Source organism: Actinomadura geliboluensis (assembly GCF_043197915.1).
Taxonomy (GTDB): domain Bacteria; phylum Actinomycetota; class Actinomycetes; order Streptosporangiales; family Streptosporangiaceae; genus Spirillospora; species Spirillospora geliboluensis.
Window position 1 is genome coordinate 1 of sequence record NZ_JBICUA010000001.1, and the last position, 110,909, is coordinate 110,909.

General features: G+C 73.2%; 110 protein-coding genes and 1 pseudogene (1 of these 111 running past the window's edge). 49 read left to right on the forward strand and 62 right to left on the reverse strand.

Features of this window, described 5'->3' with window-relative positions:
- Positions 1-1,369, reverse strand: a 1,369-nt coding sequence (locus ACGFI1_RS00005; RefSeq protein ID WP_392781489.1) for an FAD-dependent oxidoreductase, incomplete at its 3' end; no start/stop codon positions are given.
- 77 nt (positions 1,370-1,446) lie between these two features.
- Here ACGFI1_RS00005 and ACGFI1_RS00010 point away from each other — a divergent pair.
- On the forward strand, positions 1,447-1,812 hold the full coding sequence (locus ACGFI1_RS00010; protein ID WP_386868263.1) for an ArsR/SmtB family transcription factor: 366 nt from the start codon (positions 1,447-1,449) through the stop codon (positions 1,810-1,812).
- A 533-nt stretch (positions 1,813-2,345) separates the two neighbouring features.
- Positions 2,346-2,642, forward strand: coding sequence for a hypothetical protein (locus ACGFI1_RS00015; protein WP_386868266.1), 297 nt, complete (start codon positions 2,346-2,348; stop codon positions 2,640-2,642).
- 341 nt (positions 2,643-2,983) lie between these two features.
- Here the strand turns inward: ACGFI1_RS00015 and ACGFI1_RS00020 are convergent, their stop codons facing one another.
- Together ACGFI1_RS00020 and ACGFI1_RS00025 are read right to left on the reverse strand one after the other, a co-directional pair.
- The gene (locus ACGFI1_RS00020; protein WP_392781494.1) at positions 2,984-3,337 is read right to left on the reverse strand and encodes a DUF5994 family protein; all 354 of its coding nucleotides are present in this window, start codon (positions 3,335-3,337) and stop codon (positions 2,984-2,986) included.
- 491 nt (positions 3,338-3,828) lie between these two features.
- Positions 3,829-4,008, reverse strand: a complete 180-nt coding sequence (locus ACGFI1_RS00025) for a hypothetical protein (protein ID WP_386868270.1) — start codon at positions 4,006-4,008, stop codon at positions 3,829-3,831.
- A gap of 144 nt (positions 4,009-4,152) precedes the next feature.
- Between ACGFI1_RS00025 and ACGFI1_RS00030 the strand changes: the two genes are divergently transcribed.
- Positions 4,153-4,362 (forward strand): hypothetical protein, encoded by a 210-nt coding sequence (locus ACGFI1_RS00030; RefSeq protein ID WP_386868272.1) that lies wholly within the window; start codon positions 4,153-4,155, stop codon positions 4,360-4,362.
- A 96-nt stretch (positions 4,363-4,458) separates the two neighbouring features.
- Here ACGFI1_RS00030 and ACGFI1_RS00035 read toward each other — a convergent pair whose 3' ends face one another.
- A complete protein-coding gene (locus ACGFI1_RS00035; RefSeq protein WP_392781498.1) occupies positions 4,459-6,174 on the reverse strand; it encodes a SpoIIE family protein phosphatase in 1,716 nt (571 codons plus the stop codon).
- Between the two features lie 710 nt (positions 6,175-6,884).
- Here ACGFI1_RS00035 and ACGFI1_RS00040 point away from each other — a divergent pair.
- Together ACGFI1_RS00040 and ACGFI1_RS00045 are read left to right on the forward strand one after the other, a co-directional pair.
- A complete protein-coding gene (locus tag ACGFI1_RS00040) occupies positions 6,885-7,292 on the forward strand; it encodes an STAS domain-containing protein (RefSeq protein WP_386868276.1) in 408 nt (135 codons plus the stop codon).
- Between the two features lie 110 nt (positions 7,293-7,402).
- Positions 7,403-8,014, forward strand: coding sequence for a GAF domain-containing protein (locus ACGFI1_RS00045; protein ID WP_386868278.1), 612 nt, complete (start codon positions 7,403-7,405; stop codon positions 8,012-8,014).
- Positions 8,015-8,148: 134 nt separating this feature from the next.
- Here the strand turns inward: ACGFI1_RS00045 and ACGFI1_RS00050 are convergent, their stop codons facing one another.
- The 19 genes and pseudogenes from ACGFI1_RS00050 to ACGFI1_RS00140 form a co-directional block, all read right to left on the reverse strand.
- Entirely contained in the window at positions 8,149-8,682 is a 534-nt protein-coding gene (locus ACGFI1_RS00050; protein ID WP_392781501.1) for a GNAT family N-acetyltransferase, read from the reverse strand.
- Positions 8,683-8,695: 13 nt separating this feature from the next.
- Positions 8,696-8,953: a hypothetical protein gene (locus ACGFI1_RS00055; RefSeq protein WP_392783251.1), complete on the reverse strand. Its 258-nt coding sequence runs from the start codon at positions 8,951-8,953 to the stop codon at positions 8,696-8,698.
- 32 nt (positions 8,954-8,985) lie between these two features.
- Positions 8,986-9,174, reverse strand: a pseudogene (locus ACGFI1_RS00060) (methyltransferase domain-containing protein); the annotation flags it as partial.
- Complete coding sequence (locus tag ACGFI1_RS00065) at positions 9,174-9,335, reverse strand: hypothetical protein (RefSeq protein ID WP_392781504.1); 162 nt, start codon at positions 9,333-9,335, stop codon at positions 9,174-9,176. The gene ACGFI1_RS00065 and the pseudogene ACGFI1_RS00060, both read right to left, overlap by 1 nt.
- An 86-nt stretch (positions 9,336-9,421) precedes the next feature.
- A complete protein-coding gene (locus ACGFI1_RS00070) occupies positions 9,422-10,303 on the reverse strand; it encodes a cytochrome c oxidase assembly protein (RefSeq protein ID WP_392781507.1) in 882 nt (293 codons plus the stop codon).
- Entirely contained in the window at positions 10,303-10,857 is a 555-nt protein-coding gene (locus ACGFI1_RS00075; RefSeq protein ID WP_138633895.1) for a DUF2243 domain-containing protein, read from the reverse strand. The genes ACGFI1_RS00070 and ACGFI1_RS00075 overlap by 1 nt, the downstream gene beginning before the upstream one ends.
- 62 nt (positions 10,858-10,919) lie before the next feature.
- Positions 10,920-11,855: a DMT family transporter gene (locus ACGFI1_RS00080; protein ID WP_392781510.1), complete on the reverse strand. Its 936-nt coding sequence runs from the start codon at positions 11,853-11,855 to the stop codon at positions 10,920-10,922.
- A gap of 6 nt (positions 11,856-11,861) precedes the next feature.
- The gene (locus tag ACGFI1_RS00085) at positions 11,862-13,307 is read right to left on the reverse strand and encodes an aldehyde dehydrogenase family protein (RefSeq protein ID WP_392781513.1); all 1,446 of its coding nucleotides are present in this window, start codon (positions 13,305-13,307) and stop codon (positions 11,862-11,864) included.
- Positions 13,304-14,113, reverse strand: a complete 810-nt coding sequence (locus ACGFI1_RS00090; RefSeq protein ID WP_392781516.1) for an SDR family oxidoreductase — start codon at positions 14,111-14,113, stop codon at positions 13,304-13,306. The genes ACGFI1_RS00085 and ACGFI1_RS00090 overlap by 4 nt, the downstream gene beginning before the upstream one ends.
- A gap of 8 nt (positions 14,114-14,121) precedes the next feature.
- The gene (locus ACGFI1_RS00095) at positions 14,122-16,212 is read right to left on the reverse strand and encodes an acetate--CoA ligase family protein (RefSeq protein WP_392781518.1); all 2,091 of its coding nucleotides are present in this window, start codon (positions 16,210-16,212) and stop codon (positions 14,122-14,124) included.
- Entirely contained in the window at positions 16,209-17,375 is a 1,167-nt protein-coding gene (locus ACGFI1_RS00100; protein ID WP_138633880.1) for an acyl-CoA dehydrogenase family protein, read from the reverse strand. The genes ACGFI1_RS00095 and ACGFI1_RS00100 overlap by 4 nt, the downstream gene beginning before the upstream one ends.
- A gap of 162 nt (positions 17,376-17,537) precedes the next feature.
- Positions 17,538-18,152, reverse strand: coding sequence for a TetR/AcrR family transcriptional regulator (locus ACGFI1_RS00105; RefSeq protein ID WP_392781521.1), 615 nt, complete (start codon positions 18,150-18,152; stop codon positions 17,538-17,540).
- Positions 18,153-18,203: 51 nt separating this feature from the next.
- Positions 18,204-19,193, reverse strand: coding sequence for a C-terminal binding protein (locus tag ACGFI1_RS00110; RefSeq protein ID WP_392781524.1), 990 nt, complete (start codon positions 19,191-19,193; stop codon positions 18,204-18,206).
- The gene (locus tag ACGFI1_RS00115; RefSeq protein ID WP_392781527.1) at positions 19,190-20,794 is read right to left on the reverse strand and encodes a thiamine pyrophosphate-binding protein; all 1,605 of its coding nucleotides are present in this window, start codon (positions 20,792-20,794) and stop codon (positions 19,190-19,192) included. Before ACGFI1_RS00115 ends, ACGFI1_RS00110 begins: the two co-directional genes overlap by 4 nt.
- 19 nt (positions 20,795-20,813) lie before the next feature.
- On the reverse strand, positions 20,814-21,914 hold the full coding sequence (locus tag ACGFI1_RS00120) for an ABC transporter ATP-binding protein (protein ID WP_138633867.1): 1,101 nt from the start codon (positions 21,912-21,914) through the stop codon (positions 20,814-20,816).
- A 1-nt stretch (position 21,915) separates the two neighbouring features.
- Positions 21,916-22,743, reverse strand: a complete 828-nt coding sequence (locus ACGFI1_RS00125; protein ID WP_138633864.1) for an ABC transporter permease — start codon at positions 22,741-22,743, stop codon at positions 21,916-21,918.
- Positions 22,740-23,645 (reverse strand): ABC transporter permease, encoded by a 906-nt coding sequence (locus tag ACGFI1_RS00130; RefSeq protein ID WP_386868305.1) that lies wholly within the window; start codon positions 23,643-23,645, stop codon positions 22,740-22,742. Before ACGFI1_RS00130 ends, ACGFI1_RS00125 begins: the two co-directional genes overlap by 4 nt.
- Complete coding sequence (locus ACGFI1_RS00135; protein ID WP_138633858.1) at positions 23,642-24,700, reverse strand: ABC transporter substrate-binding protein; 1,059 nt, start codon at positions 24,698-24,700, stop codon at positions 23,642-23,644. Before ACGFI1_RS00135 ends, ACGFI1_RS00130 begins: the two co-directional genes overlap by 4 nt.
- A 453-nt stretch (positions 24,701-25,153) precedes the next feature.
- Entirely contained in the window at positions 25,154-26,515 is a 1,362-nt protein-coding gene (locus ACGFI1_RS00140) for an MBL fold metallo-hydrolase (protein WP_392781531.1), read from the reverse strand.
- Positions 26,516-26,776: 261 nt separating this feature from the next.
- Here ACGFI1_RS00140 and ACGFI1_RS00145 point away from each other — a divergent pair, with 261 nt between their 5' ends.
- Positions 26,777-27,046 (forward strand): metal-sensitive transcriptional regulator, encoded by a 270-nt coding sequence (locus tag ACGFI1_RS00145; RefSeq protein WP_138633853.1) that lies wholly within the window; start codon positions 26,777-26,779, stop codon positions 27,044-27,046.
- A gap of 45 nt (positions 27,047-27,091) precedes the next feature.
- Here the strand turns inward: ACGFI1_RS00145 and ACGFI1_RS00150 are convergent, their stop codons facing one another.
- Positions 27,092-28,198 (reverse strand): endonuclease/exonuclease/phosphatase family protein, encoded by a 1,107-nt coding sequence (locus ACGFI1_RS00150; RefSeq protein ID WP_392781534.1) that lies wholly within the window; start codon positions 28,196-28,198, stop codon positions 27,092-27,094.
- Between the two features lie 103 nt (positions 28,199-28,301).
- Between ACGFI1_RS00150 and ACGFI1_RS00155 the strand changes: the two genes are divergently transcribed.
- Both ACGFI1_RS00155 and ACGFI1_RS00160 read left to right on the forward strand, forming a co-directional pair.
- Complete coding sequence (locus ACGFI1_RS00155) at positions 28,302-28,997, forward strand: response regulator transcription factor (RefSeq protein WP_138633850.1); 696 nt, start codon at positions 28,302-28,304, stop codon at positions 28,995-28,997.
- Positions 28,990-30,165: a sensor histidine kinase gene (locus ACGFI1_RS00160; RefSeq protein WP_392781537.1), complete on the forward strand. Its 1,176-nt coding sequence runs from the start codon at positions 28,990-28,992 to the stop codon at positions 30,163-30,165. Before ACGFI1_RS00155 ends, ACGFI1_RS00160 begins: the two co-directional genes overlap by 8 nt.
- Here ACGFI1_RS00160 and ACGFI1_RS00165 read toward each other — a convergent pair.
- The 3 genes from ACGFI1_RS00165 to ACGFI1_RS00175 all read right to left on the reverse strand — a co-directional run bounded on the left by ACGFI1_RS00165 (position 30,143) and on the right by ACGFI1_RS00175 (position 32,053).
- Complete coding sequence (locus tag ACGFI1_RS00165) at positions 30,143-31,201, reverse strand: lectin-like domain-containing protein (RefSeq protein ID WP_392781540.1); 1,059 nt, start codon at positions 31,199-31,201, stop codon at positions 30,143-30,145. The genes ACGFI1_RS00160 and ACGFI1_RS00165 overlap by 23 nt on opposite strands.
- 157 nt (positions 31,202-31,358) lie before the next feature.
- Positions 31,359-31,634: a hypothetical protein gene (locus ACGFI1_RS00170; RefSeq protein WP_386868316.1), complete on the reverse strand. Its 276-nt coding sequence runs from the start codon at positions 31,632-31,634 to the stop codon at positions 31,359-31,361.
- Positions 31,631-32,053 carry an STAS domain-containing protein gene (locus tag ACGFI1_RS00175; protein ID WP_392781542.1) on the reverse strand — a complete coding sequence of 141 codons (423 nt, stop codon included), beginning with the start codon at positions 32,051-32,053 and terminating at the stop codon, positions 31,631-31,633. Before ACGFI1_RS00175 ends, ACGFI1_RS00170 begins: the two co-directional genes overlap by 4 nt.
- 260 nt (positions 32,054-32,313) lie before the next feature.
- On the opposite strand from ACGFI1_RS00175, the gene ACGFI1_RS00180 reads away from it, so the two are divergent.
- The 4 genes from ACGFI1_RS00180 to ACGFI1_RS00195 all read left to right on the forward strand — a co-directional run bounded on the left by ACGFI1_RS00180 (position 32,314) and on the right by ACGFI1_RS00195 (position 36,904).
- Positions 32,314-33,321, forward strand: a complete 1,008-nt coding sequence (locus tag ACGFI1_RS00180) for an ornithine carbamoyltransferase subunit F (RefSeq protein WP_392781545.1) — start codon at positions 32,314-32,316, stop codon at positions 33,319-33,321.
- Positions 33,322-33,469: 148 nt separating this feature from the next.
- Entirely contained in the window at positions 33,470-34,021 is a 552-nt protein-coding gene (locus ACGFI1_RS00185) for a dihydrofolate reductase family protein (protein ID WP_387068433.1), read from the forward strand.
- Between the two features lie 259 nt (positions 34,022-34,280).
- The gene (gene speB, locus ACGFI1_RS00190; RefSeq protein ID WP_392781548.1) at positions 34,281-35,261 is read left to right on the forward strand and encodes an agmatinase; all 981 of its coding nucleotides are present in this window, start codon (positions 34,281-34,283) and stop codon (positions 35,259-35,261) included.
- Positions 35,262-35,488: 227 nt separating this feature from the next.
- A complete protein-coding gene (locus ACGFI1_RS00195; RefSeq protein ID WP_392781550.1) occupies positions 35,489-36,904 on the forward strand; it encodes an MFS transporter in 1,416 nt (471 codons plus the stop codon).
- A gap of 3 nt (positions 36,905-36,907) precedes the next feature.
- Here the strand turns inward: ACGFI1_RS00195 and ACGFI1_RS00200 are convergent, their stop codons facing one another.
- On the reverse strand, positions 36,908-37,777 hold the full coding sequence (locus ACGFI1_RS00200; protein ID WP_392781553.1) for a universal stress protein: 870 nt from the start codon (positions 37,775-37,777) through the stop codon (positions 36,908-36,910).
- A 117-nt stretch (positions 37,778-37,894) separates the two neighbouring features.
- Between ACGFI1_RS00200 and ACGFI1_RS00205 the strand changes: the two genes are divergently transcribed.
- Positions 37,895-38,890 carry a DUF72 domain-containing protein gene (locus ACGFI1_RS00205; RefSeq protein WP_392781556.1) on the forward strand — a complete coding sequence of 332 codons (996 nt, stop codon included), beginning with the start codon at positions 37,895-37,897 and terminating at the stop codon, positions 38,888-38,890.
- 21 nt (positions 38,891-38,911) lie between these two features.
- On the opposite strand, the gene ACGFI1_RS00210 is transcribed toward ACGFI1_RS00205, so the two are convergent.
- The gene (locus ACGFI1_RS00210; RefSeq protein WP_392781559.1) at positions 38,912-39,616 is read right to left on the reverse strand and encodes a FadR/GntR family transcriptional regulator; all 705 of its coding nucleotides are present in this window, start codon (positions 39,614-39,616) and stop codon (positions 38,912-38,914) included.
- A gap of 137 nt (positions 39,617-39,753) precedes the next feature.
- Here ACGFI1_RS00210 and ACGFI1_RS00215 point away from each other — a divergent pair, with 137 nt between their 5' ends.
- Together ACGFI1_RS00215 and ACGFI1_RS00220 are read left to right on the forward strand one after the other, a co-directional pair.
- On the forward strand, positions 39,754-41,142 hold the full coding sequence (locus tag ACGFI1_RS00215) for a GntP family permease (RefSeq protein WP_392781562.1): 1,389 nt from the start codon (positions 39,754-39,756) through the stop codon (positions 41,140-41,142).
- Between the two features lie 96 nt (positions 41,143-41,238).
- Entirely contained in the window at positions 41,239-42,471 is a 1,233-nt protein-coding gene (locus ACGFI1_RS00220) for an acetyl-CoA hydrolase/transferase family protein (RefSeq protein WP_392781565.1), read from the forward strand.
- 6 nt (positions 42,472-42,477) lie between these two features.
- Here ACGFI1_RS00220 and ACGFI1_RS00225 read toward each other — a convergent pair whose 3' ends face one another.
- The 6 genes from ACGFI1_RS00225 to ACGFI1_RS00250 all read right to left on the reverse strand — a co-directional run bounded on the left by ACGFI1_RS00225 (position 42,478) and on the right by ACGFI1_RS00250 (position 47,599).
- Positions 42,478-43,056, reverse strand: coding sequence for an HU family DNA-binding protein (locus ACGFI1_RS00225; RefSeq protein WP_392781568.1), 579 nt, complete (start codon positions 43,054-43,056; stop codon positions 42,478-42,480).
- Positions 43,057-43,122: 66 nt separating this feature from the next.
- Positions 43,123-44,094, reverse strand: coding sequence for a glycine betaine ABC transporter substrate-binding protein (locus tag ACGFI1_RS00230; protein ID WP_392739016.1), 972 nt, complete (start codon positions 44,092-44,094; stop codon positions 43,123-43,125).
- A 17-nt stretch (positions 44,095-44,111) separates the two neighbouring features.
- The gene (locus ACGFI1_RS00235; protein ID WP_387068485.1) at positions 44,112-44,879 is read right to left on the reverse strand and encodes an ABC transporter permease; all 768 of its coding nucleotides are present in this window, start codon (positions 44,877-44,879) and stop codon (positions 44,112-44,114) included.
- Positions 44,876-45,883 carry an ABC transporter ATP-binding protein gene (locus ACGFI1_RS00240; RefSeq protein ID WP_392781572.1) on the reverse strand — a complete coding sequence of 336 codons (1,008 nt, stop codon included), beginning with the start codon at positions 45,881-45,883 and terminating at the stop codon, positions 44,876-44,878. Before ACGFI1_RS00240 ends, ACGFI1_RS00235 begins: the two co-directional genes overlap by 4 nt.
- Positions 45,880-46,524: an ABC transporter permease gene (locus ACGFI1_RS00245; protein ID WP_392781574.1), complete on the reverse strand. Its 645-nt coding sequence runs from the start codon at positions 46,522-46,524 to the stop codon at positions 45,880-45,882. The genes ACGFI1_RS00240 and ACGFI1_RS00245 overlap by 4 nt, the downstream gene beginning before the upstream one ends.
- Positions 46,525-46,630: 106 nt before the next feature.
- Complete coding sequence (locus ACGFI1_RS00250; protein WP_392781577.1) at positions 46,631-47,599, reverse strand: helix-turn-helix domain-containing protein; 969 nt, start codon at positions 47,597-47,599, stop codon at positions 46,631-46,633.
- A gap of 124 nt (positions 47,600-47,723) precedes the next feature.
- On the opposite strand from ACGFI1_RS00250, the gene ACGFI1_RS00255 reads away from it, so the two are divergent.
- Entirely contained in the window at positions 47,724-48,653 is a 930-nt protein-coding gene (locus tag ACGFI1_RS00255) for an alpha/beta hydrolase (RefSeq protein WP_392781579.1), read from the forward strand.
- Here ACGFI1_RS00255 and ACGFI1_RS00260 read toward each other — a convergent pair.
- Complete coding sequence (locus ACGFI1_RS00260; RefSeq protein WP_392781582.1) at positions 48,650-49,567, reverse strand: PDR/VanB family oxidoreductase; 918 nt, start codon at positions 49,565-49,567, stop codon at positions 48,650-48,652. The two genes, ACGFI1_RS00255 and ACGFI1_RS00260, sit on opposite strands and share 4 nt — an antisense overlap.
- A 183-nt stretch (positions 49,568-49,750) precedes the next feature.
- On the opposite strand from ACGFI1_RS00260, the gene ACGFI1_RS00265 reads away from it, so the two are divergent.
- Positions 49,751-50,125: an MmcQ/YjbR family DNA-binding protein gene (locus ACGFI1_RS00265; RefSeq protein ID WP_392781584.1), complete on the forward strand. Its 375-nt coding sequence runs from the start codon at positions 49,751-49,753 to the stop codon at positions 50,123-50,125.
- A gap of 1,417 nt (positions 50,126-51,542) precedes the next feature.
- Here ACGFI1_RS00265 and ACGFI1_RS00270 read toward each other — a convergent pair.
- The 3 genes from ACGFI1_RS00270 to ACGFI1_RS00280 form a co-directional block, all read right to left on the reverse strand.
- A complete protein-coding gene (locus ACGFI1_RS00270) occupies positions 51,543-51,824 on the reverse strand; it encodes a hypothetical protein (protein ID WP_392781587.1) in 282 nt (93 codons plus the stop codon).
- Between the two features lie 174 nt (positions 51,825-51,998).
- On the reverse strand, positions 51,999-52,892 hold the full coding sequence (locus tag ACGFI1_RS00275) for a hypothetical protein (protein ID WP_392781589.1): 894 nt from the start codon (positions 52,890-52,892) through the stop codon (positions 51,999-52,001).
- A gap of 60 nt (positions 52,893-52,952) precedes the next feature.
- The gene (locus ACGFI1_RS00280) at positions 52,953-54,299 is read right to left on the reverse strand and encodes an MFS transporter (protein ID WP_392781592.1); all 1,347 of its coding nucleotides are present in this window, start codon (positions 54,297-54,299) and stop codon (positions 52,953-52,955) included.
- Positions 54,300-54,371: 72 nt separating this feature from the next.
- On the opposite strand from ACGFI1_RS00280, the gene ACGFI1_RS00285 reads away from it, so the two are divergent.
- Positions 54,372-55,037: a TetR/AcrR family transcriptional regulator C-terminal domain-containing protein gene (locus ACGFI1_RS00285; protein WP_364551517.1), complete on the forward strand. Its 666-nt coding sequence runs from the start codon at positions 54,372-54,374 to the stop codon at positions 55,035-55,037.
- On the opposite strand, the gene ACGFI1_RS00290 is transcribed toward ACGFI1_RS00285, so the two are convergent.
- On the reverse strand, positions 55,029-55,775 hold the full coding sequence (locus ACGFI1_RS00290) for an alpha/beta hydrolase (RefSeq protein WP_392739049.1): 747 nt from the start codon (positions 55,773-55,775) through the stop codon (positions 55,029-55,031). The genes ACGFI1_RS00285 and ACGFI1_RS00290 overlap by 9 nt on opposite strands.
- A 106-nt stretch (positions 55,776-55,881) precedes the next feature.
- Between ACGFI1_RS00290 and ACGFI1_RS00295 the strand changes: the two genes are divergently transcribed.
- Together ACGFI1_RS00295 and ACGFI1_RS00300 are read left to right on the forward strand one after the other, a co-directional pair.
- Positions 55,882-56,142: a hypothetical protein gene (locus ACGFI1_RS00295; protein WP_138635202.1), complete on the forward strand. Its 261-nt coding sequence runs from the start codon at positions 55,882-55,884 to the stop codon at positions 56,140-56,142.
- 32 nt (positions 56,143-56,174) lie between these two features.
- Entirely contained in the window at positions 56,175-57,086 is a 912-nt protein-coding gene (locus ACGFI1_RS00300; protein WP_392781595.1) for an LLM class F420-dependent oxidoreductase, read from the forward strand.
- On the opposite strand, the gene ACGFI1_RS00305 is transcribed toward ACGFI1_RS00300, so the two are convergent.
- Positions 57,064-57,450, reverse strand: a complete 387-nt coding sequence (locus ACGFI1_RS00305) for a VOC family protein (protein WP_138635198.1) — start codon at positions 57,448-57,450, stop codon at positions 57,064-57,066. The genes ACGFI1_RS00300 and ACGFI1_RS00305 overlap by 23 nt on opposite strands.
- Entirely contained in the window at positions 57,447-58,091 is a 645-nt protein-coding gene (locus ACGFI1_RS00310; protein ID WP_387068499.1) for a TetR/AcrR family transcriptional regulator, read from the reverse strand. The genes ACGFI1_RS00305 and ACGFI1_RS00310 overlap by 4 nt, the downstream gene beginning before the upstream one ends.
- Positions 58,092-58,366: 275 nt before the next feature.
- On the opposite strand from ACGFI1_RS00310, the gene ACGFI1_RS00315 reads away from it, so the two are divergent.
- The 4 genes from ACGFI1_RS00315 to ACGFI1_RS00330 all read left to right on the forward strand — a co-directional run bounded on the left by ACGFI1_RS00315 (position 58,367) and on the right by ACGFI1_RS00330 (position 61,884).
- Positions 58,367-59,296 carry an ABC transporter substrate-binding protein gene (locus ACGFI1_RS00315; protein ID WP_392781598.1) on the forward strand — a complete coding sequence of 310 codons (930 nt, stop codon included), beginning with the start codon at positions 58,367-58,369 and terminating at the stop codon, positions 59,294-59,296.
- Between the two features lie 106 nt (positions 59,297-59,402).
- Entirely contained in the window at positions 59,403-60,431 is a 1,029-nt protein-coding gene (locus ACGFI1_RS00320; RefSeq protein ID WP_387068656.1) for a FecCD family ABC transporter permease, read from the forward strand.
- On the forward strand, positions 60,428-61,198 hold the full coding sequence (locus ACGFI1_RS00325) for an ABC transporter ATP-binding protein (protein WP_392781601.1): 771 nt from the start codon (positions 60,428-60,430) through the stop codon (positions 61,196-61,198). Before ACGFI1_RS00320 ends, ACGFI1_RS00325 begins: the two co-directional genes overlap by 4 nt.
- 2 nt (positions 61,199-61,200) lie before the next feature.
- Positions 61,201-61,884 carry an adenosylcobinamide amidohydrolase gene (locus ACGFI1_RS00330; protein WP_392783193.1) on the forward strand — a complete coding sequence of 228 codons (684 nt, stop codon included), beginning with the start codon at positions 61,201-61,203 and terminating at the stop codon, positions 61,882-61,884.
- A 112-nt stretch (positions 61,885-61,996) separates the two neighbouring features.
- Here ACGFI1_RS00330 and ACGFI1_RS00335 read toward each other — a convergent pair whose 3' ends face one another.
- The gene (locus tag ACGFI1_RS00335; protein WP_392781604.1) at positions 61,997-63,328 is read right to left on the reverse strand and encodes a chromosome segregation ATPase; all 1,332 of its coding nucleotides are present in this window, start codon (positions 63,326-63,328) and stop codon (positions 61,997-61,999) included.
- 77 nt (positions 63,329-63,405) lie between these two features.
- Positions 63,406-64,956: an AMP-binding protein gene (locus ACGFI1_RS00340; protein ID WP_392781606.1), complete on the reverse strand. Its 1,551-nt coding sequence runs from the start codon at positions 64,954-64,956 to the stop codon at positions 63,406-63,408.
- A 204-nt stretch (positions 64,957-65,160) separates the two neighbouring features.
- Between ACGFI1_RS00340 and ACGFI1_RS00345 the strand changes: the two genes are divergently transcribed.
- Positions 65,161-67,260: a hypothetical protein gene (locus tag ACGFI1_RS00345; RefSeq protein WP_392781609.1), complete on the forward strand. Its 2,100-nt coding sequence runs from the start codon at positions 65,161-65,163 to the stop codon at positions 67,258-67,260.
- 38 nt (positions 67,261-67,298) lie between these two features.
- Positions 67,299-68,615, forward strand: a complete 1,317-nt coding sequence (locus ACGFI1_RS00350; RefSeq protein WP_387068507.1) for an extracellular solute-binding protein — start codon at positions 67,299-67,301, stop codon at positions 68,613-68,615.
- 14 nt (positions 68,616-68,629) lie between these two features.
- Here ACGFI1_RS00350 and ACGFI1_RS00355 read toward each other — a convergent pair whose 3' ends face one another.
- Complete coding sequence (locus ACGFI1_RS00355; RefSeq protein ID WP_387068509.1) at positions 68,630-69,220, reverse strand: SACE_7040 family transcriptional regulator; 591 nt, start codon at positions 69,218-69,220, stop codon at positions 68,630-68,632.
- A gap of 77 nt (positions 69,221-69,297) precedes the next feature.
- Between ACGFI1_RS00355 and ACGFI1_RS00360 the strand changes: the two genes are divergently transcribed.
- The 4 genes from ACGFI1_RS00360 to ACGFI1_RS00375 are packed head-to-tail and all read left to right on the forward strand — an operon-like array spanning position 69,298 to position 74,943.
- Positions 69,298-70,911, forward strand: coding sequence for a carboxyl transferase domain-containing protein (locus ACGFI1_RS00360; RefSeq protein WP_138635185.1), 1,614 nt, complete (start codon positions 69,298-69,300; stop codon positions 70,909-70,911).
- A gap of 8 nt (positions 70,912-70,919) precedes the next feature.
- Positions 70,920-72,872: an acetyl/propionyl/methylcrotonyl-CoA carboxylase subunit alpha gene (locus ACGFI1_RS00365; RefSeq protein WP_392781613.1), complete on the forward strand. Its 1,953-nt coding sequence runs from the start codon at positions 70,920-70,922 to the stop codon at positions 72,870-72,872.
- Positions 72,869-73,792: a hydroxymethylglutaryl-CoA lyase gene (locus ACGFI1_RS00370; protein WP_392781615.1), complete on the forward strand. Its 924-nt coding sequence runs from the start codon at positions 72,869-72,871 to the stop codon at positions 73,790-73,792. Before ACGFI1_RS00365 ends, ACGFI1_RS00370 begins: the two co-directional genes overlap by 4 nt.
- 2 nt (positions 73,793-73,794) lie before the next feature.
- Positions 73,795-74,943: an acyl-CoA dehydrogenase family protein gene (locus ACGFI1_RS00375; RefSeq protein ID WP_138635179.1), complete on the forward strand. Its 1,149-nt coding sequence runs from the start codon at positions 73,795-73,797 to the stop codon at positions 74,941-74,943.
- A 64-nt stretch (positions 74,944-75,007) separates the two neighbouring features.
- Here ACGFI1_RS00375 and ACGFI1_RS00380 read toward each other — a convergent pair whose 3' ends face one another.
- Both ACGFI1_RS00380 and ACGFI1_RS00385 read right to left on the reverse strand, forming a co-directional pair.
- Positions 75,008-76,243 carry a hypothetical protein gene (locus tag ACGFI1_RS00380; protein WP_392781618.1) on the reverse strand — a complete coding sequence of 412 codons (1,236 nt, stop codon included), beginning with the start codon at positions 76,241-76,243 and terminating at the stop codon, positions 75,008-75,010.
- Positions 76,233-76,754 (reverse strand): SigE family RNA polymerase sigma factor, encoded by a 522-nt coding sequence (locus ACGFI1_RS00385; protein WP_392781621.1) that lies wholly within the window; start codon positions 76,752-76,754, stop codon positions 76,233-76,235. Before ACGFI1_RS00385 ends, ACGFI1_RS00380 begins: the two co-directional genes overlap by 11 nt.
- Before the next feature lie 91 nt (positions 76,755-76,845).
- On the opposite strand from ACGFI1_RS00385, the gene ACGFI1_RS00390 reads away from it, so the two are divergent.
- Positions 76,846-77,595, forward strand: coding sequence for an FkbM family methyltransferase (locus ACGFI1_RS00390; protein WP_138635175.1), 750 nt, complete (start codon positions 76,846-76,848; stop codon positions 77,593-77,595).
- A 68-nt stretch (positions 77,596-77,663) separates the two neighbouring features.
- Complete coding sequence (locus ACGFI1_RS00395; protein ID WP_392781624.1) at positions 77,664-78,497, forward strand: SAM-dependent methyltransferase; 834 nt, start codon at positions 77,664-77,666, stop codon at positions 78,495-78,497.
- Between the two features lie 3 nt (positions 78,498-78,500).
- On the opposite strand, the gene ACGFI1_RS00400 is transcribed toward ACGFI1_RS00395, so the two are convergent.
- Complete coding sequence (locus tag ACGFI1_RS00400) at positions 78,501-79,088, reverse strand: TetR/AcrR family transcriptional regulator (RefSeq protein ID WP_387068523.1); 588 nt, start codon at positions 79,086-79,088, stop codon at positions 78,501-78,503.
- Positions 79,089-79,137: 49 nt separating this feature from the next.
- Between ACGFI1_RS00400 and ACGFI1_RS00405 the strand changes: the two genes are divergently transcribed.
- The 4 genes from ACGFI1_RS00405 (at position 79,138) to ACGFI1_RS00420 (ending at position 86,230) form a co-directional block, all read left to right on the forward strand.
- The gene (locus tag ACGFI1_RS00405; RefSeq protein WP_392781626.1) at positions 79,138-79,923 is read left to right on the forward strand and encodes a class I SAM-dependent methyltransferase; all 786 of its coding nucleotides are present in this window, start codon (positions 79,138-79,140) and stop codon (positions 79,921-79,923) included.
- A 261-nt stretch (positions 79,924-80,184) separates the two neighbouring features.
- Complete coding sequence (locus tag ACGFI1_RS00410) at positions 80,185-83,442, forward strand: NACHT domain-containing protein (protein WP_392781629.1); 3,258 nt, start codon at positions 80,185-80,187, stop codon at positions 83,440-83,442.
- Positions 83,442-84,293, forward strand: coding sequence for a viomycin phosphotransferase (vph, locus tag ACGFI1_RS00415; protein ID WP_392781632.1), 852 nt, complete (start codon positions 83,442-83,444; stop codon positions 84,291-84,293). Before ACGFI1_RS00410 ends, vph begins: the two co-directional genes overlap by 1 nt.
- Positions 84,294-84,772: 479 nt before the next feature.
- A complete protein-coding gene (locus tag ACGFI1_RS00420; protein WP_240807277.1) occupies positions 84,773-86,230 on the forward strand; it encodes a DHA2 family efflux MFS transporter permease subunit in 1,458 nt (485 codons plus the stop codon).
- A 76-nt stretch (positions 86,231-86,306) separates the two neighbouring features.
- On the opposite strand, the gene ACGFI1_RS00425 is transcribed toward ACGFI1_RS00420, so the two are convergent.
- Both ACGFI1_RS00425 and ACGFI1_RS00430 read right to left on the reverse strand, forming a co-directional pair.
- Entirely contained in the window at positions 86,307-87,842 is a 1,536-nt protein-coding gene (locus tag ACGFI1_RS00425) for an acyl-CoA synthetase (protein ID WP_392781635.1), read from the reverse strand.
- 56 nt (positions 87,843-87,898) lie between these two features.
- Positions 87,899-88,129 carry a DUF397 domain-containing protein gene (locus ACGFI1_RS00430; RefSeq protein ID WP_392781637.1) on the reverse strand — a complete coding sequence of 77 codons (231 nt, stop codon included), beginning with the start codon at positions 88,127-88,129 and terminating at the stop codon, positions 87,899-87,901.
- Between the two features lie 192 nt (positions 88,130-88,321).
- Between ACGFI1_RS00430 and ACGFI1_RS00435 the strand changes: the two genes are divergently transcribed.
- Complete coding sequence (locus tag ACGFI1_RS00435) at positions 88,322-88,987, forward strand: ATP-binding protein (RefSeq protein ID WP_138635151.1); 666 nt, start codon at positions 88,322-88,324, stop codon at positions 88,985-88,987.
- Here ACGFI1_RS00435 and ACGFI1_RS00440 read toward each other — a convergent pair.
- Both ACGFI1_RS00440 and ACGFI1_RS00445 read right to left on the reverse strand, forming a co-directional pair.
- The gene (locus ACGFI1_RS00440) at positions 88,923-90,353 is read right to left on the reverse strand and encodes an alpha,alpha-trehalose-phosphate synthase (UDP-forming) (RefSeq protein ID WP_138635148.1); all 1,431 of its coding nucleotides are present in this window, start codon (positions 90,351-90,353) and stop codon (positions 88,923-88,925) included. The two genes, ACGFI1_RS00435 and ACGFI1_RS00440, sit on opposite strands and share 65 nt — an antisense overlap.
- 299 nt (positions 90,354-90,652) lie before the next feature.
- Positions 90,653-91,111, reverse strand: a complete 459-nt coding sequence (locus ACGFI1_RS00445; RefSeq protein WP_301176851.1) for a DoxX family protein — start codon at positions 91,109-91,111, stop codon at positions 90,653-90,655.
- A gap of 117 nt (positions 91,112-91,228) precedes the next feature.
- Here ACGFI1_RS00445 and ACGFI1_RS00450 point away from each other — a divergent pair, with 117 nt between their 5' ends.
- A complete protein-coding gene (locus ACGFI1_RS00450) occupies positions 91,229-91,693 on the forward strand; it encodes a MarR family winged helix-turn-helix transcriptional regulator (RefSeq protein WP_138640438.1) in 465 nt (154 codons plus the stop codon).
- Positions 91,694-91,704: 11 nt separating this feature from the next.
- Positions 91,705-92,769 carry an FAD-binding protein gene (locus tag ACGFI1_RS00455; RefSeq protein ID WP_392781642.1) on the forward strand — a complete coding sequence of 355 codons (1,065 nt, stop codon included), beginning with the start codon at positions 91,705-91,707 and terminating at the stop codon, positions 92,767-92,769.
- Positions 92,770-92,794: 25 nt separating this feature from the next.
- Here the strand turns inward: ACGFI1_RS00455 and ACGFI1_RS00460 are convergent, their stop codons facing one another.
- Complete coding sequence (locus ACGFI1_RS00460; protein ID WP_138640440.1) at positions 92,795-93,313, reverse strand: YbaK/EbsC family protein; 519 nt, start codon at positions 93,311-93,313, stop codon at positions 92,795-92,797.
- A gap of 104 nt (positions 93,314-93,417) precedes the next feature.
- Between ACGFI1_RS00460 and ACGFI1_RS00465 the strand changes: the two genes are divergently transcribed.
- From ACGFI1_RS00465 to ACGFI1_RS00475, 3 genes are read left to right on the forward strand one after another with little or no spacing between them, the layout of a single operon-like run.
- Positions 93,418-94,113 (forward strand): FadR/GntR family transcriptional regulator, encoded by a 696-nt coding sequence (locus tag ACGFI1_RS00465; protein WP_301176849.1) that lies wholly within the window; start codon positions 93,418-93,420, stop codon positions 94,111-94,113.
- Positions 94,110-95,489 carry a hypothetical protein gene (locus ACGFI1_RS00470; RefSeq protein WP_392781644.1) on the forward strand — a complete coding sequence of 460 codons (1,380 nt, stop codon included), beginning with the start codon at positions 94,110-94,112 and terminating at the stop codon, positions 95,487-95,489. Before ACGFI1_RS00465 ends, ACGFI1_RS00470 begins: the two co-directional genes overlap by 4 nt.
- 5 nt (positions 95,490-95,494) lie before the next feature.
- Entirely contained in the window at positions 95,495-97,294 is a 1,800-nt protein-coding gene (locus tag ACGFI1_RS00475; protein WP_392783196.1) for a GMC family oxidoreductase, read from the forward strand.
- A 41-nt stretch (positions 97,295-97,335) separates the two neighbouring features.
- Here ACGFI1_RS00475 and fdhA read toward each other — a convergent pair whose 3' ends face one another.
- The 4 genes from fdhA to ACGFI1_RS00495 form a co-directional block, all read right to left on the reverse strand.
- Positions 97,336-98,550, reverse strand: a complete 1,215-nt coding sequence (gene fdhA, locus ACGFI1_RS00480) for a formaldehyde dehydrogenase, glutathione-independent (RefSeq protein WP_392781647.1) — start codon at positions 98,548-98,550, stop codon at positions 97,336-97,338.
- Positions 98,551-98,698: 148 nt separating this feature from the next.
- Complete coding sequence (locus ACGFI1_RS00485) at positions 98,699-99,355, reverse strand: response regulator transcription factor (RefSeq protein ID WP_171069358.1); 657 nt, start codon at positions 99,353-99,355, stop codon at positions 98,699-98,701.
- Complete coding sequence (locus ACGFI1_RS00490; protein ID WP_387068557.1) at positions 99,346-100,527, reverse strand: sensor histidine kinase; 1,182 nt, start codon at positions 100,525-100,527, stop codon at positions 99,346-99,348. The genes ACGFI1_RS00485 and ACGFI1_RS00490 overlap by 10 nt, the downstream gene beginning before the upstream one ends.
- The gene (locus ACGFI1_RS00495) at positions 100,508-101,227 is read right to left on the reverse strand and encodes a DedA family protein (protein ID WP_138640444.1); all 720 of its coding nucleotides are present in this window, start codon (positions 101,225-101,227) and stop codon (positions 100,508-100,510) included. Before ACGFI1_RS00495 ends, ACGFI1_RS00490 begins: the two co-directional genes overlap by 20 nt.
- A 216-nt stretch (positions 101,228-101,443) precedes the next feature.
- Here ACGFI1_RS00495 and ACGFI1_RS00500 point away from each other — a divergent pair, with 216 nt between their 5' ends.
- From ACGFI1_RS00500 to ACGFI1_RS00510, 3 genes are all read left to right on the forward strand, one after another.
- The gene (locus ACGFI1_RS00500; protein WP_301176844.1) at positions 101,444-102,259 is read left to right on the forward strand and encodes an SAM-dependent methyltransferase; all 816 of its coding nucleotides are present in this window, start codon (positions 101,444-101,446) and stop codon (positions 102,257-102,259) included.
- A gap of 253 nt (positions 102,260-102,512) precedes the next feature.
- Positions 102,513-103,010 (forward strand): hypothetical protein, encoded by a 498-nt coding sequence (locus ACGFI1_RS00505; protein WP_301176843.1) that lies wholly within the window; start codon positions 102,513-102,515, stop codon positions 103,008-103,010.
- Positions 103,011-103,168: 158 nt separating this feature from the next.
- The gene (locus ACGFI1_RS00510; protein ID WP_392739304.1) at positions 103,169-103,357 is read left to right on the forward strand and encodes a DUF5999 family protein; all 189 of its coding nucleotides are present in this window, start codon (positions 103,169-103,171) and stop codon (positions 103,355-103,357) included.
- Here ACGFI1_RS00510 and ACGFI1_RS00515 read toward each other — a convergent pair.
- Positions 103,354-103,992 (reverse strand): YdcF family protein, encoded by a 639-nt coding sequence (locus ACGFI1_RS00515; protein ID WP_386868467.1) that lies wholly within the window; start codon positions 103,990-103,992, stop codon positions 103,354-103,356. The genes ACGFI1_RS00510 and ACGFI1_RS00515 overlap by 4 nt on opposite strands.
- A gap of 125 nt (positions 103,993-104,117) precedes the next feature.
- On the opposite strand from ACGFI1_RS00515, the gene ACGFI1_RS00520 reads away from it, so the two are divergent.
- Both ACGFI1_RS00520 and ACGFI1_RS00525 read left to right on the forward strand, forming a co-directional pair.
- On the forward strand, positions 104,118-104,387 hold the full coding sequence (locus ACGFI1_RS00520) for a hypothetical protein (RefSeq protein WP_386868469.1): 270 nt from the start codon (positions 104,118-104,120) through the stop codon (positions 104,385-104,387).
- 755 nt (positions 104,388-105,142) lie between these two features.
- Entirely contained in the window at positions 105,143-106,117 is a 975-nt protein-coding gene (locus tag ACGFI1_RS00525; RefSeq protein WP_392781650.1) for a DUF4041 domain-containing protein, read from the forward strand.
- Between the two features lie 118 nt (positions 106,118-106,235).
- Here ACGFI1_RS00525 and ACGFI1_RS00530 read toward each other — a convergent pair whose 3' ends face one another.
- Genes ACGFI1_RS00530 through ACGFI1_RS00545 form a run of 4 tightly spaced genes read right to left on the reverse strand, consistent with a single transcriptional unit; the run spans position 106,236 to position 109,187 of the window.
- Positions 106,236-107,180: a ribose-phosphate diphosphokinase gene (locus tag ACGFI1_RS00530; RefSeq protein ID WP_386868473.1), complete on the reverse strand. Its 945-nt coding sequence runs from the start codon at positions 107,178-107,180 to the stop codon at positions 106,236-106,238.
- A 33-nt stretch (positions 107,181-107,213) separates the two neighbouring features.
- Positions 107,214-107,690 (reverse strand): SRPBCC family protein, encoded by a 477-nt coding sequence (locus ACGFI1_RS00535; protein ID WP_386868475.1) that lies wholly within the window; start codon positions 107,688-107,690, stop codon positions 107,214-107,216.
- Between the two features lie 20 nt (positions 107,691-107,710).
- Positions 107,711-108,514, reverse strand: coding sequence for an SAM-dependent methyltransferase (locus ACGFI1_RS00540; RefSeq protein WP_301176837.1), 804 nt, complete (start codon positions 108,512-108,514; stop codon positions 107,711-107,713).
- Between the two features lie 40 nt (positions 108,515-108,554).
- Positions 108,555-109,187, reverse strand: a complete 633-nt coding sequence (locus ACGFI1_RS00545; RefSeq protein WP_392781654.1) for a PepSY domain-containing protein — start codon at positions 109,185-109,187, stop codon at positions 108,555-108,557.
- Positions 109,188-109,303: 116 nt separating this feature from the next.
- On the opposite strand from ACGFI1_RS00545, the gene ACGFI1_RS00550 reads away from it, so the two are divergent.
- Together ACGFI1_RS00550 and ACGFI1_RS00555 are read left to right on the forward strand one after the other, a co-directional pair.
- The gene (locus ACGFI1_RS00550) at positions 109,304-109,984 is read left to right on the forward strand and encodes a response regulator transcription factor (protein WP_301176835.1); all 681 of its coding nucleotides are present in this window, start codon (positions 109,304-109,306) and stop codon (positions 109,982-109,984) included.
- Between the two features lies 1 nt (position 109,985).
- A protein-coding gene (locus tag ACGFI1_RS00555; RefSeq protein WP_392781658.1) for a sensor histidine kinase crosses the window boundary here: on the forward strand, positions 109,986-110,909 show its 5' portion. Its footprint extends 495 nt past the window's final position; 924 of the gene's 1,419 nt are visible here — the first part of the coding sequence; it begins with the start codon at positions 109,986-109,988; the stop codon falls past the right edge of the window.

Here is a 110,909-nt window from a genome sequence, read left to right on the forward strand (position 1 = left end):
CGGTGACCAGGCTGGTGGAGCACACGCCGGTCTCGGGGAGGTCGAGGTGGACGGTGTCGGCGGCTTCGCGGTCGCCGGCGAGCGCGGCGACGATGCTGCGGACCTGCTCGTACCCGGTGGCCATCAGGAAGGTGGGGGCGCGGCCGTAGCTCTTCATCCCGGCCAGGTAGAAGCCGGGCTCGGGGTGGGCGAGGTCGCGTTCCCCGTGCGGCGGGACGGTCCCGCAGCTGTGGAAGTTGGGGTCGATCATCGGCGCGAGCCTGACCGGCGCCTCGGTGGCGGGGTCGAGCTCGACCCGGACCTCGCGCAGCATGTCCAGGTCGGGCCGGAACCCCGTCGCGGCGACGACGATGTCGGCTTCCAGGACGCGCGGGCCGTCCGCCGTCTGGCCGTTGACCTGGACGGCTCCGGCTTCACCGTCCGGGGCGGCGAGGCCGGTGATGGTGAAGCCGCGGACCAGGTCGATCTCACCGTTCTCCACGGCCGCCTTCAGGCGGGTGCCGAGCGCGCCGCGCGCGGGGAGGCCGTCGGCGTCGCCGCCGCCGTAGAGCCGGGCGACCGATGCGCCGCGCACCGCCCAGGTGACGCGGGTGCCGGGCTCGTTCTCGGCGAGTTCGGCCAGGGCGAGGAGGGTGTTGGCGGCCGAGTGGCCCATCCCGACCACCAGGGCGCGGCGGCCCGCGAAGCGGGACCGGTCGCGGCCCAGCACGTCCGGCAGCGGGCCCGTGACGCGGGCGGCGGCCCGGTCCTCGCCGGGTGCGGGCAGGCCCGAGTGGCCGAGCGGGTTGCCGCGGCCCCAGGTGCCGGACGCGTCGATGACCGCGCGGGCGGCGATGTCGTCCACGGCTCCGTCTTCACCAATGGCGCGGACCAGCAGCGGACGCTCCGCACGCCCGACCGTGCGGGTCACGTCCACGCCCTGCCGGGTCACGGCCACCACGCGGGTGCCGGTGCGGATCCGTCCGGCCAGCGCGGGAACCTGAGCGAGCGGCGCCAGGTAGTCGCGGACGAGTTCGGCACCCGTAGGCAGGGCCTGCGGGTCGGGCAGACGCCATCCGGTCGGCTCCAGAAGCCGCCGGGCGGCGGCGTCGGTGTCGTACCGCCACGGCGAGAACAACCGCACATGCCCCCACTCCGACATCGCCGCGCCCACCTCTCCCCCGGCCTCCAGCACCAGGAACTCCTGGTCACGTTCGGCCAGATGGGCGGCGGCCGCCAGCCCGACCGGCCCGGCACCGATCACCACGACCGGCAGTCCGTCGAGCTCTCCGTCCCCGGCGGTGACACCAGGGTCCGCGGCCTGCTCGGCGTCGGTGCAGCACGCGCTGACACCGCAGCAGCTCTCCGGTCGTCCGGCCTCGTCATTCATGGCAACCCCTTGTTTCGATGCCCGTCTAAGCAGGCGCCAGTTTGCATCACTGGATAGATAGATGTCAAATTAGATGCATGTCTAAGATGCTGAAGCTTGAGGACGTGACCGACCCCGCCTGCTGCGCACCATTGAGCGGTCCCGCATTGAGCGAGGCCGAGGCCACTGAACTGGCCAAGGTGTTCAAGGCGCTGTCCGACCCGGTGCGGCTGCGTCTGCTGAACATGATCGCCTCGGTGGACGGGGGCGAGGCGTGCGTGTGCGACCTGACCGGCGCGTTCGACCTCACCGCGCCGACCATCTCCCACCACCTGAAGGTGCTGCGCCAGACCGGGCTCATCGAGGGCGAGCGGCGCGGCACGTGGGTGTACTACCGGGTCGTGCCGGAGAGGCTGACCCGCCTGTCGGGCCTGTTCGCCCTGCCGGCTCTAGTCCCGGCCTGATTCCACACGCTGTCCCGCCCTGGAGGCGGGACAGCGTGTCGGTGTCAGCGCGCCGTCGGGGGTGCGTGTCTGCTTGCGCAGCCGGGTGAGGACGTGCCGGGCGCCGTCTTCGCGCTCGCGCTCCACGAGGGCGACCTCGATCCGGGTGAGTGCGGAGGCTGCACTGGCCGGTTGCGGCCGCGTTGCCACAACGCCATCTCCAGCGCGTCCAGCGGAGGGTCGGTGCGCAGGTGGTCGGCCAGTTGCCAGCGCACGATGCGGCGGGAGAAGGCGTCCAGCACGAACACCACGTACCCCGGTCGACCGCGTTCCCAGGCGGCTGGGAGCGCGCGGTGAGCCGTCGGCGCAGGTCATCCACCATAGGTCAGGCAGATCCGCAGGGCCGTCCATCCGTCTCTTCGGGCCTCGCATGCCGTGCAGCCGAGAGAGCGTGGAGTGACCATCGTCACCGCGTCCGTGACGACATGATGCCGGGCCCCCTATGTTGGGTGGTGAGGGCCTGAAGGACAGCCTGAGCCGAGGAGATGGGGCCGGTGAGCGCAACGATGCACCAGGTCTGGATCGAGGCCGGTGGGGGCCATGACATGGTCCGCGCCGATGCGATCGTGATGCTCCGGCTGGACGGGACCGGACGACTCACCGCGCAGTTGCGCGATGACGCCAAGGTCAGTGTGACCCTGCTGGAAGGCTCGTCCGGCGCCCGCCCGCCCGACGACTTCCACCGCCGGCTGATCCAGACCGTCGCGCAGCTCGCCGACTCCAGCGGCGCGCAACTCGTCCGCCCGCGACGCGAGGGAGGCGTCTGGAGCTGGACCAGCGAACCCCTCTAACGGTGTTCCGCGTGTAGGCCCGCAGGCAGGCCTCGCTGTCTCTGAGAGTTCCCATGGACGCGACGGTCATCGGCGCGAGTGATGAATCGGGCGCGGAGTCCCTGTGTCCAGAAACGAGGTCGCCCAGTTCGGCTGGGGAGCGGCCGGTCGCTGCTGGGGGCCGCACCGGCTGATTCAGGGTCGTCCGCTCCTCCCCGAACTGGGCGGGCCTGGATCGGCGGCACGCTGCTCTTACGCCTACGGGCACCAGCGCGTCCGCTGGTGCCTCACAGGCCGGGGGGCGTCCGGTTCGCGTGCAGGGTGGGTGCTCCCGACGCAGAACGCGGGGGATGGTCGGCATCTCAGGGGCGGGCGGCTGTTTCCAACGTGGCCCGTGCCGCCGCATCGTCGGTTGAGGCCGGGACGGTGAGCAGGTCGACGCGACGGCCGTCGGCATAGATCGCGGTGAGCAGTCCGGCGCGAAGGTTGCCGAACCAGCTGAGCAGCACCTCCCTCGTGTCCTCTGGGCCGTCGACGCGCAGCCGGCGCGGATGGGCGGCCCAGTCGGTCGCGCGCAGCATGATGTGGACGATGGGGCGATGCTCGTCGGATGGACCCTGCGCTTGCAGTGCCAGGACCAGCCCGGGCAACTCCATGGCCGGATCGGCCGAGCGGGGCCACCAGACACCGTCCAGCAGCGTGCGCCCGTCTTGCATCGGATCAGCCTGGGCGGTCGGGGCCGGCGGCCGCATCGCCAGCCGAGGAGGCATGGACGGAGAGAAGCTGATGGTCGTTCTTCGTTCGGCAGTGGTCCGCATAGGTCTGCGCCCCTCTCCCGGGAGGCGCGGACGGCGTCCCCCGGTGCGTTGTCGGCGGGGACGGGGCCGACCTGATGCTTCGCTACCCCAACAGATGCGGCAGAAGTGATTCTCAAGGCGACCGGCTACTTGAGCCACATAGAAACAATGCCCCCGTTTATCAGATATCTACATGATACTCACAATTTGCCGACTTCCGGACAGAGGGCGGCAAATTACAATTGCCGTTTACTGTACTTATGTTGGTCTTCGCTGAGCGGCACCACCCACGTTGCACGTCAGATGATCCGGAACGCGGCGCGACCGCTACCGGGCTGCGGCCGGGCCGCGCTGCCGGACGTCGCCGCGGCGGCTGTGCGGTCTTCACCTCCGCCGGATACGGCGGAGTCTCAGCATCGGCGACGCCGCCACAGTCCCGGCGAACGGGCGCCTTCACGGCGTCGGCGCGGCGTCGTCCCGTACATCAGGACGAGCAGGATCACTCCGGCGAGCAGAGCGGCCGCGGCCATGATGACCGCCATCAGCGGCGTGGCGGTCTTCCACAACACCGTGAGGACGATGACCGCCACAGCGATGATCGCCAGAGGTCCGGCAGGGCTCATGGGGGACGGTCGCAGAGCACGGTCGCGGCGGGCGGGTTCCGGAAGGGGCACGGCGTTCCCTGCAAGAGCCGGTATGGCGAGTCAGCCGGGCGGGACGACGTCATTGGCCGGATGACCGCAGTCTACGCGCGTCGCAGTGATTCACGGCCGGACACCTTTGGACCCGGCGCGGGCTTCCGGTGGCGCATCGCCGTCCTGGGCCGGGAGATCGAAGTGGGCCGGCTCCCCCGCGTCGGCCACATGGTCGCGGCCGCCGGGGCCGGCTTCGCACTGCCGGAGGAGATCCCGGCCTCCTGCGACATTTCCACCGCCCGCCCCTGAGCCGCCGCTCTCACGACGGCCCATCACCCGACCGTTCCGCGGCCCCGGCTTCTGGCCCTGCGGCCCGCCAGCGGAGTGTGCGCGTGCCCGCGGCCGTCAGCCGGGGATGCGGAGGGCGAGGAGCGCGACGTCGTCCTCGCCGCTGGGCTCTATGCGCTCCAGGAGCCGGTCGCACAGGTCGGGCAGGGGAAGCCGGGCCAGGTGGGAACCGTGGCGGCGGAGGCTGGTGAGGCGGTCGGACAGGTCGCTGTCGTGGGTCTCGATGAGGCCGTCGGTGTAGAGCAGCAGTGTGGACAGGGGCGGAAGGATACGGGCGCCGTCGGGACGAGTCCCGGTGAGGTCGGGGTCGCCGAGGAGCATTCCGTGCTCGTCCAGGAAATGCGTGCCGCCGTCACCGGTGATCAGGAGCGGCGGTGGATGGCCGGCGTTGCACCAGCGCAGCCGCCACCGCCCGCCGGAGACCTCTTCGATGCGGCCGAACACCCCGGTGGCCAGGTCGGCGTCGCTGACGGCGGCCATGACGCCGTCCAGGCGGGCCAACACGGTGCTGGGCGGCGCGGTCTTGTCCCAGGCCAGGGCCCGGAGCATGTTGCGGACCTGGGCCATGCGGGCCGCCGCCTGCAGGTCGTGGCCCACGATGTCCCCGATGACCACTCCGAGGGCGCCGTCGGGCAGCGTGAAGGCGTCGTACCAGTCGCCGCCGATCCAGCTGACTTGGGTCGCGGGCACGTACCGGGCCTCCAGCCGCAACTCGCCCGGCTGCGGCAGAGGGGTGAGGAGGTTGCGCTGCATCGCCTCGGTGGTGTTGCGCTGCCCGGCGTACAGGCGGGCGTTGGCCAGGACCAGGCCGGTGCGGCGCGCGACGTCCTCGACGACGAGCCTGTCTTCCGGACCGTAGCCGTGCCCTGGGCGGGAGTAGCCCAGTGTCAGCGCGCCGTATGTCTCACCTCGGGCGGCCAGCGGGGCGATGATCGCGCTCTGGGCGTCCATGACCTGGAAGAGTTCGCGCTGGGCGGCGTCCAGCGGTTCGTCGGAGCGCACGTCGGCCTCGCCGCCGACCACGACCGCCGCGCCACCGCGCAGCACCTGGGCCAGCGGTCCCCGCGGCACGCGCGGGAGGGGCGGAAGCGGCCCCTCAAGCCCGGCGAGGTCGGCGGCGGACAGTTCGTGGTGCGTCGCGGCCACCCGCTCCACGCGGCCGTCGCGAACCAGCAGATCGACCTCGGCCCAGTCCCCCAGATGGGGAACCACGAGCCGGACCAGCCGCCGCAGTGCCTCCTGCTCGTTCAGCGTGGACGACAGCACCGTCGTGATCTCGGCGACCAGCCTCAACCGGGAATTGGCCCGCTGCACTCGCGCCATCTGCTCGCGCCGCTCGCGCTCGGCCTCGACCCGGTCGGCGGCGTCCTGAAACACGATGACCAGCCCGGCCACCGCCCCGTCCACGGGCCCGGTCCGGCCCGGGTCCCCGATGTAGATCGGCGCGGACGACCACGAGCACATCATCAGCCGCCCGTCCCGGTGGGCGAACAGGTGGCCGTTCCCGTGATCGGGAACGCCGGTGCGCAGCCCGCGCATGAGGCGGCAGTCCTCTTCGGGGGGGACGTGCCCGTCCGCGTCCCGGTGCAAGAGCCGGTGCATCGGCCTGCCCAGCACTTCATCGCGGGTGTAGCCGAGCAATTCCCGGGCCCGCGGGTTCCACGCCGTGATCCGGCCGCGCTCGTCGGTCGCCAGCACCCCGGAGTTCATCGCCTCCACCAAACGATCAAGAACGGCGCCCGGCCGATCGTCCACCTGCCCGGTCATGCTCATCCCCCCGATCGGACACCAAACCCATTCCCCTCGGCACATCCCGGACACTCCGCGCGCGAGCCGTCCATCGGACGCGTGCCCTGCTCAGGGCTCCCCCCTGGGCGCCGAATACCAGCGATGGATCAGTGGTCTGAGCGGGTCGCGTCCGTCGGCCGCCGCATGAAGGAGCGGATGTACCGGATGCCGTTGCGGCTCGACGCCCGTGAGTGAGGGCGAGCGGGCCGCGGCCGACCGCGCCGTCGCGCGTCTGGTACCCGCGCCCGGCCAGGGCGGGAGAGCGATGGTGGATTCCGCCCAGAAGCGAGGCGGACGGACGCTCGCGGTCCGAGCCGCAACTGGATCGGATCGAGAACGCACTGCGTCCGAACGCCCTCGCCACCGGCGCCTTCCTGCTCGTCCTGGTCTTCCGGTACCGGCGGGCTCGCGGCGGCGGGCAGTTCAGGCCGCCCGAAGCCGGCGCCTTCAGAGCGATTCCCCATCCCGGCGCCATTCATCGTTCTCGTGCCGGGCGCGGGTCGAGGGCGCTCCGCTGGAGTCCGCGAGCCCGGGCTCACCTCTGAAGTCAGGGCCGAGCGAAGCCTCACACACAGCGCGGGGCAAGGCAAGCGCGTAGACTCATCGCGACGAGGGTCTTCTCGATGCGGGCGGCCAAGCGCGCATCCCCTGGTTTCTCCAAGCTCGGGCGCTCCAGCCCAGACAGGTCCGGCGCCATGACGCCGCAACACCACCTCGTCCGCACGGCCGACCACAGTGCCGAACACATCGGCCTGACCCTTGAACGGCTCAACGACCGCACCGTCATCGCCATCAGCGGCAGTCTCGACGCCACCTCCACCCCGTTCCTGCGTGAACGCCTGTACGCCGCGCTGCGGGACAGCGGCGCCTACGTGACCGTCGACCTGTCGGACGTGACGTTCTGCGACGCGTCCGGACTGGCGATGCTCGTCGGCGCACACCACCGGGCCGAAGCGACCGGCACCACCCTGACCCTCGCCCGCCCCCGCCCCCAGCCGGCCGACCTGCTGCGGGCCACCGGACTGCACCGCGTGTTCTTGGTCGGTTCCTCCGCCACCGACGCCCAGGACGCCAGTCCGGACATCCGGTCGACCGCGGCGTGACCACGCGCAGGCGCTCACAGCACCGAACGGGCCTCGGCCAGTGCAGATCGGAGGTCCGCGACATCGAGGCTCGGCCACCGCCCGGCCAGAGAAGAGAGCGGGATGACGACATGACCGGCGACGAACTACCGGCGACCGTCTGGGGCCCATCGGGCATGTCCCGGGGCGCGGCCGACCGGCGGCGGCTGGCCGCCTCGTTCGACCTGATGGCGGCGGTCCTGAACGGGACCACCCTGCCCAGCCTGCTGAAGCTCGTGACCGAGCGGGCCCGCTCCATGGCAGGCGTTCCACTGGCATTCGTCGCCCTGCCCGCCGAAGAGGCCCACACCCTGCGGATCGATGTCGCGGTCGGCGTCGGCAGCGACCGGATACGCGGGCTGACGGTCCGGCGCGGACGGTCGATGCTCGGTCGGGCGTTCAGCTCCCGCCGGGCCCTGTCGGCGCGGATCGTCACCGATCAGACGCTCAGCGACCTACCGGCCGGTCCGATCCTGATCCTGCCGCTGGACAACGGCGAGGCCACCCACGGAGTCCTCGCCGTCCTCGCACGGCCGAACGCCGAGCCGTTCAGCCCCTCCACCGCCCGCCAACTACTGCTGTTCGCCGACACCGCCGCCCGCCTGGTCCAACTCGCCGAAGACCGACGCACAACCACCCCGCCAGACAGCGCCTGCGCACCCATCATCGCCCTCCGCCCCCCACCCCCGCCCACGCGAAGATGACACAACCAGGCGGCAGCCAAGGCTCGTGATCAACAGACGGCACCCCTGCACACCCCCGTAGCCGCAACCTGCGCTAGTTCCAGATCGTCTGGGCCAGGACCTGGACCCCGCTGGTCGGTACGAGCTCCGCGAGGTCACAGCACGGTGGGGCTGCGGCGTTCGAGGAGGACGACGTCGCGCCATTGGCCGTGGAGGCGGCCGAGGCGTCGGCGGGTGCCGACGGTGCGGAAGCCGGCCTTGGCGTGGAGCCGGAGGCTGGGGGTGTTCTCGGGGAAGATGCCGGTCTGGACGGTCCAGATGCCGTTGGCTTCGGTGGCGGCGATGAATGCGGTCAGCAGCGCGGCCCCGATGCCTTGGCCGCGGGCGTGGGGGCAGATGTAGATGCTGTGCTCGACTACTCCGGCGTAGCAGCAGCGGTCGGAGACGGGGCTGGCGGCGATCCAGCCGAGCACTGTTTTTCCCGGGTCCGCGGCGGCATCGGTCGCGACGTACCGGTACTGGTCGAGTTTGGCGGTGTCGAACGCCTGCCAGGTGGGGGCGGTCGTCTCGAAGCTGGCGTGTCCGGTGTCCAGGCCTTGCTGGTAGATCGCCAGGACCTGGTCGGCGTCCCGGTGCCGCATGGCTCGGATGGTGATGCCGGGGTCGTCGTGATGCTGATGGGATGGCATGGCATGCGTCCTGCTAGTCGGCGGGTTTGACGGCGTGGACGATGGCCGCGTTCAGCCCGCCGGTGCCGGTGGTCGTGGTGATGCCGACGGCGGTGAACCCGGCCGTTCGGAGTTCGCGGTGGTACTCCTCGGCGGTGAGTGTGGAGGCGGCGCAGCCGAGGCGCCGTTCGGCGGCGGTGCGTTCGGCGGGGTCGAGGCCAGCTTCGGTGATGATGTCGCTGACGGCGAATCGTCCGCCGGGGCGCAGTACGCGGAAGGCTTCGGCGAGCACGCGGCGCTTGTCCGCGGCGCGTTGTCGGTTCCGGCCCGGGCGGCGTTGGCGCGGGCGAGGGTGAGCATGTCGTCGCCGGCGTCCAGACCGTAGGCGGTTCCGCCAGGGCCGACACGGCGTGCGGACAGCAGGACGTCCAGGCCGCCGCCGGAGCCCAGGTCCAGGCCGGAGTACCGCGCGACGATGGCCTCGACGGGATCGCCGGTGCTGGAGTCGGGCATCAGGTGCCTCCTTCGGGCGGGCAGGCCGGGGTGGCCGGCGCGGGGCGTCCCATGACCAGGTCGGCGGCGGTGGGGAAGCAGGCCACGCATGCCTGGTTGATCCGGTAGTGGCGGGCGGTCCCGTGCTGGTCGACCAGGACGAACCGGACCTGTGACAGCAAGAAATACGCCTTAGCAGCAGGCTCTGCCCGTCGTACCCTTCTCGGCGGCGTCGACGCCGATCGTCGGCTCCCGCCCTTCCCCCGTCTCAACGACGACGCCACGATCCTGATGTTCGAATGGCACCCCACTCGGGCCTGAGCCGCGCCGCCGCCGGGGCGGGCCCGCCGGAAACGCGCCATTTGCGCCGCCGGACGGCGGCGCGGCGGGCGGGGCGCCAGGTGGCGACGAGGGCGGCGGCGAGCAGGAGTTCGGCGATGTCTCCGCCGTAGTACATGATCTCCGCGCCGCCGCGGACTTCGGCGATGGGGGCGTGCACGTCGATGAGGAACCCGCCGTACATGAGCTGGGCGATGACGGCGTGCAGGGCGATGGCGACGCCGAGAACGAGCAGCCGCGCGTTGACCCGGGGCCGTGAAGGCGCGGGATCGGGCCCGGCGATGACCCACGCGAACAGGAATCCCGAGAGCACGAAGTGCGCGTGCATCAGCCAGTGCAGTGCCGGACGGGTGGTCGTGGCGTCGTACAGCGGGGTGAAGTACAGCACCGCCAGACTGCCGGTACTGAGCGTCAGCGCGACGACGGGGTGGGCCAAGACCCTCATCGGCCTGCTGCGCAGTACGCCGGTCAGGTCCCTGGCCCAGTCGGTGGGCAGCGCACGCAGGAGCACGGTGATCGGGGCGCCCAGGACAAGGGCCAGCGGCGCGTACATTCCCAGCATCATGTGCTGGAGCATGTGACCGCGGAAGTCCTCGTGCGCCCACGGAGCGATCGGCGGTAGGAGTGCCACCGCCAACAGGGTGCATCCGGTCAGGAACATCGCCGTGCGCCACCAGTCTCGGGAGCCGGCCTTCCTGCCGGGTCCGCGGTGTGCCAGCAGCACGTAGGCGACCGCGAGGGCGACCACGCCGGCCACCGCGAGCACGGTGCCCCATCCCCCGCCGTCGTGCGCCGGCGAGTGATGGTGCATCACGGGCTCCACGGCCGGAAGGAGGCATCGGGCTCGGGGTCGAACGGGGTGCCGGTGCGCTGCACCAGCCATCCGACGGCCACCAGCACCGCCCCCAGGAGCAGGAAGCCGACGTCCCACCAGATCTGGAGCGGGCCGCCGTGCACGTGGTGGATGCCGAGGATCTGGTGGTCGACGACGCCTTCGACGACGTTGAACAGGCCCCAGCCGACCAGCACCCATCCCCACAGCACCTGGGAGGTCCACACCCGGCGGCGCCGATGGGTGACACGCGAATACAAGATGGACAGCCCGGCGAGCACTGCCAGCCAGCACACCACATGGAACAAGCCGTCCCACAGCGTGTTCATCTCCAGCCCGGAGACCGTGTGGGGGTCGTAGTACTTCACCCCTATACGGGCGGTGTCGGTGCTGCTGAGCATGTGGTGCCACTGGAGGAGCTGGTGCAGCAGGATGCCGTCGACGAAGCCGCCGAGGCCGACCCCCAGCGTGATACCGGGCAACTGCAGGCTGGCCGGCATGGACGTGGCGCCGGTACGGCCGGTGGCGGTCATGGTCCGTCCCTCCCAAGTGCGGGTGCGGCAGAGCCAAGATCAGGTACCGCCACAGGCGGCTGCTACCCCGCGCCGACCCGAGTATTCGCTGGACGATCCAGGTCGGCCGCGCGTCTTCGCCATCTGGGGCGCCTGGCGATGTCGAAGCCGCGCGCGTTGATCACGACGAGCGCGGACAGGATGAGCATCCCGCCGAGGACGATCCGCGCGTCAAGGCGCTCACCGAAGACGGACAGGCCGATGACGCCGGCCCACACCGGCTCCAGGACCATGGTGATCGAGACCGTCGACGCCGGGAGGTGGGCCTGGGCCCAGGTCTGCCCGAGCAGCGCGATGCCGCCGGCGACGATCGCCAGATAGAGGAAGGCCGGGACGTCCCGGGACTCCGGCAGTTGCACCCCGTCGACGGACGCGACGGCGAGGAAGGCGAACCCCATGGTCCCCAGTTGCACGACGGCGAGCGCGTAGGCGGTTCGCGCCTGCGACCAGCGTCCGAGCGCGAGGATGTGGACGGCGTACAGCAGAGCGGCGAAGAGCGTGAGCATCTCGCCCCAGCCGAGGGAGAACCCCCGCAGGGACATGGCCGCGACGCCTCCGGTGGCGAGAAGCGTCGCGGCGCTCGTCCGGACGGACGGCGGCTTACGTGCGAACAGGCAGGCCAGGAGCGGCGTGAACACCACGTACATGGACACGACGAAGGCCGACACGGTCGGCGCGGTGTGCTTGAGCCCGACGAACTGCAGGTACTGGCCGGTGAAGTAGGCGAGCCCGAGCCCGGCGCCCACGCCGACGACGCGCCAGCCCGCGCGCAGGACCGCCGCCGGGCGCACGAGCCCGACGACCAGCGCGGCCGTGAGGAACCGGAGCGCCAGGAAGTCCGGGACCGGCAGCCGGGTGAGCAGGTCCTTGGAGATGGGGAAGGTCGAGCCCCACACCGCGGTGACGGCCACGAGCACGCCGCCCGCGAGCGTCAGCCGGACGTCACGCCGGGCGGACACGGGCGGTCACAGTTGCAGCGCCTTGGTCTCCAGGAACTCCTCGATCCCCCAGCGGCCCAGCTCGCGGCCGTTGCCGGAACGGCCGTAGCCGCCGAAGGGCGCCGCCGGGTTGAAGGCGCCGCCGTTGACATCGACCTGGCCGGTGCGCAGGCGGCGGGCGACGGCGACGGCCGCGTCCCGGTCCGGCCCCCACACGGCGCCGGCCAGCCCGTAGGGCGTGCCGTTGGCGAGCGCGACCGCCTCCTCGACGCCGTCGTAGGGCTGGACGGTCAGGACGGGCCCGAACACCTCCTCCTGGACGATCTCCGCGTCGGGCGCGACATCGGTGACGACGGTCGGGCGCACGTAGTGGCCGCGCGGCAGTCCCGCCGGGCGCTCCGCGCCGCCGGTGACGATCCGCGCGCCGGCGGCCTCGGCCCGCTCGATGAAGCCCGTGACGGTCCGCCGCTGGGCCGCCGACGCGACCGGCCCGAGGTCGGTCTCGGAACGGGCCGGGTCGCCGACGACGAGCGCGTCGGCACGCGCGGCGGCGAGGCGCAGCGCGGTGTCGAGGTCCGCGCGGGGCACGAGGAGCCGGGTCCAGGCCGTGCAGGTCTGCCCGGAGTTGAGCATCGCCGCGTCGACGGACGCGCGCACGGCCGTCTCAAGGTCGGCCCCGGGGAGGATGACGCTCGCGGACTTGCCGCCGAGTTCGAGGCTGACGCGCTTGATGCCCGCGGCGGCGACGGCCGCGACGCGGGCGCCGACCTGGGTGGAGCCGGTGAAGGAGATCGCGTCCACGTCCGGGTGGCCCGCGAGGGCCTCCCCGACGACCCGTCCCGGGCCGGGGACGAGGTTGAAGACCCCCGGCGGGACGCCGGCCTCGTCGATCGCGTCGGTGAGCAGGTACGCCGACAGCGGCGTCAGCTCGGCCGGTTTGAGCACGACGGCGGCGCCGGCGACGAGGGCGCCGCCGATCTTGGCGAGGACCTGGTAGAAGGGGTAGTTCCACGGGGTGACGCAGGCGGCGACGCCGATCCCCTCGCGCAGGACGAGCGAGTTCCCGACGCGTTCCTCCCAGGCGAGGTCGGCGGCGGCGTCGAGGTAGGCGCGCAGGACGTCCAGTCCCGTGTCGATGTGCGCCTCCCGGGCCACGCGGAGCGGCGCGCCGATCTCGGCGACGGTCGTCTCCACGAGCAGGTCGCGCCGGCGTTCGAGGGCGGTGTGGACGCGTCCGAGCACGGCCAGCCGCTCGCGCGGCGGCATGGCCGACCAGGACGGGAAGGCCGCCGCCGCGGCGGACACCGCGGCATCGGCGTCCTCGGCCCCGGCGTCGGCGGCGGTCCCGATCGGCGCCTCGGTCGCCGGGTCCTCGACCTCCGTGGTCCGGCCGCCCGCCGTCTCCCGCCACCGGCCGCCGATGTACACCGCCGACCGCGCCCATTCGGGGCGGCCGGCCCGCCGGGCGCTCATGCCCGTGCCGAGGAGTCGGAGTAGACGACCTTGCCGAGCCACTGGCCGCCGTCCACCGACAGGACGTCGCCGGTGATGTAGGCGGCGCGCCGGGGGTCGAGCAGGAACGCCGCCGACTCGGCCACCTCCTCCGGGGTGGTGAACCGGTTCGCGGGGACGCTGTCGAGCACGCGGCGGCGGTCCTCCTCGGTCGGCCAGAGTGCGGCGCCGGCGCCCTCGGTCTCGGTGGGGCCCGGGGAGATGCAGTTGACCCGCACTCCCCGTCCGCCCCACTCGGAGGCGAGGGTGCGCGTCATCGCGAGGACGCCGCCCTTCGCCGCCGCGCTGTGGACGGTCCCGGGGTGCCCGTGCCAGGCGTAGCTGGCGATGACGTTGAGGATGGCGCCCCGGCCCGCGGCGAGCATGTGGCGGCCCGCGGCGCGGGTGCCGTAGAAGGTGCCGTTGAGGACGATGTCGACGACGGCGCGCCAGCCGCCGGGCGAGAGGTCCTCGGCCGGGCACACGAAGTTGCCCGCCGCGTTGTTCACCATCGCGTCGATGCGTCCGTGCTCGGCCGCGACGCCGTCGATCGCGGCCGTGAGCGCGTCGGCGTCGCGCACGTCGCAGGTGACGACCGCGGCCTCGGCGCCGAGGCTCTCGGCCATGCGGGCGGTCTCCGCCAGGGGCTCGGCGCGCCGGCCGATGACGACGATGTTCCCGCCCCCGGCGGCGTAGCGGACGGCGACGGCGCGGCCGATGCCCGAACCGCCGCCGGTGACGACGGCGACCTGGCCGGCGAACTCGGCGAGCGGAGACTTCTCGATCATGGCTTCCCTCACTGGTCGGTGGTCGGGGTCGGGGCCGGCGCGGCGGCGAGGACGAGGGCGTCGACGGCGATCGCGCCGCCGGGCCCGGCGCGCAGCGGGTTGACCTCGCATTCGGCGACGCCCGGGTCGTCCGCGATGAGGCGGGACACGGCCGCGACGCTCTCGGCGACCGCGTCGAGGTCGACGGCCGGGCGGCCGCGGAACCCGGTGAGCAGCGGCAGCCCGGCGAGCGACTCCACGAGGCGGCGGGCCTCGGCGGCGCCGACGGGCGCGAGCGCGAGCGCGACGTCCCGGTACACCTCGGCCTGGACGCCGCCGATCCCGACGAGGACGACGGGTCCGAAGGCATCGTCCCGGCGGGCGCCGACGATGAGTTCGACGGCGTCGGTGCGGGCGTCCATCTCCTCAAGGACGTAGTCGCCCTCGCCCAGCCGGGCGACCATGTCGGTGAGGGCGGCGCCGACGGCGTCCGGGCCGGTCAGGCCGACCACCACTCCGCCGACCTCCGTCTTGTGCTCCAGCCATCCGGCCTTGAGGACGAACGGACCCGACATGGCCTGCGCCGCCGCGGCGGCGTCCGCCGGGGTCCGGACGGCGGCCGCGCGCGGGTAGTCCAGGCCCGCGCCGGCGAGGAGGTCGCGTCCCGCGAGGTACGGAAGCGCCTCGGCCGCGCCGCCGAGCGGCGCGGCGGGGGCGGCGGGTCCCGCGGCGTCCTCCGGCGGGGCGGAGCGGACGAGTTCGACCGCGAGCCCGAGCGACCGCGCCACCGCGTCGATGGTGAACAGCGCGGGGACGGAGCGGGCGCGCAGCTCCCGCACCGCCTCCGAGTCGTGGCTCATGCTGTGGGCAATCACCGGGCGCCCGTGCTCGGCGGCCGACAGCCCGAGCGACGCGGCCACCTCCAGCTCCCGCTCGACGAGCGTCGGGGTGTCGGCGCCGTAGCAGCCGAAGTAGCCCGACAGCACGACCGCGTCCACCTCGCCGCTGCGCAGGAGCACGTCGACGATGCGCGCGTAGGTGTCGAGGTCCTGCTCGCCCGCTCCGGCGAGGTCGATGGGGTTGGCGGCCCCGGCGCCCTCGGGCAGCAGGGCGGAGACGGCGCTCCGCGTCGCGTCCGAGAGCCGGGGCACGGTGAGCCGGTGGCGGGCCATCACGTCCGCGGCGAGGGCGCCCTGGCCGCCGCTGTCGCTGACGATCGCGACGCGGTCCCCGGCGGGGAGCGGTCCGCCGGCCAGCAGGTGCGCGAGGTCGATGGCCTGCGCGGGGGTGTCCACGAGGACGGCTCCGGCCGCCCGGCAGGCCGCCGCGACGACGTCGGTCGAGGCCGTCAGCGCGCCGGTGTGCGACCGGGCCGCGGCCCGGCTCGCGTCGCTGGCGCCCACCGTGAGGACGATGACCCGCTTGCCCGCGGCGCGGAGCCGGGCCATGACGTCCACGAGGTCGCGTCCCGCGCCGAAGCTCTCCAGGTAGAGGACGACGGTCCGGGTCGCCTCGTGCGCCACGAGGTCGGCGAGCAGGTCGGCCGCGGTGACGTCGACCTGGTTGCCGACCGAGACGAACCGGGAGACGCCGAGGCCCGCGTGGGCCGCGAGCCCGGCGATCTCCAGGCCGAGCTGCCCGGACTGCGACACGATCGCGATGCCCCCCGGGACGAACGTGCCCCAGGCGAGCTCCAGCTCGGCGTCCGCGTCGTACAGGCCGAGGCAGTTCGGCCCGACGATCCGGGCGCCGGCCCGGCGGATCCGGTCGGCGAGCCGGCGCTCCAGCCCGGCCTCGCCGTTGGCGAGGTCGATGTGGGCGGTGATCCCGAGGAACCCCTTGACGCCCAGGGCGAGCGCCTCGTCCACGACGGCGGGGATCGTCCGCGCCGGGGTGGTGAGGACGACCAGCTCCGGCACCGACGGCAGCTCGCCGAGCGACCGGGCCGATTGGACGCCCTCGATCGTGGCGCCCTTGGCGTTGACGAGGTGGACGTCCCGCCGGTGGGCGCCGCGGAGGGCCCCGCGGGCGATCCAGTGGCCCCACTTGGCGGGGTCGGGGGAGGCGCCGACGACGGCGACCGACTTCGGGTCGGAGAAGACCGACAGGGCGTCGCTCATCGCCCGGCCACGGCGCGCGAGATGATGAGGCGCTGGATGTCGGAGGTGCCCTCTTCGAGCTCCTCCAGCTTGGCGTCCCGCAGCCACTTCTCGACCATGAACTCCCGCGAGTAGCCCCAGCCGCCGTGCGTCATCAGCCCGGCGTTGGCCACCCACGTCGCGTTCTCCGAGGCGGTCAGCTTCGCGACCGCCGAGGCCGCGGTGACCGGCGCGCCGGCGTCGTACAGCCGGGCGGCCCGCATGGTGACGAGGTGGGAGACGTCGGTCTTCGCGGCCATGTCGGCGAGGCGGAACGCCACGGCCTGGTGCTCGATGATCGGCTTGCCGAACTGGACCCGCTCGCGGGCGTACCGGACGGCGTCCTCCAGCACCGCGCGGGCCAGGCCCGTCGCGGCCGCGCCGATGAGGATCCGGGACGCGTCGAAGGTGTGCATGAGCCCGTAGAAGCCCTTGCCCTCCTCGCCGAGCCGGTTCTCGACCGGGACGCGGACGTCCTCCAGGAAGACCTCGGCGTTCAGGGTGCCGCGCTGGCCGTACTTCCGCATGGGCGCGCCGACCGTGAGGCCCTCGCGGTCGCGCTCGACGACGAACGCGGTCACCCCGCGGGAGCGGAGGGCGGGGTCGACGGTGGCGAACACGACGAAGTACTGCGACAGGGGGGCGTTGGAGATCCACGTCTTCGATCCGTTGAGGACGTAGTGGTCGCCGTCGCGGACCGCGCGCGTCTGCAGGGCGGCGGCGTCCGACCCGACGCCGGGCTCGGTGACGGCGACGCTGGTGACCGGCGGCGTGGCGCCGGTGAGCGGGGTGATCCACTTGCGCTTCTGCTCCTCGCTGCCGAGGGACAGGATCGGGTCGGCGAAGAACGAGCTGGAGGTGAGGAAGTTGGCGATGCCGATGTCGCCGTGGCACAGCTCCTCCTGGACGAGGCACTGGGTCACGAGGTCGGTCACGCCGCCGCCGCCGTACTCGGCGGGCAGCATGTAGGCCGCGAGCCCGATCTCGGCGGCCTTGGCCCACAGGTCCATGGGGGCCTCGGTGTCCGCCTCGTCGACGGCGCGCGAGCGGGGGCGGATCTCGTTGCGGGCGAAGTCGCGGGCGAGCGTGACGAACTCGCGCTGTTCGTCGCTCAGCTCGATCCCGTCGGTGAGGTCGTAGGACATGGAGGGGCTCCCGATGAAATTTAACTGACCCGTCAGTTATGTTTGTGTGATCGTGGGGCAGGGCGCAACAGGCTGTCAAGAGGTTTCAGGGGGCGGACCGCGCGGCCGCCCGGGCGGAGGGGCGCCCGGGCGCGCGGCGTCCGGAGGAGGGCCGGGGGGCGCTCAGCCGACGGCGGCCTGGGCGGGCTCGGTCGACATCGTCGCGAGCAGATGGTCGCACACGCTCTGCATCCGCTCGATCGTCATGTGCCGGGACCCGACGAGGGCCTGGATCGCAAGGCCGTCGATCATGCTGACCAGGGCGTTCGCGAGCAGCACCCGGTCCCCCTGGACGATCAGACCCTCGGCCTGGCCGGCCCTTATGATCTCGGCGATCACGCTGCGCCACTCGCCGTAGATCCGCTCGTTGAGCTCGCGGAGGTCGGGGTCGTGCAGCGCCTCGACCCAGGTCTCGGCCCAGATGCGCCAGGCGGCCGCGGTCTCCTCGTCGTGCGGGAGGTAGGAGTCGACGAACGCGCGCAGCCGGTCCCGGGCGTTGGGATGCCGGTCCAGGATCTGCTTGCGGCGCTCCAGCGAACGGGTGAAGTTGTACTCGAACGCGGCGTGCACGAGGTCGCGCTTCGTCTCGAAGTAGTAGTGGACGGAGCCGGTACTGATCTTGGCGCGCCTGGCCACGTCGGTCACGCGCAGCGCCTTGTAACCCCGCTCGCTGACGACCTCGCAGGCCGCCCTCAGGATCTGGTCGCGACGCTCCGCTACGACGCTCGGTCGTGGCATCCGTTCTCACCTCGTGTGCTGTAAATGGTCAGGTTGTCAGACGGCCGCGGCTCAGTCCAGCGCCGGTCGCGGCCCCGCGCCCGGCCCTCTCCGCCGCCCTTCGAGGACGGCGGAGACGGGCCGGCCGCGGGCGTGCCACTCGACGACGTTCCGGGCCTGTTCGAGCACGTAGTCAAGGGTGCTGGCCGCCGACAGGTACGCGGCGTGCGGTGTGACGAGCACCCCGGGATGGCGGACGAGCGGGTCGCCTGGCTCGGGCGGCTCCTGCGGCAGCACGTCGAGGGCGGCGCCGGACAGCCGGCCCTCGTCCAGGCACCGCAGGAGCGCGCGGTGGTCGACGAGGCCCGCGCGCGACACGTTCACGAGCGCCGCGCCCGAGCGCATCAGGCCGAGCCGCCGAGCGTCCAGCAGGTTCCGGGTGGCATCGGTCAGGGGCAGGTGCAGGCTGACGACGTCGCTGCACGCCAGCAGCGCGTCGAGCTCCATCGGCTCAACGCCGTCTACCTCGGCTGCGACGGGGTCGTGCCCGACGACGCGGCCGGCGAGCGGGCGGACGAAGCCGGCGTAGCGGCGTCCGATCCGCCCGAGGCCGACGACGCCGACGGTCGTCTCCGAGAGCCGCCGCAGGTCGTGCCGCGTGCCGTCCCACATCCCGGCGCGGACGTCCTGGTTCAGCCGGGGCAGCCCGCGCAGCAGGGCGAGCGTCATGGCGAGCGCGTGGGACGCGACCTCCTCGGTCGCGGCGCCCGGAACGTTGGCGACCCAGACACCGCGTTCGCGGCAGGCGTCGAGGTCCACCATGTCGTAGCCGACCGACTGCGTGGCGACCATGCCCACGCCGGGAAGCGCGTCGAGGAGCGACGGGCCGACCTCGGCGTAGCCGAGCAGGAGCGCGTCCGCGTCCGCGGCGGCGGCCACGATGTCCGCGGGCGCGGGCGTGCGGGCGAACCGCACCGCGAACCCGGCCCGCTCCAGCAGCTCCACGCCGGGTGCCGGGTCCGTGTCGACCACGTCGGTGTAGACGGCGACGGGTTTCGTCATGCCATGCCCCTCGCGGCGCGGCTCTCCTCGCGGACGTGGATGAGCGTGGGGCGGTCCGCGTCCAGGGCCGCCTTGATCTCGCCGGTCAGCTCGGCGGCGTCCTCGACCCGGACGCCGCGGCAGCCCAGCGAGCGGGCGAGCGCGGGGAAGTCGGGCCGGCCGAGGGCCACGGCGTGCACCGGCTCGTCCCGGTCCGCCATCTCGTTGCGGATCTCGCCGTAGCCGCCGTTGTCGACGACGACGACGGGCAGCGCGATCCCGAGCTCGGCCGCCCCGGCCAGTTCGGCGACGGTGAACATCGTGCCGCCGTCGCCCTGCAGGACGAGCACGGCGGTGTCCGGGTGGGCGGTCTTGGCGCCGATGCCCGCGGGGAGGCCGAAGCCGAGCGTGCCGCCCCCGGTCGGGTAGAGGAAGGCGCCAGGACGGTGCAGGGGCAGGTTCGACAGCGCGCCGTAGTAGCAGGCCATCGCGCTGTCGGACGCAACGATCGCGTCTCGGGGCAGCGCCTCAGCGATCGCGGACACGATCCGCAGCCAGGGCGCGCCCTCCTCCCGTGCGGCCGTCCGGTGCAGGTCGCGCCATCTCGCGGCCCGCTCCGGCGCGTCCGCCGGCCCCGGGACGTCGAGCCGTTCCAGCAGGGCGCTGAGCGCGAGTGCGGCGTCCCCGACCAGGGACACCGCCGGGATCACGTTGGTCACGATCTGCGCCGGGTCGACGTCGACGCGCAGCACCTTGCCGGACAGATCGGGCAGCCCGATCCACCAGTCGGACGGGGCGAACTCCGTCCCCACCGCGATGACGAGGTCGCTGTCGTCCATGAGCTCCAGGACGCACCGGTGCTGGAGCCCGGCGCCCACGAAGAGCGGGTGGTCCTCCGGGACGACGCCCTTGCCGTTGGCGGTGGACACGACCGGGGCGCCGACCGCCTCCGCCAGGGAGAGCGCCTCGTCGCCGGCGCGCGCCGCTCCCCCGCCGACGACGAGCACCGGCCGCCGCGCGGCGGCGCACGCCGCCGCTCCGGCCTCGACCGCCTCCGCCGCCGGAGTGCGGGCCGCGGCCGGGACGGGACCGGGCACGGTCACGTCCGCCTGCTCTTCGAGCAGGTCGAGGGGGATCTCCAGATGGACCGGGCGGGGGCGTCCCGACACCAGGTCCGTCCACGCCTGGGCCACGGCGAGCGGGGTCTCCTCGACGCTCGTCACCCGGTGGCTCCGGCCGAGGACGGCCGCCATGGCGGCGCTCTGGTCCTTGACCTCGTGGAGGAGGCCGTTGCCTCGGCCCGGGTGGCGCAGCGGCATCCCGGGCGACACGAAGAGAACCGGCACCGAGTCCGAGTACGCCTGCGCCGCGGCGGCTGCCGCGTTGAGGATCGCCGGGCCGGTCGTGGTCAGGCAGACGCCCGGCCGTCCGGACGACCGCGCGTACCCGTCCGCGGCGTACCCGGCGCCCTGCTCGTGGCGCGGCGAGACGTGCCGTATCCCGTGCCGCGCCATGGCCGCGTAGACCGTGAGGTTGTGCGTCCCCGGGATCCCGAAGATCGTGTCCACGCCGTGCGCGGCCAGCGCGGCGACGAGTGCCTCGCCGCCCGTCATGCTCGTCATGCTGCTCACTCCTTCCGGGTCAGTCGAGGACACAGGCGTCGCGGACGTCCCAGTACGCGTTCACCCGCGCACCGGGGGCCACCCCGTCCGGGGTCCGGGGGACCTCGGTGCTCGCCACCAGCCGCCGGCCGGCGTCCGTGCGCAGCTGGACGGTGCGGCTGCTGCCGAGGTAGATGCAGTCCTCCACGATCGCCTCGACGCGGTCCATCGTGTCAGGGACGGGGTCGCCCGCGAGGGCGATGCCGAGACGTTCCGGCCGGATCAGCAGGGACGCGCCGCCCTCGTCCGCGGCCCCGTCGAGCCGGAAGCTGCGGCCGCTGTCCTCGTCGACGAAGCTCCCGCCCCGGACGGTGCCGGTGAAGACGTTGGAGGCCCCGACGAACTCCGCGCTGTAGCGGCTGTTCGGCTCGGCGTAGAGCTGCTCGGGCGTGCCGAGCTGGACGATGCGCCCGTTCCGCAGCAGGGCGATCCGGTCGGACATCGTCAGCGCCTCGTCCTGGTCGTGCGTGACGAAGACGAAGGTGATGCCCATCTCCCGGTGGAGCCGCCGGATCTCCAGCTGGAGCTGCTCGCGGAGCAGCTTGTCGAGCGCGCCGAGGGGCTCGTCCATGAGCAGCACGCGGGGGCGGAAGACGATCGCCCGCGCGAGCGCCACGCGCTGCTGCTGGCCGCCCGACAGCTCGGCCGGGCGGCGGGCGCCGAGGTGGCCGAGCTCGACGAGGTCGAGGGTCTCGGCGACCCGCCGCCGGATCTCCGCCTTGGCGGTCTTCTGCCGCTTGAGGGGGAAGGCGATGTTGTCGGCGACCGACATGTGCGGGAAGAGCGCGTAGTGCTGGAACACCATCCCGAAGCCGCGCTTGTGCGGCGGCAGGGAGGTGATGTCCCGGCCGTCCACCTCGACGGTCCCGGACGTGGGCCGGGTGAAGCCGGCGACGATGTTCAGCAGGGTGGACTTGCCCGAGCCGGACGCGCCGAGCAGGGTCAGGAACTCCCCCGCCCGGACGTCGAGGTCGACGGCCTCCAGCACCGTGTTGTCGCCGTACTCCTTGCTGACTGCGCCGATGGAGATCGGGGCGCCGGTCGACGCCGGGGCGGGCGTCGTCTCTAGGGCTGCGGTCATGTCATGCACCTGTGTTCGTTGCGGGGCGTGCCGTGCGGCGGCGGGCGACCTGCCGGATCAGCCGGGTCAGGCCGAGGACGATGAAGGAGCCGAAGATGACGATCAGCACCAGCGTCGAGAGGGCCGCGACGGTGGGATCGATCTGGACCCGGATGCCGGACCACATCTGGACGGGCAGGGTCGTCATCTCCGGGCCGGAGAGGAAGATCGCGGTGACGACCTCGTCCCAGCTGATGAAGAAGGCGAACAGCCCGCCGGCGAGGACGCTCGGGAGGATGAGCGGGAGGGTCACCTTGAAGAAGGTCGTGACCGGTCCCGCGCCGAGGCTCATCGCGGCCATCTCGAGCCGCCGGTCGACCGAGACCAGCCCCGCCACGACGTTGATCACGACGTAGGGGACGGCCAGGCACGTGTGGACCAGGACGAAGCCGAGCGTCGTCTGCGTGAGCCCGAGCTCCAGGAAGGCGATGTAGGCCGCCAGGCCGACGATGACGTAGGGGACGATCAGCGGCGCCAGCAGCACCGCCATGATCGTGTTGCGGAACGGGAGGCTGCCGCGCACCAGGGCGAGGGCCGCGAGGACGCCGAGGACGACCGCGCAGACCGACGACAGCAGCGCGACGTTGAGGCTCGCCAGGGCCGAGTCGATCCAGACCGGGTCGTCCAGGATGTTGCGGAACCAGCGCAGCGACATCTCGCCGGGCGGGAAGGACAGGAACGAGCTGTCCGAGAACGACATCGGGACGACGATGAGGACCGGCAGGACGAGGTAGACGCCGACGACGGCGGCCAGGGTCACGAGTCCGGCACGGGTGAGGATCTTTGTCATGGCTGCCGCATCAGGTGTTTCTGGAGGTCGACGAACCGTCCGGCCACCACGAGCAGGAGGAGGGTGGTGAGCAGGAGCATCGTCGCGAGGGCCGCGGCGAAGCCGAACCGGAGCACGGTGCTGACCTGCTGCACGATCAGCTCGCCGATCATTGTGTTCTTCGGGCCGCCGAGCAGCGCCGGGGTGATGTAGTACCCGAGCGCCTGGACGAACGTGAGCAGCACCGCCGCCGCGACGCCGGGCGCGCTGAGCGGCACGAAGATCCGCCAGAACGCGCCGGCCGGGCGGTCGCCGAGCGACTCCGCCGCCTGGAGCAGCCGCCGGTCGATGCCCTGCATGGTCGCGTAGATCGGCAGCACCGCGAAGGGCAGCGCGACCTGCACCATGCCGAAGACGACGCCGGTGAGCGTGCGGATCAGCGGGATCGGCTGGTCGACGAGGTCGAGCGACTGGAGCGTCGAGTTGAAGGCGCCGGTGTCCCGGAGGAAGAGCACGAGCGCGAAGCTGCGCACCAGGATGCTCGTCCAGAACGGGACGAGGACCAGCCCCAGCATGATCATCCGCCAGCCGGGCCCGACGAGCGTCATGAGGTAGGCGTAGGGGTAGGCGAGCGCGAGCGTCACCACCGTGACGATCGCCGCGATCAGGAACGTGTTGCCGAGGACGCGCGGGTACACGGCGTTCGCGAAGACGTCGCGGTAGTTCTGGAGGCCGACGGTCGGGTCCGTCAGGCTGCGGGACAGCATGACGACGAGCGGCACCACGAACACCAGGACGAGGAAGACCAGCAGCGGCAGGACCAGGACGCCCCAGCCGTCGAAGCGCGTCCAGCGGGGCAGCCGCAGCGGGCGGGGCCGCCCCCGGACCCTGCCCGCCGAGGAGTCAGCGGTGGCCGACGTCACTTGGCGATCCACGCGTTCAGTCGCTCGGTCACACCGTCGTAGTTCTTGGCCCAGTAGGCGTAGTCCACGAGACCCGCGGAGCTCTGCGCGTTGGCGGGGAAGCCCGGCAGCTCCTTGCGGACGTTCTCCGGCACCAGGTCGAGCGCCTTCGCACTGGCCGGGCCGTAGATCGACGCCTCGGCGTCCGCGGCCTGCGCCTTGGGGTTGTCGAGGAACCAGCGCATCCACTCGAAGGCGAGGTCCTTGTTCGGGTAGCCCTTCGGCACCACGATCTGGTCGTAGGAGACCAGGTTCTCCTTCCACTCGTTCGCGACCTTCTCCCCCGCCTGCTGGGCCTGGAAGATCCGGCCGCTCCACGCCTGGACGAGGGGCGCCTCACCGCTGGCCAGCATCTGGGTCATCTGGTCGCCGGTGTCGAAGAAGACGATGTCGCGCTTGATCGAGTCGAGCTTCTTGAAGGCCCGGTCGATGTCGAGCGGGTAGAGCTGGTCGGGCTTGACGCCGTCCGCGAGGAGCGCGGCCTCGAACATGCCGCCGGTCGCGTACTTCCAGAAGCCCCGCTTGCCGGGGAAGCGCTGGGTGTCGAAGAACTCGGCCCACGTCGTCGGGTGCGCGCCCGAGAAGGTCTTGGAGTTGTACGCGATCGTGAAGGAGTACTGCAGGATCGGGATGGCGCACGGGCCGATCTGGTTCTCGGCGACGCCCGTCGCCTTGGCCTTGTCGAGGATGTCCTGCGGCAGCTTCTCCAGCAGCCCGCCCTCGCAGGCCGTGTTCGCGAAGTTCGGCTCCACCTCGGTCGGCCCCGAGGTGACCTTGCCCGCCTCCACCTGCGCCTTGATCTTGGCGTAGTCGGTGGGAGAGTCCTGCTTGATCGTGACGCCCTTGGTCTTGGCCCAGGGGGTGAAGTAGGAGTCGACGTGCGCCTTCTGGGCGGCCCCGCCCCACATGGTCACCGTGAGCGACGAATCGGAGGCGCCGGAGCCGCCGCCGCAGGCGCTCAACGCGACGGCCAAGCCCGCCGCCGAGGCGATGGCGAGCAACCTGGTGGTCTTCATCGACCCTCCCGTTCCGGGGGTTGTTTGACTGATGCGTCAGTTAATGTCGTACACCGTGACGTGCGCCACGCTCGGTGTCAAGAGGTCACCGGCAACTTCTCGCCCACCGGACCCCGCACCGTCGCATCACCCTCGGAAACCGCCGTCCGCCCCACCGAAGCGCTGGTCAACGCGCTGCCGCCCCCGGGCGCCGGAGAATCCGGCGCCCGGGGGCGACCGACCGCGAACCCGGGTCGCGGCCCCACCCGGACGAGCGCCGCCGGCGGGCCCGCGGCTCGGGTGAGCGGCACGGCCCCGCCGAAAGGGACGATCTGCGCGCGCCGAAATGCGCATTCGCCGGGAACTCTGACAGCAAGTCAAAAGTCCGGTTTCATGCGGCGCGCGCGGCGCAGTAGGCGCCTGAGCTAACGCCCGGAAAAAGCCACCGCGTCCGGAATTGTGGACGCCTGATCGTCAGGCGGCGGCGGTGAGCGGCAGGCCGGCGCGGGCGCTGGCGGCGTACTCGTCGTCGATGGCGACCACGCGCCGTCCGGCGGCGGCCAGCAGCGAGGCGGCGATGGCGGCGCGGTAGCCGCCCGCGCAATGCACCCACACCTCGCCGCCCGGCACCTCGGCCAGGCGCGTCGGCAGGTCCTGCAGCGGGATGTGCACGGCGCCGTCGATGTGCGACTCGTCCCACTCCAGGGCACGGCGCACGTCGAGGACCACGACCGGGCGGTGGTGCCGGACGGCCGCCAGTTCCTCGAACGACGCTCTCGGGAAGGACGCGAGGTCCTCCGCGCCCGCCCAGCGCTCGGGGCCGCCGGTGGCCGACGCGGCCGGGCGGTCGATCCCGATGCGGACCAGTTCGCGCTGGGCGTCCGCCACGTCCTCGGGCGTCTCCCCCAGCAGCGTCAATGGCGTGCCCCACGGGACGAGCCAGCCGAGGTAGGTCGCGAAACTGCCGTCCAGCCCGAAGTTGAGCGTCCCGGCCATGTGACCGGCCGCGAACGCCGTCCGGGTCCGCAGGTCGACGACCCACTCCCCGGCCTCGATGCGGCGGCGCAGTTCGGCGGCGTCCGCGCGGCGCGCCTCCGACAGATCGGGCGCCTCCGGCCCGGCGGTGTTGGCCGGCTCCATGTGGGCGTAGTAGGCGGGCCAGGCGTCCAGGCCGGCCAGCAGCCCCTCGACGTACTCCTTCTCGTCCAGGGTGAGCGCGGGATTGCCGCGCTTCTCCCGCCCGATCGTCGACGCCTCGGACTCGGACTGGGTGGCCGAGCAGAAGCTGCCGAACCCGTGGGTGGGGAAGATCTCGGCGTCGTCGGGCAGCTCGCGCGCCAGCCGCCGCACCGAGCCGTACTGGGCGGTCGCGAGATCGAGGGTGTGGGACGGCCCGAGCAGGTCCGGCCGTCCGGTGGACCCGTACAGCAGCGACCCGCCGCTGAACACCGCGGGCGGCCGGCCCTCGGCCTCCAGGACGTAGGCCAGGTGCGTGAACGTGTGGCCCGGAGTCGCCAGGACCCGCACCCGCATCCGGGAGCCGACCTCGATCACGTCGCCCTCGGCCACCGCGTGGTGCTCGAAGGCCACGGGGTCGGCGGCGTTGAGGTGGTAGGCGGCACCGGTCGCCCGGGCCAGCGCCAGTCCGCCGGTCACGTAGTCGTTGTGGACGTGTGTCTCGAAGACGTCGACGACCGCCACCCGCCGGGCCTCGGCCAGGGCGAGCACCCGGTCGATGTCGCGCTGCGGGTCGATCACGAGCGCGACCTCGCCGTCGGTGACGAAGTAGCTGCGGTCCCCCAGCGTGGGGGTGTCGATCGGAACGATCTCGATCACTGGCCTGCCTCGCTCTCCGTTGTCCGCGATCTGTCGCTCATATACCCCTGGGGGTATTTTTCCTCGCACGTTAGCCGATGGACGAAGCGGGATGCAAATACCCCCTGGGGTATCCTGGAGAGCGCAAGGGGATGCGAGCAGGCATCGCCCGGGTGGCATGGCGGCCATCTGGCGAGCGCCAGGGTGCCCGTATGCCGCTCCCGTCCGGCCCGGTCGAAACCGTCCCGCGCCGTATACCCTGGCGGGTATTAGGAGGTCAACGTGAGATTCGAGGCTGACTCGCTGGCCGACGTCCTCGTGCGCCTGCGCCGTGCGCAGGGGCAGCTCGGCGGCGTCATCCAGATGATCGAGAACGAGCGGGACTGCAAGGACGTGATCGCCCAGCTGGCGGCGGTCTCCCGGGCGCTGGACCGCGCCGGGTTCAAGATCATCGCAACGGGCCTGGAGAAGTGCGTCCAGGAGGGCGCGGATCCCGAGCAGGCCGCGGTGGACCGCGCCCAGCTGGAAAAGCTCTTCATGAGCCTCGCCTGACCGGTCGGACTTCCCCGCGGCCGGGCGGGCACGACGGCCGCCGCGTCACCAGCTGATCGCGGCAGCCACCGGCAGGTGGTCGCTGCCGGTCGACGGCAGCGACCACGCCCTCTGCGGCTTCACGCCCCTGACCAGGACCTGGTCGATCCGGACCATCGGGAACGCCGCCGGCCAGGTGAAGCCGAAGCCGTCCCCGGCCGCGTCCTGGGCCGAGCGCATCCGCGACGTGAGGGTGTCGAACGCGCGGTCGTCCATGGTGCCGTTCAGGTCGCCGAGCAGCACGACCCGCTCGTTCTTCTCCGAGGCCACGGCCTCGGCGAGCGCCTGCGCGCCCCTGTCCCGATGGGTCGTCCAGAATCCCGCCCTGGGATTCACCCGTACGGACCCGAGGTGGGCGACGTACACCGCCAGCGGCCCGTGGTCCGTGGCCACTGTGGTGCGGAATGCCCGGTTGTAGGTCATCTTTTCGTCGGCCGGCTTGGTCTCCCCCAGCGGGCCATAGTCCATCTTGATGTCGACCGGCTGGGTGTCCGACAGGGGCAGCTTGCTCCACAGCCCGACCGTGCCCTGCACCGTGTGGTGCGGGTACGCCTTCGCCAGTTCCCGCTCGAACGTTCCCAGGGCCTGCGTGGTCAGCTCCTGCAGAGCCAGGACGTCCGCCCCGGAGGCGGCCAGGCCGCGGGCGGCGCCTGCCGGGTCGGGGTTGGCGGCGCCGACGTTGTGGCTGGCCACGGTGAGGTCGCCGCCCGGACCGGACCTGTCGCCGAGCAGCCCGCCGAAAAGGTGCAGCCACACCGCGACCGGCAGCAGCAGCGCGAGCGTCGCGGTGGCGGAGCGACGCAAGAGCGCGGCGACCAGCAGCACCGGGATGAGCAGGCCGAGCCACGGGAGGACGGTCTCCAGCAGGCTGCCGAGGTGCATGCCACGGTTCGGGACCTCGGCGTGCAGCAGCATGAGCAGGGCCAGCAGCAGGGCCAGCGCCGCGAGGACCAGGCCGCGCTTCCACGGGCCGGGCCGGGAGCCGAGGCGGACCGCGCGGCGGACGGCCGCGCGCCAGGCGCCGGAGCCGGTATCCGGGCCGCCGGTGCCGACCGAGCCGGTCTCCGCCGTGTCCACCTGCGTCATCGTCTGGCCTCGCTCACTGCCGGTCACCCCTGCATCCTGCATGCCGACCAGTCAACGCGGCGCGATGTTGCCGTCGCGTATGCGGTTTTACATACGCCGGCGATATGCGCCCGTTCGTAGCATCGAGCGCATGCGCGTGCTGATCGTCGAGGACGAGCCCTACATGGCGGAGGCGATCCGCGACGGCCTCCGCCTGGAGGCGATCGCGGCCGACATCGCGGGGGACGGCGACACCGCGCTGGAGCTGCTCGCCGTCAACGCCTACGACATCGCCGTCCTGGACCGCGACGTCCCCGGGCCGTCCGGCGACGAGATCGCCGAGCGCATCGTCGCCTCCGGGAGCGGCATGCCGATCATGATGCTCACCGCGGCCGACCGCCTCGACGACAAGGCCACCGGGTTCGGGCTCGGCGCCGACGACTACCTCACGAAGCCGTTCGAACTGCGCGAACTCGTGCTCAGGCTGCGGGCCCTCGACCGCAGGCGGGCCCACAGCCGGCCCCCGGTGCGGGAGATCGCGGGCCTGCGGCTGGACCCGTTCCGCAGGGAGGTGTTCCGGGACGGCCGCTACGTCGCGCTGACCCGGAAGCAGTTCGCGGTGCTCGAAGTGCTCATCGCCGCCGAAGGCGGCGTCGTCAGCGCCGAGGAACTGCTGGAGCGCGCATGGGACGAGAACGCCGACCCGTTCACCAACGCCGTCCGCATCACCGTCTCGGCGCTGCGCAAACGGCTCGGCGAGCCCTGGGTCATCGCGACCGTGCCGGGCGTCGGCTACCGCATCTCCACCGGGCCGGGGGCCGGAGGTGAGGGCGGCGGGCATGGATAGGGGCCCGGGTCTGAGCGCCCGCCTCCAGCTCACGCTCAGCTACGCCGCGTTCCTCATGCTCGCGGGTGCGCTGCTGCTAGCGGCGGTGTGGGTGTTCCTCCTGCGCTACGTCCCCGACCGCGCGCTCATCGTGCCCTCCGGCACCACCAATACGGGCGTCTTCCCCATCCGGTCGAACCTGCTGCGCGTCTTCGCCCCGCGGGCGGCGGCCGTCCTGGCGTTCCTGCTGCTCTTCGGCCTGGTGGGAGGGTGGATCCTCGCCGGCCGCATGCTCGCCCCGCTGACCCGCATCACCGGCGCCGCCCGGCTGGCCACGGAGGGATCGCTCTCCCACCGGATCCGGCTGCCCGGCCGCAGGGACGAGTTCCGCGAACTCGCCGACGCCTTCGACGCGATGCTCGCGCGGCTCGAGGCGCACGTCGCCGAGCAGCAGCGGTTCGCGGCCAACGCCTCCCACGAGCTGCGGACCCCGCTGGCGATCTCGAAGACGCTGCTGGACGTGGCCCGCGGCGATCCGGCCCGTGACACCGGCGAGATCATCGACCGCCTCCACGCCGTCAACGGCCGGGCCATCGACCTCACCGAAGCCCTTCTGGTGCTCAGCCGCGCCAACCAGCGTGCCTTCACCCGAGAGCATGTCGACCTCTCCCTCGTGGCGGAGGAGGCCACCGAAGCGCTCCTCCCCCTGGCGGAGAAGCACGGCATCACCATCGAGACCTCGGGCGACATCGCTCACACCGTCGGCTCACACGCGCTGTTGCTTCAGCTGACCACGAACCTCGTGCAGAACGCGATCGTCCACAACCTGCCCGAACGGGGCACCGCTCGGGTCACGACCAGCGTCCGTCCCGAAACGGTGGTGCTCACCGTTGAGAACACCGGCGAGAAGCTCGCGGCCCAGCGAGTGTCGACGCTCACCGAGCCGTTCCAGCGCGGCACCGAACGCGTCCACACCGATCACGCGGGCGTCGGCCTCGGCCTGGCGATCGTCAAGTCCATCGCCCACGCACACGGCGGAGCGCTCACCCTCGTCCCGCGCCCCGCCGGCGGGCTCCGCATCACCGTGGAGCTCCCGCGGCATTCCCTCGCACCGCTGAACGAAGCACCGGGAAACCGCTCGCGGTGCCCGGTCGGCGAACGGCCGGTCAGCGGACGGAGCGCAGGGTGAGTCTCCGGATCAGGTGCACGTCGGTGTGCGGGCCCGTGGAGGCGGCGAAGCCGAACTTGACGGTGTCGGGCAGGGGCTCGGGAGCCGGGAACCGCAGCACCCGCTGGAAGCCCTTGCCGTCCCGGAAGTCGATGTCCACCGTCACCATCGGGTCGGACCCGGGCGGCACCACGACGCGGACGACCCGCTTCACCGGTTCGAGAAGGGCCTCGGCCCGCTTCGGCTTGACCCGGGCGGGCATCTCCTTCAGGGAGCCGTGGAGCCGGCCGGGAAGCGCGGACGGCCACGGGCCGGTGTCCTTCTTGTTGGCCGTCGTGGCGTCGAGGACGCAGTAACCCTCGGTGCCGTCCCCCGGCCCGCGCGCGGTCACGATGTTGGGCCCGGGAGGAGGCGCCTGGAACCTCGTCCCGGCCGGGGAACGCCGCTCGCAGCCGTTCCCGCGCTGCTCTCCATCGCCGAAGTAGTCGCCCAGCACGTCCAGGCCGATACCGAGGTATCCGCCTTCGACACCCGGGATGAGCCGGCCCTCGGTGCTGCCGTCCGGCAGTTTCTGGGCGTAGCCGAGGCTTCCGCCGAAGGCGCCGGGCGTGGTGAGCCCTTTCTCGCCGTCGGTGAGGAAGAAGGAGATCCCGTCCGCCGGGGTCCGCGTGGTGTTGCCGTACTGCCACTGCTCGAAGGTCACCTCCAGGCCGTCCTCCGCCTGGACCGGCGAGTCGAACAGCACGGCGCCGGTCTCCTCGAAGTGGGCGTCGGTGAGCTGGAGGTAGCCGTGCGGCGCCGCGCCGACCGGCGGAACGGGACCGGCCGGGTCCGGGTGGCAGCCGCCGAGCGGGTGGTTCGCGGCCTCCGCCACCTGGCCCCCGCGGCGCGCGCCCGTCAGGCACGCGGCCCCGTACCCGATGAAGCGCGAGTCGGTGACGGCTCCGGTGAACGACTCCGCGACCAGGACCGCCCTCGGACGCTGCCGCGCCGCCTGGGCGGGACCGGCCGACGCGGCGGCCGCGGCGACTCCGATCAGCGCGACGACACGAAGCATCCCACGTCTCATGCTGGACTCTTCCATTCGAATTCGAAGTGATCTCCCCTGCCGGTTTCATATGACCATGGACTCACGACGAGCTCCAGCAATTGCCGTGCCCGCAGCGGCATTCACACCAATTCATTACGGAAATGCGCGGCATCCCATCAGGCGGTCATGCCTTTCCCATGGCCGGGCTTTCCGCCGCGCGGCGCGGCCCGCCCGCGCTCGCGCTGACGAGGCACTGGAGCGATGGTCGGCGCGCTCCGCAGCGCCGCTTCGCGCAGGTGCGGTAGAGGGCGGCCAAGTCGGCGTCCGACAGCTGCGCCACCAGGGTCTCCGGGCGCTGCCCGGCCAGGACCGCCGCACGGGTCAGCATGAGCGCCAGGTCGGTGATCGCGGCGTCCTCCACGGCGTCCTTCGCGGGGCGGCGCACGTCGGTGAAGGTCACGGCGTCGCTCCTTCCTCGGCGGGCATCTCCCAGCCGAGCAGGCGCATGGCCTTGCGGGCGACGGGCGGAGCGCCGTACACGCGGAGCCGCCGTCCCTGGCGGATCAGGACCTGCTCGGCCCGGTGCAGGAGAGCCAGGCAGCCGACGTCGATGAAGTCGAGGCGCCTCAGGTCCACGTGCAGATCCGAGGTACCGGGAGCCGTCATGGTGCGCAAGGTGGCGGCGAGGAGGTCCCGGTTGGACAGGTCGGCCTCGCCTTCGAGCCGAAGCAGCAGGGGGTGGGGGGCGGTGACGACCCTCAGGAGTCCGTCCCGGGTCTCGGTGACGCCTGGACGCGGACTCGGCACGCTCAGCGTCCCGTGAAGGACGGGCTGAACGAGCGAGATCGGAGGAGTGGACAGCTCAGCGTAGGGAGTCATGCGCTCAGCCTGCTCGCCGCACAACGAGATCGCGCCTGGGGATGTCACTGGCCGATACCCAGGTCCTCCCGGGCGCACGCAGGGCACCAGTGCATCGGCCAGGGTCTTCCCCGGCGCGGTCCAAGGCCATGCAGAGCAAGCCTGGAGAGACGTCTTGCGCAGGTCCTTCGGAGCCCCGATCCGGCAGAGCCCGCGCACCTACTCCCCCTGGTAGGGCCGTCGGCCCCGGTCGGTTGGGAGATGCCTGTGAAGGAGCCCGCATGACCACCTCACTCAACGAGCTCGCAATCACCGGTCCGCTGCTCACCGGCCTCGATCTGGACGGCGGCCGGCTCCGGGAACTGCTGTCGCTCGCGGCCCGGCTGAAGGACGGAGCGGTCGGCGAACCGGCCGCGGAGCCGCTGCGGGGCAAGAACATCGCGCTGGTCCTCCAGCGGCCCGCGGCCCGCTCCCGCGCCGCGGTCGAGACCGCCGCCGCGGAGCTGGGCGCCGGCACCACCGTCCTGTCCGCGGCGTCCCTCCGGAAGCCGCCCGCCGCCACCGCCAGGGCGCTGAGCAGGGACTTCGACGGCATCGCCTACGCCGGCACCGACCACGACGCCCTCGTCCGGCTCGCGCGGGCGGCGACCGTGCCGGTCTGGAACCTCGGCACGGACCCCTGGCGTCCCGTCCAGGCCGTCGCCGACCTCCTCACCATGCGGGAGCTGGACGGCGGCGACCTCGCCGGCATCGCCTTCTGCTTCACCGGCGACGCCCGCGCCCCCATCGCCGCGTCGCTGCTCACCACCGGCGCGAGCCTCGGCATGGACGTGCGGATCGCCGCCCCCGTCCACATGCGCCCGCCCGCCGGCGTCCTCAGCCGCGTCCACGACCTCGCGCGCCGCAGCGGCGCCCGCGTCCTGATCACCACCGACGCCCGCGACGCCGTCGCCGGGGCGGGCTTCGTGCACACCGCCGCGTGGGTCACGACCGACCTGCCCTTCCACAGCCTGCTCGCCCGCGTGCAGGCCCTCGTCCCCTACCGCGTCACCGGCCAGCTCCTGCGGGCCACCGGCCGGACGGACGCGCGGTTCATGCACGGCCTGCCGGCGGTCCACGACGCCGAGTCCCCGGTCGGCCGCCGCCTCTACCGGCAGTTCGGGCTCACCGGCGCCGAAGTCACCGAGGCGGTGTACGGCTCGCCGCAGTCCGCCGTCGTCCAGCAGGCCGCCAACCGGGTACCGGCCGCCAAGGCGCTGCTGCTCAGCGCCTTGGCGCCACCACGATGAACACCTGACGGCCCCTCTCGCGCCCGGTTCCGGTCGGCGATCCAAAGAAAAGTTCGCCGGCTTGTCGATCCGCCGGACCGTCGTTCGACCTCTGGATGACGGTCCCCCTCCACGGGGCCGGCCCGGACGCGATCAAGGGAGCATTCCGATGGGATTCATCAAGTCCAGCCTCTTCATCTCGCTCGACGGTGTGATCGAGGCGCCGGAGACCTGGCACTTCCCCTACTTCGACGACCAGATGGGCGCCGTGGTCGGCGAACTGATGAACGAGGCCGAGGCGACCCTCCTCGGCCGGACGACCTACGACGGGTTCGCCGCCTACTGGCCCGACGCCGACCCCGCGGACCCGATGACCAAGGCCATGAACAGCGCCCGCAAGTACGTCGTTTCCACCACGCTGACCGAGGCCACCTGGGAGAACTCGACGCTGATCAACGGGGACGTCGCGGCACGGCTGGCCGAGCTCAAGGCCGACACCCGGCTCGGTACGACGGGCAGTGCCGCCCTGGTGCGCTGGATGCTCGGGCAGGGCCTGGTCGACGAGTTGCACCTGCTCCTGCACCCGATCGTCGTCGGGCATGGCGACAAGCTCTTCACCGACGGCGAGACGGTGCCTTTGAAGCTGGTGTCCTCCACCACCTTCGAGGGCACCGGCGTGGTTCACCTCGTCTACGCCAACGCCGACTCCTCCACCGGCTGAGCCCGCGATCCCCATCGCCGGCTCCTCGACGAAATGCCTCCGGGCCCGGCGCGTTCGGCGATCCGAATACCGGGTGCCGTTACCGCTTTCTCTGCGCGTAACCGAGGCATTGCGCGGCTATACGGTGCTTTGAACGCGAGGCCCGTAGGCTCCTTGGCATGCGTGCCGCCCCGCGCCGGGGCGGCACATTCCAGCCGGGGGAACGACCTTGCCGGAACGGTACGGCCCGCAGTTCGGGCCCGACATGACCTTTCTGGGCGTGCCCCGATGCACCTGGTCGGAGCCGTCCACCTACGCCGACGCCGATGTGGTCATCCTCGGGGCGCCGTTCGACGGCGGCACGTCCCACCGGCCGGGGACCCGGTTCGGGCCGCAGTACATCCGCAAGACCTGCTACCTGCCCCAGAAGGGCTCGCGGCCGTCGCTGGCCCTGCGGGTGGACGGCCTCCACGGCGACCTCACGGTCTACGACGCCGGCGACGTCGAGATGTACTCCGGCGACGCCGAGCGCTCCGTCCGCGACCTGCAGAAGGCCGTCTCCACCGTCGCCCGCACCGGGACGATCCCGCTCATCCTGGGCGGCGACCACACGATCGCGTGGCCCGACGCCGCGGGCGTCGCCGAGCACGTCGGCGCGGGCCGTGTCTCGATGGTCCACTTCGACGCGCACGCCGACACCGGGGACGTGGCGTTCGGCTCGCTCATCGGGCACGGGCAGCCGATGCGGCGGCTGATCGAGTCCGGCGCGGTGCGCGGCGACCGGTTCCTGCAACTCGGCCTGCGCGGGTACTGGCCGGGGCCGGAGACCCTCGACTGGATGGCCGGGCAGGGCATGCGCTCCTACGAGATGACCGAGATCGTCGCACGCGGCCTGGACGCGTGCCTGACCGAGGCGTTCCAGATCGCCACCGACGAGTGCGACGCGGTGTTCCTGTCGGTCGACATCGACGTGTGCGACCCCGGCCACGCCCCCGGCACCGGCACGCCCGAGCCCGGCGGGCTGACCGCGCGGCAGCTCCTGGACGCGGTCCGCCGCGTCACCTACGAGCTGCCGGTCGCCGGCGTCGACGTGGTCGAGGTGTCCCCGCCCTACGACCACGCCGACATCACCTCGGCGCTGGCCAACCGCGTGGTGCTGGAGGCGCTGTCGGGCATCGCCCGGCGCCGCCGCGACGCCCGCGACGGCACCTCCTGGGACCCGCGCCGCCCCCTCCTCGACGGCCGTTCCACCGACGGCTGACGACGGCGAGCGATCCGCGGGCCCCGGCCGCGGGGACGACGCCGTCCGATAGCATCTGCGCCATGTCTGCCGCTTCGTGCGCGGCCGCCTGCGCCGCGGTGACGAGGACGCTCCGCTAGCGGCGGGGCGTTCCTCCACCACCTGACAGAACGTCCGGCCGCTTCGCCGTTCAGCCGAAGCGGCACATTCGTGCTGCCCGGAACCTCTTCTGAGCAACGGAGCACTCGGTGTTCTCAGGCATTCTCTCCGCGCGCCGGGACGCATCGTCCCCGGCGCGCGCGTGGCTGGTGCTGTGCAGCCTGGCCATGCTGCAGTTCTTCATCGCCGTCGACGTGACCGTGGTCAACGTCGCGCTGCCCTCGATCGGCGCCGCCCTCGGCGCGGACGGCCACGCGCTGACCTGGGTCGTGGTCGGCTACACGATCACCGGTGGCGGGCTGCTGATGCTCGGCGGCCGGCTCGGCGACATGCTCGGCAGGCGCCGCGTCCTGCTGCTCGGCACGGCGCTCTTCGGCGCGGCGTCGCTGCTGGCCGGGCTCGCGCCGTCGTTCCCCGCGCTGGTCGCGGCCCGGCTGCTGCAGGGGGCCGGCGAGGCGCTCGCGCTGCCGGCGGCGATGGCGGTGATCGTCCTGCTGTTCCCCGAGGGGCCGCGCAGGTCGCGGGCGCTGAGCGTGTGGGCGGCCGTCGCGAGCTGCGGGCTCGTCCTCGGGTTCGTGGTCTCCGGGGCCGTCACCGAACTGCTCGGCTGGCGGTGGATCTTCCTGATCTCCGTCCCGTTCATCCTGGCCGTGCTCGCCGCCGCGGTGCTGCTCGTGCCGGGCGAGCGGCCCGCCGGGCGCGCCCCGCTGGACCTGCCCGGCGCGTTCCTGCTGACCGCGGCGCCGCTGCTGTTCACCCTCGGGGTCGTCGAGGCCGGCGCGGCGGGCGGCACGCCGCCCTGGCTGCCGCCGGTCGCGCTGGCCGGGGCGGTGGCGGCCGGGGCCGGGTTCGTCCGGGCCGAGCGCCGCGCGCCGGACCCGCTCGTGCCGCCGCGGTTCTTCCGCAACCGGACGCGCGTCCTGGCCAACCTCGCCACGGCCCTGCTGAGCGCGGCGCTGTCCGCCTCGTTCCTGCTGTTCAGCTACTACCTGCAGGACCGGGCCGGTGCCGGCCCGCTGCGGGCCGGCCTGACGATGCTGCCGCTGGCGGTGTCGCTGATCGCGGCGTCCGTCCTGGTCCCCCGGCTGCTCGGACGGTGGGGCGCGCGGCGCTGCGTCCTCGCCGGGATCGGCTTCACCGCGCTGGCGATGGCCTCCATCGCGCTGGTCGCCCGCACCGGGGCCGCCGGCCCGGCGCTGGTCCCGGCCATGGTGCTCATCGCCGCCGGGATGGGGTTCGGGATCGTCGGGCTGCAGTACGTCGCGGTGACGGGCGTGACCGAGGACGACGCGGGCATCGCCTCCGGCGTCCAGCGGGCCGCCGACCAGCTCGGCGGCTCCACCGGGGTCACCCTGTACGTCGGCGTCGGGTTCGCGCCCGCCCTGGACGGCGCCGACCCGTTCCTGGTCGCCGCCGCGGCGGCCATCGCCGGGCTCGGCGCGGCGGCGCTCGTCGTCCGGCGGATCTCCGCGCCCGCCGGGGCGCTGGAGGAGGCCGTCGAGTGACGGCTACCCGGTCCCGCCGGCCCCGTGGACCACCGCCACCGGGCAGGGCGCGTGCTGGACGAGCGCGTGGCTGACCGACCCCATCAGCAGGCCCCGGAAGCCGCCCAGGCCCCGGGACCCGACGACGAGCAGGCGGGCGCCGCCGGCGGCGTCCAGCAGGACGCCGCGCGGCGGCCCGGTGACGACGGAGATCCGGACGTCCACGCCGGGATGCAGCTCGCGCAGCGGGATCATCAGCTGGGCGAGCCGCTTCTCCGCCGCGTCCCGCATGCCGGCCTCGTCCACCAGCGGCGGCAGGTCCCCGGGCGGCGGCGCGGCCCAGGCGGTCACCGCGTGCACGGACGCCCCGTGCAGTCCGGCCTCGGCGAAGCCCATGGCGAGCGCGGCCCGGGACGCCGGTGAGCCGTCCACGCCGACGACCACGCGGTCCTGGCCGGTCCGGGGGCCGCGCTCGCCGCGGGCGATCACCACCGGGCAGGCGGCGTGCGCGACGACCTGGGCGCCGACCGATCCCAGCACCAGCCCGGCGAAGCCGCCGAGGCCCCGCGGGCCCAGCACGATCAGGTCGGCGCTCCGCCCGGCCTCGATCAGCCGCTCGGCGGCCGGTCCCTGGACGAGCAGCCCGCGGACCGGCAGGCCGGGGGCGGTCTCGCGGACGTGCGCGACGCCGCCGTCCAGGGTCTCCTGGGCCAGGGCCCGCAGGTCCACGGCCGGCACCGCGACGGGGCCGCCGAGGTAGGCGTCCCACACGTGGATCACCGTGAGCGGCAGCTCCCGGACACGGGCCTCCTCGACGGCCCAGTCCAGGGCCAGGATCCCGTTCTCGGAGCCGTCGTAGCCCGCGACGATCCCGGTGATCGGCTGTGCGTTCATGCGGCCCCCCGTGCCTTGCGCCTCCATGAGTCCGTCACCTCCAGACTCACCGGCAAACCGCCTCCCCGGGAGAGCCGTCCGTCCGAGCGAGAGGGGACCTTCGCCCGCGACCAGGACATGGCCGGGGACGCGGGCATGGAGCGGCTGCTGGAGCAGATCCACGACATCACCGGCCTCCGGGTGGCGACCGGCGCCGGGCGACTTCGCCGCGGCGCTGCTCGACTTCGTCCGGAAGGCGGCGGTTCGGTAGCGTCGGGCGGCATGCGGGTTCATGTGGGGTGCGCGATGTGGGCGCACGCGCGGTGGCAGGGCCGGTTCCTGCCACCGGCGCTGCCACCGGCCGAGCGGCTGCGCGCCTATGCGAGCTGGTGCGACGCGGTGGAGGGCAACACCACCTTCTACGCGACGCCGGCGCGGAGCGCGGTGGAGTCGTGGGCGGAGCAGACCCCGCCGGACTTCCGGTTCCTGCTGAAGCTGCCGAAGACGATCACGCATGAGCGGCGGCTCACGGACGCCGGCGAGGAACTCCGCGCGTTCCTGTGGGCGATGGAGCCGCTGGGGCCGCGGACCCACGCGCTCTGGGTGCAGCTCCCGGGCTCGTTCGGCCCCGGCGACCTCGGCGCGCTGGCCGGTTTCCTGCGCGGGCTCCCCGCCGCCCACCGGTACGCCGTCGAGGTGCGGCACCGCGCCTTCTTCGAGGACGACCGGTGCGCCCGCGACCTGGAGCGGGTGCTCGGCCGGGCCGGCGCCGAATGGGTGCCGTTCGACACCACCGCGTTCTTCACCAGCCCGCCGACCAGCGACGCCGAACGGGACGCGTGGACGAAGAAGCCGCGCGTGCCGCGCCGGTCGGCCGCGCTCACCGACCGTCCGATCGTCCGCTACCTCGGCCGGGACGACACCGAGCGCATCGTCGAGGGCTGGCGGTTCTGGGTGGAGAAGGCCGCCGAATGGGCGCGCGAGGGACGCTCGCCGACCGTGTTCGTCCACACCCCCGACAACGCCGACGCCCTGGAGCTGGCCCGCCGCTTCCACGACGAGGTGCGGGCCCTGGCGCCGGAGGTGGAGCCGCTGCCGGAGCCGGTCCCGGCGGAGCCGCCCACCCTCTTCTAGGACGTCACGCGCGTCCGGGCGTCACTCGCCCGCGTCCAGCATCGCCCGCGTGGCCTCGTCGACGATGTCGCGCATGGCGCGTTCGGCGGCGTCGGCGTCGCCCGCCTGGACGGCCTGCGCCACCTCCGCGTGCCAGCGGATCGCGGCCGGCTCGGGGCGGGCGGGCATCAGGTGGTGGTGGGTGCGGCCGGCGAGGACGGCGGCGACCAGTCCGCTGAGGGCGGCCATCATCTCGTTGCCGGACGCCTCCAGCAGCGTCCGGTGGAACAGGACGTCCGCGGTGAGGTAGGACTCCAGGTCGCCGGACCGGCCGTGCACCGCCATGTCCATCACCGCGCCGGTCAGCGTGCCGCACTGGGCGGGGGTGGCGCGGCGGGCGGCGAGCGCGGCGGCGGCCGGCTCCAGCCCCCGGCGCAGCTCGCCGAGCGAGCGCAGCTGCTCGTCGCGGCCCGCGCCGTCCAGCCGCCAGCCGATGATCTGCGGGTGGAAGACGTTCCACCGCATCCGCTCGGCGACCGTGACGCCGACGCGGCGGCGGCTGGTGACCATGCCCATCGACTCCAGGACGCGGATCGCCTCCCGCACCACCGACCGGGACACCCCGAACCGGGACTCCAGCTCCTCGATCCGCAGCACCGCGCCCGCGCCGAGCTCGCCGGACGTGATCAGCACGCCCAGGCGGTCGAGGACGCTGCCGTGCAACCCGGCCTGCGGGATGTCCATCATGGCCCAATCATCACACGAATCTCGGCATCACTCGCACAAAGATATGATTTTTAGCCCCGATCTCTTGTAAAAAGCAGGTCATTGCGGTCACACTCGGGCGGACCGTCCACCCCTCCTCGCTCCCCGGAGGATGAGAAATGCACACGATCGTGCTGGCCGCGGCGCCGGCCGCCGACGGCGGGCGGCTCGTGCCGGCGGCGCTCGCCGGCATCGCGCTGATCGTCGTCCTGATCACCTACTTCAAGGTCCACCCCTTCCTCAGCCTGACGCTCGGCTCGCTGCTGGTCGGCGCCATCGCCGGTCTTCCCATGGCGGACACCTTCGACGCCTTCGGCCAGGGCTTCGGCAAGACCACCGCCGACGTCGGCGCGCTCATCGCGCTCGGCGCCATGTTCGGCAAGCTGCTCGCCGACTCCGGGGGCGCCGACCAGATCGTCGACACCATCGTCGGGCGGTCCAGGCGCGCCTTCCTGCCGTGGGCGATGGCGCTCGTCGGCGCGCTCATCGGCCTGCCGATGTTCTTCGAGATCGGCCTCGTGCTGCTGATGCCGGTCATCTTCCTGGTCGCGCGCCGCTCGGGGCTGTCGCTCATCGCGGTCGGCATCCCGGCGCTGGCCGGGCTGTCGGCCATGCACGGGCTCGTCCCGCCGCACCCCGGGCCGCTCGCCGCCATCGGCGCCCTCAAGGCCGACCTCGGCCTCACGCTGGGCCTCGGCGTGCTCGTCGCGATCCCGACGGTCGCCCTGTCCGGCCCGCTGTTCGCCCGGTTCGCGGCCCGCTGGGTGGACGTCATGCCCCCGCAGCTCTACGTCGACCCCGGCGAGGAGGAGGAGACGAGCCTGGCGAAGGAGGGCCGCAAGCGCCCGTCGTTCGCCGTCACGCTCGCCACCGTGCTGCTCCCCGTCGTGCTGATGCTGGGCAAGGCCGTCGCCGACATCACCCTCGACGAGGGCGGGACCCTCCGCACCGTCCTGGACGACCTCGGCACGCCGCTGATCGCGCTGCTCATCGCCGTCGTCGTCGCGATGTTCACCCTCGGCCTCGGCTCCGGCATGGACCGCCGGGCCGTCTCGTCGTCCACCGCGGAGTCGCTGCCGCCCATCGCCGGGATCCTGCTGATCGTCGCCGCCGGCGGCGGGTTCAAGCAGACGCTGATCGCCACCGGGATCGGGGACCTCGTCGCCGACTGGGTCAAGGACAGCGGGTTCTCCGTGCTGCTGCTCGCCTGGCTGGTCGCCGTCCTCATCCGGCTGGCCACCGGGTCCGCGACCGTCGCCACCGTCACCGCCGCCGGCATCTTCGTCCCGCTGGTCGGCGCCCTCGACAGCGGCGAGACCTCGCTGCTCGTGCTCGCGATCGGCGCCGGCTCGCTGTTCTTCTCGCACGTCAACGACGCCGGCTTCTGGCTGGTCAAGGAGTACTTCGGGCTCAGCGTCGGGCAGAACATCAAGACGTGGTCGCTCATGGAGACCGTCATCTCGGTGTCCGGCCTGGTGTTCGTGCTGCTGCTGAACCTGGTCGTCTAGCGGGGGCGCGGGCCCGGGGCGTCCCCGCCTTGGGCCCGCGCCCACCGATACCCGATCATGGAAGACGGAACACCCACCCACGGGCGGAGCGAGACGATGCGCGTCATTTCTGAATCACACCTCGGAACCGTCCTCGCGGGCCTGCCGGGGCGGCCGCGGGTCGTGGTGGGCGGCAACTTCGCCACCCCGCGCCGGGCCCTCGCCGTCCTGGACGCGGCCGCCGCCGAGTACCGGCTGTTCATGCTCAACGCCCAGGGCGACCTGCCCGACCGCGACGGCGTGGACCTGGAGACGCCGTTCGTCGGGGCGGGCATGCGCGGGCACGCGCGCCTGCGCTACTTCCCGTCGCGGCTGTCGCTCGTCCCGAACCTGCTGAAGGGGTCGCTGCCGCCCGACGTCGTCATCCTGCAGACGTCCACGCCGCGCGACGGGACGGTGTCGCTCGGCATCGAGGTCAACATCCTGCCCGCCGCCGTGGAGGCCGTCCGCGCCCGCGGCGGGCTCGTCATCGCCCAGCTCAACCCGCGCATGCCCTACACCTTCGGGGACGCGGTCATGGCGGTGGACGAGATCGACTACGCGATCGAGTCGGACGAGCCGCTCGCGAACCCGGTGCCCCGGCCGCCCGGCGACACCGCCCGCGAGATCGGCGGCCGGGTGGCGGCCCTCGTCCCCGAGCGGGCGACGCTGCAGCTCGGCATCGGCGCCGTCCCGGACGCCGTGCTCGCCTCGCTGCTCGGCCGCCGCGGCCTCGGCATCTGGTCGGAGATGTTCAGCGACGGGGTCCTCGCGCTGGAGAAGGCGGGCACGCTCGACCCGGACACGCCGATCACCGCGTCGTTCGCGTTCGGCGGCGAGGAGCTCTACGACTGGGCCGACCGCAACGAGCGCGTCCGCATGCTGCGCACCGAGAAGACCAACGACCCGAGCCTGATCGCGCGCCGCCCCCGGCTGGTGTCGGTGAACTCGGCGCTCCAGGTCGACCTGTACGCGCAGGCCAACGCCAGCCGGGTGCGCGGCGTGGTCTACTCGGGGTTCGGCGGGCAGACCGACTTCGTCGTGGGGGCGCTGCACTCCCCCGGCGGCCGGGCGATCATCGCGCTGCCGTCCTGGCACCCGCGCGCGGACGTGTCCACGGTCATCCCGCGGCTGGCCGGGCCCGTCACCTCCTTCCAGCACAGCTTCATCGTCAGCGAGCAGGGCACCGCCACGATCTGGGGCCACGACTCGCTGTCGCAGGCGCAGCAGCTCGTGGACGAGGTGGCGCACCCGGACGCCCGTGACGGCCTGCGCGAGCAGGGCCGCGAGCTCGGCTTCCCGCTGCGCTGACCCCGGTCAGGAGGCGGCCTTCGCCCGCGCCTTCCCCTTGCCCGCCTTCTTCTTCGCGCCCTTGCCGCCCTTGCCGTTCTTCGCGTTCTTGTCGGCCTTGTCGGGCTTCGGCGTGGCCTTCTTCGGCGCGTCCTCGGCGGGACGCTTCTTCGCCCCGGCGCCCTTCTTGGCCTCCTTGCCCTCGGCCTTGGCCTCGGCGTTCTTCTTCGGCTTCTTGCCGTTCTTGGACGGCTTCGGCGCGGGGGCCCCGACCGGCGCGGCCACCGCCACGGCGGCCTCCGGCTCCGCCGCAGGGACGGCGGCGGGGGCGTCTCCGGCGACCCGGGTGCGGAACGTCTGCCCGGACCGGAACCGCGGCACCTGCGCGGCGGGGACCTCGACCGGCAGCCCGGTGCGCGGGTTGCGGGCGCTGCGGGCGGGCCGGGCGAAGCTGTCGAACGTCCCGAACCCGGTCACGGTGACGCGCTCCCCGGCGGACACCCGCTCCATCACGGTGTCGAACACGGCGTCCACGTGCCGGCGGGCGGCGGCCTCGTCGCTCCCCGCGCGCTCCGCCACCATCTTGACCAGTTCACTCCGGTTCATGCGCCATGCCCTTCACTGTGGCGATATGTGCTGCTCAGCGTAATGGGGCGCGACCGTCCGGGCCCCTCACTTGCCGATGAACCCCTGGGACTGCAGCCAGGTCTCGGCGACCTCCGCCGGCTCCTTGCCCTCGATGTCGACCTCGCCGTTCAGCTCCCGCAGGACGGAGTCCGTCAGCGCCGCCGCGATCGGGTCCGCGATCTTCCCGATCGCCGGGTGGTCCCGGTAGACGGAGTCGCGGACGGTGAGGGCGGGGTTGTAGACGGGGAAGAACCTCTTGTCGTCCGGGACGGGCGTCAGGCCCAGCGCCTTGATGCGCCCGTCGGTCGTCGCGACCTCGCCGAAGGCGCACGGCTCGCCCTTGCCGATGGCGTCGTAGATGGCGCCCTCGGCCAGCGTCGCGACCGACGACTTCGGCAGCGTGAACCCGTAGGACTTCTGCAGGCCGGGCCATCCGTCGCTGCGTCCGGCGAACTCGCTCGCGACGCACGTGGACGCCTTGGCCGGGTCGCTCTTCGCCAGCGCGGCGTAGTCCGACAGGTTCTTGATCCCGAGCTGCCGCATCGTCGTCGTCTTCACCGCGATGGCGTAGGTGTTGTTCGCGGGCGCCGCCGCGAGCCACTTCACCTTGTTCTTCGCGAGATCCTGCTCCGCGACCGCCGTGTACTGCGCGGCCGGGTCGCCGATCGGCTCTGTCTCCTTCAGGTAGTTGATCCAGGCCGTCCCGGTGTACTCCCAGTACATGTCGATGCTGCTGGACGTCAGCGCCGCGCGCGTGGTGTTGCTGCCCTGGAGCCCGCACTTCTCGCGGACGGTCGCGCCCGCCGAGCGCAGCGCGAGCGCGGTGACCTGGCACAGGACGAGCTGCTCGGTGAACTCCTTGGACCCGACGGTGAGCGTGGCGCCGTCCAGTGAGTTGCCCTCCGCCAGGCTGCCCGCCTTGGCGTCGGTGCCGCCGGAGCTGAAGCATCCCGCGGTGAGGGCGACGGCGGCCAGGGAGACGGCGACGGGTGATCGTCGGATGGTGGGCAGGCGCATGGTGACTCTCCTCTGGTTCAGACGCCGCGGGGGCGGACGACGTGCTCGACGAGTCCGATGAGCCAGTCGGCGGCCATGGCGAGCACGGCCGTCAGGACGCTGCCGGTCAGCAGGATCGGGGTCCGGTTCAGCGCGATTCCGGTGTTGATGAGCTCGCCGAGCCCGCCCGCGTTGGTGAAGGCCGCGAGCGTCGCGCTGCCCACGTTGAGGATCACCGCGACGCGGACGCTGGCCAGGATCACCGGCACCGCGAGCGGCAGCTCGACGCGGAACAGCACCGCCGTCCGGGACATCCCGATGCCGCGCCCGGCGTCGATGAGTGACCGGTCGACGCCCTGGAGGCCGACCATGGTGTTGCGCAGCACCGGCAGCGCCGACACGAGGATGAGGGCGATCACCGCCTTCTGGAAGCCGATGCCGACCGTGACCGCGAGCAGGACCAGCACCCCGATGGACGGGACGGCCTGCCCCACGTTGGCGAGCGCGAGGAACGGCGCGGACAGCCGGCGCAGCCGCGGCCGGGTCAGCAGCACCCCCAGCGGGATCGCGATCGCGAGGACCAGCGCCGTGGACACCGCGACCAGGCCGACGTGCTCGCCGAACTGCCGGACGATCTCGTCCCGGTCGATGGCGCGGCGCTCGATCGGGTCGAGGTCGAGACCGCGCACGTAGAGGTAGAGCGCCGCGCACACCAGCAGCAGGAAGACGGGCGTGACGAGGAGGCCGGCGCGGCCCCGCGCCTCCTCCCCCGCGGCCGTCCGCTCCGGGACGGCGGTGACGGTCATCGCCCACCGCCCGCCGCCGGGGTCTCCCTGACGATCGCCGACCAGGAGACCGTGCAGGCGGGCCGTCCGTCGCCGTCCAGGACGGTCGCGGTCTCCGCGCCGGCCCGCAGCATCGCGTCGAGCGCCTCGTACAGCGACTGGTCGGCCCGGACGGTCGCGCCGCCGGCGCTCCCCTCCGTGGCGGCGGGCAGCGCGATCGAGCCGACCTCGACGAGCCGGAGCCTGCGCATCGCCGCGCCCGTCCCGACGAACGACGCGACGAACTCGTCGGCGGGCTGGGCGAGGATCTGTGCGGGCGTGTCGTACTGGACGAGCCTCGCCCGCCGCCCGAGCATCGCGATCCGGTCGCCGAGCTTCAGCGCCTCGGTCAGATCGTGCGTGACCAGCACGATCGTCTTGCGGATCCGGCCCTGCAGTTCCAGGAACGCGTCCTGGAGCCGCTCCCGCGTGATGGGGTCGATGGCGCCGAACGGCTCGTCCATCAGCATCGCGGGCGGGTCCGCGGCGAGCGCGCGGGCGACCCCGACGCGCTGCTGCTCGCCGCCCGACAGCTCCTTCGGGTACCGGCTCCGGTACGTGCCGGGGTCGAGGCCGACCATGTCGAGCAGCTCGTCGACGCGGTCCCGCACGCGCCGCTTCGGCCAGCCGAGCGTGCGCGGGATGACCCCGATGTTCGCGGCGATCGTCATGTGCGGGAACAGCCCGACCTGCTGGATGACGTATCCGATGCGGCGGCGCAGCTCGTCGGGGTCGGCGCGGGTGACGTCCTCGCCGCCGAGCAGGATCCGGCCCGCGGTCGGCTCGATCAGCCGGTTGATCAGCCGCAGCGTGGTGGTCTTCCCGCAGCCGGACGGCCCGAGCAGCACGACGATCTCCCCGTCCCGGACGCCGAGCGTCAGGTCCTCGACCGCCGGGGCGTCCTGGCCCGGGTACCGCTTGCTCACCCCCTCCAGCCGGATCATCTCCCGGACGGCGGTGGTCTCGGTGACGGCGGCTTCGGTCATCGCAGCCCCCTGGCGGTGGTGAGGCGGGACAGCACGACGAACAGCAGGTCGAGGACGAGCGCCAGCACGGCGACGCCGAGCGTCCCGGCGAGGGTGTCGTTCAGCGCGTTCGCCCCGCCGATCCGGGCCAGCCCGCCGAAGATCAGCTCGCCGAGGCCGGGCCCCGCGACGGCGGCGGCGATCGCCGCGATCGCGACCGTCATGATCGTGGCCACCCGGATGCCGGTGAGCACCACCGGCCAGGCCAGCGGCAGCCTGATCCGCAGCAGCCGGCTCAGCGGGCTCATGCCCATGCCGCGCGCCGCCTCCTCCACCGCGCCCGGCACGCCGTCCAGCCCGGTGATGGTGTTGCGCAGGATCGGGAACACCGCGTACAGCACCAGCGCGGTGATCGTCGGTGCGAGGCCCAGCCCGAACAGCGGGATGAGCAGGCCGAACAGCGCCAGCGACGGGACGGTCAGCATGGTGCCCGCGACGCCGAGCGCGAGGGCCCGCGCCCGCGGACGGCCCTCGACGGCGATCCCGAGCCCGATCCCGACGACCGCCGCGACGGCGACGGCGATCAGCACGACCTCGGCGTGCTCGGCGGCGAGCCGGGCGATCGTGGGCCAGCGTTCGGAGAGGTAGTCGGAGAAGCTCATCGCCGCCTCCCGGCGGCGCGAGCCCGGGCGAGGAGGGTACGGCTCGCGTCTCCCATACCTCAGAGGCTGCCTACGGATGATCAGTTGTGCAATGGCCGATCGGTCATCACGGAGTGTCGCGCAGGTGCCGCAGCAGCAGGGCCAGGTCGAGCCGGCGCCGGCCGCCGGGCGCGGAGAACGCGAAGCCGAGCCGCGCCTCGGCGTGCGCGAGCCGCGCGGCGATCGTGCTGTGGTGCCGGTGCACCTTCGCCGCGGCCCGGCGGGCGGAACCGGTCGCGCAGAACGCGGCGAGGACGGCGATGAGCCCGGCGCCGTTCGGTTCCCGGGCGAGCTCGTCCAGCACGGCGACGTCCGCGACCTCGGCGATGTCATCGTCCCGCATGCGCGCGGCGACCACCGCGAGGGCGCCGAGCCCCTCGTAGTGGACGACGTCGGAGCCGAGCCCGGCGAACCGCAGCGCGGTCCGCGCGCGCCGCCACGACACGGGCGCCTCGATCGCGGGCAGGGCGGGACCGATCCCGATCCGCACGCCTTCCGGCACCCGCTCGGGCAGCGCCCCGCCGAGAACCGCGCGGACCCGCCCGACCGGCACCGCGTGCCCGCCCACCGCGACGTCCCCGTCAACGGCGAGGACCCGCATGACGGCCCCCGGTTCGATCCGGAGCATCCGCAGGGCCCTGGCGCGTTCGAGTTCCCCGGCCTCGCTCGAAAGGGCCACCTCGGCAAGGCCCTCGCCGCTATTCCTCGGCGCGGGCTCCATCAGGAATCGGGCCGCGATCGCGAACCGGTCGAGGATAATGTCGTCCAGCGGCAGGGGCGCGTCCCGTCCGAGCCACACGTGCCCGCTCTCCGAGAACTCCCTGACCTGCCGGCGCCCGCCCGGCGGCTCCCCCGCCGCCAGCGACAGGCCGGCGTCGACGAGCCCGGCCGGGCATTCGGCGAGCCGCGCGGTCTCCTGGACGAGGACCCGCGCGCTCGCCCCGGCCGCCGTCAGCCCGTCGAAGAAACTGATCACCCGCACCGCGGTCTCCGCGTCGGCGTCCAGCGCCGAAAGCCGCAGGATCAGGCCCTTCATGACGGCAGGGTACGGCACCCGACGACCGGCGGTCAGCGGGCCGTTTTTCCCGGCGGCCGTCGGCTGGGCACGGCGGCCCCGGCGTCCGACACTGAGGACGCCGGCCGCGTGAGAGGAGCCCGTGGTGACCTACGCCTACGACCCGGAACTCGCCCCCTGGATCTCGATGATCCCACACCTGACGATCGCCGACGTGGAGAAGGTCCGCCGTGAAGAGGCGGAGATGTTCGGGGACAAGCCCGCGTACGAACCTCCCATCCCGGTCGAGACCCGCGACGTCACCGTGCCGCCCGGCGTGCCCGTCCGCGTCTTCCGGCCGGCGGAGCACGACGGCCCCCTGCCCGGCCTCGTCTACATCCACGGCGGCGGGTTCGTCCTCGGCTCCGTCGACCTCTACCAGGACGACACGACCGCGATCGCCGCCGAGGTCGGCGCCGTCGTCGTCTCGGTCGAGTACCGCCTCGCGCCCGAACACCCCTTCCCCAGCGGCCTGGAGGACTGCTACGCCGCCCTCACCTGGACCGCCGAGCACGCCGGCGAACTCGGCATCGACCCGGCGCGCCTGGCGGTCGGCGGCGAGAGCGCGGGCGGCGGTCTGTCCGCGGCGGTCGCGCTCCTGGCCCGCGACCGCGGCGGCCCCGCCCTGTGCTTCCAGCTCCTCGGCGTCCCCGAACTGGACGACCGGCTCGACACCCCGTCCATGCGCGCCTTCACCGACACGCCGATCTGGCACCGCCCCAACGCGGAACTGAGCTGGGACTACTACCTCGGCGAAGGCGTCCGCGGCACCGCCGGCGTCTCCCCGTACGCGGCGCCGGCCCGCGCCGAGGACCTGTCCGGGCTGCCGCCCGCCTACGTCACCACCTGCGAATTCGACCCGCTGCGCGACGAGGGCCTGACCTACGCGATGCGGCTGGTCCAGTCAGGCGTCCCGACCGAGATCCACCACTATCCGGGCACCTTCCACGGCTCGACCCTCGTCCCGCAGGCGGCCGTGACCAAGCGGATGAACGCCGACCGCCTCGGCGCCCTCCGCCGCGCCCTGCACCCCTAGAGCTCCAGCACGAGGCGGGGCCCGCGGGCCCGGGACACGCAGATCATCATGAACCCCCCGTCCGCGCGCTCCGCCTCGCTCAGTACCGAATCCCGATGGTCGGGCTCACCGTCGAGAACCACGGTCTCGCACGTCCCACAAGTGCCCTCCCGACAGGACGAAAGAACGCTCACACCCGCCTTCTCCACGGTCTCCAGAATCGAGCGACCAGCCTCGACCCGCAGCGTCCGCCCACTCAGCGCCAACTCAACATCGAACGCCTCGACAGGCCCGGCGACCGCCTTCGGCGAGAACCGCTCCGTACGCAGCACACCCGCCCCGCACCGCTCCTCAACCGCCGCGAGCATCGCCTCCGGCCCGCAGCAGTAGACGAGCGCGCCCTCCACCTCTCCCAAGACCACATCAAGATCGAGCAGCCCCCGCTCGTCCTGCGGCCAAACGTCGACACGCTCCCCGAACCGCGACAGCTCCTCAAGAAACGCCATGGAGGAGCGCCGCCGCCCGCCGTAATACAACCGCCAATCAGCCCCCGCCGCCTCGGCCGCGGCCACCATCGGCAGGATCGGCGTAATCCCGATCCCACCCGCAAGAAACACGTAACGAGGCGCGTCCTCCAGCACAAAGTGATTCCGAGGCCCGCGCACGACAAGCCGATCCCCCACCCGCACGCGCTCATGAACGACGGTGGACCCCGGCCCCTCCTTCAACACCCCGATCCGCCACACCCGCAGATCACCCGGATCCCCGCACAACGAGTACTGCCGGACGAGCCCCTCTCCCAAGACCACATCAACATGCGCCCCCGGCCCCCAGGCCGGCAGTTCCCCACCGTCCACCGCACGCAGCGCCAACCCCACGACGCCGTCGGCGAGGACCACCCGCTCACCCACAACGACCTCAGTCTCCGCACCCACGACCCCTCCATGCAGCGAACCGACCAACCGCCCCCGACCCTCACCCCAACCACCACCCCCCACCAGCCCCCCTTCCACCCGACGGAAGAACCCACCCGTCCGGCGCCGCCCCGCGGCGGACGCGCTGAATGTCCGACGCCCCACCTACGATTGCGCGGAAGGGCATGACCGAGAGGACTGCAGGTGAGCGACGTGGACCCGTCGGCGAGGATTCGGGAGATCTGCCTGGCGCTGCCGGAGGCGGCGGAGAAGCCGTTCGGCGGCCACACCGCGCCGTCCTACCGCGTCCGCGACAAGCTGTTCGTGATGACCTCCGAGGACGGCCTCTCCATGACGTTCAAGGCCGGCCCCGGCGTACAGGAGGCACTCGTGGCAGAGGAACCCGAGCGCTTCTTCGTCCCGAAGTACGTCGGCCCCAAGGGCTGGGTCGGCGCCCGCCTCGACGTCGACCACGACTGGGACGAAATGGCCGAACTCATCGAAGACAGCTACCGCCTGATCGCCCCGAAACGCCTGATCGAACTCCTCGACGAATCCCGACCTGCCAAGCAGCAGTGAGCCGTCCTCCGGCCCGGACGGCCTGCCACACACTGCCCCGGCCACGACGCCCTTCCGCCGCTGCTCCCACCTCGCGCCAACACACGCCACGCCGCTACCAAAGAGACCGCCACCACCCTCCACACGCCTCCTTCGTCGCCGCTTGGCGCAGACGGGCGGCGCGGGGTGTGCGTGCACAAGCTGCCTCCAGCCGCCGACGTGCCACCACACCGCCGCGTCCGAATCCCGCTCCGGTCAGCAACGCGCTACACCGCGCGCTAGGCAGCGGTGAGCGCCTTCGACCTGGCCGCACGACCCCGGCGCATTTGACGCGGACGGAGTGTCTGTCGGTGGTGGGTTGCACAGCAGGGCGCAGGACTGCGGGCCAGGAGGAGGACGGGCCCGACCGGGCCTTTGTTATCCCGCACCGCCACCACCGCGCCAACCCCTCGGCTGCGGACCACCCACCGTCCCGCCGCCCGTCGAGTAGCTGTGAGCCGTCCTGTCCTCCGACGCGGGAGGTCGTCCAGTCCACCGCCGACACGCACTGACCACACGGCGTCGAATACCCGCCGCCCTCTTCCCTTCCTGGCTGTGGCCGCGTGGGGCACGGCGCTGCCGGTGGCCGCCGTCCGCCTGGACCGCTCCCCGCTGAGTAGCGGTGGTCTCCAGGACAGCGTGGCCGCGCAGGGCGCGAAGAGGAGAGGGACGCCACCGGCCTTGGCGCCAGTGGGTGACACGGATGTTGCTTTGTGCGCCGCCTTCAACATTGCCGACGGCACATCATCACCGAGCTGCAGCGCAGGCAGCGCGCGGCCGAGTACAGGAAGTTCGTCTCCGTGATAGATAAGCCCGTGCTCGCCGAGCCGAAGAGGCGCCTGGTTCGCGACAACCCTGCCGCCTCAAGTCACCGCTCGTCCACGAATGGCTGGCGCCGCCCCGCTTTCAAGTGCATGTACCTCAGCCAGGTCGCCCTGGCTCAACCTGTCCGACGCTGGTTCACGTACCTCAGCACCGGGCTCATCCAACGCGGCGTCAAGAAGCGTCCACGCCCTCGAAGCCCGCGTCCGTACCGGCCGGCGAGGCGGCGTGGGCGGGACCCGGCGCCAGTGGGGTCGTGATGGTGTTGGTGTCCGAGCACGCAGCGGGGCCGACGTCCGTGCCTGGGGTCCGCCAGGTGGCGTGGGCGGCCCGTGTCAGTGGGGCGTCATGGTGTTGGTGGCCGCTGCGCGGCGGTCCAGGTGCCGGACGAGGTTGACCAGGGCGTGAGTTAGTGCGGTTTCAGTTCGGCGGTCGGATGCAGCGTGGCGACGTCGTTCATTCGGTGCTCGCGGTGTTGGTGGCCGCTGCGCGGCAGTACAAGTGCCGGACGAGGTCGGCCAGAGCGTGCGCTAGTGCGGATTGGGTTCGGTGAGTGGGCTTGTCGCTGTGGCGGCGTTCATTCGGTGGTCGTGGTGTTGGTGGGCCGGCAGGCGGGGCAGGGGCAGGTTACGAGGAGGTCGCCGCCGGTGCGCCGGTCGGCGGGCCAGCGTGCGTCGATTTCGGTGGCCTCGGTCTGGCATGCGGGGCAGGCGTCGGTGCGGTCGGGGCACCACTGCGGGCCCTGTTCGACCAGGTCACCGGTGTTCAGTCCGCACAGGGTCAGGCCCCAGTGCCCCGAGGCGTGGTAGCGCCGCGGTGCCTGTTCGGCGCCAGGGTCGGCGCACATGTCCCAGCGCATGTCGGACGGTGCGTACCAAGGCCGGGTCGGGGTGGGGACTTGACCAGGCGGGCCCGCCACTAGCGCCGCCCTTCTCGTCCGGCTAGACGCTATCGGTGTTCGGTGGACAACTTCGGCCCGTCTTTGGGACGGCTCCAGCCTCGGACGGCGGTTTCGGTGTCGGTGGTGGCGTGGTTAGTGGGGGCGGCGTTTCAGGGTTGCCAGGCGGGTTTCTATTTTGGTCATGGTCTCGTTGTCGGGTTTCCAGCCTCGGTGGAGTAGGGCGGTCAGGAGGGCCTCCAAGTAGGGGGCCGGGGTGATGAGGAAGTCCTTGGTGACCGGGATGATCTCCCAGTGCATCTGCTTGGCCAGCCAGCGTCGGCGGGCCTTGTCGTGGGCGAGGGCCCCGGGGCCGGTGTGGTGGCGTTCACCGTCGTATTCGAGACCCACGCGGAAGTCCGGGTAGCCGAGGTCGACGTAGAGGCGGCGGGCTTGGGGGCCCATGACCGGAACCTGGGTCTCAGGGCGGGGCAGGCCCGTCTCCACGATGGCGACGCGAGTCCAGGTTTCGCCGGGAGAGGCCGCGCCTCGGTCGGAGAGGCGGACGACCTCGCGGAGCTTCTTGTTGCCTCGATAGCCGGGGAGCGTCCGGGCCATTGCTGTTACGGCTTCGGCGCTGACGCCTTTTCTCAGGAATTGGTCTAGGGCGGCTACTGCTTCCAGGCGGGGAAGCCAGCGGGCGCAGTCGAGTGCCGTGCGGATGGGTGTCGTCAGGCGGATACCCGATTTCTCTATGGCGTGGTCGGGTGGGACCTCGACTGTGTCGGGGGTGGGGGGAGTCGAGGGTTCGGGGGTGATGAGGTCTACGGGCCAGTCGGTCTCGTCCATGCCCGGGGGCAGAACGTCCAGGCCCCATATCCAGGCGGCGGTGCGGCGGGCGATGACTGCTTCCGGCGGGAGGAGGCCGCTGAGGACGGCGGCTCGGGCGGTGAGGGATGCGCCCTTGGCGGGGGCGAAGTAGACGCCGGGGCCGACGGGGACGATCGTGTTGGCGGGCGTCCGCTTCCAGGTGAGGGTCATCCCGTTCATGTGGGGATCGTGGCAGGGACGGTCGGGGCGGTGAGTGCCGGTCGCGGACTTGTGGATAACTCACCTGCGCATCAGGAGTGCGGTGATGGCGGCTCCTGTGAGGGCGGTCGCGGCTCCGATGAGGAAGAGGGTGTCTTGGCTTACCACTGCGCCGTAGGCGGCGATGCCCACGGAGAAGCCGATCTGTAGGACGGTGTTGTTCACGCCGGACGCCATTCCGAGGTGCTGTTCGCCTGGGATGTCCACGGCGAGGCTGCCCAGGGTCGGGAGTGCTACGCCGCAGGCCAGGCCGGCCAGCAGCATTCCGGGGGCCAAATCCGTCCAGGATGTGGAGCCGCGCATGAGGAGTATCGCGGCGGCCAAGAGGGCTAGGGAGGCCGAGACCAGGAGGCCCTTGGGGAGGCGGTCCATAATGGCTCCTGCCAATGGGCCCGCGAGGAGTATGGGGACTACCAGCGGCAGGAAGCACAGGCCCGTTTTCAGTGCCGTGTAGTGCAGGCCGTCCTGGAACCACAGGGACACGTAGATGAGCATCGCGAAGATGCTCGCCTGGACGGTGAACGATCCGATCTGGGTGCCGGTGAAGACGCGGTCGTGGAAGAGGGAAAGGTCCAGCATCGGGTCTCGGCGGCGGTGTTCCACGGCGATGAAGAGGACGAGGGCCGCGAGGGCGGCGACGGAGGCCGTCAGGGTTCGTGCGCTTCCCCAGCCCTGGTCTTGACCGCGGAGAAGGGTGAAGACCAGCGCGGTCAGGGCCACGGCCAGGAGGGACGGGCCCAGGACGTCTATGCGGCGCGGGGTGCGGGCGGGGTCGTGGCGGGGCAGGGCGGCGGCGCCGATGGCGAGGGTGAGGGCTCCGGCGGGGACGTTGACCAGGAAGATCCACCGCCAGCCGAGTCCGGAGACCAGCGCGCCGCCGGCGACCGGGCCGAGCACGACGGCTAAGCCCGCGGCCATGCCGCGTACGCCGAAGGCCAGGCCGCGGCGGCGGCCCGTGTAGCACTGGGCGATCAGGGCGAGGGTCGTCGCGAACATGAGGGCGCCGGCGAGTCCCTGGACGACGCGCATGCCGATGAGCACGGCTGCGTTCGGGGCCAGGCCGCAGGCGAGCGACGCCGTGGTGAACAGCGCCACGCCGGTGAGGAACGAGCGGCGGCGGCCCCAGCGGTCGGCCAGCGAGCCGGCGGTGAGCTGGAACGCGGCCATCGCCATCGTGTAGCCGTTCATGACCCATTGGAGGTCGCCGAGACCGGCGTGCAGGTCGTCGCGCATCCGGGACAGGGCGACGGTCACCACGGTCGCGTCCAGCATGAGCATGAAGACCGCGGCGACGATCGCGGCCAGTGGCCACCAGGTGGGCGGACGGAGGGCTTCGCGGGTCGGCGCGGACGGGATCGGGTCGATCATGGGCTCTCCCTAGCAGCGGTAGGGAGAATCTAGCAGTGTTAGGGATTCCCTTGCAGTGTTAGGTTTGCGGGCATGGGTGGATTTCCGCGCGGGCAGGAGACGGCGGCGGCGCCGCGGCTGGATCGCGGCGAGATCGTCCGGGCGGCCCTCGAACTGCTGGACCGGGACGGCTTCGACGCGTTCAGCATGCGCAAGCTCGCCGCGGAGCTCGACGTCAAGTCACCGTCGCTCTACTGGCATGTGCGCGGGAAGGACGAACTCTTCGAGCTGCTCATCGACACGGTGATCGGAAAGTGCCCGTTGCCGGACGCGGAGGGCGGCCCCTGGCAGGAGCGGCTGTCCCGGTTGGGGCTGGATCTCCGGCAGGTGCTGTTGTCGCATCCGGCCGCCACGCGGCTGCTGCCGGGGCGGCTGCCGTTCGGTCCGCACGGGCTGCGGCTGGCCGACCGGGTGATCGGCATCCTGCGGCGCTCCGGGTTCGACGACCGGATGGCGGGCTACGGCTACCTGATCCTGGTGTTCTACGTGGTCGGCTTCGCGGTGCAGGAGATCGCCTTCGGCAAGGGCGCGGACGGCGGTGCGCGGCTCGCCGAGGTCGGCGGCTACCTGGCCGGGCTGCCGGTTGAGCAGTATCCCGATCTCGTCGCGGTGGCGGACGGGCTGCTGGCCCCGGGGCTGACCGACCGGTTCGAGTTCGGGCTGCGGAACCTCATCGACGGGCTCGCGCAGTCAGGCTGAGACCGCGTCCGTCGACCACTTGGCGATGCGGTTGATCAGGTCCGGGGTGGCGGCCACCTCGGCGTGGCCGAAGGCCGGTTCGATCCACAGTTCCTTCGGGTCGGACGCCGCCTCGTACAGCTGGTGCGCGTGGTCGAGCGGGAAGAACGCGTCCGCGTCGCCGTGGACGACGAGGAAGGGGACGGGCGCGATGCGTCCGGCCAGCTGGTGGGGCGCCTCGGGCACCGGGTCCCAGCCCTTCGGTGCGATGCGGGTGCCGCGGGCCATGCGGACGGCCAGGCGGCCGAGGCGCCGTTCGATGACCCAGTGCACGCGCCGCATCGGCACCGTCCCGCGGTAGTACCAGCGGGCGGGCGCGCTGACCGACACGACCGCGTCGACGCCGCCGTGCAGCGCGGCATGGCGGACGACCACCGCGCCGCCCATGGAGAACCCGGTGACCGCGACGCGCCGGTATCCCCGGCGGCGGGCCGCCGCGACCGCGGCGGCGACGTCGAGGACCTCGCGGTCGCCGACCGTGGAGTGCCCGCCGGACCTGCCGTGGCCGCGGAAGTCGAACGCGAGGACGCCGCCGTGCCGGCCGAGGGCGCCGGCGATCCGGCGCAGCGCGGGCTGCCGCCACGAGCAGGTGAAGCCGTGCGCCAGGACGAAGCACACCTCGTCGGCGCCCCGCAGGTGGCCCGCGTCGATCCGCACGCCGTCCGCGGTGTAGAGCGTGAGTGGTTCGGGATCTGCCACGTCCTCCATGATCCGTCATCGCGGAGCGGGGCTGAACGACCGGGTGGCTGGGTAGATAGGGGAACGTGGCTGGAGGGTTGGTTGATCGGTGTACGGGCCGGCGGATATGGACAGCGAAGACCACGCGCTCGGTGTGAGGGCGTGCGGGGGCCGGCACGAGGGTGACGAGTACCCGTGCCAGGCGATGGCGTCCTCGGCGAGCGCGCATGAGCGTGCGGCGGCGCTGCTGGAGCGGATGGCCGCCGCGCATCCCGAGGAGGCCGATCTGCATCTGCAGTCGGCCGCCCGGCACCGCAGGTGGGCGGCGAACGACCGGGAGCTGGCGCAGAAGTACGCGCCCCGGGACGGCGGCCCGGACGGTGTGTAAGGATCGCCTTACACAGTTCTAGGGAGGTCCTTGTGCGTATTGGGGTCATGCTGAGCGAGCGGGGCGGGGCGGACGCGCTGGGCAGGCTGGCGGACGACGTGCGGCGCGCGGCCGACGACGGGTTCCCCTCCGCGTGGCTCTCGCAGATCTTCGGGGTGGAGGCGATCACCGCGCTGTCCGTGGCGGGGCGCGGCGTCCCGGACATCGAGCTCGGCACCGCGGTCGTCCCGACGTATCCGCGGCACCCGGCCGTGATGGCGCAGCAGGCGCGGACGGCGGCCCTGGCCCTGGGCGGACGGTTCACGCTCGGCATCGGCCTGTCCCACCAGGTCGTCATCGAGGGCGTGTACGGGTACGACTTCGGCCGTCCCGTCCGGCACATGGACGAGTACCTGTCGGTGCTGGTGCCGTTGCTGAACGGCGAGAACGTGTCGTTCGAGGGCGAGACGCTGAAGGGCTCCATCGGGTTGAGCGTCGGCAACGAGGCGCGGGTCCCGCTGCTGCTGGCGGCGCTGGGTCCGAAGATGCTGAGGCTCGCGGCGGAGCGCGCGGACGGGACGGTGCTGTGGATGACCGGGCCCGCCACCGTCCGAGAGCACATCGCGCCGACCATCACGGCGGCGGCCAAGGCGGCGGGACGCGACGAGCCGAGGATCGTGTGCGCGCTGCCGACGTGCGTCACGAGCGACCCCGAGCGCGCGCGGGAGCAGGCCGCCCAGACGTTCGCGATGTACGGTGACCTGCCGTCCTACCGGGCGATGATGGACCGGGAGGGAGTGGCCGGCCCCGCCGACCTGGCCGTCGTCGGGGACGAGGACACCGTCGCCGCCAGGCTGGAGGAGCTGGCCGCGGCCGGCGTCACCGACTTCGTCGCCGCCCAGTTCATGCCGGACGACGAGCAGGGCCGGACCCGGCGGTTCCTCAAGGGCGCGGCGGCGCGATGAGCTCGTAGAGGTTGCCGCTGGAGTCGGAGAAGTAGAGGCCGCGCCCGCCGAGCGGGTGCGCCTCGTCGACGCGGCCGCTGTCGGCGTGCGCGGGTTCGTCGCCGTAGGGGATCTCGCGCGCGTCGAGGCGGTCGAGGACGGCCTCGAACGTGCCGGCGTCCACGTCGAAGGCCAGGTGGTGGCCCTGCGGGTGCGCGACCGTCAGGAAGTCGAGGGTGAGGCCCTCGTTGACCCGGATCGGGACGAAGTGCCGCGCGTGCGGGTGCGGGCCCGTGTACGGCAGGCCCATGACGCCGGCGAAGAAGCGGGCGGCCTCGTCGTTGTCGGCGGCGGTCACGATCGTGTGGTTCAGGCTGATCGTCATTCGGCGGTCTCCTCCATCAGGGCGCCGTGCAGGAAGACGTCCAGGTACTCCGCCATGGACGGACTGGGCGCCGCCGGCCCGGCGGGGGGACGGGCGCGGGTGAACGCCATGCCCATGAACAGGCTCGCGAGCTGCTCGGGGGGCAGGCGGAGCCGGTCGCGCTCCGGCTCGAACAGCTCGGCGACGGCGTCGCGGGTGCGGGTCATGGAGGCGTCGCGGTCGGGCGCGGGCCCGGCGGCCCCCTCCCCTTCGTCCGGACGGGGCGGCACGCGGCGGTTCCCGGCGCGCCCGGTGGCGTGCAGGGCGCCGACGACCATGCCCATGCGGCCGAGGTAGGCCTCGATCGCGTCGCTCGCCTCGGCGAGCCGCGCGGCCAGCGGCTGGTCGAGCGGGACGGCCTCGATCTCGGCGAGGACGTGGTCGGGGCGCAGCGCCTCGGCGACGCAGGCGTCCAGCAGCTCGTCCTTGTCGGCGAACACCCGGAAGATCGTCGCCTCGCCGATGCCGGCGGCGCGGGCGATCTGGCCGGTGGTCACGGCGGTGCCGTGCTCGGCGACGAGCGGCAGCGCCGTGCGCACGATCATCTCCCGGCGCTCCCGCGGGCTCATTCCCGGCGCCCGGCGCCGGTTCTCGCGCTCCATGCCCTCCACGCTACGGAGTGAGTACTCACTCCGTCAACACCGAGTGAGTGCTCACTCCGACCACCCGGACAAACCCGGATACGGCGGCTGATACCGTTGCGGTGCTGCGCGCCCAGGAGCGAAGTCCGGTGTGAACCCGGCGCTGTCCCGCAACTGTGGTGCCCCTCTCCGAGTGGCCGAGCCAGGTCGCCTCCTCGCGCGCTGACGACTATCGACCTCGTGGAAGGGCGATCCGTCATGAGCGGGCCGCGGCTTCCCCCAGCCTGGAGGCTCCTGTGAGACCCGTACGTACCCTCGGCGCGGTGATGGCGATCGGTGTCGCCCTGGTCACGGCCGCCTGCGGCGGCGCCGGCGACGGCGCCAAGGACGGGACGGGCGGCGCAGCGTCCGTCACCGTGCAGGCCGCGAACGGCGCGGTGACCGTCCCCGCCCGCCCGAAGCGCATCGTGTCGCTGTCCCCCACCCACACCGAGACGCTGTTCGCCATCGGCGCCGGCCCGCAGGTGGTCGCGGTCAGCGACTTCTCCAACTACCCGGCCGAGGCGCCGCGCACCAAGCTGTCGGGCTTCAAGCCGAACGCCGAGGCGGTCATCGCCTACAAGCCGGACCTCGTCGTCGTGTCCGACGACCTGAACGGCATCGTGAAGTCGCTGGAGAAGGTGAAGATCCCCGTCCTGCTGGAGCCCGCGGCGGCGAAGCTGGACGACGCCTACGACGAGATCAACGACCTCGGCCTGGCCACCGGCCACGCCGCCGAGGCCAAGAAGCTCACCGACGGCATGCGGGCGGAGATCCAGCGGACGGTCGACGCGGCGTCCGCGTCCGCCAAGGGCAAGGGCCTGACGTACTACCACGAGCTCGACAACGAGCTGCACTCGGTGACGTCCAAGACGTTCGTCGGCCAGGTGTACGGCATGTTCGGGCTGCGGAACGTCGCCGACGCCGCCGACAAGGCGACCGGCGGGTACCCGCAGCTGTCCCGCGAGTACCTGCTCAAGCAGGACCCCGACCTCATCTTCCTGGCCGACACCAAGTGCTGCGGCCAGAACACCGCCGCGCTGGGCGAGCGTCCCGGCTGGTCCGGTCTGGGCGCGGTGAAGAACAAGAACGTGGTCGAGCTCGACGACGACATCGCCTCCCGCTGGGGGCCGCGCCTGCCGCAGTTCGTCAAGGCGATCGGCGACGCCGTGCAGAAGGTGCGGTGACCGCCGCGGCCGGGGACGCCCGCCCGTGAACGGCCTGCGCGGCCCGCTCGCGAAGGGCCTGCGCCGCGCCCGCCCCGGCACCGGGGCGGGCGCCCTGCCGGGCAGCCTGCCGGCCGCCCGGCTGCGGCCGCTGCCGCTCGCGGTCGCGGTCGCGGTGCTCGCGGCGGCACTGCTGGCCGGCGTGCTGGTGGGCGCCGCGGGGCTGCCCGTCGGCGGCGTGCTGAAGGCGCTCGCGGACAAGGTGCCGTTCGTGGACGTCGACTCCGGTCTCGGGCCGATCGACGAGAGCGTCCTGTTCGAGCTGCGGGTGCCGCGCGCGCTGATGGCGGCGCTGGTCGGCGGGATGCTCGCCATGGCCGGCGCCGGGTACCAGGGCGTGTTCCGCAACCCGCTCGCCGACCCGTACCTGCTCGGCGCGGCGTCCGGCGCGGGGGTCGGCGCGACGCTGGTGATCGCCCTCGTCCCGGGCGACCCCGGCTACGGCATCCCGCTCGCCGCCTTCGCCGGCGCCCTGTGCGGGGTGTTCCTCGCCTACGCGCTCGGCCGGACGGCGGGCCGCCACGAGGCGGTGACGCTGGTGCTCGCGGGCGTCGCGGTGTCGCTGTTCCTGTCGGCGGTGCAGACGCTCGTCCAGCAGATGAACGCCGAGGAGCTGCAGCGGATCTTCTCCTGGATCCTCGGCGGGGTCGGCTCGGCGGACTGGCACCAGCTCGCGCTGGTCGCCCCGTACGCGCTCGTGTCCACCGTCGTCCTGCTGGCGCACGGCCGCCTGCTGGACGTGCTGAGCGTCGGGGACGAGGAGGCGGCGAGCCTCGGCCTGTCGGCGTCCCGGGTCCGGCTGATCGTGCTGCTCGCCGCGTCGCTGGCGACGGCGTCGGCGGTGGCGGTGAGCGGGCTGATCGGGTTCGTCGGCATCGTCGTGCCGCACGTGGTGCGGCGGCTGGCGGGCGGCTCGTACCGGGTGGTGCTGCCGCTGTCGCTGCTCGGCGGCGCCGCGTTCCTGGAGCTCGCGGACCTGGTGGCGCGCACCCTCATCAGCCCGGGCGAGCTGTCGCTCGGCGTGGTGACGGCGTTCGTCGGCGGCCCGTTCTTCGTGGCGGTGCTGCGCGCGTCCCGCAGGCAGGTGGAGACGTGACGGTCGCGGTGCGGGGCCTGGACGTGTCGCTCGGCGGCCGGCCGGTGCTGAAGGGCGTGTCGCTGGACGTCCCCGCCGGGTCGTGGACGGCGGTGATCGGGCCGAACGGCGCCGGGAAGTCGACGCTGCTGCGCGCTGTCCTCGGCCTGGTGGCCTCACGCGGCGAGATCACGGTGGCGGGCGAGGACCTCCAGCGGCTCAAGCCGCGGCAGCGGGCCCGGACGGTCGCCTACGCCGCGCAGAACCCGCACCTCCCCGTGGGGATGACGGTGTTCGACTACACCCTGCTCGGACGCTCCCCCTACATCCCGCATCTCGGCCGGGAGAGCGCGCGCGACCGGGCCATCACCGAGGAGGTCCTCGAACGGCTCGACCTCACCGCCTTCGCCACCCGGCCCCTGGACCACCTGTCCGGCGGAGAGAGGCAGCGGGTGGTGCTGGCCCGCGCGCTGGCGCAGCAGACGTCGGTGCTCCTGCTGGACGAGCCGACGACCGCGCTCGACATCGGCCACCAGCAGCAGGTGCTGGAGCTGGTCGACCGGCTGCGGCTCGCCGACGCGCTGACCGTGGTGACGACGATCCACGACCTGACCCTCGCCGGGCAGTACGCCGACGCGCTCGTCCTCATCTCCGGGGGGCGGGTCGCGGCGGCGGGCACGCCGGAGGAGGTCCTCACCCGCGCGGTCGTCGAGGAGCACTTCGGCGCGCGGGTCCATGTCGCCCCCGGTCCGGGCGGGCGGCCGATGCTGGCGCTGGAGCGGCCGTGAACCTGGAGACCGTGTGGCGCGAGGAGGACGGGAAGCGCCTCGCCGCGACGGTGTGGCGGGCCGGGCCCGGCCATCGGATGATCTCGTCGGCGATGCTCGGCGGCGGCATCGGCCCCGCCGGATGGGTGCTGAACGCGCAGGTCCCGGGCGCCTACTCGCGCACCGACCCCGTCGCGCACCTGACGGAGCTGGCCGCGCTGTACGGGCTGGAGGGGGCGGGCGTCGGGATGCTGACGGCCGCGTCCGTCGCCCGCACGATGCGGCGGGACGACGCGGGCGTGCGCGTGTCGGCGACCGTGGGGCTGCGCGTCCCGACCTGGGCGGCCTCCCCCGCCGGGACCCCCGACCCCGAGCTGGCGCCGCTCGACGGGACGCCCCGGTCGGCCCGGGCGCCCGGCACGATCAACATCGTCGTCGCCGTGCCCGTCCCGCTGAGCGACGCGGCGCTGGTGAACGCGGTCGTCACCGCGACCGAGGCGAAGACGCAGGCGCTCCTGGAGGCGGGCTTCCCGTGCACGGGCACCGCGTCCGACGCCGTCTGCGTGGCGGCCGCGTCCGGCGGCGCGGCGGAAGAGGTCTTCGCCGGGCCCCGCTCGACGTGGGGCGCGCGGATCGCCCGCGCCGTGCACGCCGCCGTCCACGCCGGGGCGGTCGACTACACCCGCTACCTGGAGACCCGCGGCTAGCACCCGGCCGCCGTACCACCCCGGTGCGGTACGGCGGCCGGATTCAGGGCCAGTGCAGTATGGGGGGTTGCGCCTCACCTCCTACCTGTGCGTCGCTTCGCCGGCGTGACCGTCAGCCGGCGTGGGGAAGGCGATGTCCGTTGGCATGTCCGTTGGCGTGCCCGTTGGCATGTCCGTTGCGGTGGCCGTTGTGGTGCCCGTTCAGCGGTCCGGTGCGGGGGCCGGTGGCGAGCGGGTCGCCGCCGTCCAGCAGCGACCCGGTCCGCGTCCCGTTCACCGGCGGCAGCGGGTGCAGCCCGGTCAGCGGCTCCGGGTCGGCCACCGGGCGGGGGCCGGTGTCCTGGCGGTCGGCGAGCGCGGTGAGCGCGTCGACGCGGCGGCGGGCCCGGTCGGCCTCGGACCGCGCGGCGTCGCGCTCGGCGGTCAGCGCCCGCACCGCCGCGCGCAGCTCCTCGGCGGCGCGGGTCAGCTGCCAGTTGTGGCGCTCCAGCTCCCGGCCGCGCGCCTGGATCTGGTCGCGGTCGGCGACGGCCTGCCCGCGTTTGGCCTCGGCGTCGCGGACGGCGGAGCGCAGGTCCTCGGCGGCGCGCTCGGCGGCGGCCGCCTCGACGCGCCGCCCCTCCAGGAGCGTCTCGGCCTCCGACACCCGGCCGTGCAGGGCGACGAGCTCGGAGCGGGCGTTCTCCAGCGAGGCGAGCAACTCCCCCTCGCGGGACGCCATCCGGTCGCGCTCGCGCTCGGCGGCGAGCCGGGCCGCGGCCGCGCCGTCGGCCTCGTCCCGCGCGTCCGCCGCCTCCTGCCGGGCGGTGTCGCGCTCGGCGGTCAGCCGCTCGGCCTCGGCGCGGGCGGCCGCGGCCTCCCGCTCGGCGGCCTCCGCGCGGGCGCGGGCGGCGGCGGTCTCCCGCCACGCCAGCTCGGCCTGCCGCTGGGAGGCGTCCCGCTCCCGCTGCGCGATGGCGACCTGCCCGGCGGCGTCGGCGCGGGCGTCGGCGACCCGCCGCTCGACCCCGGCGACGCTCAGCTCCGCCATCAGCGAGCCGGCGAGCCGGTCGGCGGCGCCCTCCAGCCGGTCGACCATCTCCCACGCCCAGGCGACCTGCCCGGTGAGCCCCGGGGACTCCAGCGCCCGCTCGCGGCTCTCCCGCGCGGCCCGCTCACAGGCGCCGTCGCGGTCCTGGCAGAAGCGGACGGTGCGGGCGCCGCGCACCGGCTGCGGCACGGGCCGTCCGCAGCCGGCGCACGGCCAGACCGCGACCGGGTCACCGAGGCGTGCGATCCCGGCGCGGTCGGCATCGGCGGCCGCGGGCTCGCCGGGGCCGGCGCCGGCCGGCGCCTCCTCCGCGGCGTACGCGGCCGGGTCGGTGACGACGGGAAGGTCGGTCTTCGTCGGGGCGGCGGGAGTCGGGGCGACGTCGTCCAGCGGGGCGACCTTCTGGTCTTCCATGTGCCGTTGTACGCACGGGCGCGCGGAGGCGTTCGACGTTTCCGGCGGCGGGTCGCGGGCGGCGCGCCCCGCCGCCGTCAGCCCTCCCGTCCGCCCAGGTAGTCCTCGCGGACGCGGCGCCGGCTGAGCTTGCCGGACGGGGTGCGCGGCAGCGCCGGGCGGAACTCGATCCGCCGGGGGTGCTTCAGCTTCGCCAGCCGCGGCGCGCAGAACGCGAGCAGGTCGGCGGCCAGCGCGTCGCCCGCCTCCGCGCCCTCGGCGGGCTCGACGAGCGCGACGGCGAGCTGCCCCCAGTCGTCGTCGGGGACGCCGATGACGACGGCGTCCCCCACGGCCGGGTGCTGGAGCAGCACGGACTCGATCTCCGCCGGGTAGATGTTGACGCCGCCGGAGATGATGAGGTCGGTGCGGCGGTCGCTCATGTAGAGCCAGCCGTCCTCGTCCAGGTGGCCGAGGTCGCCGGGCGTGTAGAAGTCGCCGCGCATCGCGGCGGCGGTCTTGTCCGGGTCGTCGTGGTACTCGAAGCCGGGCTGCCCGCTCGCGTAGATCAGGCCGGTCTCGCCGGGCGGCAGCTCGGCGCCCTCCGGGTCCAGGATCTTGATCTGGACGCCCTCGACCGCGCGCCCGACCGTCCCGGGGTGGGCGAGCCACTCGTGCGGCGCGGCGACGACGACGGGCCCGCTCTCGGTGGAGCCGTAGTACTCGTAGAGGACGGGCCCCCACCAGTCCATCATCCGCTGCTTGGTCTCCTTGGGGATCGGCGCGGCGGTGTGGAAGACCTGCCGCAGCGACGACACGTCGTACCTGGCCCGGACGTCCTCGGGCAGGCCGAGCATGCGGTGGAACATGGTCGGCACCATCAGCGAGTTGGTGACCCGGTACCGCTGGATGAGGTCGAGGGTCTCCTCTGGCCCGAAGCGGGCGGAGATGACGACGGCGTGGCCGAGGCTGAGCGACATCAGGGCGTGGACGCAGGGCGCCGAGTGGTACAGCGGGCCGATGGCGAGGTGGACCTCGTCGTCGCCGGGTTCGAGGCTCAGGTGCCGCATCAGCGTCTGCTTCATGACCTCGAACAGCACTTCGGGCGGGATGTCCATCAGCGGGCGCCGCACGCCCTTGGGCCGTCCGGTCGTCCCGGACGTGTAGAGCATCACCGAGCCCATCTGGCGCTTGGCCGGCGGGTCGGCGCTGTGCGCGGCGCACAGCTCGGCCATCGCGCGGTAGCCCGCGGCGGGGTCGGCGCTCACCCGCCCCTCCGCCGGGACGCCCGCCTCGTCGGCCGCGCCGGACACGGCGGCGGCGAACTCGCCCTCGGTGATGACGGCCTTGGCGCCGGAGTCGCCGAGGATGTAGCCGATCTCGGGCGCGGTGAGGTGGCGGCTCACAGGGACGAGGTAGAGCCCCGACTGCATCGCGGCCAGCATCACGGTGAGGAACTCGCGCCGGTTGCCCAGGACCGTCGCGAGCGCGTCGCCGGGGCTCAACCCGATGCTCGCGAGCGCGTGGGACAGGCGGTTCACCTCGGCGTGGAGTTCGCCGTAGGTCACCGGTCCGCCCGGGGCCAGCACGGCCGGGCGGTCCGGGTCGTTCTGTGCGATCTGGTAGAAGCCGACACCTTCGACGCCCATACGGCTCTCCTCAGTGCGGGGTCTGGCTCGGTCCATCTGACCCGTCTTGCTGGCGGCCCGTCAAGAGGGCGCGGCGCGGCGTGGCGACGGAGATCGACCGGCCCCGGTCAGCCCGCTTTCCTGACCGCGACCGTCCGGCTACGTATCATGATGGGTCAGTGCCGGGGGGCCGAGAACCGAGACCTACACGGCGATGGGGCGTGCATGACGGGACCGAGCGGCGACGGCGGCCGGTCGCGGCCGCCGGGGCGCCAGGACGGCCTTCCCCCCTGGCTCCGCAGGTTCCTGCAGGTCATGTTCCTCGACCTCTGCTCCACCGTCATCGTCAGCATCGGGGTGACGCTCGTGCACGGCGTCTTCTGGCTGAACGCGGTCGTCACCCTGCTGGTCGTCGCGGTGCTGACGGCCGTGCTGCTCGTCTTCTACCCCGCGACCGCGCACGCCGTCCTGGAACGCGTCGGAAGGGTCTTGCGAGGGGGCGGCGCGACGCTCGGGTGGGGCCTCGCGGGTGCCGCCGCGATGGCCGCGCTCCTGCTCGCCGGCACCGGCGTGCAGGTGCTCCGCGACCGCGCGAGCGCGTGCGGGCAGCCGCTCGACCTGCGGGTGCTGACCGCCCCCGAGACGCTCACGCCGCTGCGGGCCGCCGCCGCCGAGTTCGTGAACGACAGCGAGGACCGCGGCTGCCGCGAGTACAGCGTCACCGTCGTCCCCGAGGCCGGGCCCGTCCCGCTGTACGACGGGTTCCGGCTGCTGTGGCGGCGCAGCGCGGCGGCGGACGCGGGCCACGCCGACGACCAGCAGCTGTTCGGCCCGCAGCCCGACATCTGGATCCCGTCGTCCACGGCCGAGTACGACTTCGTCCCGAAGGGCCCGGGCCAGGTCGGCGCGGCCGGGGCGGGGCCGGGCGCGCCGTCCGGCAAGGCCGACCCGGTGTTCCGGGTGCGCGGCTCGGTCGGGACGTCCCCGCTGGTGCTGGCGCTGTTCACCCGGGCGCACGAGTCCGTCGCCGACCCGATCGCGGCGCCGATCGCGCCGAGCACGGCGGCGCTGCTGCGCCGGGTCGCGGACGCGGGGGTGCGGCTGCGGGCGATCGCGCGGCCCGTCCCGGAGACGTCGGCGGCGGCGCTCGCCGTCACGCCCGCGTTGTACGACGGGGCACCGGGCTCCGACGCCGCGGACGAGCGGTTCGCCGAGCCCGCCGACCTGGTGGCGCCGGACGCGGTGTCGCTGCTGTGCCGGTTCCGGGAGCGCGCCGCCGCGCAGGACTCCGCCCCGCCCGACGACGTCGCCGTCGCCGTGCCCGAGCAGGTGCTGCACGACTACGACATGGGCCGGCCGCTCGGCGACCGCTGCGGCGCGGCCGACCCGGACGCCGCCGCGTTCGCGCGGTGGCGCCTGCACCCCTACTACGCGACCGGCCTGCCGACGCTGGACCACCCGTTCGTCCAGGTGAAGTGGCGCGGCCAGGACACGCGGGAGCGGGACGCGGCGGTCACCGCGTTCCGCCGCTGGCTCGACCGCAACCCGCTGACCCGGCAGGGTCTCCGCGACGACCGCGGCATCATCCCGCCCGCGCGCGAGGGCGACACCCGGCACTACTACCTGTCGCGGCTGCAGGGCGTCGTCGGCACCAGGGTCATGCCGACCGTGGTGGGGCTGGAGTCGCCGGCGGGCGTCCAGGACACCCTCGACCGCATCGGCGCGGCCCGCCCGCGGACGTCGGTGTCGCTGCTGCTGGACGTGTCCGGGTCGATGGGCGGCGCGGCGCAGGCGCGCGGCGGTTCGCGGCTCGTGCGCGGGACGTCGTTCCTGCGCAGCCTGGTGGCGCAGCTGCAGAGCAACGACCGCGCGGGCCTCCAGGTGTCGTCGGCCACGGCGTCGCCGAGCGCGGCGGACACCTTCGGCAACGTCCCGCAGGACGCGGCGTCCCCGGAGCAGAAGAGCGCGATCACCAGCAGGCTGCAGGCGGTCGCGTCCAGCGGCGCCGACCAGCCGCTCAGCGACGCGATCGCGGCGGCCGACCTCGGGCCCGGGCGGCAGAACCTCGTCCTCGTCACCGACGGGCAGTCCGCCGCGACCAACCCGGGGCTCGGGTCGCGGGTCGGCTGGCTGTCAGGTGAGTTCCGCGGGCGGCATCCGGGGCTGCGGCTGACGGTGGTGCTGACGGGCCCGGCGACGTGCGGCTCGTCCCCCGTGCGGGAGATCGTGGCGGCGCTCGGCCCGAAGGACGGGCGGGGATGCGTGCCGCTGACCGACGCGCCCGAGGCCGAGCAGGCCGCCGAACTGCTGTCGGAGCTGCGATGAGACGCCCCCGCCTTCTCCCGAGAGGCCGCCGGGCGCGGGTGAGCGCCGCGGCCGGGGCGGCGCTGGTGCTGGTGGCGTGGCTGCTGGTCGTCCTGTGGCCGGGCGCGTCGTACTCGGGCATGGCGGCCGACTGCGACCGGTCGGAGCTGTTCGTCGTGGGCGGCACCGACGTCAGCCTGAAGAACCAGCGGCGGGCCCTGATCCGGCAGTGGAACGAGGGCCGCTACCCGGACGGCCGCCCCCACCCGCACGCGACGCTGGTCGAGGCGGCGGAGTCGACCGACCTGCAGCACAGCCAGATCAAGGCGGTGCAGGAGTCCGGCAGCTGCGCCTACGACGTCCTGATCATGGACAACACGTGGACGGCGCAGTTCGCCGACGCCGGCTACCTGCGGCCGCTCGACGGCATCGACGGGCTCGACGACTTCTTCCCGGCCGCGCTGCGGACGGGCGAATGGGACGGCGAGCTGTACGCCGTCCCATTCAACGTGGACGTGGGCCTCCTCTACTACTGGGAGGGCGTGTCGCCGCCGACCGCGTGGCCGGGGCTGCTGTCGTCGGGCGTTGCGATGCAGCTCGCCGACTACGAGGGCCTGACGGTGAACGCGCTGGAGGCCGTGTGGAACGACGGCGGCGGCGGGCGGCTCACCGGCACCGACCGCCCGAGCGAGGACGAGCTGAAGACGAAGGTGTATCCGGCGCTCGCCCGGCTGGTGCCGCGCGTGCACGGGGCGCTGGCGGCGTCGCGCGGGTACGGGGAATTGCAGAGCATCGAGGCGTTCGCGTCCGGGGCGAAGCTCATGCGCAACTGGCCGTACGCGTTCTCGGCGCTCGCGTCCGAGCCCCGGATGCGGGACGGCGCGCGGCTGCGGTTCGGGGTGGCGGCGCTGCCGGGACGCACCGTCCTCGGCGGGCAGAACCTCGCCGTGTCCGAGCGCTCCCCGAACCCCGGCGACGCCGCCGACCTCGTGGAGTTCCTGAGCGGGACGGGCAGCCAGCGGCTGCTGTTCTCCTGCGGCGGGTTCGCGCCGGGCCGCTACTCGGCGCTCGGCCTGTCGCCCGGCCGGCACTCCCCCGCCGACGTGAAGGTGCGGGCCTGCTCGTCCCTCACCGGCCAGCCGGTCGGGCCGGGCGAGACCGAGGTGCCGGACGAGGCGCAGCTCACCGGGCTGGCGCGGGCGGTGGTGACCGCGCTGGGCCGGGCCGAGCCGCGCCCGGTGACCCCGCACTACAGCACGTTCACCGGCACGTTCCGGGGCTGCGTCCAGAAGATCTTCGACCGGGCGGGCACGGACCCCGAGACGTTCGCCGAGGCGGTCGGGCGGTCCCTGGACGGCCGCACCGCGTCCTGCTGAGCCCGCGGACCCGGCTAGCGGAGGCCGCCGAGGGCGGCGCGGGCCATCGCGTGCAGCAGGTCGCCCATCGCGTCGCGGTCGAGCCCGGCGGCGCTGCGCGGGGTGGAGTTGAGCAGGCCGAAGCAGGCGTGCACGGCCGCGCGCGTCCGGTCGTCGGGCCGGGCCGGGTCCATGCGGCGCAGGACGGCGACCCATTCCTCCACGTAGGCGCGCTGGAGGCGGCGGACGCGGTGCCGCTGCGGCTCGGGCACGTTGTCGAGCTCCCGCTCGTGCACGGTGATCAGCGCGGGGTTGTCGAGCGCGAACGCGATGTGCCAGCGCAGCAGCGCGTCGAGGGCGCGCGCCGGGTCGTGATCCGCGGCGCGCCGGACGCCCTCGGCGAGCAGCCGCTCGCTGATGTCGAGGAGCATCTCGGCGAGGACGGCCTCCTTGCCGCTGAAGTGCCGGTAGAGGGCGGGGCCGGTGAGCCCGACGGCGCGGCCGAGGTCGCCGATCGACACCCCGTGGTAGCCGCGCCGCGCGAACAGCTCGGCGGCGGCGCCGAGGATCTCGGCCCGGCGCGGGTTCGGCGGTCCGGCCGGCGCCTCGGTCCGTGCGGAGGTCATGCGGGCAGTCTAGACTAGTGTTGTTAATGGCCGTTAACATCGGCATTGTTAATGAACGTTAACCGGGAAGGGGAGGCATGGGCGGTCCCGAGATCGACTCCCGCGCCGACGTGGCGGGCGAGGCGTTCAAGGCCAACACGGCGCACAACGAGGCCCTGGTCGCCGAGCTGCGCGAGCGCGTCGACGCGGCCGGGCGCGGCGGTCCGGAGCGGGCCCGCGAACGGCATGTCGCGCGCGGCAAGCTGCTCCCCCGCGACCGGGTCGACACGCTGCTCGACCCCGGCTCGCCCTTCCTGGAACTGTCGCCGCTGGCCGCGCACGGCATGTACGGCGACGAGGCGCCCGGCGCCGGGATCATCACCGGCGTCGGCCGCGTGTCCGGCCGCGAGTGCGTGATCGTCGCCAACGACGCCACCGTCAAGGGCGGCACGTACTACCCCGTCACCGTGAAGAAGCACCTGCGGGCGCAGGAGGTGGCGCTGCACAACCGGCTGCCGTGCCTCTACCTGGTCGACTCGGGCGGCGCGTTCCTGCCCCGGCAGGACGAGGTCTTCCCCGACCGCGAGCACTTCGGCCGCATCTTCTACAACCAGGCGACGATGTCCGGGCGGGGCATCCCGCAGATCGCCGCGGTGCTGGGGTCGTGCACGGCGGGCGGCGCCTACGTCCCGGCGATGAGCGACGAGGCCGTCATCGTGCGCGGCCAGGGGACGATCTTCCTCGGCGGGCCGCCGCTGGTGAAGGCCGCGACCGGCGAGGTCGTCACCGCCGAGGAGCTCGGCGGCGGCGAGCTGCACTCCCGCACGTCCGGGGTCACCGACCACCTCGCCGAGGACGACGCGCACGCGCTGCGGATCGTCCGCGACATCGTCTCCACGCTGGGCCCGCGCGAGCCGCGCCCGTGGGACGTCGCGCCCGCGGAGGAGCCCGCCGCCGACCCGTCCGAGCTGTACGGGATCGTCCCGCCCGACTCGCGCACCCCCTACGACGTGCGCGAGGTCATCGCCCGGATCGTGGACGGCAGCCGCTTCCAGGAGTTCAAGAAGGAGTACGGCGCCACGCTCGTCACCGGGTTTGCCCGCATCCACGGGCACCCGGTCGGGATCGTCGCGAACAACGGCATCCTGTTCGGCGAGTCCGCGCAGAAGGGCGCGCACTTCATCGAGCTGTGCGACCGGCGCAGCGTCCCGCTGGTGTTCCTGCAGAACATCACCGGGTTCATGGTCGGGCGCGAGTACGAGGCGAGCGGCATCGCCAAGCACGGCGCGAAGATGGTCACCGCCGTCGCGTGCGCCCGCGTCCCCAAGTTCACCGTCGTGATCGGCGGCTCGTTCGGCGCCGGGAACTACGCGATGTGCGGCCGGGCGTACTCGCCGCGCTTCCTGTGGATGTGGCCGAACGCCCGCATCTCGGTCATGGGCGGGGAGCAGGCCGCGAGCGTCCTCGCGACCGTCCGCCGCGACCAGCTGGAGGCGCGCGGCGAGGAGTGGCCCGCCGCGGACGAGGAGGGGTTCAAGGCGCCGATCCGCGAGCAGTACGAGGCGCAGGGCAACCCGTACTACTCGACGGCGCGGCTGTGGGACGACGGGGTGATCGACCCGCTCGACACCCGGCGCGTCCTCGGGCTCGGGCTGTCGGTGGCCGCCAACGCACCGCTGGAGCCGGTCGGCTACGGCGTCTTCCGGATGTGAGGGTGTTGATGTTCGACAGCGTCCTGGTCGCCAACCGCGGGGAGATCGCCGTCCGCGTGTTCCGGACCCTGCGGCGGCTCGGCGTCCGCTCGGTCGCGGTGCACACCGACGCCGACGCCGGGGCCCGCCACGTGCGCGAGGCGGACGAGGCCCTGCGCATCCCGTCGTACCTGGACATCGACGCCGTGATCGCGGCGGCCCGGGACTCCGGGGCGTCGGCCGTCCACCCGGGGTACGGGTTCCTCGCCGAGAACACGGCGTTCGCGCGGGCGTGCGGCGAGGCGGGGCTGGTGTTCATCGGCCCGCCTGCCGCCGCGATCGAGGCGATGGGCGACAAGATCCGCGCGAAGCGGACGGTCGCGGCCGCCGGGGTCCCGGTCGTGCCGGGCCGGGACGAGCCCGGCCTCTCGGACGCCGAGCTGGAGGCCGCCGCGCTGGAGGTCGGGCTGCCGGTGCTGCTCAAGCCGTCCGCGGGCGGCGGCGGCAAGGGCATGCGACTCGTCCGGGACGCGGCGGACCTGCCGGAGGCGATCGCGTCCGCCCGCCGCGAGGCGCGCGGCTCGTTCGGCGACGACACGCTGCTCGCCGAGCGGTTCGTGGCGAACCCGCGGCACATCGAGATCCAGGTCTTCGCCGACGCGCACGGCGGCGCCGTCCACCTCGGCGAGCGCGAGTGCAGCCTGCAGCGCCGGCACCAGAAGATCATCGAGGAGGCGCCGTCGCCGCTGCTGGACGAGGCGTCCCGCGCGCGGATGGGCGCCGCCGCCGTCGCCGCCGCGCAGGCCGTCGGGTACGTGGGCGCCGGGACGGTCGAGTACATCGTCTCCGCCGACCGCCCCGACGAGTTCTTCTTCATGGAGATGAACACCCGGCTCCAGGTCGAGCACCCGGTCACCGAGCTGGTGACGGGCCTGGACCTGGTGGAGCTCCAGCTCCGGGTCGCGTGCGGCGAGCCGCTGCCGTTCACGCAGGACGAGGTGGCGCTGGACGGCCACTCCATCGAGGCCCGCGTCTACGCCGAGGACCCGGCGCGCGGCTTCCTCCCGACCGGCGGGCGCGTGCTGGCGCTCCGCGAGCCCGGCGGCGCCCGCGTCGACTCCGGGCTCGACACCGGCACCGAGGTCGGCGGCTCCTACGACCCGATGCTCGCCAAGGTGATCGTGCACGGCGCCGACCGCGCCGAGGCCCTGCACCGGCTCGACCGGGCGCTCGCCTCGTACACCTTGCTGGGCGTCCCGACGAACGTGGCGTTCCTCCGGGCGCTGCTGCGGCACCCGTCGGTGGTCTCCGGCGACCTCGACACCGGGCTCGTCGAGCGCGCCCTGGACGACCTGGTCGCGGGCGCCTCCGTGCCGCCGGAGGTGCTGGCCGCCGCGGCGCTGGAGCGGATGCGCGCCCTGGAGTCCGGCGCGGACGGCACCGGGGACCCGTGGGACATCCCGGACGGCTGGCGGCCCGGCGCGCACGCGTGGGCGCCGTGGATCATCACCCCGTCCGGCGGGGAGCCGGTGGAGGTCCGCGTGCAGGGCCGCGCCGCGTCCGCCCGCGTCGCGGTCGGCGGCGCGGAGCCGGTCGGCGCGTCGCTGACCGGCCCGTTCATCCTGACCTACGGTGGAAGGACGACCTCGTTCGAGGCCGCCCGGGACGGCGGCACGCTGTGGCTCGGCCGGGACGGGCACGCGTGGGCGCTGAGCGAGCACGTCCGCGCCGAGGGCGGCGCCGCCGCGGCCGCCGCCGGCGACGGGGTGCTGCGCAGCCCGATGCCGGGGACGGTCCTCGCCGTGAAGGCGGCCGAGGGCGACCGGGTCGAGGCCGGGCAGCCGCTCGTGGTCGTCGAGGCGATGAAGATGGAGCACACCGTCACCGCGCCGCTCGCCGGCGTCGTGGCGAAGCTGCCGGTCCGCGCGGGCGCGCAGGTCGCGCTGGACGCGGTGCTGGCCGTGATCGAGGAGGCCCGATGAGCACACCCCTCGCCGGACTGCCCGAGCGGGTCACGATCTACGAGGTCGGGCCCCGGGACGGGCTGCAGAACGAGAAGGCGGTCGTCCCGGTCGACGTCAAGTCCGAGTTCGTGACGCGGCTGGCGGACGCCGGGCTGCGCACGATCGAGACCACCAGCTTCGTCCATCCGAAGTGGGTGCCGCAGCTCGCCGACGCCGAGCAGCTCCTGGAGATCCTGCCGCGCTCGCCGCAGTTGCGCTATCCCGTCCTGGTCCCGAACGAGCGGGGCCTCGAACGGGCGCTCAGCAACGGCGTCACCGAGATCGCCATCTTCGGCAGCGCGACGGAGACGTTCGCCCGCCGCAACCTCAACCGCACGGTGGACGAGTCCCTAGCAATGTTCGCCCCGGTCGTGGAACGCGCGCGCGCCGAGGGCCTCTGGGTGCGCGCCTACGTCTCGATGGTGTGCGGAGACCCGTGGGAGGGCGACGTGCCCATCTCCCAGGTGGTGTCCGTGGCGTCCCGGATGATGGACATGGGCTGCTCCCAGCTCAGCCTCGGCGACACCATCGGCGTCGGCACGCCCGGCCAGGTCACCGCCCTGATCGAGGCGCTCGGCGCGGCGGGCATCGGCACCGAGCGGCTCGCCGTCCACTTCCACGACACCTACGGGCAGGCCCTCGCCAACACCCTCGCCGCGCTGCAGGCCGGCGTCACCGTCGTGGACGCCTCCGCCGGCGGCCTCGGCGGCTGCCCGTACGCCGAGAGCGCCACCGGCAACCTGCCCACCGAAGACCTCGTCTGGATGCTGCACGGCCTCGGCATCAAGACGGGCGTCGACCTCGGCGCGCTCGCCGCCACCAGCCGCTGGATGGCCGGGCACCTCGGCCGTCCCAGCCCGTCCCGCGTCGTCCAGGCCCTGTCCCCGGAATCGGAGTAACCATGATCGACTTCACGCTCACCGACGAGCAGGAGGAACTGCGGCGCACGGTCGAGCGGTTCGCCCGCGAGACCGTCGCCCCGGTGATCGGCGACCTGTACGAGCGCGGCGAGTTCCCGTACGAGATCGTCGCCGGGATGGGGAAGATGGGGCTGTTCGGGCTGCCGTTCCCCGAGGAGCACGGCGGCATGGGCGGCGACTACTTCACGCTCTGCCTGGCCCTTGAGGAGCTCGCCCGCGTCGACTCGTCCGTGGCGATCACGCTGGAGGCCGGGGTCTCGCTCGGCGCGATGCCGATCTACCGGTTCGGGTCGCAGGAGCAGAAGGAGCGGTGGCTCCCGGCGCTCACCTCCGGCGAGAAGCTGGCCGGGTTCGGGCTGACCGAGCCGGGCGGCGGCTCCGACGTCCCCGGCGGCATGCGCACCACCGCCCGGCTGGACGGCGACACCTGGGTGATCAACGGGTCGAAGGCGTTCATCACCAACTCCGGCACCGACATCACCGCGTTCGTCACGGTCACCGCCTACACCGGCGAGAACGAGATCTCCACGATCATCGTCCCGAACGGCACCCCCGGCTTCACCGTCGGGCGCAAGTACTCCAAGGTTGGCTGGTCGTCGTCCGACACGCGCGAGCTGTCGTTCGACGACGTGCGGGTCCCCGCCGAGAACCTGGTCGGCGAGCGCGGCCGGGGCTACGCCCAGTTCCTGCGCATCCTGGACGAGGGCCGCATCGCGATCGCCGCGCTGTCGGTGGGCCTCGCCCAGGGCTGCGTGGACGAGTCGCTCCGCTACGTCCGGGAGCGGGAGGCGTTCGGCCGGGAGATCGGCCGCTACCAGGCCATGCAGTTCAAGATCGCCGACATGGAGACGCGCACCCACACCGCGCGCCTCGCCTACTACGCCGCCGCCGCGAAGATGCTGCGCGGCGAGCCGTTCAAGAAGGAGGCGGCGATCGCCAAGCTGGTCGCGTCCAACGCGGCCATGGACAACGCCCGCGACGCCACGCAGGTCTTCGGCGGCTACGGCTTCATGAACGAGTACGCGGTCGGCCGCTTCTACCGCGACGCGAAGATCCTCGAAGTCGGCGAGGGCACCTCCGAGGTGCAGCGGATGCTGATCGCCCGCGCGCTCGGCCTCCCGCCGTCCTGACCCGCCGCGCCGCCCGCCCCGCGAGCGCGGGACGGGCGGCGCCGCCGGGCGGCGCGGCGCGCCGTCAGCGGATCTTCGACAGGTCGAGCAGCATCGCCCCGCTCTTGGTCGTGAAGAAGTACTGCGGGTCCCGGTCGTCGCGCGCGGCGCCCATCATCTCGTTGTTCCGCCGTATCCCGGTGTCGAGCAGCACGCCCGACTCGACGTCGTACAGGACGTGGGTCTTCGTCTTGAACAGACCGTCCGGGAAGTACGGAAGGTACCGGCCGTAGACGAGTTCCGGCCCGGGGCCGACGGGGTCGCCGGGCAGGGTCCTGCCGGCCTTCCCGTCCCTGCGCTGCACGGCGGTCTTCATGTCCCGGTGGTAGGTGACGCCGGACGTGGGGCCTCCGACGCACCAGGTCACGCCGCACGACCACGCCCCCTTGAACGGCGCGAGGCGGGCGTCCCGGCGCTCGCCGGTCGCCGCGTTCCGCAGCGACCCGAACCCGATGGAGCCGAGCCCGCCCTCGCGTGACGCGGGGGAGCCGATCCACGGCCAGGACACGATCGCGAACCCGTCGCTGCCGGGGACCTTCACGGGCGCGCCGCCCGCCAGCGGCGCCCGGTACACGGCGCCGCCCATCCCCATGACGACGCTGTCCCCGTCGATGAGCAGCGTGGACACGCCGTCCCCCGGCAGCCCGGTGATCTTGTGCGCGGTGCCGCCGGCGAGCGGCGCGCCCCAGACCTCGGCCGTGTCGCGGCCGCCCGCCCGGTACGACAGCCACCAGACGACCCGGCCCCGCGCGATGGTGAAGTCGGACGAGTAGATCCTCGATCCGGGCGGGACCACGAGGTCGGTGATCACATTGGCGCGGCCGGTGCCGAGGTCGTAGGACCACAGCTTGTCCGGGAGTTGCAGGGACGCCCAGGTCGTCCCGACCAGCACGTCGCCGTCCAGCAGCGCGACGGGGTGCAGGGTGCGCCCGTTCGGCAGCCGCCCGGGGACGCTCCGGACCGCGTCCGGCCAGCGTTCGCGCACCTTGACCGGCGTGCCGAGGTCGGCGGCCGACAGCGGCTTCAGCGCGCCGGGCGCGGCGACCGGGGGCGGCCCGTCGCCGGAGCGCGCCACCATGCCGACCGCGCCCGTCCCGCCGACGAGGACGGCGGCGCCGAGCGCGGCGGCCGACACCCGGCGGCGCCGGCGGCGGCGGTGCGCCGCCTCGACGGTCTCCAGCAGTTCCGGCCGGACGGCCGGGGCCTCCCGCGCCGCGGTCGCCAGCGTGCCGCGCAGGGCCGTGCCCAGGTCATCGTTCATGGCGTCCTCCCGCCGTGGACGCGGCGGCGGCCGGGCGCCGGTCCGCGCGGAGCTTGTCGAGCGCGCGGGCGGCCTGGCTGCGGACCGTCCCGCGCGATATGCCGAGCATTGCGGCGATCTCCTCGTCGGACAGGTCCTCGTAGTAGCGCAGGACCAGCACCGCGCGCTGCCGGCGGGGAAGCACCGCCAGCGCCTCCCACAGCCGCGGGTCGCTCTCGGCCCGGGCCAGGCCGGGGTCGTCGTAGCGCCGTTCCGGCACGCTGCCCATCAGGTGCTCGCGTCTTCGCCGCCGCCACATGCTGATGTGCTGCCGCGCCATGATCTTCCGGACGTACCCCTCGGGATCGTTCTTGTTGACGACCCGTCCCCAGGCGCCGCGCAGCCTGATCAGCCCCTCCTGCAGCAGATCCGCCGCGTCGTCGGCGTTGCCGGTGAGGACAAAGCCGTAGCGCAGCAGAGCCTGGGCACGTGTCGCCACGAATTCCTCGTACGTCACGCCGTCGTCGTCCAAAGACCCGTCCTTCCGTCGCACCCAGGACGCGCCAGGCCCCGGATCTGTTGCACGCCCGTGCGGGGCGCGGCGGGCGCGGTAGGGTCGGCGGATGCTGCTGCGCGCCTATGGGATCGCCCGGTCGCTGGTCATGTACTACGGGGTTCCGGGCAAGCACCGGCGCGCGAAGCGGCTCTACGGCATGTTCATCGGGCCCGGTGACGTGGCGTTCGACATCGGCGCGCACGTGGGCGGCCGAGTGCGGGTCTGGCGGCGGCTCGGGGCGCGCGTGGTCGCGGTCGAGCCTCAGCCCGACTGCCTGCGCGTGCTGCGGCTGTTCTTCGGGCGTGACCGGGACGTCGCGATCGTGCCGGGCGCGGCCGGCGCGGAGCCGGGGAAGGCGCACCTGGCGCTGTCCACCGCGACGCCGACGGTGTCCTCGATGTCGCCCGGCTGGATCAGGTCGGTGACGACCGACAGCAGCTTCGCCCGCGTCCGCTGGGACCGCTCGGTCGAGGTGGAGGTGACCACGCTGGACGCCCTCGTCGCGGCGCACGGCGAGCCCGCCTTCTGCAAGATCGACGTCGAGGGCTTCGAGGCGGACGTCCTCGCGGGCCTGTCCCGGCCGGTCCCCGCGCTGTCGTTCGAGTACGTCCCGTCGGCGCACGACGCCGCGCTGGAGGCGCTGGGCCTCGTGGAGCGGCTCGGCGCGTACGAGTACAACTACTCCCCCATCGAGACCATGCGGCTCGCGAGCCCGCGCTGGCTGAGCGCCGCCGAGCTGCGGCGGCGGCTGGAGGGCATCCGGCCGCGCGGCCGGTCCGGCGACGTCTACGCCCGGCTGCGCTCCCCCGGCCGGTGAACTCGGGCGAACCGGCCCATCTGGAAACAAGACTTACTAATATGTGGCCCGCACCACTACAGCGACGTATGGGGGCCACCGTGCCGGACGCATCGGAGAGTGAGCCGACCTCGGCCGACCTGAGGACCGACGTGGCCCACTCCGCGCGGGTCTACGACTACCTGCTCGGCGGCAAGGACAACTACGCCGCCGACCGGGCCGCGGCCGAGGAGGTCGTCAGGATCGCCCCCTACATGCGCACGTCGGTGCGGGCGAACCGCGAGTTCATGGTCCGGGTGGCGCGGTACCTGGCCGCCGAGGCCGGCATCAGGCAGTTCCTCGACATCGGCACCGGCCTGCCGACGTCGCCGAACCTGCACGAGGTGGTCCAGGGGGTCGATCCGTCCGCCCGCGTGGTCTACGTCGACAACGACCCGATCGTGCTGGTGCACGCCCGCGCCCTGCTCACCGGCACCCCCGAGGGGCGGTCGCGCTACATCCACGCCGACCTCGCCGAGCCGGACGCCATCCTGGCGTCACCGGTGGTGCGCGACACGCTCGACCTGTCCCGGCCGGTGGCGCTCTGCCTCATCGCGGTGCTCCACTTCGTCCACGACGAGGAGCTGGCGCGCGGCGTCGTGCGCCGGCTCATGGACGCGCTCCCGTCCGGCAGCCACCTCGCGCTCTCCACGATCACGATCGACAGCGCCCCCGAGGAGGTCGGCGACGCCGTCCGCAGGTACAACGCGCGCGGGATCAACTCCAAGGCCCGCACGAAGGCCCAGGTGCGGAGCTTCTTCGACGGCTTCGAGCTGATCGAGCCGGGGCTGACGCCCGTCCACCACTGGCGGCCGGACGAGCGGGCCCGCGCGATCGACGACTCCCAGGTCTCGATGTACGGCGGCGTGGCCGTCAAGCGCTGACGGTCAGGAGACGGCGCCGGCGATGACGGTCGCCACCATCTTCCGGACGGCGTCCGGCTCCGGCGGGGGCCCGGAGCTGTCGGCGAACAGCAGGTGCGCGGCCCCGATCAGGGTGGGCGCGAGCGTGCCGATGTCGGCGTCCGGGCGGAGGCGGCCGAGGTCGCGTTCGGCGGTGAGGTAGCCCGCGACCACGTCCACGGCCTCGGTCAGCACCGGGACGCCGGCCGGCCAGACCCGCCGCAGCCGGACCCGCAGCTGGGTCCGGAACGTGATCAGCGGGACGATCGCGACGGCGACCGACCCGAACAGCGCCGTCAGCGCGCCGGTGAGGTTGCCGGCGATCTCGCCCGTCCCGGCGGACTCGCGCAGCGCGGCGGCCTGCGGGTCCATCCGGCCGGCGCGGTCGATGACGAAGTCGGCGAGGAACGCGTCGAAGTCGGCGAAGTGCCGGTGCAGCACCCCCTTGGCGACCCCCGCCTCGTCGGTGACCGCGCGGCTGGTCAGCGCGCTCGGACCGCCGTGGAGCAGGACGCGCTCGGCGGCGTCGAACAGCTGCTCGCGCACGTCCCGGAGAGCCACCCCTGTGGGCACGTCGCACCGTCCTCTCGACAAGTGGGCAGGCGCCCACTAGAGTGGGCACATGCCCACTCTATCGAACGAGCCCCATCGGGCGCGCGATGTGGCGGAGTCGTTCGGCGCGGACGCCGAGCGCTACGACCAGACGCGCCCCGGCTATCCGGACGCCCTCGTGGCACGCCTCGCCGCGCTCGGGCCGGACGTCGTCGACGTCGGCTGCGGGACCGGCATCGCGGCCCGCCAGTTCCAGGCGGCCGGCTGCCGCGTCCTCGGCGTCGAGCCCGACGCCCGCATGGCCGGCCTGGCCGAACGCGCCGGCGTCCCGGTCGAGGTGTCCACCATCGAGGACTGGGACCCGGCCGGCCGGACGTTCGACACGGTCGTCGCCGGGCAGGCGTGGCACTGGGTCGACCCGGTCGCGGGCGCGGCCAAGGCGGCGCGGGCACTGCGTCCCGGCGGGCGCCTGGCGGTGTTCTGGCACTCGTTCCAGCCTCCGCCCGACCTCGGGGACGCCATGGCCGCCGCCTACCGCCGGGCCATGCCGGACTCGCCGCTGTTCCAGAGCCCGCTGCCCGGCCCGGAGGCGTACTCGCTGATGTGCGACAAGGCGTCCGACGGCATGCGGGAGGCGGGCGGGTTCGGCGACCCGGAGGAGTGGCGCTTCCCCTGGGAGCGCGACTACACCCGCGACGAATGGCTGGAGCAGGTCCCGACCTTCGGCCTGCACTCCCGGGTCCCGGCGGACAGGCAGCGGCAGATCCTCGCCGACATCGGCGCCGCCATCGACGCCGCGGGCGGCGCGTTCACCATGGGCTACACCACGGTCGTCGCCACCGCGATCCGCGCCTGAGCCGAGCCGCCCGCCCCGGCGGGACGGCCGCGCCCCGACCGGGCATGCCGTACGTCACACCCGGGGCGGAGCGGTGTCGAAAGAACAGGGGTGTCTGGACCTCCAGTAGCAGGAAGTGGGCTACTCGGATGGACTCGTCCGCGCACGCCGGGTGATTCGAGATGACCCGCATCCGGCGTCCGAACATGGACGCGGGAAAGCCGGGAAACAGCGCCCGATTACTCGCCATAATGGCAGCTTCCACTGAATCCGGGGGGTGGCGTGTCGGTCGAGGTCGCCGCGGTGCGGGTGGGCATGTCGGTGACGCAACTGGCCGTGGGGCGGTGGCTCGCCGGGCGCTCGACCAGGGACGGAGCCGGCCGGGACCTCGTCGAACTGATCAAGACGGGGTTTCCGGACGAGATCAGGCGGCGGCGCGTCCAGCGGCAGTTCGAGGACATCGCGGATTCGGTCGCCGACCGGCTCCTGACCTTCGCGGGACGCGAATTCGGCGGGCTCACCGACGGCGACCGCCAGGCGGCGCTGCACGAGGTGGTCCGCACTCTCGACAATGCCGATCTGTCGGACGACGCCTTCTTCTCGGCCGACGCCGACCCGGTGAAGCTGGCGCGCGGCCTGCGGACGCGCCTTCCACCCCGGCGAGCCGAGTTCGAACTGGGCGAGGCCGGTGCCCGGCTGTACGAGGTGGTGCTGGACGAGTGTTGCGACTGCCTCGCCCGCATCATCGTCCACCTCCCGCAGTTCGGGCCGCGCGCGTCGGCGGAGATGCTGGGCAGGCTGAGCGGGCTGGCCGACCAGGTCGGCGCCGTCCTGGCGCGGCTCCCCGCACGCACCCTCGACGCGCCGGAAGGCACGTCGGACGATGACGAGTTCACCCGCCGGTACCTCGCTTCGATCAGCGAGTCCCTCGACACCCTGGAACTGTTCGGCGTCCGGTTCGAGCGGTTCACGCGTCCGCAGACCGCGCTGAGCGTCGCCTACATCAGCCTCAATGTGTCGGATGAGAGCAAGCGGGCTCCCCGCCCGTCGAGGCCGCATGCCGTGCCGGTCAGCGATTGGCGGGACGAGGTCAGGGCCGGGTCCGTCCGGGTCGAAGCGGCCTTGGCCGACCACCGGCTGATGCTGTTGCGCGGTGAGGCGGGCGGCGGCAAGAGCACCTTGCTGCGATGGCTCGCGGTCACGGCCGCCCGGGGTTCGTTCAGCGGCCCGCTGAGCGAGTGGAACGGGTCGATCCCCTTCGTCATCAAGCTGCGCAGCCACGCGGGCAAGTCCTTGCCGCGTCCCGAAGAGTTCATCGACGACGTCGCCGGTCACCTCGCCGGGATCATGCCGCGGGGGTGGGCGCACCGGCAGCTCTCATCGGGCCGGGCACTGCTCCTCGTGGACGGCGTGGACGAGGTCACCGGTAGCCAGCGCCAGGCGGTCCGGGAATGGCTCAAGCGGATCGTCACCGAGTTCCGCGACATCCGGATCATCGTCACCTCGCGTCCGGCGGCGGCCGCCTCCGACTGGCTCCGCGCCGAAGGGTTCGCGACGGCCTTCCTTGAGCAGCTCTCCCCGGCGGAGATCAGGACGCTCGTCCAGCACTGGCACACCGCCGTCCGCGACTGCGCCGACCTGCCCTGCGAGCCGGAGCGCCTGCCGTCCTACGAGGCGCGGCTCCTGGCACGACTTGAGGCCGCCTCTCACCTGCGGGCCCTCGCGTCCAGCCCGCTGCTCGCCGCCATGCTCTGCGCGCTCAACCTCGACCGAGAGACGCTCCCGCGCAATCGCATGGGCCTCTACGGCGCCGCCCTCGAGATGCTCCTGGAGACGCGTGACACCAAGCGCGGCATCCCGAGCGTCCTCGAACGCGAGCAGAAGATCCGCATATTGCAGGACATCGCCTGGCACCTCTCCACCAGCGGCCGCGTGGAACTGCCGAAACCCATGGTCGAGCGACTCGTCGCCGACCGGCTGTCGTCGATGCCGCAGGTCCAGGTTCAACCGAGCGCCGTCTTGGACGACCTGCTCCAGCGCAGCGGCGTCCTGCGCGAGCCGGTCCCGGGCCGCATCGACTTCGTCCACCGGACCGTCCAGGAGTACCTCGCCGCCAAGCAGGCCGCCGACCTCGGCGACATGGACATCCTCATCAGGTACGCGCACCGCGACACGTGGCGGGAGACCGTCATCATGGCCGCCGGCCACGCCAACGAGCCGCTGCGGCGCGAACTTCTCTCCGGCATCCTGAGCCGCGCCCGGTCCGAGCCACGACGCACCCGCACGTTGAAACTGGTGGCCGTCGCCTGCCTGGAGACACTCCCGTCGGTGCCGGACGATATCCGGGAAGACCTCGACCAGTGCTTGGACGACCTGGTCCCACCCCGAGACGAGGCTTCGGCCCGCTCCCTCGCCACCGCCGGCGAGCCCGTGCTCACCCGGCTGCCGGAGACGCTCGAGAACCTCAGCGTGGCGGCCGCCCGCGCGACCGTGCAAACGGCCTGCCTGATCAACGGGCCGCACGCCCTGGGCGTCCTCGCACGCTACGCCTCCGATGTCCGCTCTGAGGTTCGGAACCAGGTCGCCGCAGCGTGGTCCTACTTCGACGCCGAAGAGTTCGCCCATCGGGTGCTCGCCAATGCCCCGGCAGGGGGCACGCTCACGCTGTCCCACGCCCCGCATCATGTGCGCGCCCTCAGTCGTGTTCAGCCCTTGTCCGACCTGTTCGTCCACATGGACGACATCGAGGATCTCGACTTCCTCACCCGCCACGCGAAGACGCTGATCTACCTCGGCCTCCGCGCCAAGAGGTCGATGGTCGATCCGACGCTCCTGCCACCGCTGCCCGCACTGCGTGCCCTCACACTCGGCCATCCTCGTCTCGGCGCCCTCGCCTTTCTGGACGGCCTCCCTCGTCTCGAAGAACTCTGGCTGAGGGGTTGCGACATGATCACCGACTACTCGCCGCTCTGGCGCCAATCTGAAGTAACGACCCTGTGGCTGGACGGATGCGCCCACCTGACGAGCCTCACCGTGCTCCCTGCCCTGGAGAGACTCCTGACTCTCGGGGTCAGCGATTCGCGTCTTGACGACGGCCTGGAGCGCATAAGCCGAGCGGCCCCCCGCCTCACATTGCTGGGCGCGAGCCGCTGCGCCTGGGTCACGGACCTTCGGCCGCTCTCCGTCCTGCCGCTGAAGGGCCTATATATCGCTCACTGCGAGAACGTGACCGACTTCCAGCCGCTCTCCTCCGTGGCCGGCCTGCGGTTCCTGAACCTGTCCGGGACCCGCATCGAAGACCTCCGGGCACTGCGTGGCCTCTCCGAATTGCGTGAACTCTGGTTCAACGATTGCGCCCGCCTCGGAGATCTGAGCCCGTTGGCCTCCCTGCCGAACCTCCGGCGGCTCGGCCTCGGCGGCGCCGCACCCGGGCTCGATCTCGCGCCTCTGGCCGCCAACCGCAAACTCACCGTCACCGTCGAGGCAGGGCAGGACGTCCGTGGGGCCGAGGCGCTCGGACGGCGACTGAAAGTCCGCTAATGGATCATCGCGATCTGCTGAACCGTCTGCTGCCCGATGACGACCCGGATGACCTGCAAGTACGCCAAGGCCAGTTCCACATCGTGGTGATGGGCGCGGACCGCGTCGTGTGCCTGCCCCGCACCCCGGCGGCGGCCGACCGGCTGCCCGCGCGGGCGGCCGTACTTCACGCGCTCGCCCGCCTCGGCCTCGGCTTCCGCACGCCCGAGCCGCTGTCGCAGGGCAGCACCCCCGGCACCGGCGAGCCGCCGTTCCTGGTCCTCAGCCGCATTCCGGGGCAGCCACTGGAGACCGGCGCACTCAACGACGCCCACGTGATCGACTCCGTGGCAACGCAGTACGCCGCGCTGCTGTCCGGTCTCGCCCGTGCCGGCGCCGACGAGACGGTACGGGCGGTCATCCCCCAGGCATCGGAAGACCACTGGCGGCGGTTCGCGGAGGACGTGCGCGCGGAGTTGTTCCAGCTCATGTCCGGCAGTGGGCGCCTGCGCGCCGAGCGGGAACTCGCGGCACTCGACGGCCTCCCCCATGTCACGCACGCAGTGGTGCATGGCGACCTCGGCGCCGAGAACGTCCTGTGGGAGTGGGCAGACGGCCTGCCGCGCCTCTCCGGAGTGCTCGACTGGGACGACGTCGCCCTCGGCGACCCCGCCGAAGACCTCGCCGCCATCGGCGCCAGTTACGGCCCTGAGCTGCTGGAACGGGTGCTCGCTCTCAGCGCGGGGTCGCACCGTGGACTCCTCGCCCGCGTCGCCGCGATCCGCGGCACGTTCGCCCTGCAGCAGGCCCTCTACGCCGTCCGCGACGGCGACGACGAGGAACTCGCGGACGGCCTGGCGGGCTACCGCTGAGCCAGTCCGGAGCACATAAGACGCGACTGGACGCCGTGATCGTGCGACTACTTTTCGTGCGCCGACGCAGGTGAGCGGCCCGGCAGCGAGGGTGCGGCGAGTTGTCCGGTTGACGGCGATGAGTTCTCGGCGTGGCGCCGGTCCATTGAGGGAGCGCGAAGGGAGGAGTCCGGTGTCGTGTGCGTCACACCTCGTTGACCTCGAGTGTGGTCGAGGTCTCAGGCTGGAGGCCGGAGAGCAGGGCCGATTCGTCGGACCCCGCTGGAATACTCCCGGAGCGCGCGAAGTTTAACGGTTCGCGAAAGTGTCAGTCGCTGCAGTATTTTTGCGACCTACCCCCTGAAAACGTGCCCACGGTCCTGCGTGCCCGCGTGCGGGCCCCGACGATTGGAAGAGAGTTGACCGCTCCCGCGTCTCAAGCGACGGCGGATGGCCCACCACTGAAGCAACCCGACGCCGGCGGCGGTCTCGACCGCGGCGTGCTGGCCGTGGCCGGGGTCGTCGTCCTCGGCGCGATCATGTCCATCCTGGACGTGACCGTCGTCAACGTTGCCATCAACGACCTGGCCAAGGAGTTCAACACCTCCCTGGCGACGATCCAGTGGGTGGCGACGGGCTACACACTGGCGCTGGCCACGGTGATCCCGGTCACCGGTTGGGCGTGTGCGAGGTTCGGCACCAAGCGCCTGTACATGGTGTCGATCCTGCTGTTCGTGATCGGCTCGACGCTCGCCGGCCTGGCCTGGTCGGCGGAGTCCCTGATCCTCTTCCGGGTGCTGCAGGGCCTCGGCGGCGGCATGATCATGCCGGCCGGTATGACGATCATGACCCAGGCGGCCGGCCCGCAGCGGGTCGGCCAGGTGATGAGCATCGTCGGCGTGCCGATGCTGCTCGGCCCGATCCTCGGCCCGATCATCGGCGGCTACCTCGTCGACGACGTGTCGTGGCGCTGGATCTTCTTCATCAACCTGCCGATCGGGATCATCTCGCTGGTGCTGGCCGCGAAGATCCTCAAGCGGGACGAGCCGAAGCCGGCCGAGCGGCTCGACCTGCTCGGGCTGCTCCTGCTGTCGCCCGGTCTGGCGGCCCTGATCTACGGCATCGCGCGCGGCGCCGAGGAGAAGGACTTCCTGCAGACCGAGCCGGCGGTGTTCACGGTCGCCGGCGCGGTGCTGGTGATCGCGTTCGTGTTCCGTGCGCTGACGGCCGCGAGCCCCCTGATCGACCTGCGGCTGCTGAAGCGCCGGTCGGTGGCGGCGGCCTCCGGCACGATGGTGATGTTCGTGACCGCGTTCATGGGCGCGATGCTGCTGCTGCCGCTGTACTACCAGGTGGTGCGCGGCGAGGGCGCGATGGCGGCCGGCCTGCTGCTGGCCCCGCAGGGGTTCGGCGCGATGGTCACGATGCCGATCGGCGGCAAGCTCACCGACCGGATCGGCCCCGGGCGGGTCGTGCTCGGCGGCCTGGTCGTGGTGGTGCTCTCGGTCGCCGGCTTCGCGGCGGTGCTGGAGGGCGACACGTCCTACTGGGTGCTCGGCACGGTGCTGTTCGTGATGGGTCTCGGCATGGGCCTGACCATGATGCCGACGATGGCCGCGGCCATCCAGACCCTCGGCCACGACGAGGTCCCGCGGGCCAGCACGATGCTGAACATCATCCAGCAGGTGTCGGCCTCCATCGGCACCGCGCTGATGTCGGTGCTGCTGGCGAACCAGCTCACCGCCAAGCTCGGCGGCGGGGCCGGCGGCGAGATCGGCAGCACGGAGAAGGTGCCGCCAGCGATCATGGAGAAGATCGCCGGGCCGATGGCGGACGCGTTCCAGCACACCTACTGGTACGCGGTCGGCCTGATCGCCCTGGCGTTCCTGCCGGCGCTGCTGCTGCCGCGCAAGAAGCCGGAGACCCCGGCGGTCGACGCGCCGATGCCGATGCACTAGAACGTCCCTGGCGCGTTCCAGACCCCGGCCGGACCCCGAGTGGGCCCGGCCGGGGTTTCGCCTTTTCAGGGCCCTCTCAGGCCGTCGCAGACCGCTTGTCGGCCCAGTACTCGTCCTTCAGCAGCCGCTTGTAGAGCTTGCCGGTCGGGTGCCGGGGCAGTTCGGGCCGGAAGTCGACCGACCGCGGGCACTTGTAGTGGGCGAGGTGGTCGCGGCAATAGGCGATCAGCTCGGCCTCCAACTCGGGGCCGGCCTCGTCCATCGACAGGGGCTGGACGACGGCCTTCACCGCCTCCCCCATCTCGGCGTCGGGGACGCCGAACACCGCGACGTCGGCGACCTTGGGGTGCACCGCGAGGACGTTCTCGGCCTCCTGCGGGTAGATGTTCACCCCGCCGCTGATGATCATGTAGGCGCGGCGGTCGGTGAGGTAGAGGAAGCCGTCCTCGTCCACGTAGCCGACGTCGCCGAGGGTGGTCCAGCCGCGGCCCTTCGGGTCGCGGGTGGCGGCGGTCTTCTCCTCGTCGCCGTGGTACTCGAACGTGGGCCCGTTGCCGAAGTAGAGCGTGCCGGACTCGCCCGGCGGCAGCTCGTCGCCCTCCTCGTCGCACACGTGGACCTCGCCCAGGATTGGACGCCCGACGGAGCCCTTGTGGGCGAGCCAGTCCTCGGAGTTGGTGTAGACGAAGCAGTTGCCCTCGGTGCCCGCGTAGTACTCGTGCAGGATCGGGCCCCACCACTCGATCATCCGCTCCTTGGCGGGGACGGGGCAGGGCGCTGCCGCGTGCACGGCGTAGGCCAGCGAGGAGAGGTCGTAGCGGGCGCGGGTCTCGTCCGGGAGCTTCAGCATCCGGATGAACATGGTCGGCACCCACTGGCTGTGCGTGACGCGGTACTTCTCGATGGCGGCGAGCGCCTGCTCGGGGTCGAACTTCTCCATCACGACGACGGTGGCGCCGAGGCGGTGGAAGACGAGCGAGTAGCGCAGCGGCGCGGCGTGGTAGAGCGGCGCCGGGGACAGGTACACCGAGTCGCCGCCGGCCGCGAACAGGTGCGAGATCAGCATGTAGAGCGGCCCGGCCTCGCCCATGGGCGCCTTGGACAGCGGCGGCTTCACGCCCTTGGGGCGGCCCGTGGTGCCCGACGAGTAGAGCATGTCCATGCCCTCGCACTCGTCCTCGATCGGGGTGGACGGGTACCGGGCGACGCGCTCCTCGTACGACTCGTAGCCGGGGGCCGTGCCGCCGAGCATGAGGCACAGCGGCACGTCCGGCGCGGATCGCGCGGCCGCCTCCATCGACGCGCCGGCGATGAAGACCTTGGCCTCGCAGTTGCCCACGATGTAGGCGAGCTCCTCGTCCTGGAGCCGCGAGCTGATGGGGGTGTAGTAGAGGCCCGACCGCTGGGCGGCCCAGGCGATGGCCAGGTAGAGCGGATGGTTCTCCAGCATGAACGCGATGTGGTCCCCCGGGCGCAGCCCCTCCGCGCGGAGCAGCTGCGCGAGCCGGTTGGACTCCTCGTTCAGTTCCCGGAAGGTGACGACCCGCCCGGAGCCCGCCATGATCACGGCGGGCTTGTCGGGCGTCTGAGCGGCGATCTGCCCCAGGTGCATGGCCGCAACCTACCGGGCCGGACCGCCGATTGGAATGCCGTTCGGTTTATCGGGCGTCAGACGAGCATGTGGTCGAAGTCGCCGTCCTTGGCCCCGCCCACGAACGCCTCCACCTCCTCGCGCGTGTAGACGAGGATCGCTCCCTCCGGGTCCCGGGAGTTGCGCACGGCGATCTCCCCGCTGGGGAGTTCGGCCATCTCGACGCAGTTCCCGGACGGGTTGCTCCGGCGGCTCTTCTGCCAGACGAGCCCGGCGCGCCGGACGTCCGGCATGTGGTGGCCGTCCATGTCTGCCCCCTCTAGGCGTCTCAGCCTCCACACGGGAGGCCGCGATCTCGCCCCACCCCACACAATGGTACGAGATGCACGTGCATTCGTTCTTGCATTCGTTCATGCAGACGGTCTTGCATCTGCACGGCTTGGGGAGCAAGATAGCGAACGCTCACCGGTGACCACTCCGCACGCCTCTGAGGTTTGACCATGACCGTTGACCAGGCAGACGAAGTCGCGGCCCCCGCCGCCATGGGAGGCGGCCGGTCGCGGCGCGCCGCCGTGCACGCGCACTGGCCGGACGCGGCGCCGCCCGCGCCGAACATCCCGGCGAACCCCCGCCCGAGCGTCCCGGCCGCCGTGCCGGGCCTGGCCGGGCTCTGGCCCGCCCCGCACGCCGGCACCCCGCGCACCGCGCGGCGGGTGCTGCCCGCGGAGATCACCGCGCCCCGGGCGGCGCGCGAGTTCACGCAGGCCACGCTGGACGACTGGGGCCTCGGCGGGGACGCCGGAGACGTCGTCGTCGCGGTGTCGGAACTGGTGACGAACGCGCTGCGGCACGGGCTGGAGGGCCTCCCCCAGCCGCTGCCGCTGTGCCCGATCCAGCTGGTGCTGGTCGGGCACCCGCGGCGGCTCGTCGTCTCGGTGACCGACCCGTCGGGCCGCGTGCCCGAGCCGGTGCCGGGCGAGCCCGACCGGTTCACCGAGGGCGGCCGCGGCCTCGTGGTCGTCGGCGCGATCAGCGACGCCTGGGGCTGGGCGCGGCTCGCCACCGGCGGGAAGGCCGTCTGGGCGGCCTTCGACCTGCGGGTCAGCCCTCCAGCATCACCGGAGCCGGCTCGGCCCGCGACCGCTCCGGACTCTCCAGCTCGCTGAGGAACGACTGGGCCCAGCGGTCCACGTCGTGCTCGATGACGCGGCGGCGCATCGAGCGCATCCGCCGCGCCTGCTCGGCGGGCTCGGCGTTCAGCGCGTCGCGCAGCGTGCCCTTGAGCCCGTCGATGTCGTAGGGGTTCACCATGAACCCGCCGCGCCGCAGCTCGGCGGCGGCGCCGGTGAACTCGCTCAGCACGAGCGCGCCGCGCAGGTCCTTGCGGCAGGCGACGTACTCCTTGGCGACCAGGTTCATGCCGTCCCGCAGCGGGGTGACCACCATCACGTCCGCCGCCAGGTAGAGCGCGGTCAGCTCGGCGCGGTCATACGAACTGTGCAGATAGTGGATGACCGGAAACCCGATCTCGCCGTACTCGCCGTTGATCCGGCCGACCTGCTGCTCGATCTCCTCGCGGAGCAGCTGGTACTGCTCGACGCGCTCCCGGCTCGGCGTGGCGATCTGCACGAACACCGCCTGGCCCGGCTTGAGGTGGCCGTCCTCGAACAGCTCCCCGAACGCCTGCAGCCGCTGCGTGATGCCCTTGGTGTAGTCGAGCCGGTCGACGCCGAGCAGCACGGTGGCGTCGCCGAGGTCGGCCCGGATCTCCTGCGCCCGCTCCTGGACGTCCTGGCGCGCCACCAGGTCGTTCAGCTCGCCCACGTCCACGGAGATGGGGAACGCGCGGGCGCGCACGACGCGGTCGTCCCAGAAGACGTCCTGCTTGACGTAACGGGCGTCCAGCAGCCGGCGGCACAGCCGCACGAAGTTGGCCGCCGCACCGGGCAGCTGGAAGCCGACCAGGTCGGCGCCGAGCAGGCCCTCCAGGATCCGCCGCCGCCAGGGCAGTTGCCAGAACAGCTCGACCGGCGGGAACGGGATGTGCAGGAAGAACCCGATGCGCAGGTCGGGGCGCAGCTCGCGCAGCATCGACGGGACGAGCTGGAGCTGGTAGTCCTGCACCCAGACGATGGCCTCCTTGGCCGCGACCTTCGCCGCCGCCTCCGCGAACCGCCGGTTCACGCCGACGTAGGCGTCCCACATCGCGCGGTCGTACACGGGCGGGGCGACGACGTCGTGGTAGAGCGGCCAGAGCGTCGCGTTGGAGAAGCCCTCGTAGTAGAGCTCGACCTCGCGGGCGGACTGCGCGATGGGGTGCAGCGACATGCCGTCCTCCTCGAACGGCTCCAGCTCCTCGTCCGGCGCGCCGGTCCAGCCGATCCAGGTGCCCTTCCGCCGGCGCATGACCGGGGCGATGGCGCTCACCAGCCCGCCGGGGCTGCGCCTCCAGCGGGGGGCTCCGTCCGCCCCGACGATCCGGTCGACCGGAAGCCGATTTGCCACCACAACGAACTCACTACCGCGCGACACCTGCGACCCGCCTCTCCAGGAAACCCTCAGCGATCACTCATGCCCAAAAACGGTCATCAGGAACATCTTGTCACTTCGACGCTAAGGAGCAGGCGGCGGAAAAGGCGGATGTCAGGGGGCCGGGAGCACTCAGCCGGGGGATTGGAGCGGGCCATATTGCTTTCCGGGCAGGTGACCCGTCCTGACGCGGCGGTCACGGCACCCGGGGCGCGAACGAAAAAGTTACCCAGATCACATCGGCGGCCGGGCCGGGCCCCCGGGGCGGGCCGTCCGGCCCGGCCCGGCCGCCGGGCGGGTGCTCACGCGGGGACGGACTGCCGATCGGGCGCGGCGTCGCGGCGGCGGCCCCAGAGCAGGGAGTCGACGGAGAAGCGGCCCGCGCCCGTGAACGCGAACAGCAGGCAGACGACGCCGAGCACGAGCACGTACTCGTAGCCGCCTTCCTGGCTGAACAGGCCCTTGTCCATGTGGACGTACCAGAAGGCCCCGGCCATGTCGAGGGCGATCAGGACGCCGGCGAGCGGCACCAGGACGCCGGCGATGAGCGCGATGCCGCCGAGCAGCTCGACCCAGGTGCCGTAGACGGCGGCGAGGCCCGGCAGCGGGATGCCGAGGTGGTCGAACGAGCGGGCGACGGCGGCGTGGCCCTCGTCGGTGAGCTTCTGCCAGCCGTGCGCGACGAAGACGACGCCGACCGCCAGCCTGCCGAGGAGCAGGCCGGCGTCGGGCAGGGCGGGGTGGCGGCGGGGTGGGAGCATGCCTCGTCTCCTCCGGTTGAAGGTTCAAACATGAACTAGCAGAACGCTAGCAGGATGATTCAAATTCAGACCATTTAGAAACTTCAAGAGGGTTTTCATGCCAACTAGAATCACCGCATGAACGAAGTGGGGGACGCCGCCCTGGAACCACGTGAGCTGCGCGCCTGGATGGCCTTCCTCGCGGCCGGCCACCTGGTGGACCACGAGGTCGAGCGGCAGCTCAAACGGGACGGCGGGCTGTCCCACGCCGAGTTCGAGGTGCTGGTCAGGCTGCGGTCCGCCCCCGACCGCCGGCTGCGCATGTCGGACCTCGCCCGGGAGGTGATGGTCTCCAAGAGCCGGCTCACCTACCAGGTCACCCAGCTCGAACGGGCCGGGCTCGTGAAACGCGCGGGCTGCGCGACGGACCGCCGGTCGGTGTGGGCGGAGCTGACCGACGACGGCGCCGCCGCGCTCGACCGGGTCCGCCCCGGGCACCGCCGCGTCGTCCGCGAGACGCTCATCGACGTGCTGACGCCGGAGGAGATCGACCTGCTCGGCGAGGCGCTCGGCCGCGTGGCCGACCGCCTCCGCGCGCGCTAGGCCAGCCCGGCATGCGCGATTTCGGGGGCATCGTCGAGCGCTCGCCCGCGCGGGTCGTCCGTCCGGAGTCGGCGCAGGAGGTCCTTGAGGCCGTCCGCGAGGCCGCCGCCGGCGGGCTGGACGCGGTCCCGCGCGGCCTCGGGCACTCCACGTTCGGCCAGTCCCTGACCACGGGCGTCTCCCTCGACATGCGCGGGCTGGCGGGCGTCCACGCGATCGGCGAGCGGCAGGCCGCCGTCGGCGCCGGGACGAGCTGGCGCGAGGTCCTCGCCGCGACGCTGCCGCGCGGGCTGACCCCGCCCGTCCTGACCGACCACCTGGACGTGACGGTCGGCGGGACGGTCTCCGCGGGCGGCGTCGGCGGGACGTCCCACCGGCACGGCACGCAGGCCGACAACGTGCTCGCCCTGGAGGTCGTCGCCGGCGGGCGGGTCGTCACCTGCTCCCCCGCCGAGCGGCCGGAGCTGTTCGACGCCGTCCGGGGCGGCCTCGGCGGGCACGGCGTCATCACCGCGGCGACGCTGCGGCTCGTCCCTGCCCCGGAGCGCGTGCTGTCCTGCACGATCCCCTGCCGGAGCGCCGGCGACCTGCTGCGGGTCCAGCGCGAGGTGCGGGCCGAGCACATCTCGGGCCAGGCCAAGCCGTCCGGCGGCGGCTGGCGGTTCGAGGCCAAGGCCGTCCTGTACGGGGACGGCGGCGAGCCGCCGCCCGGCACCACGGAGACCGAGCGCCTCGGCTACCTCGACTTCGCCGACCGGATGCGGCCCGACGTCGAGGAGCTGGTGGCGCTCGGCGAGTGGGCGCGCCCGCACCCGTGGGCCATGGTTTTCCTGCCCGAGGACCGCGCCGCCGCTGTGATCGAGTCGACGCTCGCCGAGATGACGACGGCCGACCTGGGACTCAGCGGCGTCGTCCTGGTCAAGGCGCTCCGCACCGGGACGGTGCTGTTCAGCGTCCTGCGCACCGCCTCACCGGGCTGCGCGCCCGTCGCGGAGATGCTCGCCGCCAACCGGCGGCTCCTCGACCGGGCCTTGGCGGTCGGCGGCGCCCGCTACGCGGTCGACTCGACCGGGTAGGCGGCCTGGTGGACGGCCGCGTCGCTCACAGGGCCAGCGCGAGGAGCTCGGCGGACGGGAGGCCCGTGAGCGCCTTGCCGGGCAGCATGACCTTCGACTTGCGCAGGCCGCTGCCGATGACGACGCGCGGGGCGGCGGCGACGGCCTCGTCCACCAGGACCGGCCAGCCCTCGGGGAGGCCGACCGGGGTGATCCCGCCGTACTCCATGGCGGTGAGCGAGGTCGCGTCGGCCATCGGCGCGAACGAGACCTTGCGGGCGCCGAGGTGCTTGCGGACGACGCCGTTCACGTCGGCGCGGCCGGTGGCGAGGACCATGCAGGCGGCGTAGGAGACCTCGCCGCCGCGCTTGGCGGCGACGACCACGCAGTTGGCGCTGGCGTCGAGGGGGACGGCGTAGCGCTCGCAGAACGCGGCCGTGTCGGCCAGGTCCGGGTCGATCTCCGCGACCTCGGCCTCGGGCACGGCGCCGATCGCGGCGGCGACGGGCGCCGCGAGGAGGTCGTGCCGTTCGTCCGCCGGTTCCCAGTCGAGCGTGCCGAGCATCTGTGCGTCCCCTTCCGTGGTCCCGGTCCCCACCCTGCCACGCTCTTGACGCCGGGACGCCCCGCGTGGTCCAGTGGCTGAGCCACTCGACCACTGGAGGTTCCGTGCCGTCCTCGCCGATCCCCCGCGACACCGTCGTGGACTCGCTCGTCGACCGGCTGCGCGACGACGTGCTCAGCGGCCGGTACCCGCCCGGCTCCTACCTGCCGCCCGAGCGGGAGCTGGCCGCCGGGTACGCGGTGACGCGGACGTCGCTGAAGCACGCGATCGTCCGGCTCGCGCAGGCGGGGCTGCTGGAGACGCGGCACGGGGTGGGCACGCGCGTCCGCGACTACGAGCGGCTCGGCGGCCCCGAACTGCTGCCGATGCTGGCCCGCACGGTCGGGCCCGCCTGGATGGCGGAGATCTTCGAGGTGCGGCGCGAGGTCGGCGCGCGGGTGGCGGCGCGGGCGGCCGAGCACGCGACGGCCGCGCAGCGGGCCCTGCTGCGCGACCTGGCCGACGAGGTCCGGAACGCGCCGGACGCGGACGCGGCGCAGCTCGCCGAGTGCGAGATCCACCGCGTCATCGGCGGCGCGACCGGCAACCGGGTGTACGGGTTCATGGTGAACGCGCTGCTGAACGCCTACCTGGCCGTCCGGGAGGGGTTCGCGCACGCGTTCGCCGACCCCGGCGCGGCGGCGGACCGGCTCGCGCCGCTGATCGGCGCGCTGTGCGACGGCGACCCGGACCGGGCGCGCGCGGCGGCCGACGCCTACTTCGCCGAGACCGAGGCGATCATGACGAAGGGGGCGCGATGAGCGCCAGGCGCACGACGTTCAGCGAGGTCATGGAGGGTGAGCTGCGGCTCGCCGGGGAGGACCGGGCGCGGCCGATGCGGCTGGACCTGGACGCCGACCTGCCCGGCGTGCTGCGCCCCTGGGGCGACGCGGAGGGCGCGATCGCCGGGCGCGTCAGCGTGCCGGGCTGGGCGGACGACCCGGCGGCCTCGGGGCGGCTGCGCGTCGCGCCGATCGCCGCCCGCAGGATCCGCTACACGCTCGACTTCACGGCCGCCGACGGCCGCCGCCTGCGCCTGGACGGCTGGAAGTCGGTGTCGCCGCGCCGGCCCGTCCGGTCGATGACGTCGCTGCCGGCCACCGTGACCGACGCGGACGGGACGGTGGTCGGCGAGGCGCGGCTGCGCTTCCATCTGCGCCGCGACCTGGCGGCCTTCCTCACGAGCTTCCGCGCCCCCGCGCGGGCCGCCGACCCGATGCGGTCGCGCTGGCGGGGGCAGGCCGGGCGGCTGGAGGTCTGGTACACGACGCTGACCGACCCGGCGACCGGCACCGGCGTGTGGCTCCACCACGAACTGGTCGCACCGGACGGCGGCGGCGGCGCGCACGCCCACGGCTGGGCGGCCGTGTTCCCGCCCGGCGAGCCGCCGGTGTTCGGGCGGTTCGGACCGCACGAGTGGAGCCCCCGCGAGGACGCCGCCTTCGCCGCCGGGCCGGTCGTCCAGACCGGCGACAGGCTCGCCGGCACGGCGGGACCGGTCGGCTGGGAGCTGCGCGAGTCGGGCGGCGGGCCGCCGCTGTTCACGTTCCCGCGCTGGGCGTGGGAGCGGGAGCTGCTGCCGGCGGCGCAGATCGTCCCGAAGCCGGCCGCCGCGTACCGCGGCGCGGTGCGGTTCGGCGACCGGGTGCTGGACCTGGCGGACGCCCCGGGCGCCTCGGCCCGGATCTACGGGCACGGCAACGCGCGCCGCTGGGCGTGGCTGCACGCCGACCTCGGCGGCGGCGACGTGTGCGAGATCGTGGCGGCCGTCTCGACGCGGCCGGGCCTGAACCGGATGGCCCCGCTCCCGCTCGTCCGGCTCCGGGTGGACGGGCGGGACCTGCCGTCCGGCGACCCGCTGCTCGCGGCGCTCCGGCTGCGGGCCGACATCCGCCTCCCGACGTGGACGGTCCGGGGGCGCGTCGGCGACCGGCTGCTGAACGTCGAGGTCACGCAGCGGCCGGAGGAGACCGTCGCGGTCGACTACGCCGACCCGGACGGCGCCCCGGCGGTCTGCCGCAACTCCGAGCGCGCGGACGTGCGGATCGCCCTCGCGCGCCGCTCGGGACGCGGCTGGCGGACCGAGCGCGAATGGCGGCTGGACGGCACCGGCCACGCGGAGGTGGGCCTGCGGTGAGCACCATGGCGGGGACCGTCTCGGTCCTGCTCGGCATCGACGACGACGCGGAGCTGGCGCGCGTCACCGCCGGCGCGGAGGCGATCGCGCGGGCGCTGCCCGGCCCGGCGCGGCTCGGGCTCGCCGCCGGGACCGGCGCGCTGGACGCGCTGGCCCGGCTCGCCGTCGGGCGGCCCATCGACCGGCTGGACGCCGGCCGGCGGGACGCGCTGTGCGCGCTGCTGGCGGCCCGCCCGGCCACAGCCCGGGTTATCGAGGCGGTGAAGGCCCCGCTGCTGCTGGCCGCCGGGACGGGGCTGCTGCCCGGCCCGCCGGAGCCGGGCGGCCTGGTGCGGCCCGACGCGGCGCTGGACTGCACGCCGTCCGCCGGGTGGCCGGCGTGCGCGACCGCCGACGCCGTCGTGGTCGGGTCCGGCGCGGGCGGCGCGATGGCGGCGCGGACCCTCGCCCGGCGCGGCCTGTCGGTGGTCGTGCTGGAGGAGGGGCGGCGCTTCACGGCGGCCGAGTTCCGGGAGCGCCGGCCGCTCGACCGGTTCCTCGACCTGTACCGGGACGGCGGCACGGCGGTCGCGCTCGGCCGCCCGCCGGTGCTGCTGCCCGAGGGCCGCGCGGTCGGCGGGACGACCGTCGTCAACAGCGGCACCTGCTACCGGACGCCCGGCCGGGTCCTGCGCCGCTGGACGTCCCTCGGCGTCCCGGTGGAGGACTTCGGCGCGCACCTGGACGAGGTCGAGGCCACGCTGCGCGTCGCGCGGCAGCCGGTCGGGCCGCTCGGCCGCAACGGGCTGCTCGCGCTCGCGGGCGCCGAACGGCTCGGCTGGCGGGCCGCGCCGCTGCGCCGCAACGCGCCCGGCTGCATGGGCAGCGCGCAGTGCGCCGTGGGGTGTCCGCACAACGCGAAGTACGGCGTGCACCTGAACGCGCTCCCCCAGGCGTGCGAGGCGGGGGCGCGGATCGTCACCCACGCGCGAGTCGAACGCATCCTGGTCGAACGCGGGACCGCCACCGGTGTGCGCGCGCGCCGTCCAGACGGCACGGCGTTCGAGATCCTGGCGCCCCGCATCGTCGTCGCGGCCGGCGCCACGCAGACGCCCCTGCTGCTGCGGCGCTCCGGCCTCGGCGGGCATCCGGAGCTCGGCCGGGGCATGGCCGTCCACCCCGCGACGAACATGGCGGGACGCTTCGCCGAGCCCGTCGAGTCATGGCGCGGGGTGATGCAGAGCGTCGGCATCGAGGAACTGCACGGCGACGGCGTCCTGATCGAGGCGACGGCCACGCCGCCGGGCATGACGTCGTTCCCGCTGCCCGGGATCGGGCGGCGGCTGCGCGGCGAGCTGGCCGGCGCGCACCGCCTCGCCGTGCTCGGCGCGATGATCGCCGACGCCCCGTCCGGCCGCGTCCTCGGCGCCCGGCGCCGCGCCCTGCTCCGCTACGACCTCGCCCCGCGCGACGCCGGGCGGCTCCGCCGCGCGATGACCGCGATGGGGCGCGTCCTGTTCGCCGCCGGGGCCGAGGAGGTGCTGACCGGGCTGGCGCGGGACCCCGTCGTCCGGGACGAGGACCAGCTGGTCCGGGCCGTCGCGGCGGCGGCGCCCGCCGACCTGCACCTGGCCGGGTTCCACCCGACCGGGACGGCGCGGCTCGGCGCCGCCGCGGCGGCCGCGCCGGTCGACCCGGCCGGGCGGCTGCGGGGCGTGCGCGGGGTGCACGTCGCGGACGCCTCCGTCCTGCCGATGTGCCCCGAGGTGAACCCCCAGCTCACCATCATGGCGATGGCGTCGCGGATCGCCGCCGGCATCGCCTGAGCCCGGCGCGGCCCACCGGGGTCAGGCGGCGACCGCCGGGGTCAGGCGGCGGCGCCCAGGGTGCCGTGCGGGTCGAGGATGTACTTGCGCGCCGCGCCCCGGTCGAACTCGGCGTACCCCTCGGGCGCCTGCTCCAGCGGGATCACCGACGCGTTGACGTTCCGCGCGATCTGCACCCGGTCGTACAGGATCGCCATCATCAGCTGCCGGTTGTAGGACATCACCGGGCACTGGCCGGTGACGAAGTACTCCGACTTCGCCCAGCCGGTCCCGATCCGCAGGCCGAGCTGCCCCACCTTGGCGTTCTCGTCGGCCGCGCCCGGGTCGCCGGTCACGTACAGGCCGGGGATGCCGACCCCGCCGGCGGCGCGCGTGATCTCCATCAGCGTGTTCAGGACCGTCGCGGGCTGCTCCTTCTGCGCCCCCTCGTGGCCCTGCCCGCGCGCCTCGAACCCGACGCAGTCGACGGCCGCGTCCACCTCGGGCACGCCGAGGATCTGCTCGATCTGCGCGCCGACGTCGCCGTGCTGCGACAGGTCGATCGTCTCGCAGCCGAACCCGCGGGCCTGCGCGAGCCGCTGCTCGTTCATGTCGCCGACGATCACGACGGCGGCGCCGAGCAGCAGGCAGGCGGTCGCGCACGCGAGGCCGACCGGTCCCGCGCCCGCCACGTACACGGTCGAGCCGGTGGTGACGCCGGCGGTGTAGGCGCCGTGGTAGCCGGTGGGGAAGATGTCCGACAGCATCGCGAGGTCGGGCAGCTTCTCCATGATGGTGTCCCGGTCGCCGGGGAACTTGAGCAGGTTGAAGTCCGCGTACGGGACGACCGCGTAGCGGGCCTGCCCGCCGTGCCAGCCGCCCATGTCGACGTAGCCGTAGGCGGCGCCCGGCCGCTCCCGGTTGACGTTCTCGCACACGCCGGTGTGGCGCTCCTTGCAGTTGCGGCAGCGGCCGCACGCGATGTTGAACGGGACGCTGACGAGATCGCCCTCCTTCACGAACTCGACGTCCCGGCCGGTCTCGATCACCTCGCCGGTGATCTCGTGGCCGAGCGTGAGCCCGGCCGGCGCGGTCGTCCGGCCGCGCACCATGTGCTGGTCGGAACCGCAGATGTTGGTGGCCAGGACCTTCAGGATGGCGCCGTGCTGCAGCTTGCGCCCGTTCTGCTCGGCCAGTTCGAGCTTCGGGAAGTCCAGGTCCTCCACCGTGACCTCGCCCGGCGCCTGGTACACGACGCCTCGGTTGGTGTCCGCCACGACCTCTCCCTCGGTTGAGAGCCGGTTCGCAGGCGCCCGGACGGCTGCGGCCCGCGCCCGTGCGTGCTCGCGCGTGCCGCGGGGGCGTCCGCGATCGTACAACCGGAGCCATACCCGGTTTGTAGCTGTTAGTCCTATTTCGGACGGTTCAGCTGCCCAGATACCGGAGGACCGCGAGGACGCGGCGGCTGTAGCCGGCGGCATGCGACAGATCGAGCTTGTCGAAGATCGCGTTGGCGTGCTTCTCGACCGCGCTTTGCGAGATGTGGAGGTTGGCGGCGATCGAGGCGTTCGTATGCCCCTGGGCCATGTTGTCGAGGACGTCCCGCTCCCGGGGCGTGAGGCGGGCCAGCGGATCGGCGTGCGTGCTGTGCGCCAGCAGCCGCCGGACCACCTCGGGGTCGAACGCCGCCCCGCCCGCGCCGACCCGGTCGAGCGCGTCCAGGAACTCGTCCACCTGGGCGACCCGGTCCTTCAGCAGGTAGCCGACGCCGGTGGTGTCGGCCGTGATCAGCTCGGTGGCGTAGCGCTTCTCCACGTACTGCGACAGCACGAGCACCCCGACCCCCGGCCAGCGCCGCCGGATCTCCAGCGCCGCGCGCAGGCCCTCGTCGGTGTGCGTCGGCGGCATCCGCACGTCCACCACCACGACGTCGGGCGGACCCTGCTCCCCCGCCGCCGCCACCGCCGCGATCAGCGCGTCGCCGTCGCCGACCGCCGCGACCACCTCGTGGCCCTCCTCGGCGAGCAGCCGCACCAGGCCCTCGCGGAGCAGCGTCGAGTCCTCGGCCAGCATCACCCGCACGGCAGCTCCGCGGTGATCACCGTCGGGCCGCCGTGCGGGCTGTGCACGGCGAACGTCCCGTCCAGCGCGGCCACGCGGCGGGCCAGGCCGGCCAGCCCGCCGCCGCCCGGGTCGGCTCCCCCGCACCCGTCGTCTTCGATGCGCACGCCGATCATTGTCCCGGACCCCGCGACGGCGACCCGCACCGCCCGCGCGCCGGAGTGCTTGGCGGCGTTCGTGACCGCCTCGCAGACGACGAAGTACGCGGCGGTCTCCACCGCGTGCGGCGGCCGCCCCGGCACGTCGTAGTCGATCGTCACCGGCACCGCGGACCGCTCGGCCACCGTCTCCAGCGCCGCGCGCAGGCCCTCGCCGTCCAGCGCGGCCGGATACACCCGCCAGGTGACCTCCCGCAGGTCCTCGAGCGCCCGCTGCGACTCCTCGTGCGCCTGCTTCAACAGCTCCACCGCCCGCTCGTGGTCGCCGGCGCGGCGGGCCCGGCCGATCAGCATGCCGAGCGCCACGAGCCGCTGCTGGACGCCGTCGTGCAGATCGCGCTCTATGCGGCGGCGCTCGTCGTCCACCGCGTCCACCACCTCGGCGCGCGTGACCGACAGCTGCGCGATGCGGCGCTCGTACTCCTCCAGCGGGCTCGGCCCGAGGCAGCGCCGCGCCACGCCCTTCTCCAGCGCCACCACGCCGACCAAGCCGTACACGGCGAGGAAGAGCAGCACCCCGCCCACGATGGCGGTGTAGAGGACGATCCACCAGGCCGGCGGGATGCCGTCCAGGTAGTCGCCGGTGATCCACCAGCTCACCGCCAGCCGGACCCCCAGCATCGCGCCGTAGCCGATCAGCAGCAGGATCGCGGCGCCCAGCAGTCCGACCGGCACCCGCAGCACGAGGTACGCGAGCGCCCGCAGCGGACCGTACTGGACGGCCCGGTCCTCGCCGAGGAAGGCGCGCAGCCGCCGCATCTCCAGCTCGGTCAGCAGCTCGGCGGCGTCCGCGACGGCCGCCGGGACCGCGCGCCGGCCGCGGGAGAAGGCCAGCGAGTACGCCATGAGCAGCGCCGCCCCCGCCAGCAGCACCAGCTCCGCGCCGGCGGTGGCCGCGCCCAGCACGAGCCCCGCCACGGCCCGGACGACCACGGCGGGGCCGCGGCGCACGGCGTCAGAAGGTGATGCGGTCACGTTCGCGTTCTCTTGCCTCCGCCCGGTGCGCCCCCGCCGGCCGGTCCCCGGCACCGGCCCGCCGTGCCTTCACGATACGCACCGCGAGGAACGCCGCGGCCGCCACGCCCGCGACCGCGACCACTGCCTTGGAGTAGACGCCGACGTACTCCTCGACCGTCCGCCAGTTGTCGCCGAGCCCGTACCCGGCCAGCACGAACACGGTGTTCCACAGCAGGCTGCCGAGCGTCGTGTAGGCCAGGAACACCGGCATCCGCATCCGCTCCACCCCCGCCGGGACGGAGATCAGGCTCCGGAAGATCGGGATCATCCGGCCGAAGAACACCGCCTTGCCGCCGTGCCGGAGGAACCACGCCTCCGTCCGGTCGAGGTCCTCGACCTTGACCAGCGGCAGCCGCGCCGCGATCGCGCGGACCCGGTCCCGCCCGATCAGGGCGCCGATCCCGTAGAGCGCGAGGGCGCCGACGACGCTGCCGAGCGTCGTCCACACGATCGCCGCGGTGAGGCTCATCCGGCCCTGCGCTGCCGTGAAGCCCGCGAGCGGGAGGATCACCTCGCTCGGCAGCGGCGGGAACAGGTTCTCCAGCGCGATCGCCAGGCCGGCGCCGGGCGCGCCGAGCCGCTCCATCAGGTCGGTCGCCCACCCGGCGATGCCGCCGGCGGGTTCGCCGGCGGACGCCGCGCTCATCAGTCCGATCATGCCTACGACGCTAGGAACCGGCGGGGCCCGCCACCATGGAGAGCACCGCCGACCCGCCCGGCCGGATCCCGCACCCCCACCCTGCGGAAAACCACACCCCCGGCCGCCCGGGATTGCGCGAAAGGGCCTGCCCGGCCGGAGGATCCGGGCTTAGGCTTGGCCTCCCAGTACCGCCCGGCGCGGCAGCGCGGGCGGCGTACGGAAGGAGCCGCACGCGTGGCCGACGACCTCCCCGAGAGCGCGCCCCCCGGCATCGACCCCGCCACGCCCACGTTCGCGCGGGTGTACGACTACTTCCTCGGTGGCAAGGACAACTTCGCCGCCGACCGCGAGGTGGCCGACATGGTGATGCAGCTCGTGCCGGAGGCTCCGGTGGTGGCGCGCGGCAACCGGGTCGCGATCGAGCGCGCGGTGACCTACCTGGCCGGCGACCTCGGGATCGACCAGTTCATCGACATCGGGTCCGGGCTGCCGACCTCGTCCAACGTGCACCAGTTCGCGCGGGCGGCGAACCCCGCGGCGAAGGTCGTCTACGTCGACAACGACCCGATCGTCCTCGCGCACGGGCGGGCGCTGCTCACCGAGGACGGCGTCGCGACGTTCATCCAGGGCGACCTGTACGAGCCGGCGAAGATCTTCGCCGACCCGGCGCTGACCCGGCTGATCGACCCGTCCCGGCCGGTCGGGATCGTGCTGGCCGCGATCATCCACCACGTGCCGGACGACCGGGACCCGGCGGGCGTCGTCCGGTCGCTGCTGCCGTTCCTCGCGCCCGGCAGCCACGTCGTCCTCACCCATCTGCACGACTCCGGCGACGACCCGCGCGTCGAGGAGGCCAAGCGCGTCCTGCAGTCGGGCCTGGGCGGCTCCTACTTCCGCCACTCGTCGGAGATCGAGCGCTTCATGGCGGGGCTCACGATCCTGGAGCCGGGGGTGGCGCACGTGACCGAATGGCGCCCGAACGGGCCCGCGGGGCCGCTGGAGCACCCGCTGCACACCCAGATGGTGGCCGTTCTCGGCCGCAAGGACTGATTCAGCGGAGAGTGAAACGGCCCACGCCGCCGCGGGGCCGTCCGGGATGCTCGTGGTCCTGGTCCCCGCAGGCCGGCCCGGTTGCGGACGCTGCCGCCGCCGGTTTCGGACACCGGGTCCGGTCATGATCCCGGTAAAGGATCTTTTTGATCGACTTTTCCGCCGTCATACCTTTCTTGTAGCGTTCGCAGCGTTTTGTGAAGTGCATTCATGATCGGACTTTCCCGCCACAAGATCATTCAAGGACGCCGCGATGCCCCTGGCGACAGGCCTGGCCGCGGCCGCGCTCCTCGGCCTGCTGACGCTCCTGGCCACCGCGCGGCACGGCAGGCGCCGACCGCGCTCGGACGACGAGCACCCCGAGTCGCTGACGACCGTCCTCGGCCCGGGGGACGAGGAGTACCTCGCCTGGCTCGCCGACCACCACTGGCCGCGGGACGAGTACCTCGACCTGGAGCACGACTGGCTGGACGAGATGGCGTTCGGCGAGCCCGCCGGGCACTACGAGGCGCCGCTGTGCCCCCGCTGCGACCTGCGCCGCGAGGACGTGTGGCCCTGCCCGACCTGCGGCCGGCTCCTGCACTCCTCCTGCGGCCACGGGATGCGCCGCCGGACGGTCGACCGCCCGTACCGGACGCACGGGACCAACTCCGAGGCCGTCATCGGCGAGTGGATCTGCACGGGGTGCGCGTCGGTGGTCGGCCTGGACGTCGACCACGGCGACGAGCCCGACGGGGGGCTCTTGCGGTGAATCGCACCGAATGCCCGATCTCAGGGCCCCGCACACGCGACGAACAGTAAAGAATTCCTCATCCACTTGCATATTTCGGACGCACAGCGGCAGGCTGCACTATGTCCTAAATCACTGGGACACCGTGGAGGAACTCCGTGACCGCTCAGCACGACACCATCTGCACGCACGAGCCGCCGTGCCCGGCGCCCGACGACCTCGACCGCGAGGCGGCGCGCACCGTGGCCAACCACCCCGAGCAGGGCTGGAGCCTGCTCTGCAACGGCGTCGTCGTCTTCGAGGACACCGGCGAACTGCTGCCCGACGGCCGGGTGATCGCCCCGCACCGCCCGGTCACGACCGCCTAGCGGATCACGTGCCCGTCGTACCCGAGCCGGGCGAGCTCCTCGTAGGCCGCCCAGACCTCCGCCGGGACGGGCATCGGCACCTGGTACCCGCGCTCGGCGTACACGACCATCCGCTGCAGGTCCCCCACCATCAGCTCGATGGACCGGCGCTCGCAGAACGCCTCGAACCCCAGCTCCGGCGCGGACGCTGACCACTCGGCCTCGGGCCACCGGCACCGCGCCGTCGCGAGCGACCGCCGCGTCATGTAGGGCTTCGCCACCAGGATCCCCCGCCGCACCGCGACGCCAAGGCCGTCCAGCAGCCGCCTGGACGCGGTGATGTTCTCCCCCGTGTTGGTCGCCGTCTCCTCCAGCAGCAGGGCCTGCGGCGGCACTCCGTGCTCGCGCGCCACCCGCGCGAAGACCCGCGCCTCGGTCTCTGCCCAGTCCGCGGTCATCTTGCCGCGCCCGCCCGTCACGACCACCAGCGGCGCCCATCTCTCGTGCCAGAGCCGCGCGGCATGGGCCGCCACCCGCGTGTCGTGGCACCCCAGCGCCAGGATCACGTCAGCCTGGGAGAGGGGGCCGGACAGGACGAGGTGGTCCCAGACGACCCGTGCCAGTTCGCGCGCCCGCGCGTCCACATGCGACTCCACGGGGTCATTGTCCCCGGCGGTCCGCATGTCGGACTCCCATCCGGCGGAGCCTCCCGCTAACGTTCAACTGTTTTGCTACTTACGCAAGAATCATGTGGAACTCGACCGCGAAAGGACGGTGTGGTGTGATCACAGTCCTGGTCCTCGTGTCCCTGCTCGCCCTGTTCGGTTTCTGCCTGCCCCGCCTGCTCCGCCCGATGCCCCTGAGAACCGCGTCCGACCCCCCGCCCCCCGCGGCCGCGCACCCGGAGTCCATGACCGCCGAACTCGATCCCGGCGACGAGGAGTACCTCGCCGCCCTCGCCGACGAACTCTGGCCCGAGGACGAGTACCTGGAGCTGGAGCACACCACCGACGGCGAGGAGGAAACCGGCGGCAGCGGCATGCGCCGCTGACCCGCCGCACGTAAACCTCGGCCGCCGCCGGCCCGTCCTAGAGGGGTCGGGCGCTCCCCTCGACTGTCCATGACGGCGGCGGCACGGGGAAACGGCACGCACCTGGCGAAGCGCCCCCGTTCTGCCCGGAGACGGCGCTGCGAGGTAGCGATGACGGTGCAGAACACGCCACGGCCGGGCTATGTCGGGGTCGAGGTCGATCCCGGCGCGGCGGAGCACATGCTCCGGCAGATCGGACTGTTCCTGCGGGACGGCGAGACGGTCCTGGCGCTCGCGGCGACCGTGAAGGCCCTGCCGACGCTCACCCACATCGCCGTCACCGAGCGGCGCGTCCTCGGATTCTCGGCTCCCGACCTCGTCAGGGAGGGCCCGCGGCAGGAGGTTCCGATCGCGGAGGTCGCCGCCGTCGAGGCCCGCAAGTCCTACAAGCAGCGCTGGTTCCTCGTGGTGCTGGACGGCTCCGGGGCGGAGACCGACTTCGGCGACGTCCACGACCAGGACGCGCCGCACACCCGCCGCCGACGTGGCCCGCGCCGCCGCCCGGGTGGACGCCGCCGCCCGGATGGCAGCCCGACGCGAGCTGGCCGCCCGCACCGCCCGGCTGGCAGTTCTGGCTCCCCGCCGCGCCTCCGGTCCCCGCCCCGGCCCCGCCGATGCCCGCCCCCGCGCCGCCGGTTCCGGCGCCCGTGCCGCCCGTCCCCGCGCCGCCCGTCCGGGCGCCGGGGCCCGCGCATTCGGCGTCCAGGACCCTGCCGGTGTTCGGCGGGAAGCGGCAGCGGATCGAGGAGCTGGAGGCCGAGAACGCGGAGCTGCGGCAGTGGCTGGAGCGGCTCGGCGGGCTCGACGCCCCCGGCGTCGCCGCGGAGATCGCGCGGCTGCGGGACGAGGCCGCCGAGGTGCGGCGGCAGACCGCGGAGAAGCGGCGGGAGCTGGCGCGGCTGCGGAAGGACATCGTGGAGACGCAGGACCTCGCGCTGCTGCAGGAGGCGGGGATCTACGAGTACCAGCATCCGCTCGAGGACGTCGTCGCCTACAAGGCCGAGCTGGCCAAGGTGAAGGACCGGATCAAGTCCATGGCGAGCGGCGGCGAGGCGGTCGTCGGCGCGACGCACTGGACGGTGAACGGGTCCGCCGCGCAGGGCGCGAAGATGGTGCGGGACTTCTCCAAGCTGATGCTGCGGGCCTACAACGCCGAGGCGGACAACCTCATCCGGACGATGCGCCCCTACAAGCTCCAGTCCGCGATCGACCGGCTGGACAAGACGGCGCAGACGATCGAGCGGCTCGGCAAGACGATGGACATCAGGGTCGGCCGCCGGTACCGCGAGGTCCGCGTCCGGGAGCTGCGGCTCACCGCCGACCACCTCGCGAAGGCGGAGGAGGAGAAGGAGCGGGTGCGGGCCGAGCGGGAGCGGCAGCGCGAGGAGGACAAGGCGCGCAAGGAGTTCGAGCGGGAGAAGGCCCGGCTGCTCAAGGAGCGCTCGCACGTGGAGTCGGCCCTCGCCAGGCTGGAGGCCAACGGGGACGCGGCGGGAGCGGCCGACCTGCGGGCCAAGCTCGCCGACGTGGAGGCGGCCATCGACGACGTGGAGGGCCGGGCGGCGAAGGTGCGGGCCGGCTACGTGTACGTGATCTCCAACATCGGGGCGTTCGGCGAGCGGATGGTGAAGATCGGCATGACGCGGCGGCTGGACCCGATGGACCGGGTGCGGGAGCTCGGCGACGCGTAGTTCTTCTACGCGACGCCCGGCGAGGTGCGCGAGGCGCTGGAGCGGGTCGCCGGCAGCCACCTGCTGGAGTACACCGAGGCGCCGGAGGCCGAGGAGTTCCGGCAGAGCCGCAGGTAGCTCAGGGCGACTCGAAGAGGGCGCTCACCGACTCGCCGTTGTGGATGCGGCGGACGGCCTCGGCGAGGGCCGGGGCGATGGACAGGATGCGGAGCTTGTCGCTGCGGTCGCCGTTCGGGACGGGGACCGTGTTGGTGCAGACGATCTCCAGGACGTCGGGCTGGGCGGTGAGGCGCTGGAGGGCGCCGGCGGCGAACAGGCCGTGGGTGCAGGCGACGCGGACGCTGCGGGCGCCCAGTTCGCGGAGCCGGTCCAGCAGCTCCAGGACGGTGCTGCCCTTGGCGATCTCGTCGTCCAGGACGATGACGTCGCGGTCGGCGACGTCGCCGATGACGGAGCTGATCTGGACGCGGTCGTCGGGGAAGCGCTGCTTGGCGCCCGCGGCGACCTGGACGCCGAGGAGGCGGGCGAAGGCCGCTGCCTCCTTGGCGTTGCCGAGGTCGGGCGAGACGACGGTGGTGCGCGACAGGTCGTACCCGCGGAAGTGGTCGGCGAGCTCGCGCAGCGCGTGCAGGTGGTCGACGGGGACGGAGAAGAAGCCGTGCACCTGCGGCGAGTGCAGGGTCATGGCGAGGACGCGGCTCGCGCCGGAGGCGACGAGGAGGTCGGCGACCAGGCGCCCGCCGATGGAGATGCGCGGCGCGTCCTTCTTGTCGGAGCGGGCGTAGGAGTAGTGCGGCATGACGACGGTGATGCGGCTCGCGGACGCGCCGCGGGCCGCGTCGCACATCAGGAGCAGCTCGACGAGGTGCTCCTGGACGGGCGCGACGAGCGGCTGGATCAGGAAGACGTCCCGCTCCCGGCAGTTGGCCTGCAGCTGCACCTCCAGGCAGTCGTTGGCGAACCGGTCGACCCGGGACGGGCTCAGCGGCACCCCGAGGTGCGCGCAGACCTCGGCGGCCAGGTCCGGGTGGGCGCTGCCGCTGAACACGGCGATCTCTCGCACGAACCGCTCCTCACGTGATCGTCCGGGGTCATGCTAGAGGTCGGTGGTGGGGAGGGGTTCGCCGGTCTCCAGCAGTGTCTTCAACCCGGACAGGACGTGCGGCCAGCCCTGCCGCGACATGGCGAGCAGCGCCTCGCCCGCGCGGTGGACGACGGTCAGCCTGGCGGTGGCGCCGGCCGGCTCGATGGCGAAGGACACCGTGGATCGGGGTTCCGCCATGAGCGCGCGGCGGGTCTCCTCGTCCACGCCGACGCTCTTCGCCCATTCGGGCGTGAAGGTGTGCCAGGTGTAGGACAGGCGGCGGCCCGGCTCGGCCTCCAGGACGGTCTGCTCCGGGTCGGCGGTCACCGCGTCCTCTTCGTGCCAGGTCATGGCGGAGCCGGGCGCCCAGTCCGTCTCGAAGGCGACGCCCCAGTAGCGGCGGGTGGCGGCGGGGTCGGTGAGGGCCTCCCAGACGCGTTCCGGCGCGGCGTTGATGTAGATCGTGTAGACGAAGTCGTCCGCGGTCATCGGCCTGCTCTCGGGTTGGTCTAGGGCTTGCGGCCCACGCCGCCGTAGGCGTCGACCGGCTCGGGTTCGCCGGGCGTGTCGGGGCGCCAGTGCGTCACCGGGACGATCCCGGGCTCCTCGATCTCCAGGCCCTCGAAGAAGCCCGCGATCTGCTCGGGGGTGCGCAGCACGAGCTGCGCGTTGCCGGAGGCGTTCCACACGTCCACGATCCGGTCGGACGCCTCGCCGTGGACGACGTTCGTCCCGTCGTACATGGCGAAATAGCTGCCGGACGGCACCGCGGACAGCAGCCGCCGCACGATCGCGTACGCCTGCTCGTCGTCGGGGACGAACTCCAGGATGCCCATCAGCGTGAACGCGACGGGCCGGCTGAAGTCGAGCGTCTCCGCGGCGCCCTCCAGGATGCCCTCGGGCTCGCGGAGGTCGGCGTGGATGTAGGCGGTGTGCCCCTCCGGGGTGCTGGTGAGCAGCGACCTCGCGTGCTCCAGGACGAGCGGGTCGTTGTCGACGTAGACGATCCGCGACTCGGGCGCGGCCCGCTGGGCGACCTCGTGGGTGTTGTCGACCGTGGGCAGGCCCGTCCCGATGTCGATGAACTGGCGGACGCCCGCCTCGGCGGCCAGGTGCCACACGACCCGGTTGAGGAACAGCCGGGAGGCGCGGGCCAGCCTCGCGACGTCCGGCAGCATGCCGAGGATCTGGTCGCCGACCTCCCGGTCCACCGGGTAGTTGTCCTTGCCGCCCAGCCAGTAGTTCCAGATGCGCGCCACGTGCGACACGCTGGTGTCGATGCCGGGGCCGGGGCCGGGTCTCTGCTCGCTCATGCACACCTCCTGCGGTGTCCCTTCCCGGCCCCGGCGCCCGTCAGTCCTCGCCGCCGTCGTCGTCCGGCTTTTCGGTCTTCTGGGTGAGGACCTTGCCGGACGCGGCGTCCACCGTGACCTCGTGCTCGGCGCCGTCCTTGCCGGCCACGTCGACCTCCCAGACGGCCTTGCCGTCCTCAAGCTCGAACTCGGCGGACGTGACGTGCCCCTGGACGGCCTTCAGCGCCGCGTCGGCGGCGGCGGGCGCGCCCACCGACGCCTTGCGCAGGGCGGCGGCCTCCGCGGCGTCGTCGCCGTCCTCGTCGCCGCGGTCGTCGGCGCGGTCGGTCAGCACCTTGCCGTTGCCGGAGTCGACGGTCACGTCGTGCCAGGTTCCGTCCTGGGCGAGGACGTCGAGCTCCCAGACCGTCTTGCCGTCCTCGTCGTCGAGTTCGGCCTCCGCGACCGTGCCGGGCACCTTCTTCAGCGCGGCGTCCGCCGCCTGCGCGAGCGCCACCTCCGGAGCGGCGGCCGCGCCGCCGGGCCGGTCGTCGGACGGGGCCGCGGCCGCGGCCGGCGCGTCCTGCGCGGTGGCGAACGCGGCCGTCGTCCCGCCGGCGGCCAGCACGCCCGCGGCGACGGCCGAGACCAGCAGCCCGCGCTTGGTGACCAGGCGCCGTGCGTTGTTCTTCATCGAGTTGCACCTTCCGTTCGGTTCCGCATTGCGAGACCCACGTTGGTGCGTCTTCCTGTAGCCCACCTGAAGCAACCTGAAGCCGCCTTCAGGTGGCGTTTGGCAGGCTGGGGGGCATGCGCCTGCTGATCGTGGAGGACGAGAAGCGCCTGGCCACGTCCCTCGCGCGGGGGCTGACGGCCGAGGGCTTCGTCGTGGAGGCCGTCCACGACGGCGCGGAGGGCCTGCACCTGGCGCTCGGCGGCGGCTACGACCTGATCGTCCTCGACATCATGCTGCCGGGGATGAACGGCTACCGGGTGTGCGCGGAGCTGCGGGCGGCGGGCGACGAGACGCCGATCCTGATGCTGACCGCCAAGGACGGCGAGTACGACGAGGCGGAGGGCCTCGACACCGGCGCGGACGACTACCTCACCAAGCCGTTCTCGTACGTGGTGCTGGTGGCGCGCGTCCGCGCGCTGCTGCGCCGCCGCACGCGCGGCGCCGCGCCCGCGATCGTGCTCGGCGACCTCACCGTGGACCCGGCGGCGCGGCGCGTCTTCCGGGGCGACGCGGAGGTGGAGCTGACCGCCAAGGAGTTCGCCGTGCTGGAGCACCTCGCCGCCAACGCCGGCCAGGTCGTGTCGAAGGCGCAGATCATGGAGGCCGTCTGGGACTTCGCCTACGACGGCGACCCCAACATCGTCGAGGTGTACGTGAGCGCGCTGCGCCGCAAGCTCGACGTCCCGTTCGGGCGCCGGTCGATCACGACGGTGCGCGGCGCCGGGTACCGGCTGGCCCGGGACGGGGGCGCCTGACATGGCGCGCCGCCTCGGGTCCGTGCGGGCCCGGACGACCCTGGGCGCGACGGCCGTGGTGGCGGGCGCGCTGGTCGCCGCCGGGCTCGCGGTGGTGCTGCTGCTGCGCGCGAACCTGGCCGGCCAGACGGACCTGCGGGCGGAGGTCGCGGCGCGGGAGGTCGCGGCGCAGCTCGCGGCGGGCACGCCGTACCGGAGCCTCGACCTGCCCGACGGCGAGGACCATCCCGTGCAGGTCGTCGGCGAGGACGGCCGCGTGCGCGCGGCGAGCGAGGACCTCCAGGCCATCCGCGGCACCGGCTCCCCTGGCGTCCGGCCGGGCGCGGCCGCGCGCGGCGGCGGCGATGACGACCACGGCGACGACGATCCGGGACGCGGCGAGGTGTCCGGGGACGACCCGGGGTTCAGCACGGGCCGCGCGACGGTGGACGGCCAGACCGCCGACTACCGGTTCGCGGCGGTCGAGGTGACGACGCCGCGCGACGAGACGGTCACCGTGTACGCGGGCGCCGACCTCGCCGCGGCGCGGGACGCGACGAGCACGGTCACCCGCGCGATGCTCGCCGGGCTGCCGCTGCTGCTGGCGGTGGTCGCGGGCGTGACCTGGCTCGTCACGCGGCGGGCGCTGCGGCCGGTGGAGGCCGTCCGGGCGGAGCTGGCGGAGATCACCGCGTCCGGCGACCTGGCCCGGCGGGTGCCCGTGCCGGACGCGCGGGACGAGATCGCCGACCTCGCCGCCACGACCAACGAGACCCTCGCCGCGCTGGCGGAGTCGGTGGCGCGGCAGCGCGGCTTCGTCGCGGACGCCTCGCACGAGCTGCGCAGCCCGATCGCGTCGCTGCGCACGCAGCTGGAGGTCGCCGCCGCGCATCCGGAGCTGCTGGACGTGGACGGCCTCGTCGAGGACGTCGTGCGGCTCCAGCAT

Bases quoted from the DNA above. Each gene is read 5' to 3' on its own strand.
- ACGFI1_RS00010 (WP_386868263.1), top strand. From the start codon at position 1,447: ATGTCTAAGATGCTGAAGCTTGAGGACGTGACCGACCCCGCCTGCTGC.
- ACGFI1_RS00020 (WP_392781494.1), bottom strand. From the start codon at position 3,337: ATGCAAGACGGGCGCACGCTGCTGGACGGTGTCTGGTGGCCCCGCTCG.
- ACGFI1_RS00030 (WP_386868272.1), top strand. From the start codon at position 4,153: ATGACCGCAGTCTACGCGCGTCGCAGTGATTCACGGCCGGACACCTTT.
- ACGFI1_RS00035 (WP_392781498.1), bottom strand. From the start codon at position 6,174: ATGAGCATGACCGGGCAGGTGGACGATCGGCCGGGCGCCGTTCTTGAT.
- ACGFI1_RS00040 (WP_386868276.1), top strand. From the start codon at position 6,885: ATGACGCCGCAACACCACCTCGTCCGCACGGCCGACCACAGTGCCGAA.
- ACGFI1_RS00045 (WP_386868278.1), top strand. From the start codon at position 7,403: ATGACCGGCGACGAACTACCGGCGACCGTCTGGGGCCCATCGGGCATG.
- ACGFI1_RS00050 (WP_392781501.1), bottom strand. From the start codon at position 8,682: ATGCCATCCCATCAGCATCACGACGACCCCGGCATCACCATCCGAGCC.
- ACGFI1_RS00070 (WP_392781507.1), bottom strand. From the start codon at position 10,303: ATGCACCATCACTCGCCGGCGCACGACGGCGGGGGATGGGGCACCGTG.
- ACGFI1_RS00075 (WP_138633895.1), bottom strand. From the start codon at position 10,857: ATGACCGCCACCGGCCGTACCGGCGCCACGTCCATGCCGGCCAGCCTG.
- ACGFI1_RS00085 (WP_392781513.1), bottom strand. From the start codon at position 13,307: ATGAGCGCCCGGCGGGCCGGCCGCCCCGAATGGGCGCGGTCGGCGGTG.
- ACGFI1_RS00090 (WP_392781516.1), bottom strand. From the start codon at position 14,113: ATGATCGAGAAGTCTCCGCTCGCCGAGTTCGCCGGCCAGGTCGCCGTC.
- ACGFI1_RS00095 (WP_392781518.1), bottom strand. From the start codon at position 16,212: ATGAGCGACGCCCTGTCGGTCTTCTCCGACCCGAAGTCGGTCGCCGTC.
- ACGFI1_RS00100 (WP_138633880.1), bottom strand. From the start codon at position 17,375: ATGTCCTACGACCTCACCGACGGGATCGAGCTGAGCGACGAACAGCGC.
- ACGFI1_RS00105 (WP_392781521.1), bottom strand. From the start codon at position 18,152: ATGCCACGACCGAGCGTCGTAGCGGAGCGTCGCGACCAGATCCTGAGG.
- ACGFI1_RS00110 (WP_392781524.1), bottom strand. From the start codon at position 19,193: ATGACGAAACCCGTCGCCGTCTACACCGACGTGGTCGACACGGACCCG.
- ACGFI1_RS00115 (WP_392781527.1), bottom strand. From the start codon at position 20,794: ATGACGAGCATGACGGGCGGCGAGGCACTCGTCGCCGCGCTGGCCGCG.
- ACGFI1_RS00120 (WP_138633867.1), bottom strand. From the start codon at position 21,914: ATGACCGCAGCCCTAGAGACGACGCCCGCCCCGGCGTCGACCGGCGCC.
- ACGFI1_RS00125 (WP_138633864.1), bottom strand. From the start codon at position 22,743: ATGACAAAGATCCTCACCCGTGCCGGACTCGTGACCCTGGCCGCCGTC.
- ACGFI1_RS00135 (WP_138633858.1), bottom strand. From the start codon at position 24,700: ATGAAGACCACCAGGTTGCTCGCCATCGCCTCGGCGGCGGGCTTGGCC.
- ACGFI1_RS00155 (WP_138633850.1), top strand. From the start codon at position 28,302: ATGCGCGTGCTGATCGTCGAGGACGAGCCCTACATGGCGGAGGCGATC.
- ACGFI1_RS00160 (WP_392781537.1), top strand. From the start codon at position 28,990: ATGGATAGGGGCCCGGGTCTGAGCGCCCGCCTCCAGCTCACGCTCAGC.
- ACGFI1_RS00165 (WP_392781540.1), bottom strand. From the start codon at position 31,201: ATGCTTCGTGTCGTCGCGCTGATCGGAGTCGCCGCGGCCGCCGCGTCG.
- ACGFI1_RS00175 (WP_392781542.1), bottom strand. From the start codon at position 32,053: ATGACTCCCTACGCTGAGCTGTCCACTCCTCCGATCTCGCTCGTTCAG.
- ACGFI1_RS00180 (WP_392781545.1), top strand. From the start codon at position 32,314: ATGACCACCTCACTCAACGAGCTCGCAATCACCGGTCCGCTGCTCACC.
- ACGFI1_RS00185 (WP_387068433.1), top strand. From the start codon at position 33,470: ATGGGATTCATCAAGTCCAGCCTCTTCATCTCGCTCGACGGTGTGATC.
- ACGFI1_RS00200 (WP_392781553.1), bottom strand. From the start codon at position 37,777: ATGAACGCACAGCCGATCACCGGGATCGTCGCGGGCTACGACGGCTCC.
- ACGFI1_RS00205 (WP_392781556.1), top strand. From the start codon at position 37,895: ATGGCCGGGGACGCGGGCATGGAGCGGCTGCTGGAGCAGATCCACGAC.
- ACGFI1_RS00210 (WP_392781559.1), bottom strand. From the start codon at position 39,616: ATGATGGACATCCCGCAGGCCGGGTTGCACGGCAGCGTCCTCGACCGC.
- ACGFI1_RS00215 (WP_392781562.1), top strand. From the start codon at position 39,754: ATGCACACGATCGTGCTGGCCGCGGCGCCGGCCGCCGACGGCGGGCGG.
- ACGFI1_RS00220 (WP_392781565.1), top strand. From the start codon at position 41,239: ATGCGCGTCATTTCTGAATCACACCTCGGAACCGTCCTCGCGGGCCTG.
- ACGFI1_RS00225 (WP_392781568.1), bottom strand. From the start codon at position 43,056: ATGAACCGGAGTGAACTGGTCAAGATGGTGGCGGAGCGCGCGGGGAGC.
- ACGFI1_RS00230 (WP_392739016.1), bottom strand. From the start codon at position 44,094: ATGCGCCTGCCCACCATCCGACGATCACCCGTCGCCGTCTCCCTGGCC.
- ACGFI1_RS00235 (WP_387068485.1), bottom strand. From the start codon at position 44,879: ATGACCGTCACCGCCGTCCCGGAGCGGACGGCCGCGGGGGAGGAGGCG.
- ACGFI1_RS00240 (WP_392781572.1), bottom strand. From the start codon at position 45,883: ATGACCGAAGCCGCCGTCACCGAGACCACCGCCGTCCGGGAGATGATC.
- ACGFI1_RS00245 (WP_392781574.1), bottom strand. From the start codon at position 46,524: ATGAGCTTCTCCGACTACCTCTCCGAACGCTGGCCCACGATCGCCCGG.
- ACGFI1_RS00250 (WP_392781577.1), bottom strand. From the start codon at position 47,599: ATGAAGGGCCTGATCCTGCGGCTTTCGGCGCTGGACGCCGACGCGGAG.
- ACGFI1_RS00270 (WP_392781587.1), bottom strand. From the start codon at position 51,824: ATGCGCTGGGACATGTGCGCCGACCCTGGCGCCGAACAGGCACCGCGG.
- ACGFI1_RS00275 (WP_392781589.1), bottom strand. From the start codon at position 52,892: ATGAACGGGATGACCCTCACCTGGAAGCGGACGCCCGCCAACACGATC.
- ACGFI1_RS00280 (WP_392781592.1), bottom strand. From the start codon at position 54,299: ATGATCGACCCGATCCCGTCCGCGCCGACCCGCGAAGCCCTCCGTCCG.
- ACGFI1_RS00285 (WP_364551517.1), top strand. From the start codon at position 54,372: ATGGGTGGATTTCCGCGCGGGCAGGAGACGGCGGCGGCGCCGCGGCTG.
- ACGFI1_RS00295 (WP_138635202.1), top strand. From the start codon at position 55,882: ATGGACAGCGAAGACCACGCGCTCGGTGTGAGGGCGTGCGGGGGCCGG.
- ACGFI1_RS00305 (WP_138635198.1), bottom strand. From the start codon at position 57,450: ATGACGATCAGCCTGAACCACACGATCGTGACCGCCGCCGACAACGAC.
- ACGFI1_RS00310 (WP_387068499.1), bottom strand. From the start codon at position 58,091: ATGGAGCGCGAGAACCGGCGCCGGGCGCCGGGAATGAGCCCGCGGGAG.
- ACGFI1_RS00335 (WP_392781604.1), bottom strand. From the start codon at position 63,328: ATGGAAGACCAGAAGGTCGCCCCGCTGGACGACGTCGCCCCGACTCCC.
- ACGFI1_RS00340 (WP_392781606.1), bottom strand. From the start codon at position 64,956: ATGGGCGTCGAAGGTGTCGGCTTCTACCAGATCGCACAGAACGACCCG.
- ACGFI1_RS00345 (WP_392781609.1), top strand. From the start codon at position 65,161: ATGACGGGACCGAGCGGCGACGGCGGCCGGTCGCGGCCGCCGGGGCGC.
- ACGFI1_RS00355 (WP_387068509.1), bottom strand. From the start codon at position 69,220: ATGACCTCCGCACGGACCGAGGCGCCGGCCGGACCGCCGAACCCGCGC.
- ACGFI1_RS00360 (WP_138635185.1), top strand. From the start codon at position 69,298: ATGGGCGGTCCCGAGATCGACTCCCGCGCCGACGTGGCGGGCGAGGCG.
- ACGFI1_RS00365 (WP_392781613.1), top strand. From the start codon at position 70,920: ATGTTCGACAGCGTCCTGGTCGCCAACCGCGGGGAGATCGCCGTCCGC.
- ACGFI1_RS00370 (WP_392781615.1), top strand. From the start codon at position 72,869: ATGAGCACACCCCTCGCCGGACTGCCCGAGCGGGTCACGATCTACGAG.
- ACGFI1_RS00375 (WP_138635179.1), top strand. From the start codon at position 73,795: ATGATCGACTTCACGCTCACCGACGAGCAGGAGGAACTGCGGCGCACG.
- ACGFI1_RS00380 (WP_392781618.1), bottom strand. From the start codon at position 76,243: ATGAACGATGACCTGGGCACGGCCCTGCGCGGCACGCTGGCGACCGCG.
- ACGFI1_RS00390 (WP_138635175.1), top strand. From the start codon at position 76,846: ATGCTGCTGCGCGCCTATGGGATCGCCCGGTCGCTGGTCATGTACTAC.
- ACGFI1_RS00395 (WP_392781624.1), top strand. From the start codon at position 77,664: ATGGGGGCCACCGTGCCGGACGCATCGGAGAGTGAGCCGACCTCGGCC.
- ACGFI1_RS00405 (WP_392781626.1), top strand. From the start codon at position 79,138: ATGCCCACTCTATCGAACGAGCCCCATCGGGCGCGCGATGTGGCGGAG.
- vph (WP_392781632.1), top strand. From the start codon at position 83,442: ATGGATCATCGCGATCTGCTGAACCGTCTGCTGCCCGATGACGACCCG.
- ACGFI1_RS00425 (WP_392781635.1), bottom strand. From the start codon at position 87,842: ATGCACCTGGGGCAGATCGCCGCTCAGACGCCCGACAAGCCCGCCGTG.
- ACGFI1_RS00430 (WP_392781637.1), bottom strand. From the start codon at position 88,129: ATGGACGGCCACCACATGCCGGACGTCCGGCGCGCCGGGCTCGTCTGG.
- ACGFI1_RS00435 (WP_138635151.1), top strand. From the start codon at position 88,322: ATGACCGTTGACCAGGCAGACGAAGTCGCGGCCCCCGCCGCCATGGGA.
- ACGFI1_RS00445 (WP_301176851.1), bottom strand. From the start codon at position 91,111: ATGCTCCCACCCCGCCGCCACCCCGCCCTGCCCGACGCCGGCCTGCTC.
- ACGFI1_RS00450 (WP_138640438.1), top strand. From the start codon at position 91,229: ATGAACGAAGTGGGGGACGCCGCCCTGGAACCACGTGAGCTGCGCGCC.
- ACGFI1_RS00455 (WP_392781642.1), top strand. From the start codon at position 91,705: ATGCGCGATTTCGGGGGCATCGTCGAGCGCTCGCCCGCGCGGGTCGTC.
- ACGFI1_RS00460 (WP_138640440.1), bottom strand. From the start codon at position 93,313: ATGCTCGGCACGCTCGACTGGGAACCGGCGGACGAACGGCACGACCTC.
- ACGFI1_RS00470 (WP_392781644.1), top strand. From the start codon at position 94,110: ATGAGCGCCAGGCGCACGACGTTCAGCGAGGTCATGGAGGGTGAGCTG.
- ACGFI1_RS00475 (WP_392783196.1), top strand. From the start codon at position 95,495: ATGGCGGGGACCGTCTCGGTCCTGCTCGGCATCGACGACGACGCGGAG.
- ACGFI1_RS00495 (WP_138640444.1), bottom strand. From the start codon at position 101,227: ATGATCGGACTGATGAGCGCGGCGTCCGCCGGCGAACCCGCCGGCGGC.
- ACGFI1_RS00505 (WP_301176843.1), top strand. From the start codon at position 102,513: ATGCCCCTGGCGACAGGCCTGGCCGCGGCCGCGCTCCTCGGCCTGCTG.
- ACGFI1_RS00535 (WP_386868475.1), bottom strand. From the start codon at position 107,690: ATGACCGCGGACGACTTCGTCTACACGATCTACATCAACGCCGCGCCG.
- ACGFI1_RS00540 (WP_301176837.1), bottom strand. From the start codon at position 108,514: ATGAGCGAGCAGAGACCCGGCCCCGGCCCCGGCATCGACACCAGCGTG.
- ACGFI1_RS00545 (WP_392781654.1), bottom strand. From the start codon at position 109,187: ATGAAGAACAACGCACGGCGCCTGGTCACCAAGCGCGGGCTGCTGGTC.
- ACGFI1_RS00550 (WP_301176835.1), top strand. From the start codon at position 109,304: ATGCGCCTGCTGATCGTGGAGGACGAGAAGCGCCTGGCCACGTCCCTC.